Below are 115,343 nucleotides of genomic sequence, written 5' to 3'. Positions count from 1 at the left end.
CTTTATGCAGTTTTAAAAATTCGCCGCCCAGTTTCACTTTCGCTGCATGAAACTGTCCAAACAGCATGGCGATATCTTCACGAATACACTGACTCATCGCCATGCTGGCAGCCGTTAAACCGATCCCTATGTCCCGGGAAATACTTGCAGCAATTTCTGGGTCCTGGAACCGGGCACCTGCTGGAATGTCCTCAATATTAGCCTTTGGACGTTCAGGTGGTGCGGGCGGCAGTCCTACACCGTTTTCTTTCAGCACTTGATCAAGAGCGGATGCTTCCGCCTGCCCAATTGTGATCGCTTCTTCAATCAGCTTCTTTAAATCTTCATCACCTGCATGATTTAGCAGTGTGCTGTAGCCAGCTGCCAAGCTTTTTGCCGAAAGGGATGCTACCCATACAGCTGACACCTCTCCATAATGCAAAGGTTCATCTTTTGGATTTCCACTTAATATGCCCACTTGAATCCCTCCATCAGAAATAGTATTTGTGCTTCTGCACGCGAATAGTATCTCCTCCATGGACAAAATTATCTGATTTCCATACATTACATGTTAGTAAATAGATGTGACTAGTTTTCCGTCCGTCACACCCGCTACTACATTCTCTGCCCCAAGCTGTGCCATTCTCATTCTCGTCTCTGCTGTTGCTGATCCAATGTGTGGCAGTGTGACAACGTTTGGCATTTGCAGCAATGGATTGCCCGGGTCTGTAGGCTCATTTTCAAATACATCGAGACCTGCGGCTAAAATTTCATTTGATTGGAGCGCTTCAATTAAGGCTGCTTCATCAACCACTTTTCCACGAGCTGCGTTTATGAAAACAGCCGTTTTTTTCATTTTTTCAAATTCCCGTTTCCCAATCATTTTCTCGGTTTGCTGCGTAAGCGGTGTCATAATACAAACAAAATCGGACTGTTCAAGCAGTTCGTCCATTGTACAATATGTAGCATTATATGTAGTTTCCGCCTCTTCATTGCGTGAGCGGTTATAGTATAAAATAGTCATGTCAAAACCGAAATAGGCTCGTTTTGCAAGTGTTGAACCGATACCACCCATACCGATAATGCCAAGCGTTTTATGATGGACATCGACGCCAAATTGCTGCTGTGATAAGCCATATTCAGACCATCCGCCTGTTTTTACAAATTGATCGAGTTCTGTAATACGCCGCGCGGCTGACAACATAAGTGCCACAATCGTATCGGCCACTGTGTCATTTAACACGTCCGGTGTATTCGTCGCCATAATACCGCGTTCTTTCAATAAAGGAATGTCAAGATTGTCATACCCGACCGACGTATTACAAATAATTTTTAATTTTGGCGCCTGATCGAGCAAATCAGCATCAAATTTCAAACTAGATCCAAGAACGCCTTCCGCTTCTTTCAGCGCCTCAAGAAATGCGGGGAACTCCTTTTTATAATCCGGGAAATACTGTACATCACACGACTCACGGATAAAATCAAGCACCTGTTCACTCATTCGTTTGTAGACAACTACTTTCGGTTTCACGCTTTTCACCCTTTTTCTCATTTTCCTCATTGTATCACGTGTGTTCACTCTTAGTCCCTGTCCCATTTTCAGAATAGGGATGCTGATCTGTATTTAAAGCCGCTCTTTTCTGCTGCTTAGATCTATCCATGACCTGTATAGACGAAAAAATAGAAGTTTGCTACGCTTATGTATAGTTAGACCATCTAGAAAGTGGGGATTGGATGATTGTATATACGTATACAGCACTTATCATTTTATACATGTTGTCTGTTTTTATCGATGCAACTATTCTTGATTATGCAGTTGGTGTGAGCGCGGTCATTGCGGTTATACTCGCTTCCACACGTTCAAAAGGACTTTATTTTTATTCCGGATTACTATTTTTATTAATCGGTACTGGATTATTTCTGTTTCAAGATATACCGTGGCATTCCTTTTTCTTGTATTTTGATTCCATGCTGGGCGTTATGTCTCTGTTTCTCGTCCTACCTTTTTTAAATTCGATTATTCGTGTTGGACATTACGATACGAATTTAAATTTGCTGCTCCGCCGTAACACAAATCAGCTTGATCAGCTTTATAAACGCAGCTTTCTCGTCTCGCATGTACTCGGACTTTTTCTAAATATCGCCATGATACCACTATTAAAGAACTCGCTTCATCATACGTTAAAGCAGCTGCCTAAAGAGAAAGCACATGCCTTTTTATCCCAAAGTTTATTGCGCAGCTATGCACTATGCCTATCCTGGAGTCCGATGGAAGTTTTAGTCAGCGCATCACTTGATATGACTGACAAAGCGTACTACGAAATTCTTTTGCCTTTAGTTATGATCGTATTCCTTTTTGCGATGATTGATTATACTCTTTCTTTTTATAAATACCGACCATTCGGATTACATATTATGGATTCACTTCAGCCATCATCCTCCAAAGTGCGCAGAAAAATAATCGAAATGGCTTTTATGCTTGTTATTTTTATTTTATTAACGTCATTGTTTCAATATTTTTCTCAAAAAGGATACTTACTGTCTGTCGTTGTTGTCGTCATTCCTGTTTCGATTATGTGGGCACTCTTAATTAAAAAGCAAAAGCGCTATTTCAGCGTGACGATTCCGCACTGGAAAGAGCGGACGAATGGATTGTCAAATTATTTCTTCATGTTTATAAGCGCTGGGTTGTTCGTAAATATGCTGTCTTCTTCTGGAGCATTGTCGTTTTTACAGACCGCTTTCAGCAACGCATCAGACCATATATTGATTTTTTATTTTATGATTGGATTATATTTTTTCGCCGCCTCATTAATCGGTTTCCATCCACTCGTATCGATTACTTTACTAGGAGAATTACTGCAGCCTATTTTGCCTGCTGTCTCATCGATTCCATTAACAATTGTATTAATCACATGCAGTTTAGCTACCGTTATGTATAGTCCATTTAACTTATCGGTCTCGATTTTGTCAGACTTACTGCGCATCAATCCAATTAAAATTATGCGATGGAATTTGCCTTTTGCGCTTATGTACATCATCAGCAGCATTTTGATCGCATACGGCATTGGATTATTTTTATGAAAATCGAAATAATATTTACGGAGTGTGCTTGCTGTACTATACTTAAATGTAATTCATTTAGAGGAAAGAGTGTTTACCTTGAACAATGTACGCATGTCTGTCAGACAAAAAAGCATCGTGCTGATCGGCTTTATGGGGGTTGGAAAAACGACGATCGGTGAGCTGATTGCGAAAAAGTTATATCGGAGCTTTATCGATGTCGATCAAGAAATTGAAAAAGACCTCAACATGACGATTCCAGAAATTTTTGAGCAGCATGGTGAAGCGTTCTTTCGTGATTACGAAAAGAAAAAAACATGTGCTCTCGCTGAACAAAAATTAAAAGTCATTTCGATCGGCGGCGGTGCCTTCCTGCAGCCTGAAATTCGCGAAACCTGCTTAACAAACTGCATCGTGTTTTATTTGGACGTAACATGGGACGAATGGAAAGAACGTCTTGACCTTTTAATCGATAGCCGTCCTATTTTACAAAGCCGGAACATCGAGGAAATTGAAGAATTATTTTATAAACGGCAGGATGCCTATTCTATCAACCATTCAAAGTTGACGGTTAATCAGCGTTCTGCAGAAGAAGTAGCTGACTTCATCGTCGATTCATTGAAGCACGTGTGGGATATGTATGAGCCTAGGATTGATTAAAATTGATTTCTTCATGCGGAAGGGTGAGATACCTCCCTATGTGTTTCTAAATATGTCTGTTAAAAGAAGAAAATCCCGCTCTGCAATTGGCGGGATTTTCTTCTTTCAGTTATACAGCCTTCTCTGTTACATATTCTTCTTTTGCTGCCCCCATACCTACCATAAATAAACAGATAGATGCTCCGATGAGCAGTAAAATTGGCACCGTCCAACTATTCATGAAATCGTGCATGGCGCCGAATAATGCAGGCCCCATAGCCGCGAGTAAATAGCCGGCAGACTGCGCCATTCCTGACAGATCTGCTGCTTCAAATGAATTCCTCGTACGCAGACTAAAAAACATCATCGCCAAGCTAAAAGCAAACCCGCCTCCAGTGCCAATCATAATGACCCATAAAAGAACGAACTCTGTCAAGCCCAGTAAAATCCCGCTTAAGCCGACAATCATTAACAAAGCCGTTATCACGACAAGCGGTCGCTGATTGCTCATCTTGGCCGCAATAATGGGCACGATAAATGTGACGGGCAGCTGTGCAAATTGAATCATTGACAGCATCCACCCTGAAGCACTAGCGCTCATCCCCTGTTCTTGCAAAATTTCCGGAAGCCAGGCCACGAGCGAATAAAATAAAAGCGACTGAATGCCCATGAACGCAGTCACTTTCCATGCAAGTGATGAAGTTAAAAGCGATGTTTTTTCATATGTACTTCTTTCTGTTTTAATCGGGTGACGAATGTATGTTATTTGCGATAGCCAGATGATAATCGCAATGCCCGCTGGAATAAGCCAGAATCCGACCGCTGCCCGCCAGCCAAAATCACTCGATGTGGCAATCGGAATGCTAAAGCCAGAAGCGAGCGCGCCTGTCAAGTTCATCGACATCGCATAAAACCCTGTCACTAAACCAATTCGATGTGCAAAGTTCCTTTTTACGAATGCCGGCATCAGCACATTGCAAAGTGCAATCGCAATGCCAATAAGCAAAGTGCCGGTAAATAGTGTTGTCACACCGCCAATCGGTCGAAGTGCCAGTCCTGCCGTTAAAATAAGCAGTGCGCCAAATAACACAACTTCCATGCCGAATTTGCGGGCCATTTTTGATGCGAACGGTGATAAGACCGCAAATGCAAGCAATGGGACTGTTGTTAATGCGCCTGCTGTTGTGCTCGAAATACCAAGATTGTCGCGGATCATCGCTGTAAGCGGTCCGACCGACGTAATAGGCGAACGCATATTCAATGCGAGTAAAATAATGCTGAATAGTAAGAACAGATTCCCCGCTTTTGTCCGTTCTCTTTCCTCTTTTATCAATGCCTGCATACTCATCTATTTTCCTCCGAATTGGCCATTCTCTTCAAGCAATCAATATCCTCGCTAACAATGGATGCCGCTTTTTCTGGATGCCGCTCCATAATTGCCTGGACAAGCGCTTCATGGGCGCCCGGATCGGCTTCCGTATGTAAATTCATACCGGTTAAATCGTATACAGATGCATGAAGAGAATCTGCCAGACTCGCATATAAATCGATTAAAATGCGGTTATGTGATGCCGCAATGATCGCATGATGAAGCGCAATATCTGCTTCCGCAAACGAGTGTAAATTTGCTGCTTCTTTGCACGCCATAAGACATGCTTGAATATGCACTGCTTCTTCTTCTGTATGCCGTTCCGCCGCAAGCCATGCTGCTTCACGCTCAATTGCATGACGGACTTCCAGCGTTTCAAGAAGCGTTGACGTTTCCAGACGTTTCTGAAAGGAGACGCCGAGGCCTATCTTTGCTCTCACATATGTCCCGCTGCCTTGCTTTGTCTGCAAAAGCCCCGTGTGAACGTGCGCCCGTATCGCCTCGCGAAGCGTGTTACGGCTTACACCGAACTGCTCCATTAACTCCATTTCTGGCGGGATTCGCGTACCGACAGGCCACGTTTTTGATTCGATCAATGCCTCAATTTGAAGCGCTACCTGTTCAACAAGCGATGACCGTTTTGCTTTTATTACGTCCATTGTGGATTCCCCTTTTGAAATTGTAGGATGATTGGTTAATCCAACTTTATCATGTATCGTTGAAAAGATAAATATCTCTTTAGTTATCAATATTCCCGCCGAACCACTAAGAAGTCCCGCTATTAAATAGCAGGACTTCTTTAACAAATGCTTATTCTTTTTTTAGCAACATGAACAATAAACGTGCTGATGAATGCGATTGTTAAAATGGAAAAAAATAGTTTATGACTCATTTCAATATGGAACACACCGAGCATCATTTTCACTGCGATAATACCGATCAATACGTACGCTGTCGTTTCAAGCTCGGGTATTTTATCGATTAATCTAATAAATACACCAGCCACTGTCCGCATCATGAGAACACCGATCATTCCGCCGAGCAGCAAAACCCAAATTTCCTGGCTGACACCGAATGCAGCAAGCACACTGTCCACGGAAAAAGCGATATCCACCAATTCAACTGCTACAACTGTCCCCCAGAACGGACCGAAAAACCGAATTAAAAACCCTGCTTTATTCATTTCTTTCGGTGCATTGTCCGCCTCTGATGATCCAAAGTGATTGAACGATAGCCACGCTAAATAAAACGCACCAAATATTTTCACCCACCAGAGCTGAATGAGAAATACGCCGAGTCCAATGGCAATAAACCGGAACACGTAAGCACCAAGCAACCCATAAAACAACGCTTTTTTCCGCTTGTCTTCCGGCAGATGCCGCACCATTACCGCCAGCACAAGCGCATTGTCCGCCGAAAGCAACCCTTCAAGAACAATCAGCGTCCCGATCAATCCCCAGCTCATCGGATCTGTCAACACCTGTATCCACATATTCCAGTCAAAAAACGAAGCATACGTATTAATGATGCTATTGATTATATCCATCATTAAAGCCTACTTTCATTTATTTTCCACTTAAAAATGTCACACAAACTCCTTCAGGAACGTTTACTTCTGAATTTGCAGGGGTTAATCGGCCTGTTTCTGCATTTCGTTTAAACAATACAACATTATGCGTTTTTTCATGTGCCACCGCGAGGAACTGTTCCGTTGGATCAAGGTCAAAGTCACGCGGCCAGTCACCTTTCGTCGAAACAATTTCTACCAATGTCACATCACGGCCGTCATTGATGACTTCAAATACCGCAATGCTGTTATGACCTCGGTTGCCCGCATAAAGGAATCTCCCATCTTTTGACATGCGTATCGCACTGCCTTGACTGTTTTCAGTGAAACTGGCCGGAATCGTTTTGTGAGAAGCAAGGCATTCAAACATGCCATCATTTCTATTAAACGCCAAAACAAGTACTTCATTGCTAAGTTCCGTCATCACATAGGCCACTTTTCCTGATGGATGAAAAACAAGATGACGTGGACCCGCTCCCGGTTCTGTATTGAACACTGCTTTTTTCAGCAAATCTTCACCAGCAATTTCATACGTAATCACTTCATCTGTCCCAAGGTCGATCGCCACCACAAATCGCTCATCTAGTGTCGATCCGAAAAAATGCGTGTGCGCTTTTTCTTGACGATCTACGTTCGGGCCTGTCCCAATATGCGTTGCCACATCAAGTAAATCAATCAGTTTTCCTGATTCCGCATCAATGCTGTACATTTCCGCAGTTCCTGTATGGTATTGTGCTGTAAATGCACGTGTACCGCTTTTGTTGACGGTTACATGGCAAGGTACTCCTTCGCTTTCAAGCACATCATTCAACTTTTCAAGCTGTCCATCTGTAATTTTAAATGAGGCAAGGCCACCGCCTTTTCCACCTTTTTCGACTGCATATAAAAACTGTTCATTATCGCTAATCGTCACGTACGTGGAGTTATTTACTTCTGCTGCAACGTCCGCAGAAAGCAGCTCGCCTTTATCTGTATCAAGTTGAATAGAGTAAACGCCTTTGCCATCTTGTTTCGTATATGTGCCTACAAACCCGTTATATATCGTCATCCTAGTGCCTCCCATATTATCTATATTCATCTTTATTATTATATACGACAATAGGTAAGAGATATAGCAAAAAAGAAAAAGCATGCCTTTCTATTTATCTGAATATTTCCCATTTTCAATAAGACACGTACAGAGAAAAAGCCGCCACATAGTCGTGACGGCTTTTTCATGTTAAACTCCAGCTGTTTGGTTTTCCAATGCTTCATTATATCTCTTTTGATCAAGTTCACCTGTCACACGTGCTGTTGTGACACCTGCCGTAATGGCTCCATTGACGTTTAGCGCAGTGCGGCCCATGTCGATGAGCGGTTCAACTGAAATCAACAATCCGGCAAGCGCAACCGGCAAATTGAGTGCAGACAAGACTAAAATTGCTGCGAATGTTGCACCGCCGCCCACTCCGGCTACGCCGAATGAGCTGATTACAACAACAACGATCAATGTGGCAATAAAACCGGGGTCGAGCGGGTTAATACCGGCAGACGGTGCAATCATAACGGCAAGCATCGCTGGATAAATACCGGCACAACCGTTTTGTCCGATCGTTAAACCAAACGAACCGGCAAAATTCGCAATCCCTTCAGGTACACCGAGACGCGTCGTCTGTGCATTAAGCGTCAACGGCAAAGTGCCGGCGCTTGAACGTGATGTAAACGCAAACGTTAATGCCTCACCCACTTTTTTCACGTACATGACCGGACTTAAACCGGAAAGTAACAAAATGAGTAAATGAATGATAAACATAACGACAATCGCGACATAAGACGCAATGACGAATTTCCCCAAGCTGTAAATCGCACCGAAGTCAGAAAGCGCAACGGTTTTCGCCATAATCGCCAAAATCCCGTATGGCGTTAAACGAAGCACAATTTTCACAACAGACATAATGAGTGAATACACGGCATCAATGCCTTTTTTCAAAATGGCCGCATGTTCCCGCTCTCTCCGCGCAACCGTTAAATAACCGAAGCCAAGGAATGCGGCAAAAATGACGACCGCAATTGTTGACGATGGACGTGCCCCTGTGAAATCAAGAAACGGATTTTGCGGCAGCAAATCCACGATCTGTGACGGGAGCGGTTTATCTACCACTTCTGTCGACTTCTCGGTAATTGAAATACCGCGTTCCGTTTCAGCTGTGCCTTGTACAATTTGTGATGCATCGAGCCCGAACCCAATCGCTACGGCAATGCCCACTGATGCGGCAATCGCTGTTGTTCCAAGCAAAATGCCAAGAATAAGTGTCGCCATCTTCGCGAAATTTTTTCCAATCGTTATTTTCGTAAACGCTCCTAAAATCGAAATAAACACGAGCGGCATAACGATCATTTGCAAAAGACGAACGTAACCAGTTCCGATTAAATCAAACCATGCAGTTGACTCAGCCAGTGTTTCCGACCCTGTTCCGTACGCAAAATGCATAATCAATCCATATACAATCCCGAATCCAAGACCGGTAAACACCCGCTTCGAAAACGAAACGTGACGACGCTGCATATAAAGTAAAAGCGAAACAAGAATCAGAAGGCCGATCACATTTAAAATGACAAACCATGTATTCATAAAAAAATAGCCTCCTCTTAAATCTTTAGCTTAAAACTACTCTATCCCTTTAATTCATATCAGTCAAGTCGGGATTTTATTTTGAATCTTCCGAATAAATGTATAACTCTGTATGCTACAATTAATGATACCAATTAACTTTGCTTATTGCTGTTATAGTCGTTCAAGTCGTCTTCCCGATTTTAAAATAAAAAGAGGCTCTCTACACAAAGAGAATTACAGTTTGTGTGGAGAGCCTCTAGTTATCCAACCGGCTTTTGTATTGGTAAACTCATCATTAACCAATTATTCTAATTAGTAAAGTTTATCTTAAACATTATCCATTTCATTTATTCCAGTAAATAAAGTATATTTTTAAAAAATAAAAAAGCTGCTCTCAATTCGAGACAGTTTCAAGAATAAAAGGCCATACCAACCAGCCCAGCCATGACTATAACATACGCTGGATGCGCGTTTCTTTTAATCAATGAAAACAATGAGAAGGCAAAAATAGCGAGCAAGCTAAATGTGTGCAGCGAAATGGTATTCATTAATCCGGTGGGAAGAGCGAATTTAATGGCCGCAAACACAATTAATCCGAGCACGACCGAACGCAATCCATAAAACGCAGATTGAACAATGCGGTTATGATTTAATTTATAAAAAAAGAGAGCGACGAGTAAGACGAGCAGAAGCGATGGCATCACCATCGCAAGTGCTGAAACAGCCGCACCGGCAATGCCCGCCATTTGGTAGCCGACAAAAATCGCTGTGTTTGTCGCAATAGGACCGGGTGACATACCGGCAATCGCAATAATATCGGTAAACTTTTGTGTGCTCATCCATCCATATTTCACGACTTCTGCTTCGATAACGGGAATAATGGCATAACCACCGCCAAATGAGACGAGTCCGGTGATAAAAAAAGTCTTAAATAGTAGCCATAACATTAAATATCCGCTCCCATAAAATAGTCTACGTTTTGTTCCTGGTCGTCGATTTTCGTTTCAACACCAAATTTATCTTTTAAACCGATTAATAAAATACCTGTGGCTGCGCCTAGAGCGATCATTATAGCCGGATGAACGTGTAAAAATAAAAGCAATAAAACAGATGATGCAGCTACAACAAATGTCGTTTTATCGACAACAGCACCCTTTCTCATTTTATAGGCAGCAAAAACGATCAACGCAACAACAGCTGGGCGAATGCCTTCAAACGCCGCTTCAACTTTCGGATGATCTTGAAAATATAGATAAAAAATACTTAAACAAACAACGATCACAAATGTTGGAATCATAACGCCGATCGTTGCCGCAAGGGCACCTGCGACACCGGCAATCCGGTAACCGATAAACGTGGCCGAATTGATCGCAATGGCACCGGGGATGGAGCCAGCAAGTGCAAATAAATCTGTCACTTCTTCCTGCTTAAGCCACTCTTTTTTCTCGACTGCTTCCCGCTCAATAACCGGAATCATTGCATATCCACCGCCAAATGTGATCGGTGCAATTTTAAAAAAAGTCAGAAAAATTTCAAAAAGAAGCACCCATCTTTTTGTCATAAACCCACCTCATTTTTATCAATCTTCTTAATTATTTTAGCACCTCTGTCTTTTAAATTCCTGATTTTCTTCCGCTGATAAAAAGGAAAAGGAAAAAAGTATGAGTATACAATGCAAATATAAAGGGGAACTTTCATCTATGAAGGTTTTCCTATGACGTTAATTCGCCATGGAAATCAACTACCTTTTACCCTTTTATGGATAAAAATCCTAATTAAATATCCATTTATTGTACATAAATTATATATATTTATTATTTTTAAAATTTAAATTGACTTTTTATAAAAAAAAAATTACGATTTGAATAGTCAATCAGAATGATTACTTACTTCTCTAATTTGGAAAGGAATGCTACTAATGTCAAATAACATCTATGGTAATACACCTTGTTTTCTTGGTGCAAAAAATATATCTAAAGATAAAAATACGGACGGTGTGGATGCAGTCATTTACGGTGTGCCGTGGGAAGGTGCTGTTACGTGGGGCGATTATACTGGCTGCGAGTTAGGACCTAAAGTAATGCGTCTCTGTTCTGCCCGTTACAGCGGTTATTTACCTGAACTTGATCATATCGATGTACTTGAACATATGAAGCTTGGTGACGCTGGTGATGTTGACGTTGTACCGGCAGATGTGGATGAAACGATGCGCCGCATTGAAGAATTCGCTGGTAAATTGTTTGAAAGCGGTAAATTTATCATCGGTCTAGGCGGAGATCACGGTGTCACATTCCCAATTGCAAAAGCATTGACGAACCAAGGGAAAAAAGTCGGCATCATTCATTTGGATGCACATTATGATAACCTTCCTTCTCATAAAGGCGATCAATATGCTCGTTGCAGCCCATTTGCAAGACTTTATGAATTGGATGCGGTACCAAATAGCAACATCATTCACACTGGTATTCACGGTCCAAGAAACATTCCTGAAAGCGGACGCAATGCGAAAGAAGCTGGTGCCGTGACGATTACGATCAATGATATCCGTGCTCAAAAAGACTTGAAAGCTTACGCAAAAGAAATTCACCAAATGGCGAGCAAAGAAGTAGATTGCGTGTACTTAAGTATTTGTAGTGACGTGCTTGATTTCGCTTTTAATCCAGGCGGACCAGTTGATGGAAACGGCCTCACATCGTATGAGCTATTAACGCTCGTTCATGAAATTTGCAAACTTGGTGTTACGGGCATGGACTTTGTGGAAATTTATCCACAGCAAGATCCAACTCAATTATCCGCTCACTTCGCTTCGATGATTGTTTTATATGCCCTAGCTGGTGAAATTTTGAATAAAAATCAAAAAAATAATTAATTATAGAAAAGCATAGGTGCATGGCGATGGAAATTCACCATTTAGACGTCGAAAATGAATTAACTCTTTTTTTGGACCAACAGATTGCTTATTACAAAGAAAAGTTATCTGGTGAATGTGCAAATTATATACCTGAATTGAAGGTAGTAAATCCAGATTATTTAGCTTTTTCGCTTATGCTTCCCAATGGAAAAGTTCATTTACAAGGGGACTATCACGTCCCCTTTACATTGCAGAGCATCTCCAAAGTCATTACATTTATGGCAGCCTGTTTATATAATGGAACATCAAATGTTCTCGAATGGGTAGATGTAGAACCAACCGGTGATCCCTTTAATTCTCTACTGCGCTTTGAGCTAAATGAGAATAAGAAACCATTCAATCCAATGATTAATGCTGGCGCAATCACAGTAGCCTCTTTGCTGTCCGGGCTTACTCCTATGGACAAAATTCAAAGTGTTACACGCCTTCTTTCATCTTTATTAGATAAAGATGTCACAATTAATCAAAAAGTCTTTGAATCGGAGTGGGAAACAGCATACCGAAATCGGGCGCTAGCTAATTTTCTTATGGAAAACAATCTGCTTGCTTCTAGTGTAGACGACACACTGTTCACATATATCAATCTTTGTTCCATTGAAATAACGGTAGAGGATTTGGCTAAAATTGGTCTCATCTTGTCTTTGGATGGATTCGATCCTATCCGTAGAATTCAATTAATTCCTCCTCCTATTGCCAGATTAACGAAAGTATTAATGTTTACGTGTGGAATGTATAACTCTTCCGGTAAATTTGCCGCCTTTGTCGGCATTCCTGCCAAAAGCGGGGTTTCCGGTGGTATACTTGGAGTAGTGCCACCATCATTGCGTAGTCATCCACTTCTTTCAGATGGCTGTGGCATTGGCATCTATGGCCCTGCTATCGACACACACGGAAATAGTGTAAAGGGAGTACGGTTGCTTGAAGATTTTCTCCAACTGTACGACGTAAAAATATTTTAAATTAATTTGGTGATATTATGAGCTTATTAAACGAAGAAAACACAAAGATATTGCATAGTTACATTCCTATTGCTGATATGATTGTGGCAACATTTGGCAGCAATTGTGAAGTCGTCATCCATGATGTAAGAAACGTCCAATCCTCACTCATCTACATTAAGGGAACTGTTACAGGTAGAGAAATTGGTGCACCAACAACTGAAGTCATCCTAAAAGAACTTCGGCGTTACGGTGACGATGTTAAAGACATGCTTGGATTTACAGCACGGACACGCGATGGGAAGTTTTTGAAAACATCCACTTCCTTTATTCGCAGTCATGAAGGGAAAGTAATTGGCTTTTTAGGAATTAACTTTGATGTGACCGCTTTCGCTATGGTCAATCAAATTATCGGTGAATTTTCTGTTACACATGATCTTGATCAGATTGATCGAACCATGAATGAATCATATGCGAAGAACATCGAAGAAGTATTTGAAAATTTAATTGAAAATACTCTTATCGATATTCATGTGCCTATCAATAAGATGTCCAGAGAAGATAAAATCTACTTTGTCAATCAACTTGATGAAAAAGGAGCATTTCTTATTCAAGGATCGGTTGATCGAATTACAGAAGTACTCGGAGTTTCCAAACAAACGATATACAACTATTTAGAGGAATCTAGAACAGAGACGTGACCATTACGCCTCTGTTCTTCATAGCTCATTCAATTGTCAAAATTTTTCCCATACTAGATAAAAGGGGTTAGAAAACATGGATAATCAATCTAATTCAAAAATAGAAAACGCTTCCAACACAAAGTCGTTGAAAGACAGGATGAAAGTTATTGGTCCTGGCGCCATTATTACCGCTTCATTTATTGGTCCCGGAACCGTTACTACCGCGACAAGAGCAGGGGCATCATTTGGCTATGCTGTTTTGTGGGCTGTCGTCTTTTCAATTATCGCCACAATCATTCTACAGGAAATGTCGGCACGTCTTGGAATTATTACACAATCGAGTCTCGGGGATGCCATTCGTGAGCAGTTTGCTAATCCACTCTTAAAATACGGCTCAATGTGGCTTGTTATCATTGCTATCACAGTTGGCTGTTCCGCTTATATTGCTGGTGACTTACTCGGCACATCACTCGGTATTTACACACTTACTGGAATATCTCAAAATGTTCTTGGTCCAATAATTGGTATTGTTATTTTAATTCTTGGTTTAAGCGGCAGCTATAAACTAATCGAGAGAGTAATGATTGTACTCATTGCTATTATGAGTCTTACATTCATTACAACAATGATTGTGGCACAGCCTGATCTTGGAGAAGTATTTAAGGGAGCCTTCGTTCCAAGCATTCCAGCTGATTCCATCATTATGATCATCGCACTCATTGGAACAACAGTCGTACCCTATAATTTATTTATCCATTCAGCTACTGTTCAAGATAGATGGAAGAAGCCTGCTGATTTAAAAGAGTCACGTTTAGACATTATCGTTTCCATTGGAGTAGGTGGTTTCATAACAGCGGCTATATTAATTACAGCTGGTACAATGCTTAAAGGCGTAGATGTAAAAAGCGTTGCAGAAATGTCCATACAATTGGAGCCTCTTTTAGGAAGTTGGGCAAAAGTCTTTATGAGCGTCGGGCTGTTTGCGGCCGGTTTGTCTTCCGCAATCGCATCGCCACTTGGTGCAGCAGTTACAATCAGCGGTGTGTTGAAATGGCCTAATGGTATGAAAGATAAACGATTTAAAGCAGTGTTTGTTGGCGTTATGATCATCGGGATTATTTCATCCGCTATTGGATTTGAGCCACTTGATGTTCTTCTTTTTGCACAAGCATTGAACGGTATTTTACTACCCTTTATCTCTATTATGCTCTTAATCATTATGAACAACAAAAGACGTCTTGGGGATTTCACAAACTCATTAAAAGCAAATATTATCGGCGGCATTGTTGCTTTAATTTGTACTTTCCTTGGTATTTACAGCCTTGTTGATGCGATTAAAGCATTTATGGGTGCATAATAAAAATAAAGCGTGCGGGAATTGACCCGCACGCTTTTTCTATGTGGCCAGATGCAAAACGGTTTCATACAAAATAGCAGCGCCCGTACCGCAGTCTTCCTCTGAACTCCATTCATCGGGATTATGACTAATCCCATCTTTAGAACGTACAAACACCATCCCAATCGGACAAAAATCGTTAAACTGCATCCCGTCATGACCGGCCCCGCTCGGTAAAGACATTGGCTCAATTTCTAGTTCACGGCACGCTTCTTCCATGACAGCACGAATCTCATTTGAACATGGAGCTGGTGCTACTCGTTGGAGCTCTTCTATTGTTATGCTCATTTCTCTGTCTGCACAAAGCGAGTATGCATAAGATGTGATCGCTTCTTCTATGTGATCGCGGTCCCGTTCTTCAATGTCTCGCAAATCGAGTGTAAACGTGGTCTCTCCCGGAATAACATTAACACCTCCCGGTTTGACAGAAATTTGACCGACTGTCGCCACAGCATTCGTATACTTTTTCGTTTCTTCTTCAATATATTGAATGATTTGGAGGGACGTCATAAGAGAATCTTTCCTCTGATTCATCGGTGTTGCACCAGCATGGCCTGCCTCACCTTCAATCGTCCATCTCGTCCACAGAGGGCCGGCAATCCCTGTTACGATCCCAGCTGGCTGACCTGCTCGTTCAAGCACTTTCCCTTGCTCAATATGCAGCTCTACGTAAGCTTTAACCGTTTCTGGCTGTCGGGCAGCCTTGTTGATCTCATTCGGATGTAAACCTGCTTCTTGCATGGCTACTGCAATTGTGATACCATTCTGATCGATTTGTTGCAGCTGTTCGGGAAGAAGCGTTCCGGCGAGTGCTCTGCTTCCGATCATGCCTAAACCGAAACGGCTTCCTTCTTCATCCGTAAATGCGATCACTTCAACTGGATGAACGGTTTCAACATTCGCTTCACTCATCGCTTGTACAACTTCAATCCCAGCCAGCACACCGAGAGGGCCATCAAATACCCCTCCTTCTGGAACAGAATCAATATGTGAACCAATCAATACAGCCGGTACAACTTCTTTTGTTCCTTCTTTTCGGCCAATAACATTTCCAGCCGCATCTTCACGAACCGTCATTCCCGCTTCTTTCATGTACGTCATCACAAGGTCTTTCGCCTGACGCTCTTCTTTCGTAAAAGAAAAGCGGGTAACACCACCGCTTGTCTGTTTGCCAAACTGGCTTAGCTCATGCAGACGTCTCCATAAACGTGCTTGATTAATCGCCATGTCACACTTCTTCTTTCATTTGAAAACGGAAGTGGCATGTTCCTTCTTTCAGCACGTATTGATCATGAACAACTTCAAAATTAGGGTTATATCCTTTTGCAATGGACGGGTCAATCATATGGCAGTATAGGATTCCGTAGTCTTCCATTCCATCTTTTTTCCACTGCTCCGCAAATGCACATTTCGTAAATGATTGTTCAATCTCGGTCGGATGAAAAAGTGTTTCGTATTCAAACAGCTCACTGCGTCCCATGTCGTAGTTAGATAAATAATTTTCCATTGTATTTGGCTTGCCTACAGCTGCTGCACGCCGGGCAATGTCGCGTCCGCGCTCTTCACCAAACGTACCGACACCGTTCATCATCACTTCCTGTCCAGCTTCACCAAACTGATCTACAACACACTTGGCCACATTCGCAAACACTTTCGCCATCATTGCGTACATCGTATGTGCTTTCTGTCCCACTTCGTTTTGTGCTTTCTCGTACGCACGGAATGTTTCTTCTACTTTTTCGTCATCCAGCAATCGATCAAAATGAAAAAGCACGCCTTCATTGATTTCTTCTTCCGGGTTACTCATCTGTTTCTTTAAAGTAAGAATTTGCTCATCCGTTACGCGCTTTACGCCCGCTTCCATCGCACTCTTTCCTTCGTCACCGAAACGCTCTGTCACTGACGCCAAAACGTGTGTAAATAATTTTGCGGTAATCGTGTACATTGAAACTGGATCGAGATTGTCGATTCCTTTTTTTATACTGTTTTCCATAGTAATCCCTCTTTCTCTTTTTGATTGATTGTTTGTAGCGCTTCCTCTAAATCATAAATAATATCACTCGCACTCTCGAGGCCGGCGGACAGACGTATGAGTCCATCTGTAATGCCAGCAGCGGTCCGATCCTTATCTGACATCGAAAAGTGAGTCATCGTTGCTGGATGCTGCACGAGTGTTTCCGGATCACCGAGACTAAATGAAATCATTGCCAGCTTCAACGCATCCATAAATTCCTTTGCTGCTTCCAGTCCATCCTTTAATTCAAATGAAACAATGCCGCCCATTCCTTGCATTTGCTTCCGCGCAATTTCATGCTGTGGATGGCACTCAAGACCAGGGTAATGTACGGTCTCTACAAGAGGATGCGCCGACAAAAAGGCAGCGATTTGATGCGCGTTGCTACAGTGACGTTCAACGCGAAGACCTAACGTTTTCAAACCACGCAAAATTAAAAAGGCATCCCACGCGCTTAACACTTGGCCAAGATCGCCCATAATATTTTGCCGCATAAACTGGATATGTTCAGTTCGACCGACAATAAAGCCAGCTAGCACATCGCCGTGACCGTTTAAATATTTCGTTGCGCTGTGAACAACAACATCTGCACCCATATTGAGCGGTTTTTGCAGATATGGAGACATAAATGTATTATCAACGATCAACGGCAGCCCGTACCGCTTTGTTATTTTCGCAATCGCTTCAATATCCAGCACCGTTAATAATGGATTAGATGGTGTTTCGATATACACCGCTTTCGTATTATCTCTCATCGCACGTATAATATTAGCCGGATTGGTGCAATCTACATAATTAAACGTAATCCCAAAACGCGGCGCCAAACTTGTTAAAAATTTATGTGTGCCGCCATACACATCTTTCGTCACAATCACATGATCACCGTATTTTAAAAAAGCAAGCAATGCAATTGAAATGGCCGCCATACCTGAACTGACACCGAGTGCCGCTTCTCCATTCTCTAAAACAGCCATTTTTTCTTCAAGGGCATATAACGTTTCGTTTCCGTATCTTCCATAATAAGTACCTTCCTGTTTACCCGAAACAACTTCCATCGCGGTCTGACAGTCTGCAAACGAATAGGCGACTGCAGGAACGATTGCCTGTGCAACAGCACCCGTTTGTTTTTGTTCGCTATGCCGGTGAATCAGCTCTGTATCCATTTCCCAATGCTTATCCACTATGAACCATCCTCCCATTTCCTTATTAGCTTCATTATAAAATTTATTCTTTATATAAATCAAATGAATGTTTATAATATGATAGTTGAATAAAATTAATACGTGGAGTGAAACTTTATGACAATTACAAAGTTTGAAGTATTTCGAGCTGTCGTCGATCTCGGAAGTCTTTCAAAAGCAGCAGAATCGCTTGGTTTAACTCAATCCGCTGTCAGTCATGCCATTGCCGGATTAGAGTCTGAATTTGGCTTTACGTTGCTGACTAGAAGCCGGACAGGTGTAGCCTTGACTGAAAATGGCGGGCGAATGCTCCTTTATGTTCGGGAAATATTGAAATGGAATGAACAAATGGTTCAGGAGGCGGCCACCATTCATGGCATTGAAAAAGGGGTTGTCCGCATTGGAACGTTTCCGAGCGTTTCGATTCAATGGATTCCTCAAGTGATTAAGCGCTTTAGTGAACAATTTCCGCTCATCAAGATTAAACTATTTGAAGGAGACTACGATGAAATCAATAAATGGATGACGGATGGAACGATTGATTTTGGCTTTTTGTCGCTGCCCGCCGCCAAATCATTAGACGTGATACCGCTCAAAAAAGACAAGCTGCTCTGTATTATGCCGGATAATCATCCTCTGTACAATTCAACATCGCTTTCACTCCACCAACTGAAAAACGAACCATTTATCATGCCAAAATCAAGTATTGATAATGATGTGAGGAGGATTCTTACCGCCCATAAAGTAAAACCTAATGTTCTTTATGAAACGTCTGAAGATCAGGCGATTATCTCAATGGTTCAAAATCAAATTGGAATCAGCATTCTTCCAGAAATGATTTTATATCGGCTGCCTCAAAATGTGAAAGCAATCAAATTAGAAGGAGATTTTTATCGCACAATCGGCATTGCTGCCCCTTCTTTTAAAAACATGTCTCCTGCATCAAAAAAGTGGATAAATGTACTCAAAGAATGGCTTTCAATATAAACACGAAAAAGACGATTTCAAAAGAGATTCTTTTGAAATCGTCTTTTTCGTGTTTATCACAGATTAAAAAATGGTAAACTCTACCTGATGGACGTTTTACTTTATTTCCAGCATCATTACTTCTCATACAATAGCCTTTACACTTCCATCCTTATTAAGCCGGTTTTTCATTATGAAGTGCTTTCATTTTCTGTAAATAGAAATTTTCTTGTTCTAGTCGCTTGCCCGCAGTAAATTCATTACGTGTTATTTCTTTTATAGATGTCACTCCATTATGTTTCACACCTGGCATATTCGCTGCTTGGTCCATAACGAGAACCGGTGTATAAAATGATTGTGTGACAAGGTAGCGAGCCACGCTAATTTCATTTCTCTTCCCTACATGACCGTACCGTAAGACTACCTTCCAATATTTCCATCCCATATCCATCCCTCCGCTTTTTTCATACTTATGTTACCTATACCCTCTTTAACACAAAAAAACTAAATTCAACGACATGAATTTAGCTTTTTTAAAACATAATTTGAATATGATCGTACGTAAGAAAAATGACAGACCGATTATACCGGTCTGTCATTTTTCATTTAGTGCCGTCTTATCAATCGTATTATTGACTGTGTACCATTTATCATCTGCACTATAGCCGTTCGTCTGTCCAGCCATTTGATCACGTGAAAAATAATAAAGCGGGTAGCCTTTATAAGTCGTTTGTTTTTTGCCTGTGTCAGAACGGGTAATCACACCGAAATCCGATTCACTAAAACCTTCCGGGACTTTACTTGATCCTATATAAAACGGTGGCCATTCGTCCAGACAATGATTTGTGCACGCTGACGCACCTTTCTTATCGTTCATATAATAATACAATGTCATCCCTGCTGAATCGGCCAAATACTGACCAGTCTCTTCTTTTTTCATGACCTTCAATGGAGTAGCCGGATTTTGAGCCGCTTCCCCCGGTTCATTCATCGGCGCTGACATATTTTTAGGTGTTTCAGCCGGCTGACACCCTCCAAGCAATATAAATAAAAAGACATATACCCATTTTTTTCGCATAAAAATCATCCCCCCTTTTTTAAATTATGATATCCAAAATGAAGGGGGGTTATGCACTGTTTCAGATGATTCATTTTTTCATGATTTCATTTGTTTCTTTCATATCTAAAATAGAGAGAAATGTGTTACATTTTTAATGAACAAAATACATTAGCTTGGGGGATTACAGGACAAATACGACACCAGTAAGTAAATTGAATTGAATTTTTGAGAGCAACGAACTTTTTAAACATGAAACATAAAAAAATAGACAATCTGGAGGACTAATATTATGAATAAACATGTTATTTTATCATGCGCAGTAACTGGAGCTGGCGACACAGCTTCGAAAAGTTCTCATGTGCCGATCACACCAAAAGAAATTGCGGAGTCTTCCATCAAAGCGGCAAAAGCAGGCGCGACTATCGTTCATCTTCACGTTCGGGATCCGCATACCGGCCAACTGAGTCATGATGTGAGTCTGTTTAAAGAAACAGTGGAAAGAATTCGTGAATCGGACACTGATGTAATTATTAATATTACGGCTGGCGGTGGAGGCGATTGGATTCCTAGTGAAGAAAATCCATCTCATGGCGGCGAAGGAACTGATATGCAAACGCCGGAAGAACGTCATGAACCTGTCGGCGAGCTTTTGCCAGAAATCTGCACGCTCGATTGTGGCAGCATGAACTTTGGAGAACAAATTTACATAAGTCCGACCGATTGGTTAAGAAGACAAGCCCGTTTAATTCAGCAAAGCGGAGTAAAAGCCGAATTAGAATGCTTTGATACTGGACATTTACGCTTTGCTAATCAGTTAATTAAAGAAGGCCTGATCACAGGCGACCCCCTCTTTCAATTTTGTCTCGGTATCCCGTGGGGCGCCGCAGCTGACGCAGAAACAATCGCTTATATGAAAAGCCGCATTCCAGAAAATGCACAGTGGGCAGCTTTTGGCATCGGACAAATGCAAATGCCCATTGTTGCACAGTCTGTGTTACAAGGCGGAAACGTCCGCGTAGGTTTGGAAGATAATCTTTATTTGAAAAAAGGCACTCTTGCCACGAATGAGCAGCTTGTCGACAAGGCCGTAAACATTATTCAAAGCTTAGGCAGTGAAATCATGACTCCACAAGAAGCCCGGATAAAATTAAATCTTCGAAATCCACACGGAGAGTCGCTATAAACCATACATCGGTCTAGCAGATTTTAAAAGAGAGAGTGAGACATATGCCAAAACCATTAACTGTATTAAACGACCAAGTCCGTGAAGACTGGATTGACTATAACGGTCATATGAATGATGCTGATTATGTCCGCGCATTTAGTTGGGCAGTCGATCGTTTTATGATTGAAATTGGCATCACAGAACTATTCCGAAACGAAACACTTTATACGATCTTCACATTAGAAAATCATGTCTGTTATCTAGCCGAAATGACGCTAAACGAACCTTTGCATGTCACCGCGCAAATACTTGATTGCGATGAAAAACGGATTCATTTGTTTCTCGAGCTCTATGGCAAAAACGAAAAGCGGGCCGCTGTAAGTGAACAAATGCTTATGGGCATTGATCAGCAGTCAGGCCGGCCATCCCCTTTTCCAGACGACATTTTCAAAAAATTGGCGGCTTTAGCGGCAAAACATAAAACCCTTCCAAAGCCTAAAGAAATGGGAAGAACCATTCAAATTAAAAGAAAAAACATATAAAGTGAAACTTCATTCAGTGGGGGTTAGGTTCACAAGATGTGAATCACGCAGACGTTGTCACAGGACGTGACGTTCTTAGTCTGCCTTCCGCTATCCCCCACTGAATAAAAAAAGAACTCAGGTAAAGAGCACCGCATCCTGCGGCAATACCTGAGTGACCGGCTTCAGCCGGCCCGAACCAATCAGGCTTTTACGGACAGTTGATCCCCCGCTTCTCCTTCTTTTCTTTTTAACGTCTTGAAGCGGGGGTCTTACCGCCCGTTAATGCGGGATAAATAGCAAATTAAAAAGAGCGATCCGAATGTCTATGCTTCTGTCTCTCAGATCGCCCTTATTTGAAGGAATTGTAAAAAAATGCATGCAAATTGAACAATCAAAACGGCTGTGTCACTCTTTTTAACGTTGACCATATAAATATGCCTTTAAATAATCTAGGTAATCTGTTTCTTCAATAATATGAAAAATTGGATAAGTACGGGCGGGCCATTTTTCTATATTTATCCAGCTGATCACACATTGAATATTTTCGAGCTCAAGAAGTGATAGATCGTCTTCATTCCTGATTAAGACGACTTTAGGATACTCTTCCAACTTATACCCTTCTATTAGAATAAGATCCACCGAAAATAATTGATATAATTGCAGAATGTCATCAAGCTTCCACTTCTCACGCTGTATGTGAAGATGAAGCGCTCCCCCTCCTTCTACACCGGAGATAATGGCGCCTGCTTGCTGATGGCGGGTACTGTCTTTCGTATCAGGCATGCCTCCGTGACCATGATGTTTAATGGATGCGATGCGCAGACCTTCTGCAGCCGCACAGGCAATAAGTTTTTCTAACAATGTTGTTTTACCGCTGTTTTGATAGCCGACAACTTGAAAGATATGTTTCACAGATCATCTTCCCTCCTGCACACTAATGAGAATATTGGAGCGTGAGCTAATTGAATATAGCAGGCGTGGTACTCGCCGGCGGACGATCTTCCCGCTATGGCAAGCCAAAAATGTTTGAACTATATAATGGAAAATCATTTTACCAATACAGCATAGATGCGTTAAAAGAAAACAATTTAGCACCCATTATTATTTCCACGAATGACATGCTAGCCCGGCATTTTGATGCTGTCAGTGTCACATTGTCGATAGAAAAAGAGCACCACCAAGGCCCTCTTTTTGCGCTTCATCATGTGATGAAAAGTGTTCCTGAGCCGGATTGGTTTTTTGTTTTGTCGTCAGATGTACCATTTGTGACAAGTAATTTTGTAAAGCAAATGATTACTTTTACAAAAAACGGTGATTATAAAGCAATTGTACCTGTTCAAAATGAAAAATCCCATCCGCTTCTAGCCCTGTATCATCGTGACTGCCTAGAACCCGCTGATCATCTTCTCAAGCAAAATAAGCGAAGTATGGCAGCGCTGTTGAATAGTGTACTATATAAAAAAATCGCTTTTAATAAAGAAGAACCTTCTTTTCTTAACATTAATAGCCCATCTGATTTTGAGGAACTCAGAAAAGGATGATCCTGTTATTTTTTAAATCTACTATATGTAGCGGCGGGTCGTTATGACTCGCTTTCCATCATCATTCTTTCAGCACCTGTGTACACATTGAACGATTGATTCCGAATAAAGCCAACAGTCGTAATGCCAAGTTCTTCCGCCAATGTAAGCGCAAGTTCAGTCGGAGCTGATTTTGATAAGACTATTTCACAGCCAATCTTCGCCACTTTCAACAAAATCTCTGAAGAAATTCTGCCGCTGAACACAAGAATTTTATCCGTAATGGAGATGTCATTTTTTAAACAGTATCCGTAAATTTTATCGAGAGCGTTATGCCGTCCAATATCCATTCTAGATAAAAGCAATTCATTCCTATCGCATAATGCTGCATTATGAACGCCTCCTGTCTGCTGAAACGTAACTGCTGATTCCTGCATATTCTTCATAAGGCGAAAGCAATCTTCAGGTGAAACTTTTACATGAATATCGTTCACTTTTTTCGCTGTCAACGCGTCATTAACAAACACAAATCCTTGACGGCTTCCCCCGCAGCATGACGTAATATACCGTTTATTTTGAAATTGTTCATAGTATGGATTCGGCTTATCTGTTTTCACATGAACAAACCCTTTGTCCTCCTGTATCCATATCTCTTTAATATCTTCATATTTTCGGATAATCCCTTCAGACGCCAAATATCCAATTACCATGTCTTCAACGTATTCCGGTGTACAAACCATCGTCACGAATTCTTGTCCGTTTATTTTAATCGTGACTGGAAATTCAGTTACAATTGTATCTTCTCTTATGATCATTTTTCCATTTGAGAAATGCAGTACGTCCCGTTTTATATCTGCACGGTTCAACATTACTCCTCCTCCATACTGATCTCTTTATCGAAAACAAAAACAGACACAGCAATATCCTCCTCTACTTTTATATCTGAAAATAAATAGACTAATTTAGCACCTACAAGTTCTTCAAGTCCTTCAGGAGGATCGGTGGAGTACACATCTTGAATCAGTTTCGTTCTGGCAGAGTGAATCATTTCTTTTCCTTCCGGCGTTTTTGCAATAAACTTTTCAGTCGGTGTTAAGTTTCCATATAACGTGGAAATAGCCATATTATCCACAAACACACTATGAATTCTTTCTGGTCCTTTGCCGAGCAAATCTTTTCTTAATTTCCGTATAATATCATTGAAGGCATGAATTTTTTTCGACATGTTGTTTCATTCCTTTCTGAAATAACACCACCTGTTTCAGTGATATTATTGTGTATTCTTCTCATAAACATTATAATAGCAGAGATGAGTGCGCAATATTGCATTGTTGCCGCTTCTCACTATCTTATAAAAAATGAATTGGATTGGCGATTTAGTATGATCTGCTAAACAACTATTCCACCATAAAACCACAATGCCTTTATAGGGCGGTGTGTCTTTATGGTGGTTTTTTTATTATACGCAAAAAAGGGGGACTGGTTATGTACATTACAATAAATAAGCAGCAGTATCCAGCATCTGAAAGCGCTACAATTCTAGAAGTGATTAATCAACATGACATCACCCATCCGCAAATTTGTTACGTCCCGGAAGTCGATCCCATCCAAACGTGCGACACGTGCATTGTTGAAGTGAATGGAGAACTTGTCCGGGCCTGTTCGACAATGGTGACAAATGGAATGAACGTCGAACTCACGTCACCCCGCGCTAAAGAAGCACAGACGGAAGCGATGGATCGCATTCTTGAAAACCACTTGCTGTATTGTACAGTTTGCGACAACAATAACGGCAATTGCAAATTGCATAACACGGTGGAAATGATGGAAGTCGAACATCAAAAATACCCGTATGAACCAAAATGTGATGTGAGTGCCGTGGACATGTCCCATCCTTTTTACAGGTATGATCCGAACCAGTGTATCGCATGCGGCCAATGTGTGGAAGTTTGTCAAAACCTCCAGGTAAATGAAACTATTTCCATCGATTGGGAAGCACAAAAACCTCGCGTCATTTGGGATAACAATACGGCCATCAATGATTCATCTTGCGTTGGCTGCGGTCAATGTGTCACAGTGTGCCCATGTAATGCGCTGATGGAAAAGTCAATGCTCGGTGAAGCTGGATTTATGACCGGAATGAAGAAAGAGATGCTTGACCCAATGATCAGCCTGATTAAAGATGTGGAACCGGGCTACAGCAGCATTTTTGCAATTTCCGAAATGGAAGCAGCGATGCGGGATACGAGAACAAAAAAAACAAAAACGGTGTGTACGTTTTGTGGGGTTGGCTGTTCATTTGAAGTATGGACGAAGGACCGTAAAATTTTAAAAATACAGCCTGTTTCCGACGCGCCAGTCAATGCTATTTCCACTTGTATAAAAGGAAAATTCGGCTGGGATTTCGTCAATAGCGAAGAACGGATCACGAAACCATTAATACGCAAAAATGATACATTTGTTGAATCCTCATGGGAAGAAGCGCTTGATTTAGTCGCAAGTAAATTAGGTGCTATTAAACAAGAGTACGGCAAAGGATCTGTTGGCTTTATTTCTTCTTCTAAAATTACGAATGAAGAAAACTATGTCATCCAAAAATTAGCGCGGCAAGTCTTTGAAACAAACGATGTTGACAACTGTTCCCGTTACTGCCAGTCTCCAGCAACGGATGGCTTGTTCCGCACAGTCGGGATGGGTGGAGATGCCGGCACGATCAAAGATATTGCTGCAGCAGGTCTCGTCATCATCGTCGGCGCAAATCCGGCAGAAGGTCACCCGGTGTTAGCGACTCGCGTAAAGCGGGCTCATAAGCTTCATGGCCAAAAGTTAATTGTAGCGGACCTTCGTAAAAACGAGATGGCCGAACGATCTGACATTTTTATCAGCCCTACACAAGGAACCGATCAAGTCTGGCTGATGGCTGTGACGAAATACATCATCGACCAAGGCTGGCAAGATCAAACATTCATCGATGAAAACGTAAACTTCTTTGATGATTTCAAACAAGTTCTGGAGAAGTATACACTTGAATATGCAGAAAAAGTGACAGGTATTTCAAAAGAAACACTGATTCAAGTAGCTGAAATGGTTCGAGACGCAGATGGCACATGTATTCTCTGGGGAATGGGTGTCACGCAAAACACTGGTGGTTCAGATACATCTGCCGCGATTTCAAACTTGCTTCTTGCAACTGGGAACTACCGTCGTCCTGGTGCCGGCGCATATCCGCTTCGTGGTCATAACAATGTGCAAGGTGCCTGTGATATGGGAACACTGCCTGGCTGGCTGCCTGGCTATCAGCACATCACAGATGACATGGCTCGCGCAAAATTTGAAAAGGCTTACGGTGTGGAAATTGATGCAACACCAGGTCTAGATAACATCCAGATGCTTCATTCGATTGAAGAAGGCAAGATGAAAGCCATGTACCTTGTCGGTGAAGATATGGCACTCGTAGACTCAAACGCAAACCATGTTCATGATATTTTATCGAAACTGGACTTCTTTGTTGTTCAGGATATTTTCCTATCGAAAACCGCTCAATATGCGGACGTCGTCTTACCCGCTGTTCCATCACTTGAAAAAGATGGAACATTTACAAATACAGAAAGACGCGTTCAACGATTGTATCAAGCTCTTCCTGAACTTGGTGATTCAAGACCAGACTGGTGGATCATCCAAGAGGTCGCAAACCGTCTCGGTCAAAACTGGAATTACAGCCATCCAAGTGAAATTTTTGCTGAAATGGCCAGCTTGTCCCCTCTTTTCGGAGGTGCCAATTATGAGGTTCTTGAAGGATGGAACAGCTTCTTATGGGGCAGCTTTGAAGGAGAAAGCACACCGCTTCTATATATGGATGGCTTTAACTTCCCGGATAAAAAAGCCCGCTTTGCTCTGTCAGACTGGATAATTCCTGCTAAATTTCCGAAAGAATACGACCTTCATATTAATAACGGCCGGATGCTCGAACATTTTCACGAAGGCAATATGACAAACAAATCAAAAGGAATTCAATCGAAAGTGCCTGAAGTGTTTGTTGAAGTATCACCAGAACTCGCAAAAGAACGAGGTGTGCAGGATGGATCGCTCGTGCGTCTCGTCTCTCCATTCGGCGCTTTAAAATTGCCGGTTCTTGTAACAGATCGTGTAAAGAAAAATGAACTGTTTTTGCCAATGAATTCCGTTAAGAAAGATGAAGCAATCAACTTTTTAACGGGCCCTGCCGTTGATCAGCGTACAAATACACCTGCTTACAAACAAACAAAAGTACGCATGGAAGTACTGCGGACAGACGGAGATAACCCGCTTCCGAAAACAAATCCACGCAATAAAAAGCGTTATCCTCAAAATGGGGTTGACGTACAGCGGAAATGGGATCGTCCCGGTTACGTTCACTTAACGACAAAGTAAAAGAAAGGTGTGAGATTGATGGCAAAACCGATTACGTCGATTGTGAAAACGGAAGTAACACCGGAACAAAAGAGGCAGAATTCACTAGAAGAACTTCAAACATTGCTGACTGAACACGATGATGCGCTTAACAAAATCATTACCATCATTGGAGATCTTCATGCGATCGGTGTGCTTGATGCCGCCAGCTCGATGCTTCAAGCAAAAGAAGATATCACCAAAATAGCTCTCGATCAAGTAGCACGTGAACCGGTTACCAATTTGATTAATCATGCAATGAACGCTTCTGGTGCACTGGCAAGTATAGATCCAGACGTCACAGCAAAGCTTGCTGGAAGTGTGCAAAGCGGGTTGAAAGCAGCAGAGCAGCAAATGGAAAAAGATGAAAAAATAAACATACTGAGCCTTCTTAAATTGATCAATGACCCTGATATTAACCGCGCAGTCCGATTCGGCATCCATTTCTTAAAAGGGATGGGCAAAGAGTTGGAAAAATAAGAAACGCACAAACCACCTGTTCATTGAGCGGGTGGTTTATACGTGAAATTTAAAGAAAAAATAATTTTCATAGATGATACCATTCCCTACTATGCACTCATTCTATTGCCATTGCACCAATTTCATAGCCCAGATCATGGGCACTAAAAGAAAGTTCGACTTAATACAAGATTTAAAATAGCTGACTTACCTGAAAAATTTAGGTTTTGAGTCAGCTATTTTTTAAGTATTTTTTAACGACCATGATATTTGTCCGTTGCAGGAACGACGCGGCATGCATCTAATGCAAGTATATAAACTTGGAGGTGAATGTAGAATGAATCGTCATGTTCGACCTGTTATTTGTCCGCCACAATGTGTGGTACGTGATTATTATACAACTCGTGAGGTCCCTGTTATTCATCCGATCATAAATGTCAACCGCCAACATATCGTTAACGTTCCCCGTCACATTTATCAACCTGTAACAAGAAACGTCGTTATGGACAACGGCTATACTAGTCCGGGTTATACAAATCCGATGCGTGGTATGGACAATAGCCATCCAAATCAGAGTTATACAAACCCAATGCATGGTATGGACAATAGCTCCCCAAATCAGAGTTATACAAACCCAATGCGCGGTGGTAACTGCTGCAATCGTTGCCGTTGAACGCAAGAGATCAATGACAGATTACCTAAGTATTTTTTAACTAAAGCTTATATTTCAATTTGAAATATAAGCTTTAGTTAATCATCTTCCTCTCCGCTTTTTCCATCACTTGCTGAATGATATACGAACTGTTCAGATGAACACCTTTCTCTAAAGAGCATGGAAACAATGATGCAACGCATAAATTATCACATTTAAATAGTTTATCTAGGTACTTTTTTCATTAATGACTATTTGAATCTACAATAAGTCTTCTTCAAAAATATCTCAATTATAGTTTCTCCATATAACTTATAAGTGTTGCTTCATCTAGTTTTAAAGCCGTAGGGTAGGAATTTAGGGGAAATCCGTGCCGTCACAGGACAGCGGAGGAAAAAATCTTCTTATTATCAGGACGATTCATAAACAGCATTTACCAATTTAACACAAAGGCATTCGGTCATTTAAACAGGAAAATGCCTCGTTGCAAAAAAAGATCGAACCAATGGAAAAAATATGGGCTAGGAATAATTCACATCCGCCCAAAAGAGTAAATAGTAGCTTCAGCTCGAACAATTAGAACACAAGGCAATTTAAGAAATGCCACTCGTTTTTTGATGGGAAATAATAAATAAAATCAAACTAGACGTATTCATTTATAAATACTTCTTATGTCAGATCTTTTTTATTTCACCAAAGAACCGGTTTTGCAACCATGAACCATAACATGATCATGAGTAAGCCAATATAAATCCAGACAGAACGATGCAGCTTGCTTATTAACTGATCTTGACTTATTTTCTGCGCGTGAAACTTACAAATAACCGGTGAAAACGCACGTGCCAGGAAAAACACAGAGCTGATCATAACTGCAATCGTCATAACAACCCACGATGTCGACCAAGACCACGCACTTTTCCAGATAAGCAAAACACCCGTCGTCACGAGTACATGACCGGCATGTTTCACGAGACGGACGGTTAATTTGAACAATGACAAATACGCAAGCAGCCCTCTATGATCCGCTGCCCGCATTGTTGGAATCATCGGCACAAGTACAAAGAACGGGCCGATGGACAAGATTGCACTAAAAATGTGCAAAAACAATATGACTTGATAAATCGTATTCACCCTTTACTTAAATCAATTCTGAACAGCCCGGAATTCATGTACCCATACACGCATTTGCGGAAGCCAAGGCATATTTGGATGATACGATAAAATTGAATTTTTATATTCTTCAACCGTCGCATACCCTTCTTGCTTAGCATGCTCATCTGTTAATTCACCGAGCGATTGCGAATACACGCGTTCCACTACAAAGTCTCGACCATCAAGCGTCATCACTTCGCCAATATCCGCATAGCGACCATTGCGGCGCGTAGCTGTTTTTTCGCCATTCAATACTTTCTTAACGTCCTCTTTCACCGTTACTAAACGCTCTATCGTACACGTCTTAGGAGGTAAAGCTGTGTTTTCATTTTGAATCGTCATGTTAAAACCACCTTTTTAATATTTTTATCTTTTTTAGGCGAGAAGACTCCCTCTTCCATTTTGTTCAGGGCGTAGCCCAAAAACAAGTGGGAGATGAATCGCCTTTTCGCATAGCGAAACATGTGTTTGTATGGTATAATCCTCCTGTACAAGTTGTTCTTTGAAAACTGAAGATATGAGGTTCTAGCAGGAAAAAACGTCTGCTAGGTAAAATCTTCAACGTTCTAATCCCCCACACATACCGAAGTGGCGAAAACCAAGCTAAGGTAGGGCCTGTGGCGAGTCCAACGTACAAGATATTTTGTGCTTTCACCGCAGGGACTGCGGGTAGAGCCTGCTCAATAACTAGTGGATACACTAGTGTTCGCAGGAATCCCCCACTTCAAGCGTTAGCTCTAAGTGGTGGGTAGTTCAAAGGCTTCCACTTTACCATATTTTATTTTATCATAGTATATCTTATTAAATATAACCGAAAAACTGCTTCAAAAGCAAAGCAGTTTTCAATATTAATAAGGCTTCATAGCAGTCGCGCCATTCTTTTTTTCATGTAGTAAGCTCGAACAAAAAGTACCAATGGCAAAATGACAGACACCTTAAGCCATCCTTCTGTACCTCCAATGTATATAGATAGTATTGACGGTAAGAGAGCTATCCCACTCCAGACTAACGCTCTCCACGATTTTTTCCATAGCCCCCATATAAATAAAAGAAAGGCAGATCCAATCAATATCCATAAACCAAGACCACCTAAGAAGAAATCCATTTTTCTCCTCCTTTGTCTATTCATCTACATGCCTTTTCATTTACTTTTATTCAATGGAATGGGCTATTATTCTTTTGCTCACTTGTTACTGTTTATCAAGTACACTAATTTTTGATTTCGCTCTTCCTGCTCCTCTTTAGAAGCTAAGTCATATTTTTTTAATATATGAAATAATTCATTTAATGCTTCCTGTACATGCTCATTCTTTAAATATAACTGCACCTCTTCGTACAAAGCTGCTGATAAAAAGTCCCGCTGGCTTTCAAGTTTTTGTATAACATCCTCTTGTGAGTGATCGATACTGCATTGTCCCATTTATCTATTGCTCCTTATCAACATTAATTTTTAGAAATATTTTTCATTCTCTATTAAAGACCTATCTACAATCATTAGTCTTTCTTTTCGATGACCATGTAAGCTTGCTTCGGATGATTTAATTGATCCGGATATTTTAGCCTTACCTTCCCTTTACTTAGTAGCTTAGCTAAATAATTATTTCTTAATCCATCAGGTGTTCGCTCTAATAAGTACGCCAAATCTTTTAACATTAGTGGCTTTTGGGTGCATAGTTTAACGATCATCTCTTCCATCGTACTTGGCTGCAAGCGTCTTTTTCTTCTGGCAAGTTCTGAAATCTTCCATAGTTCTTCCTCTACTCCCTTTGAAGAAGAAGGGTCTGCTGCTTTTTCTTTTTGTTCATATGCCGAATCACTTGCCGTTATATGTGTGTTTTCATGGCCCGTTACACGCAATTCACTATTGTCGGAGTTGAAGGCGCGAACAAATGGATACTCCTCTTTATTATAGGAGTCATCCTCGCTATTAACGGAGATATCATTGTTAATATAGGAGTCCTTTTCGCTATTAACGGAGTTATCATCACTACTAATAGAGCTATCAGTAATAATAATGGAGTTCTTTCCACTAATACAGGAGTCCTTTTCGCTATTAACGGAGATTTCATTCTTATTTATGGAGTCTATACTATCATCAACGTTCTTCGTTAAAGGTTCTTCGTCTTCATGGAATATAAAAAGAGCATTTTCGTCTAATTGTTCTTCTTCCTCTAACAAATTTAATTTTAGATGTAACGTGAGGATAGTTCGCTTTGAATCTGGTGCCTGGACTATATCCAAAGCTCCCTCCCTATTCTTTTCCCATGTTGTTTCGATACTTTTCAATCCCGAACCGGTCCTTTTACAAAGTCCAATTAAAATAAATATTTTAAAGAGGTTAGGGTTGCGAAGATTGCTAATATGACCTTCTAACGCTTGTTCTACTGATATACGAAAAAGACCAGGGTTTGAAAATCGAAATAAATCTTTTTCTTTTTCAATGACAATGCCGCCGCTTCCATCATAATCAGAGTGAACTAATGCATTAATCAGTGCTTCATGTAAACAAAACCGATCAGACTGATCAAAACGATTATTTTCATCTAAAATAGTATACTCAGCAGCTAATTCAGCACTGGCCTTAAAGTAAAAATCAAATACATTCCCTGACCAAGTCCCATCTTGTGAAGTAAAGCGTTTAGACCAATTCCCTTTATCCGTGCCCTCTAGGCTTTCTCTATATTCAAGAAAATACTGCGGCAAAACCTCTGTAATGATCCTTTCCTCACTGAACATCAATAATCCAGCGAGAGTTAAGCCTTCCTTACTCGTATTTCTTACCTTTCCCCATGCACCGATTTTATATAAAAACTCTTTTGTTTCAAGTCCATTCCATGGATGATTTGGTTTAATGGCGGAAAATTTATATCGGTAATTTTTAATAGATTCGAAATTAAGTTCATTTATTCCGTAATGTTCTAAGATTAAGTTATCCTGCGGAGCGGATGAATAATCAGGTGGATGATTTATATTTTTATTCAAGTTCAATCTCCCTCTTATCCTCTATTTGTTTCTTCGTTGTTTTATTTTATCATCTTTTGCTTAGACCTTCTCTCCTCTCTATAGCTTATAGATTTTTTCTTTGTCAAAACATCTAAATTGGATAAATTACACTAGGGGAAAGATACTATTTTAATATATAAATCTGAACGTGAGTGTTCTACAAATATGACTTTATTTATTTTTTACATCCCTACCAAAAAAACTATTTTAACATAGTCATTAAAATAGTTTTAGTGTATAACCAATTGAATAACGCATATGGGAAATGGATACCTTTCCCCATATGCGTTTATGATCTGACAGATTTAATTCACTGATATACTTATATTCACAAAATCGGAAAATACCACAACAAACTTGTAGCTATAGAAAAAGAAGCTAAAGGATACCCCTTAGCTTCTTTTTCTATAGTCGTTTTCATCCTAATACAAGACAGTTATTGAGCTTGGGCTTTTTTAATTTGTTTACTTCTTAATTGTCCACAAGCAGCGTCAATATCAGTCCCATGTTCTTGACGAACAACACAGTTAATCCCTTTCTTTTTCAGCGTATCATAAAAGGCCATCACCGATTCCGGATCGCTTCTTTGGTACTGACTATGTTCATCAACCGGATTATATGGAATTAAGTTAACGTATTGTCGCTTTTCTCCAATCAATTCAGCAAGTTGAAGCGCGTCTTCCTTACGATCATTCACATCTTTCAGCAAGATATATTCAAATGTAATTCTCCGGTTCGTTTTTTCCAAATAGTAGTCAACAGCCTTCATTAATTCTTCTATCGGAATCGCACGGTTTATTTTCATAATCCGCGTTCGAAGTTCATCATTTGGTGCATGCAATGATATGGCTAAATTCACCGGTAATTTCGTATCGGTAAATTTATAAATTTTATCTGCAAGACCGCTCGTAGACACGGTAATATGTCTCGCTGCAATTTCAAGTCCTTTTTGATCAATAACAACTCTTATGAAGTTAATAAGATTATCAAAATTATCAAATGGCTCGCCAATTCCCATAACCACAACATGACTTACTTTTTCACCTTGATCCGCTTTATCCAAATGATGCTGCACATTCATAATTTGTTCTACGATTTCCCCGCTGGATAAATCACGTGTTTTTGCTAATAATCCACTCGCACAAAAACTACAGCCGATGTTACAGCCGACTTGCGTTGTGACACAAACGGATAAACCGAATTTATGTCTCATCAATACCGTTTCGATCAAATTGCCATCATGTAACTTGAACAAAAACTTAACCGTCCCATCCGCAGATTCCTGCTTAATATGCTTAGTTAATGTTTGTATGACAAAGTGATCAGCCAATAATTGAACACACTCTTGATTGACATCGATCATGTCAGTGAAGCTTGTTATCCGCTTCCTATATAGCCAATCCCAAACTTGAGATGCACGAAACTTTTTATGCCCATATCCCATAAGCCATTCTTCCAGTTGATCAAAAGTCAACCCGTAAATGGATTCTTTCTTCATTTGTAACCCTCTCTTCAAAGCTCTAAAATTTACCCCTATTCTACGCTAATGCTGGCTAAACAAGCAACCCGTTTATTATCGTTCCAATTTCTCAAAAAAGCAAGGATAGACAGACTGACGCTGTCTACAAAAAGCGCTCCTGAAATCCAAAAAGAGATCAATGATCTGCAAAATGCTCTTCAAATTAGCGAAAAAGCACCCGTCTCCAAAAAGGTTGAGTCTACATATGTAATGAATGGACGCATAATACGAAAAAAATCGCACCTTCATCGGTACGATTTTTTTCTTTGATATTAAATTATGCTCGTTATATTTTTCGTTTTTCAACTAAATCAGCAGCTAGTTGGTTTGTCCGTTTCTTACTCAACGGGTATAATAATACCAAGATAAGGAAAACCACTATATAGATGACGGCAGGCACTAAAGTAGCGAGTGCATGAATCCCATCAAGCGTGCTTTGCGTTTGCGCCTCACGAGTGGCATCATAGCCAACCGCTGCAATGGCAATACCACCGAGACCGCCCGCAATCGCTTGGCCTATTTTTCGAGCCATTGAATAGATCGAATAGACCGTGGCATCTTCCCGCAAACCAGTTAAATATTCATGGTAATCGATCACATCTGTTACGAATGCCCAAACGACTAAATTGAAGAAGGCAAATCCAAACATCCCTACAGCTGAAAGAGTGATAAATGGCGTTAATGTCAAGTTTGGCATGAAGTATAAAAGAGTATAGACAGCGCCTGCAAGGAACATACCTGCGGCCGCTGTTTCTTTTTTGCCAAATCTAGCTACAAGTGGTGACACTAACGGAATGGCCAAAAAGACAGATGCCGCTTGGATAAAGCCTACGATACTTAAAGCGGCTGCGTTACTGAAATAATCCTTAAATAAATATACATTAACCGTACCAATCAGCATCGTATTCACCATAAAAAGTAAAGATGCAATCAAAATAAAAATTAATGGCTTATTTTTCAAAAGACCTTTCATTGTTTTACCCATATTCACTTTTTCTTTTTCAGGTGCAACAATACGTTCCGTTGATAATTTATAGCATGCCATGTAACAAACAATCGCCAGAACACCAAAAATAGCGGCTGCCATCAGCATACGGTTCGCATCTATCTTATTGTCTACAAACACAATAAGCGGGCCAAGTACATTAATGATTAAACTTGCCAGCATTGCCCCCATCGTTCTCCAAGTGGATAATGCTGTACGTTCAAGAGGATCGCTCGTAATGACAGACGCCATGGAGCCGTATGGAATGTTCACCGTGCTGTATAAAGTTCCCCAGACAATATAGGTAACGAAAGCCCATGCCATATAAAATCCATCCGACATCCCTGGAATTGTCACGAACATTAATACACCTGAAATCACGAGCGGAAAGGACATTCTGAAAATCCATGGTTTAAATTTACCGTTCTTTCCAGGCTTTCTCGTATCAATAAACCGGCCCCATGCAACATCCGCAAAAGCATCCCACAGTCGAGCAACTAAAAAGAGGACCCCTACCGTAGCTGCATTAATATGAAAAACATCTGTGTAAAAAACCATTAAGAATGTCATGACTAGCATAAAGAAAAAATCATTACCGAAATCACCAAACAAATAACCAAATTTATCTCTCATGCCAAATTTTCTGATTTCTGTATTTGTAGATCCTGCTTCTATTGTTTTTTGACTCATCGTTTATCCCTCCATTACTTTAATTTGAACTTTTAAATCCTTTATGATGTAACCGTTAACATTTTCCTGATAATTAATAGAAATAGGTCCTAAGCAGATTTGCCTTTTCCTTTAAAAATTATTCTTTTTTAAAAACCCTTTCAAAAATACTATCGGATCTTGATATAGATAATTAATTAGTTTATTGAACTAACAAAATTGCGTATAAATAGAATACCATCCTCTTTTTGTTGCGTCAATATTAATTTGTAAGCGCTTCAAAAAACATTTTCCCATATTATGAATAATTCAACAGAAGGGAGTCACTGCGTACACTTGACCTAAAATAGAAGAGTATGTACTGATCCCATCCTCCCTTATTAATTAAATATAAAATGTAAAGCTGTTCCTTCGTTAGTATAAACACGATTGAAGAAACAGCTTTTTTATATAGAATTTTGCCTGTATGTTTAGATTATTTCATTATTTTTTGAATCAATTCCCGATTGCGCTTTTTAAAAACCTCATTATGAGAAGAGACCATTCCGGTTTTATTAGCATCAGGCTGAATAAATTGCTTTGCTTTATTTATAGCGTTTGCAGCATCTTGGAAAGCACCCGCTATTAAATGTAATTTCCCTTCGTGCTTTAAAATGTCTCCAGCTGCGTATAGTCCATCTACTGAAGATTCGCTCGCCGCATTACCTGCGATATAGTAATGATCTGCTATTGCTATATTCACTTCGCTGTTTTCAAGTAATGTCTTATCACGTTCATAACCATGATTAATAATCACTTCATCAATGGACAAATACGACATCTCTCCTGTTTCATGATTTGTTAGTTCAACACGTTCAATGACTTCATGATCAGTGCTTGCTACTAGTTTTGTAATCGACGTATTGAAGAAACAAACAGCGGAACTGTGCATCAGCTCTGTTACTTGTGCTTCATGACCTGCTAAAGCATCTTTTCTATATGTTACATAAACATTTTTTGCGATAGGCTCTAATTCATTTGCCCAATCGATTGCGGAATTCCCGCCACCTGAAATAATTACCGTTTTATCTTTAAAATGTTTTAAAGACTTTACTGTGTAATTTAAATTAGACACTTCGAACCTCTCTGCACCTTCTATTTCTAACTTTTGCGGGTTCAATATTCCACCACCAACAGCCACAATGACTGTTTTCGAAAAATGCTTTTGGCCTGAGGCAGATTGTAATATAAAAATGCCTTTATCATCACGTGTGATCGACTCTACTTTTTCATTCAGCACTACTTCTGGATTAAACGTTAATCCTTGCTCTACAAGTTGTTCAATTAATTTTGCTCCTGTTATTGGCATCAGTCCTCCAACGTCCCAAATCATTTTCTCTGGATACACATGAATTTTCCCGCCTAATTGTGGCTGATATTCAATAAGCTTTGTTTTCATTTCTCTAAGTCCACTATAAAAAGCGGAATAAAGCCCTGCTGGACCTCCTCCAATGACCGTTACATCAAATAACTCTTGCTGTTTCATATGTGTTCACTCCTGTGAATTAATTGTAATTGATTATCATTATCAATTATATAATCTTAATGAATTTGGAGGTTACGTAATGGTTCGCCTATACACAGATGATTTAAAGATTGGCTACAGTGAACGATTAATTGTAAAAGATCTCAGTATACAAATTCCAGATAAAAAAATCACAACCATTATCGGTTCAAATGGCTGTGGAAAATCTACGTTATTAAAAGCACTGACCCGTATTATTCCATATCAATCTGGAACAGTTGTTTTAGATGGAGAACACATCTCTAAAGAAAGCACAAAGCGACTCGCAAAAAAATGGCGATTCTTCCACAAACACCGGAAAGTGCTAGTGGATTGACGGTCGGTGAGCTAGTGTCTTATGGACGTTTTCCCTATCAAAAAGGCTTCGGACGCTTAACAAAAAAAGATTATGAAATCATTGATTGGGCACTTGAAGTCACAGGAACACACGATTTTAAGTTCCGACCTGTCGATGCCCTGTCAGGAGGTCAACGCCAACGTGTCTGGATCGCCATGGCTCTTGCACAAGAAACGGAAATGATTTTCCTTGATGAACCTACGACTTATTTAGATATGGCACATCAACTAGAGGTTTTAGAACTGTTGCAAAAATTAAATGCAGAACAAGAACGTACAATTGTCATGGTCCTTCATGATTTAAACCAAGCTGCTCGTTTCGCTGACTTTATCATTGCTTTAAAAGACGGAGAAATTGTGAAAGCGGGAAATTGTGAGGAAGTGATGAATCATGACGTGCTAAAAAAAGTATTTCATATTGACGCTGAAATTGGACGGGACCCCCGGACAAATAAACCAATTTGTGTTGCATACGATCTATTAAAAGGAGACGATAAAAATGAAAAAACGATTCCTCCCATTCATGCTATTGCTCGTGCTCATTATTAGTGCTTGCAGTAATGAATCTGACAATAACGAGAAAAAAGCTTCTACGGACAAAGAAAAAGCAGGCACCATCACCTATCAATCCGAAAATGGACCTATCGAAGTTCCTGCTGACCCACAACGGGTTTTGGTCCTTTCTTCTTTTGCCGGTAACATCATGGCTTTAGATGTTAACCTTGTCGGTGTGGATTCATGGTCCAAGATGAACCCGCGCTTTGACGAAAAATTAAAGAATGTTGAAGAAGTATCCGATGAAAGTTTAGAAAAAATTATTGAACTAGAACCTGATTTAATCATTGGTTTATCAACAATTAACAACGTCGATAAATTGAGTGAAATTGCTCCTACTGTCACGTATACATACGGAAAAGTAGATTATTTAACCCAACACTTAGAAATAGGCAAATTATTAAATAAAGAAAAAGAAGAAAAAGCATGGGTTGATGACTTCAAAAAACGTGCACAAACAGCTGGTGAAGACATTAAAGACAAAATCGGCGAAGAGACAACTGTTTCTGTCATTGAAAACTTTGACAAACAACTTTATGTATACGGTGATAACTGGGGCCGCGGTACAGAAATTCTTTATCAAGAAATGAAATTAAAGATGCCTGAAAAAGTAAGAGAAACGGCTTTAAAAGATGGATACTACGCATTATCTTTAGAAGTTTTACCTGAATTTTCAGGAGACTATGTCATTCTTAGTAAAGACTCGGAGCAGGATAATTCATTCCAAGAAACCGATACGTATAAAAACATCCCTGCTGTTAAAAATAACCGAGTTTTTGAAGTGAACATGAAAGAATTTTACTTCAATGATCCATTAACGTTAGATTTTCAGCTGGACTACTTTATTAAAAACTTTCTCGGTCACTAATTCAAATAAGGAGGAATTCTTAAGTTAAGAATTCCTCCTTTATTCTATAAAAGAAAAGATGATTATTTAATGATGAAAGAAAACGGTTATACGATCCCATTTATTTTTAAACTGATTGCCGGAATCCTTGTATTTATTGGGATGTTTTTGACAGCAATGGTATTCGGAGCAGCGGACATCGCCCTTAAAGATGTTTGGCTGGCACTTTCTTCGGGAGCGAAGGGAGATGCTATTTCCATTATCCGTGAAATTCGCCTGCCGCGTGAAATTGCTGCTATTTTTGTTGGAGCGGCATTAGCCGTTTCGGGTGCCATGATGCATTTACTTGGACTAACAGCTGGGGCAAATGCTGCACTGGCCATAACCGTAGTCTTTATCCCTGCAGCCAATTATTTCGGAATTATGATTGCTTGTTTTGTGGGAGCAGCTATCGGAGCCTTGATGGTTTTCGGTCTTGGTGCTATGAAGAAGGGCGGCTTTTCCCCTCTGCGTATTGTACTCGCTGGGGCGGCTGTTTCCGCCTTCCTATCTGCTATCGCAGAAGGAATTGGTATTTATTTTAAAGTTTCAAAAGATGTATCCATGTGGACAGCCGGAGGATTAATCGGTACTTCTTGGGGACAGCTTCAAGTGATCGTGCCCTTTATTTCGATCAGTATACTTATTTCTCTTATCCTCTCAAGACAACTGACCATTCTTAGTTTAAACGAAGAAACAGCCGTTGGACTAGGTCAAAAAACAACACAAATAAAAACGATCCTATTTATTGTCATTACATTACTCGCGGGTGCTTCTGTAGCACTTGCTGGGAATATGGCATTTATCGGGTTAATGGTTCCTCATATCGTTCGAGCAATTGTTGGAACAGATTACCGTTATATTATACCGATGGCGGCTGTTTCAGGAGCCATTTTTATGCTGTTTGCCGATACGCTTGGCCGTACAATCAATTCTCCTTATGAAACACCTGTGGCGGCTATTGTTGCCATGCTAGGCTTGCCCTTCTTTCTTTTCATCGTTCATAAAGGAGGTAAAACGTTCTCATGATTCAGCCAGCGTTACTCAAAAAACAGCGAATCGTCTTTTGTCTGTTAACAACACTTATTATATTGACAGCCGTTATTGGAATGGGGATCGGTTATTCCCCATTAACGTATGACAGACTAATCCCAACTTTTCTCGGTCAAGGTACATTTAAAGAAGATTTTATTTTATTTTCTGTCCGGTTACCACGGATCATCATTACGTTATTAGCAGGCATGGCACTTGCCCTATCTGGTGCTATTTTACAAGGAATTACACGCAATGATTTAGCGGATCCCGGCATTATTGGTATAAATTCTGGAGCCGGTGTGGCTATTGCTGTTTTCTTTTTGTTTGTCCCTGTCCAAGCGGGCGCATTCGTTTACTTGCTTCCGATTGTTGCTTTTGCAGGTGCTTTAATGACCGCATGCTTGATCTATGCATTTTCGTATAACCGAAATGGAGGTCTTAAGCCCGTTCGATTAGTGCTCGTTGGGATCGGATTTTCAATGGCCCTTTCCGGCATCATGATTGTACTCATTTCATCAGCTGAACGTTCAAAAGTGGACTTTATCGCAAAATGGTTAGCCGGGAACATTTGGGGTGCGGATTGGCCTTTTATATGGGCCATCCTTCCTTGGCTGTTAGTCCTTATTCCCTTTACGCTATACAAAGCCAATCGTTTAAATCTTCTTGGACTTAGTGAACCTGTGGCGATAGGCGTCGGGGTTTCGATTGAAAAGGAGCGGATTGCCTTGCTCTTAACTGCAGTTGCACTAGCCGCTTCTGCTGTTTCCGTTACAGGTGGAATTGCCTTTATTGGGCTCATGGCTCCCCATATCGCAAAAGCGTTAGTAGGTCCGCGAAATCAATTGTTTCTTCCCCTCGCCATTCTAATTGGCGGATGGCTTTTATTATTTGCAGACACAATTGGACGTAATGTAGTGGACCCGGATGGTGTTCCAGCAGGTATTATGGCCGCATTAATCGGTGCACCTTATTTCATGTACTTATTATTGAAAAAATAAAGATCGTTTAGTATGTAGATAAAATCCCTTGCCTTGATCAGCGCTACTTGCTTTAAAAGCACACATTATCGACCTAATAATCGTGATCACACTAAGCGGTAATTAGACAAAATGCTGCAATGAGTAATAGCGTGTGTAATTGTCATATGATTGCTGTTTCACTGGCCTCCTCCTTAATGATCATTAAGGGTTTTATGAGAGAGCGAAAAAAACCTATATTCTTATTCCTATTTTACAGCAAATCCTCTCCAGTTAACTCCCGTTTAAATAATTGAATGACTTGCTTAGATATAATTGAAAGTGGCTCGTCTCTTTTTTTCAACCATCCGAAATAGATCGTCTGCTGTAAATATGGCGTCACCTCTAACGTAACTAATTCACCACTGATCACAAGTGGATGATTAGCAAATGAATAATCATGTCCAATAGTCATGGCCACTCCTTCTATCAAAGCTTTCTCAATCGCATAGCTATTATTCGTTGTAAATAATATATGAACCTGACCGAAGCTTTCGGTAAAATCTCGTATAAACCAATTGACATAATCATCTTTATATAAAATAAAAGTTTCCTTTTTTAGCTCTTGAGGATGGATCGTTTTCCTCCCAGATAAAGGAGAATTTTTCCCGACACAAACAACCATCTTTCCTTTGACTAAAGGTTCAAAATCTAACCCTATTTTTTCTTGCAACATCTCTTGACTCATAGCAACAAACCCCGCATCAATCTTGTTTTGGCGAAAATTTTCCATGATCTCAAACGATCCTTTTTCAGATATTTCTATACTAAGATTTGGGTACTTTCTTTTCAAAAAAGCAACTGTTTTAATTAAGGATGGCATGACGCCAGGAATTCCTTCAAACCGTAATTCTCCAGCTATTGAATGTGTTTGAAAATAGGCTTCTTCCTTGATTTCTTGAATCTTATTTAAAGCCTCTAACGATTTTTTTATTATCTCTTTTCCTTCCTTCGTTGGAATAGCTCCTAGCCGGGAACGTTTGAATATTTTTAATCCTAATTCCTTTTCCAGTGCTGTAATAGACAAACTAATGCCTGATTGCGTGATATGAAGTGATTCAGAAGCTTTCGATATGGACTGACATTTCGCCACCTCAACAATGTGCTTTAGCTGTTCAAGATTCATAGACGTCACCCTTCCTTAAGTAAAACTTAAGTATCCATTAATAATATTAATTTTATTAAAACATAATACAACATTATAATGTAGATATTAGAGTATATATTAACTGTTTAAGGGGATGAAAAACATGAAAGCAGCTGTATGGTATGGAAAACATGATGTCCGTGTGGAGAATAAAGAAGAACCTATCATCCAACCAGGAAAAGTAAAAGTAAAGGTTGGCTTCGCAGGTATTTGTGGAAGCGACTTGCATGCTTATCACGGTGTTGGCGTTCAAGAAAACGTTCCACATCCCGTTTCTGGAGAAATGGCGCCACTTACATTGGGCCATGAATTTGCTGGAACAGTTGCTGAGGTAGGAGAAGGTGTGAGTGGTATCTCCATCGGCGATCGAGTAACGATTGAACCTCTTATTTATTGTGGTAAATGTGAATATTGCAAGCAAAATCATTATAATCAGTGTGTAAATTTTGGCTTTATCGGATTAAACGCCAATGGCGGATTTGCAGAATATGTTATTGTTGAACCTTCTATGGTACACAAACTTCATGATTCTGTTTCACTTGAAGAAGGTGCCCTTGTTGAACCAACGGCTGTTGCAATGCACTCCGTACGACAAAGCAAACTAAAACTAGGCGATAAAGTCGCTGTTTTTGGCGTTGGACCAATCGGTTTATTAACGATTATGGCCGCACAAGTAGCTGGTGCATCTGAAATTTATGCAGTCGATGTTTCTCCAGAACGTCTTTTAAAAGCAAAAGAAGTGGGCGCTACACACACAATTAATGCAATAGAGGAAGACTCCTCAGAAGCGATTCTTTCCCTATCTGGAGGCGGTGTTAACGTTGCCTATGAAGTCGCTGGTGCTGAAGTGACATTAGCTAATGCCATTTCTTCCATTAAGAAAAATGGAGAAATTATGGTGATCTCTATCATCCCTGCACCTGTGAAAGTAGATATTCTTCAACTTACTATTAAAGAAGCTAACCTTACATCTGTATTAGCTTACCGCAACATCTTCCCTGAAGTCATCAGCTTAATCGCTTCAGGTAAACTTGATGTGAAAAAGATTGTTACAAAGAAAATCACTTTAGACAACATCGTTGAAGATGGACTAGAACTTCTTGGTAAAGATAAGAGCCAAGCTAAAATTTTGATCGATGTTCAACAATAATTAAAGACGATATCAAATTAGAAAAACCTATGGAGCCATCCTGTGACTCCATAGGTTTTTTAATGAAAATGGATGGCTCGCGTTATGCTCCTCAATATGATCTTGTAACTTATTTTGTTTGCTCTGCAATATGATAGACACCTTCACGAGCACCGTAATATTTTACACTTTCTGAAGCTACTATTGTCGCTTTTTCGAGTGCACATACAAACGATAATCCCTCATGATAACGATAGTAGCAATAGGCACCGTGTAGTACATCTCCAGCCGCTAATGAATCCACCGCTTGAATTTTCGGTACTTTAATTACTCCGCTATTTGATTTTTCAAACCATAAAGTATCCTTTTCACCGTCTGTAATCGCTTTATGATGGACAGATGTATTTTCCAAATATGTGAGTAAGTCACTTTCCGGCGGATGACAATTTACCGATGCAATCACTTCATCTGCCAGCCCTAGACATTCTGGGAAATGCGGTTTCCATGAACCAGGATCTAAAACAATTTTTTTGTTTAACGCTCTAGATTTTTTCAAAAAATCAATAGATACTTCAGGAAGATTACAGTCTGAAAAACAGAAGCTTGCTTCATTAATTAACTTTTCATAGCTAGTTGCTTTATGAATAGAAAACTGTTGTTGCCCGCTCCAAATTGTACGAGTCGCCTTTTCTTTATTGACTAACACACTAGATAAACTAGGTAAAAGTTCAGAACCGATTGCCATATCAATTACAGTGATATTATAAATATCTAATAATTCAGACTTAATTGCTTGAGCAATTGTTGTGTCACCAAGACAAGTGATGAGCGTAGCATTACCACCTAAAATGGCGTATGTAATCGCTGCGTTCGCAGCAGGTCCGCCAACAAATGTTTGATAATCGTTCGTTTTACTTTTAAAGTTTTCTTGCGGGAATTCATTTTGATAGTATGTAATATCTAAGCCCGTTAATCCCGTAAATACCCCTTGAACCATATCCATTTTCCCCCTTATAATATCTACTTGTTGCTTAGAAAAATATTCTTTAATCCCCTTTGCCATCATTTCTGAAAATGAACTTTATCGGTATACATAACAAATCTTGTATGTTTTCTCTAATAGTATTCTTGCGAGATCGTTAAAATCATTTGCCCCTCTTAATCTGATGAAATCTGCAATTGAAGTAGCTGATAAACTTATTTTTAATGGGGCTGTCCGATTTTAACCAGGTAAGCTAAGCAGTCTCCCACTTCAAACGTTAAGCCATGAATAGTTCACTTGATGTAATAAAATGAAACTTCTTTCAGTGGGGGTTAGGTTCACAGGATGTGAATTATGCAGACGTTGTCACAGGGCGTGACGATCTTAGTCTACATTCCGCTCATCCCCGACTGAATAAACAGGAACTCAGGTAAAGAGCACCGCGTCCTGCGGCAATACGTGAGTGACCGGCTTCAGCCGGCCCGAACCGATCGGGCTTTTACGGGCAGTTGAACCCCCGCTTATCCTTCTTTTCTTTTCGACGTCTTCAAGCGGGGGTCTTACTGCCCGTTAATGCGGGATAAAACTAGTGTAATGGAAAAGTCACTTTCCTTCAATAATATGATAATTGAACCGGCTACACTAAGTTAGACAGGTTATATAAATCTAAATGAGTTTTTTATTTTGTAGGTCTTAAAAGCAAACAGCACAGTATAAACAGATATTTTTGTTTATTGGAAAAAATCTAAAAAATAAATAAAATGTGGTAAAATTAATTTAACAGAAGGATAAAGTGAAACTTCTTTCAGTGGGGGTTAGGTTCACAGGATGTGAATCATGCACACGTTGTCACAGGACGTGACGATCTTAGTCTACGTTCCCATCCCCCACTGAATAAAAAAGAACTCAGGTAAAGAGCGCCGCTTCCTGCGGCAATACTTGAGTGACCGCTTCAGCCGGCCCGAACCAATCGGGCTTTTACGGGCGGTTGCTCCCCGCTTATCCTTCTTTTCTTTTCGACGTCTTGAAGCGGGGTCTTACTTCTTACTGCCCGTTAATGCGGGATAAAACACTGCCCTGCTAGAGACCAATTGTAACGTTTACTTTGTTAAGTTCATATAAAAATGGTGTGTTCAAAAAGTAACTAACCGACTTTTCATAATTGTTTTTTAGCACTCTGTCAATTTTATATTACTTTTCTTTATATTGAGTTTAAAATATTGGACTAAAAACATGGAGGGTGGACGAAAACAATTAAGATGAAAAATAGAATAGTAAAAAACGTGACGTTATTTTATTTTTTTATTGCAATCGTTTTTACATTAGTGATACATCTACTTGTACCTTTAGTAAGTCATGCAGCCGAGCTTTCAAAACCTATTATATTAGGACCACATTATGATGTTTTTCGTGATCCTTCCAATGATATCAAAATTGATGATATCTTATCCGGTAAATATGACAAGTCCTTTGTTGCAAGTACTCAAGAATATTTGAACTTTTGGCATACGGATGATACGGTTTGGCTTCGGTTAGATGCTGATGAAATAATAAAGAATAAGGAAGAATCCTACTGGCTAGAACTAATAGATAAACTAGAAAGTATTGAGGTATTTTTGCTGAAAGAGGACGGTACATATGATATACAAAAAGGTGGATTCTCAAATTTGGATAGTCGGGAAATTAAATTTCGCTCTATTCTATTTACAATAAATGATCCATCTATACAAGAAATTTATATTAAATTAGAGGGATCACTTCCACTAACAGTGATTTCTTCTCTCTATACAACAAATGGATTTATAGAAAAAATTATCTCGTATAAATTTTTCACAGGTGCTTTTTACGGATTTTTGACTGCATTATCCATTTATAATCTATTTTTGTTTTTTTCATTAAAAGAAAGATCTTATTTATACTATGTTTTTTATATGTGGAGCTTTATGGTCTTTCAAGCAACGATGAATACCTTTGATATTGAACTAACGGGTCACTTATTACCTGAATGGTTTTTCACAAGGTCTTTAGTGTTAAGCTGCAATTTGTTACTTTTATGTATGATTTTATTTGGAAGAGAATTTCTTGAGCTAAAAAAATATTTACCCATACATAATCAAGTGTTAACGGTATCATTATGGATAACCATCTTGTCCTTTATAGCGGTGTTTATCATTCCTGACGTATCCATTGTCAATGATTTCACAACGGTATTTACGATGCTTGTCCTTTTGTTTCTTTGGATTTCAGGATTACGCTTATTGCTAAGAGGGCATAAAATCGCTCGGTTTTATATGGTCGGATGGACAGTTTTACTTGGCTCTATAATTATTCAAGGGTTAGGATTTATAAGTATTATTCCACTTCATCCACGAATATATGAAGATGTTCCTGCAATCGCCGCCATTTTTGAAGCCGTATTCTTGTCATTAGCGTTAGGGGATAAAATCAATATTATTAAAAAAGAGCATCAAGATATGCAACAAAAATTAAACGAAATCCTTGAGCACAAAGTAAAAGAACGAACGCAGCAATTAGAAAAAGCAACAAGGGAGCTTGAACATTTAGCAAATACGGATAGACTAACTCAAATACCTAATCGTGTCCGATTAGATTATGTATTGGAAAATGAATTGAAACGTGCTCAAAATGAGTTTATACCATTTTCCGTCATATTGTTGGATGTCGATCATTTTAAGGAAGTAAACGATCAATTTGGCCATCAAGTAGGAGATATTGTGTTAATAGAAGCAGCGAAACTATTAAAAGATAATATGAAGGATATGGATACGGTTGGAAGGTGGGGAGGCGAGGAATTTTTAGTTATTTGTCCACAAACCACACTAGAAGATGCTTTACAGCTTTCAAAGAAACTTCGTAAACAATTAGAAAATCATCGTTTCCCAATAGTAGAACGAAAAACGTGTAGCTTTGGAGTCACTTGTTATGTTCAAGGTGACACATTAAATACTTTGATATCAAGATGTGATAAAGCTTTATACCACGCTAAAGATAGAGGAAGAAACTGTGTTGAATATTTGATAAAATAACACCGTGCCTGTCACTCCCCGAAAAATTTTGTTTCACATCCATGTTTCACGATCTTTGGATATTATTACTTGCTTTAAAGATGATGTAAAAGATCATCCTATAAAATCACTATATTAGGATACTCTTTTATTGGAAAATGATCTTATTTAGATATATTACCGTTCACCGCCTTTATTAAACAGGTGGTTTTTTTGATGAAGTAAAATTGACACCTAAAAACGATATGACGACGAAATTGTTCAGTCCTTTCGAATCGTTCTAGACCGATTCGTACAATAGCCCCTACTGACTTCTGATAGTTCAGCTACTTAGTGAGGTTATAAAGTGAAACTTCATTCAGTGGGGGTTAGGTTCACAGGATGTGAATCATGCAGACGTTGTCACAGGACGTGACGATCTTAGTCTGCGTTCTGCTCATACCCCACTGAATAAACAGGAACTCAAGTAAAGAGCGCCGCGTCCTGCGGCAATACCTGAGTGACCGGCTTCAGCCGGCCCGAACCAATCGGGCTTTTACGGGCAGTTGATCCCCCGCTTATCCTTCTCTTCTTTTCGATGTCTTGAAGCGAGGGTCTTACTGCCCGTTAATGCGGGATAAAGGATACTTCCTTCTAATTAAGTTTCATTTCACGCCTTTTTTCCAAATAAATATATAATAACTTTGCATAAATATACATCTTCTACTTGTTGTGAAGGATTTAATGCTTTATAATTTAATATCGAAGGATGAACTTCATCTAAAAGGAGACTATATGGAAAAAATAGACTTTTACCAATTGATTAAAAATAAATTTTCGACACTTTCTCCCGGTCAAAAAAAGATAGCTGAGTTCCTAGTAGACCATCGGGATGAGGCTGTTTTAAAGACAGCTTTTCAACTAGGAAAGAAAGTCGGAGTCAGTGAAACTACTGTGATTCGTTTTTCTTATGCTTTAGGGTTTAGCGGTTTTTCTGATATGCAAGACATGATTCAACAAGAATGGATAACAACAAAGCAGCATTCTACTCAGCATTTTCAAATTCAAAATGAACATACAGTAGGAGATATGTATGCCAAAGTTATTGAAAAGGAAAGTCAGATATTACAGCAACTGTTGAATCAATTAAACAGAAAAAACATTGATCAAGCAATTGAAGAATTAATCCAAGCGGATCGGGTTTATATCGGGGGATTCGGAGCTTCCTTTGCTGCAGCACACTGGCTCTACTATTCACTTAGTCAGCTTAGAGAAAACGTTTTTTTATCTCAACACGTTCTACCAGAACAACTTTGTGAATTAAAAGAAGGTTCTGTAGTCATCGTCTTTTCTTTCCCACGTTATACAAAAGACTCTCTTAAACTAGCGGAATGGGTAAAGAAGCAGCATGCAAAGCTCATTTCGATTACAGACCGGCAACTCTCACCAATTGGACAGATTTCTGATATTACGATCACAACGGAGGAACAGATGGAATCTGGTTATTTCTCTTTCGTATCTGTCATTTGCATACTAGAAATGATCATTGCTGGAATGCATAGTCGTGATCATGTAAGAATAAGCAAACGTCAGGAAATGATTGAAATGCTTTATTCCAATCAAGAAATGTATCTAGAGTAAATTACTTCAAAGTAATTACTAATTAAGAAGGAGATTCACATGAATAAAATAGCCAAAGAAATGCCTAATGATAAGAACATATCATTAAAATCGTTCTCTATTTTACATTATTTAAAATTTATCATCCCCTCCCTATTCGGAGTTTTACTCTTTATGATTCCTTTGAATACAGCGGATGGTATTACAATTCCAATTGCTTTTTTTGCAAATCAAATAAACGGACAAATTGGAGATTATATACCATATATCGCATCGTATTTAATGGTTATTTCCATCATTGGTTCAATCATAACTGTTAGCATGAAACCTAAAGTTATTCTGAAGAATCCATTTCTTAATACCCTTTTTAATGTTTCAAAACCGTGGCTAATTATCCGTTTATTAGGAACTATATTTGCCATCATGACTGTTCACAAAATAGGACCTGAATGGATTACCTCAGAAAACACAGGTGGCTTACTTTCATATAGTTTAGTCCCTATTTTATTTACAACATTTTTACTCGCGGGTTTCTTCTTACCACTGCTTTTAAACTTTGGTTTACTTGAATTTTTTGGTGCAATATTAATAAAAGTAATGAAACCTGTTTTTACGATCCCTGGGCGCTCTTCTATAGACTGCTTGGCTTCTTGGGTTGGAGATGGAACAATTGGCGTTTTGTTAACAGCAAAGCAATATGAGGATGGATATTATACAAAGCGTGAAGCCGCAATCGTTGCAACAACGTTCTCTGTTGTATCCATTACCTTTTCAATTGTGGTCCTTTCCTATTTAAAGCTTGAGCATTACTTTATTCCTTATTATTTTACAATTGTCTTAGCAGGACTTGTTGCAGCAATCATTATGCCACGTATTCCACCTTTGTCTAAAAAAGCGAATACTGGCTATGAACATACGGAATTTAAAGCAGAAAATGATATTCCAGCAAACATCTCTCCAGTTAAATGGGGAATCCATCAAGCATTGCTACAAGCTAATAAAACTAAAAATATTTCGTCTATTATAAAAGATGGCTGTAAAAACGTGATTGATATGTGGCTTGGGGTTATTCCTGTTGTCATGGCGATTGGAACAGCTGCCGTAATCATTGCAGAATATACCCCTATATTCAAATACTTAGGTATGCCATTTGTTCCAATTCTAACTTTACTGCAAATCCCTGAAGCAGGTGAGGCTGCCCAAACGATGATTATAGGCTTTGCTGATATGTTTCTTCCTGCAATCATTGGAAGTGGAATTGAAAGTGAATTAACACGTTTTGTCATCGCCTGTGTATCAGTAACTCAACTTGTTTATCTATCTGAAATGGGGGGTCTCCTATTAGGAACAAAAATCCCCGTAACGCTCAAGGATTTATTCTTAATCTTTTTACTTAGAACATTCATTACACTGCCAATTGTTGTCCTTATTGCACATATTCTCTTTTAAGTAGGAGGTTAGAGGTGGAACTAGATGCAGTTGCTGGAGGGAAAGTTATTTATGAATCATCCAATCGACTTTATCACATCACATCGAGATAATATTTTGCAAACATATAAAGATCTTCATGCTTTAGCCGAGCCTAGCTGGGAAGAGAAAGACACATCTGCCTATCTTAAAGAAAAACTAAAAGAATCAGTTTTAGAGATCACTTCATTTGATTCCCATTATGGATTTATTGCTGAACTGAAAGGACAATCGAAAGATGTGATTGCGATACGTGCTGATATGGATGCACTAATGCAGGAAGTAGACGGTCAAATCCAGCCTAATCACTCCTGCGGTCACGATGCCCATTCGACAATGGTGTTATACAGTGCATTAGCTTTAGCGGAAAGCAAACACTCATTTCACCATACGATCCGCTTTATTTTTCAACCAGCCGAAGAAAAAGCTAGTGGAGCTTTGCAAATGATAAAAGATGGAGCATTAGATCACGTTAAATTCCTAGGTGGAATCCACGTTCGTCCTGCGATAGAAGTAGAAATGGGAATGGCTGCACCTGTTATTCAGCACAGCTCTAATGCCACAATTACAGGTTGTATCAAAGGTGTTCAAGCCCATGCTGCAAGACCAGAAGATGGCAACAATCCAATTGAGGCTGCCGCCATTCTTATTCAAAAAATGAAAGAACTGCGTTTAAAAGGAAACAGCTCGTATTCCATTAAAATGACTGAGTTACACGCTGGTATTTCGACAAATGCCATTCCTGAAACAGCTCATTTTACATTTGATCTTAGAGCTAAAACAAACGAGGTAATGGAGGATTTAATTGAAAAAGCGCAGACAACGATTGAAGATGTAGCTAAGCTCACCTCGACAACGATAGAACGTAGGGTCGAGGATCTTCTTCCCGCAGCTGTTAAACATCCAGCTGCAATCGACTTAGCAAAAGAGGCAATCGCTTCGGTTCTAGGAGAAGAACATGTAGAGCCTATATGTATCTCACCAGGAGGAGAGGATTTCCACTTTTACTCTTACCATTCCCCCGGTCTCGCCGCCACGATGATTGGCTTAGGCTGCGACTTAAAACCGGGGTTACACCACCCGAAGATGAATTTTAATACGGAATCTGTAATTGATGGGACAAAAATCTTAACGGAAATGCTAATCAAAGCAGATACGAAAGTATGGTAAGGACGAAAAGACTTATCAAGCGGGATTTGCCTGCCCGACAATCTGCCACAAAGGAGATTTAAGTTTTGAACATAGTAATTCGTAATATAGAACATGTTAGAGAATTAATTGAAGTGAAAGCTTTAGAATCCATCATTTGGAGCATGGACGATCCTGTTCCAGTTCACCATATGGCAGCGGTCATAAAAAGTGGTGGTTTAGTCTTAGGCGCCTTTTTAAACGAAAGACTAATCGGCTTTCAATATAGCTTCGCTGGATTCGACGGAAAGGTGGCATACCTTCATTCTCATAACTTAGGTATCCATCCTGACTTTCGGAAATTAGGGATCGGCATGCAGTTGAAGCTCGCTCAAAAAGAAAGCGCAATTCAAAAAGGTTATGACTTAATCAAATGGACGTACGACCCACTTGAAACTGTAAACGGCACGCTCAACCTACACAAACTAGGCGCAACATGCTCGACCTACATAGAGAATGCCTACGGAGACTTGCCAGATCAGTTAAATGTCGGACTTCCTTCTGACCGATTTTTAGTAGAATGGAACCTAACAAAAGAACAACTAGAAGCTAACAGTGCTTCCTACACATCTGTGATTACGACAAACACCATGAATGGTTATTTAACTCCCGGGGAAGTTACTTTGGACCAAACAGATGAATGGATATCCGTACCTGTCCCTCTCAATTTCCAAGAGTTAAAAAAGCATGACTTAACATTAGCACTTAACTGGCGTGAGGCTACTCGTGTTGCATTCCAACATTATTTTTCGAACGGTTATCACGCTTTTGATTTAATACGGGATCCATCAGACGGCAACGCTTGCCACTATCTATTTAAAAAAAGTAAGGAGATGTGACAACTATGGAAATAAAACGTGTTGTGTTACGGCATTTGAAAATGGATTTATTAAACCCATTCACAACAAGTGTCGGTACCGAAGTAGATAAAGACTTTATTTTAGTTGAAATTGAATCAAAAAGTGGGGTATCAGGATGGGCTGAATCTGTTGCCTCCCTTACTCCGCTTTATCATGATGAAACGGTTCAAACAAACTGGCATATGATGACTGATTTCTTAATTCCATTGTTGCTTCGTGAACCGATTCATCACCCAGATGATCTTGCCGAGCGCTTTAGAAGCGTACGCGGCAATGTTATGGCAAAGGCCGCTTTAGAAGGTGCGATCTGGGATCTTTATGCGAGAGAAAATGGGATGTCTTTATCAAAAGCACTTGGCGGAACGAAAGAGAAAATTGAAGTCGGTATCAGTATAGGAATCCAAGAATCAGAAAAGGCTTTATTGCAAAAAGTAGAAGAGTCTGTGGAAAAAGGTTTCAAACGAATAAAAATAAAGATTAAGCCGGGTTGGGATTACAATATTTTACGTGCCATCCGCAAAGAATTCCCTGATGTTCCCATGATGGCTGATGCAAATAGTGCTTATACCCTTCAAGACATAGACCAATTAAAAGCACTTGACGAATTTAACTTAACAATGATTGAGCAGCCATTAGGAAACGATGACATCATCGACCACTCTTTACTGCAAGCGAAATTAAATACACCCATTTGCTTAGATGAAAGCATCCATTCTGCTGAAGACGCTAGAAAGGCCATTCACTTAGGAAGCTGCAAGATTATCAATATTAAAATTGGCCGTGTCGGCGGGTTATCGGAAGCAAAAAAAATCCACGATCTCTGCCAGCAACATGATGTTCCAGTCTGGTGTGGAGGCATGCTCGAAGCCGGTATTGGCCGCGCACATAATGTGGCTATTACCACTTTGCCGAATTTCACATTACCTGGCGACACAGCTGGTTCGTCGCATTATTGGTCACAGGATATTATCTCCCCTGAGGTAGAAGTCCAAGACGGTTATATTTATGTCCCCAAAGGACTTGGTATTGGCTATGAACCTAATCTGGCACTGATAAATAGATTTACTTTGAATAGAAGCACATTAGAATAGATGAAACTGCGGAAAAACAAACCATTCTAACCCACAAGCCACACTGACCGTTTCCAGTTACGCTGGCATAATAGTTATTGGCAATGGGGCGCCTCGAAAAATCACGTTTCACAAGACGTTCTATGGAAGGTATTAATATGAATAATAGGAGAGCTTACAGTGATCAGCTCTCCTATTATATTTAAAAAGCTATCAATAAAAACCTCATTTACTTATGGATTATGGGACAGTAACAAGGATTAAGCATAAACTATGTATTTAATACTTCAAGTGTCATTATGGATGTAGCACACATTCGAGACATGTGGAGTGCTGTGTGTCGCCCGTAAGGAAGTAGTAGTTATGAGCCGCATTTACCTGTATATAGAAGACCGAATATTTTTAGTATTCGGGCTTGGGCTTCTGTGTTTGTGGTGGACAAACGGGTCGAACGAAAGAAGTGGAGGCTATGGGCCCCCCGCAAAATCATGGGAAATATCTTCGAAGCAAGAGGACACATTGCGGGGTAAGAAAACGGCGTCTGAATCTACCTCTGTGATCTGCATCAGTGAGTCTGCTTCGTTACCCGTTCCCTTCTTCTTGCTTAAAACTTGGGTTTGTACGTTAATGAACCGTCCGGGGGTGGACGGTTTTCTTACGTTCAAAAAAGGACCTCATCGTGATGTTTGTGTTCAACGCCTAGTAAATATTTGATAGGTACATTTTCCTTTAATAATGATATTATTTAGATAATCAACTTACTTTACTTATTGCGCTCTTGTAGATTGGGGTTGGGTTCATAATGAGGGGTATTCTCCGATTCGGTTCTCGTGCTATCTTGCTTCATATAGTTACTGCCGTTGTTGTTGGTTTAGTTGCAAGCTATGCCATCATTTCTGCACCGGACTCCCCTAAGATCCAAAGTGAAGAAGGCATTCTGGATTTAACGCAGGTTCATGTCAGTGAGAATCCGCTAAAGTTAAAAGGGGAGTGGGCGTTCTACTGGCAAGAGCTGTTGTCGCCTGAGGACATACAGATTCGTTCTACAAGGGACGGAAATAATGACCACTGGATCAGCATCCCGGGCTCCTGGCTAGGCTATCGGTTAGATGGTCAGCAGCTGAACGGTACAGGCTTTGCAACCTTTCGGGTGGTCATAGAGCTTAGCGAGCAGGATAGGAATGAGCGGCTTGCTCTGCGGCTGCCTTCCATCTTTCATGCGTATAAATTATGGGTTAATGGTGATATGCTAGCGGAAGTTGGTGCAGTTGGTCAGGACAAGAGCAGCGTGACACCGCATCTGGCAACGAAGCTGGTGTTCTTCCAGCCCGAGAATGACAGGGTAGAGCTTGTTATGCAAGTCGCCAACTTCCATCATAAGCGAGGCGGCATCACTCAGTATATAGAACTGGGCGGCAGTGATGTGTTAACGGTCAGGACCAATCTGGGAATCGCTGCCGAGATGTTCGTAACTGCAAGCCTGCTGGTGATTGGTGTGTATCACCTGCTGTTGTTCGTCCTGCGACGCAAAGATAGGGCTACATTGTATTTTGGTCTGTTCACCATGTTGTTAGGTATCCGATCATTGCTGGTCGGCGAGCTCTTGATCACACAATTTTGGCCAGCTATTCCGTGGGAATTGCAGTTCAAGATCGAGTACCTGATTCTTTGCAGCAGTGGTTATATCATCACGATGTACTCTGAGTGCATTTTTCCGAATTATGTGTCGCGTCGGATTCTTCGTGGCACGCGGAACATAACTGCCGTATTCTGTATCATTATTGTGGTGGCCCCTGCACTTGTATATACAAAATTATTACTGTTGATCGGTGTGTTGACTGTTCTCAATATGATTTATCTGATGGTTGGGTTGGTCATAGCGGCTGTGCGGCGTATGGAGGGAGCACTGATCTTCCTATTGGTGTCGGTGGTTGCTTTAGTTACTGTCATCAACGATTTTTTATATTACAACGAATGGTCACTAATCGGAAATACATCTCCGCTTGGTCTGTTGGTGTTTACGATTGCACAGATGATTCTGCTTTCTTCGAGATTTACGAGGGCGGCATCGAACGAGGAGAGGATTGCACGTGAGCTGCAGGACGCTAACAACAAGCTGACCGAAATGAATATGAATTTGGAACGGACCGTGCAGGAACGCACACAGGCCTTATCCGCAGCTCATGATGATCTCCGCACCTCGTATGACCGGTTGCTTCACTCCGAGCAAGGGCGAAAGAAGCTCCTTGCCTATATTACGCATGATCTGCGTATGCCGCTGTCCAGCATGCTTGGTTATGTAGAAGCTGTACAAGACATGGTCAAGCCGGAACGTAATGAACAGTACCTGAAGTATATCCGGGATAACACGATAAGGATTAACCGCATGATCGAGGAGTTGTCCTTCTTGTCGCATTTGGAGACGGGACAAGTCTCGTTCCAAATGGAGCCGGTTCATGTGACTCACTTCTTGCGTGATTTTTTTGAACAATATGAGCTGGTTGTGTCTGACGCAGGTTTGGATTTCATGCTGGATATCGGGGATGCGGAAGATCAACGACCTAACTTGCCTGTTGTCGAGATGGATGCGCAAAGATTAGACCAGGCGTTGTTTAATCTAGTGTCGAACGCGATGAAGTTCACCTCTAGTGGTGGGCTGGTGCGTATTGCGCTAGCTGTGGAGGAGATGAATCATACCCGCTATGCGATTATTAGCGTACAAGACTCTGGCATAGGCGTTCCTCCAGATCAGCTTGAGAAAATTTTCGATCGCAATTATAGATATGATGGACCGGGTGTAGGGAATGGTGTAGAGGGCAGCGGGCTCGGGCTGGCGATTTGCAGAGAAATCGTACAAGCGCATGGAGGGACGGTTCGAGCGGAGAGCGACGGCAAGACAGGGTTAATAATTTACATATCACTTCCATGCATTCATGGAGAAGGTAGGTGAGGGCTAGATGAACAAATATAAAATTATGATCGTCGATGATGACCCCAACATATGCGAGATTGTTCAGGCGTATTGCGAGAAGGAGGGCTTCATATCCTCCTACAGTTATAATGGGACAGAGGCCTTGAAACTGCTTGCCTCGTTCAAGCCGGATTTGATTGTACTGGATGTACTGCTGGCTAATGAGAGCGGCATTGATTGGTGCAGGAACGCACGGGCCTACACGAATGCAACGATTGTGTTTCTGAGTAGCCGTGAGGAAGACGAGGTGAAAATTAGCGCGTTATCCTATGGTGGCGACGATTATGTGACCAAGCCGTTCAGTCCGGGAGTACTCATGGCCAAGATCAAGGCACATCTTCGCAGAGTGTCAACGGGCAGAGGGGAACAACTGCTGGAGTTACCGGGTTTAACGCTGGATTTCTACGCACAGTCCGTCAACATGGGTAGTGAACCCATCTTTTTATCTAAAAAAGAGTTCGGTCTACTGTCCTATATGGCACAAAATGTTAATCGTGCCATCAGTGTCGATGCGTTGTTTCAGCTCATCTGGGGAACGGAGAGTCTGGAGGATACGAGAACGGTCGCTGTACACATCAGTAATTTACGCAAAAAAATCGAGGCTGACCCTGCCAATCCTGAGAGAATCATTACGATTCGGGGGGCCGGATATATGCTGGTTGCCAGAAGTTCGTTGCGAGCCCGAACATAGCGTTAAGGTGGATAGGCTACACTAAGTTGGGCAGATAAAATAAGGGGATGTAAACTTAGACTATTAACTTAAGGAGCGTGCTACTATGACACGTCAACGTCGAACTTTTACACCCGAATTGAAACTGCAATTAGTGAAGCTTTTTGAAAATGGCAAACCTCGCGCAGATATTGCCAGAGAATATGATATTACACCACCTGCTTTAGATCGTTGGATTAAAAACTATCGTGAATCTGGTTCATTCGCCGCGAAAGACAATCGAACAGAAGAAGAAAACGAACTTGCTCGATTACGTAAGGAAAACCAGCGTTTACTGATGGAGAACGATATTTTAAAACAAGCAGCGCTGATCATGGGACGAAAATAAATGTGATTCGTAACAATGTTCACAAATATTCAGTATCAGCCATGTGTGACGTCCTCAATCTTCCGAAAAGTACCTATTATTATCATGCCATTGAAAGTAACACATGCGCGAAGAAAGCTGAAGATCAAGAGCTTTCTAAAGAAATCATGCGTATTTCCAAAGAAAGCCATAATAATTATGGCACACGAAAAATCAAGAAAGAATTAACAAAAATATCTGAACCCAAGCAAGTTTCACGTCGCCGAATTGGTCGATTAATGAACGAAATGGGACTTGTTTCAAACTACACCGTGGCGCAATTTAAACCACGTCAATCAACCTGTAATGAAGCGCCTGTTAAGAACGAATTACAACGTCAATTTACACAAGAAGCACCGTTAGTTGTCATAGTCAGCGATTTAACATACGTCCGTGTCGGAAAAAAGTGGCATTATGTATGCCTATTTGTCGACCTCTTTATTCGCGAAATCATTGGTCATAGTGTTGGTGCAAATAAGATGGCAGAGCTTGTGTATCAAGCCATTTCAAGCATCCAAGCGAATTTGAATGATGTCAAAATGTTTCATACAGACCGCGGGAAAGAGTTTGATAACAAGCTCATTTCAGAGGCTCTTGAAACGTTTGGTATCAAACGATCTTTAAGTATGAAAGGATGCCCTTATGACAACGCTATAGCTGAAGCGACATTTAAGGTATTTAAGACAGAGTTCGCTAATGGGGCACATTTCTCTTCCCTGGAACAACTAGCTCTTGAACTGCATGACTATGTGCATTGGTTCAATAACATTCGAATTCACGGAACATTGGACTATTTAACGCCTGCTGAATTTAAACAACAGCCCTTATAATTTTTGTCCAGTTTAATGTTAACATTCCAATCTCTATATTTTTTCATGCTAAATCATCCTCTCTTTCATATGATAACTAGAAAAAAAGAGACTCTAGCAGAGTCAGAGTCTCTCTTATCCTTACTACTAAAATTAACGTAGTAATTGAAGTACTTGTTGTGGTGCTTGGTTTGCTTGAGCAAGCATCGCTTGAGCAGCTTGGGCCAAAATACCATTCTTCGTATTGTCCATAACAGTTTTCGCCATATCTGTATCACGAACACGAGATTCAGCAGCTGTTAAGTTTTCAGAAGATGTACTTAAGTTGTTAATTGTGTGTTCTAAACGGTTTTGATATGCACCAAGTTTTGATCTTTCAGCAGAAACTGATTCAATTGCATCATTGATAACACTGATTGCAGCTGTTGCTTTTTCATTAGATGATACATCTAGAGCGAATTCTGTTTCATTATCATTGCTACCGTTTGTTACATTTGCAGTGCTTACATAAGTGGCTTTTGCTCCATCTTTTGCAGTCACTTCTGTTCCACCTTCAACGACATCTCCTGATACCTTTAATGCTGTTGCACGCATATCGTTTACACTCAATGCCATAGTTTGTCCTGTATTAGCTCCAATTTGCAAACTAGCAGTAAAGCCTTTGTATTCAGTAGTTTCAAAATTTGCACCGATAGCAGTCTCAGCTCCAGCTGTTTTTTTAGTCAATGTTAGCTTATCACCAGCAACCGTCACATCGTAGTTTGCTTTTAAATCTTGTAATTCTTGTGTACTAGAAGCATCAGCATTCGTGATTTGATCTTTTAATTCTTGGGCAACCATGGCTGCTGTACCCTTATTAGCAAGAGTAATTTCTGCTGCACCAATTTTCACCTTTGAACCAGCGTCTAGTGCTTGTGTTGTAATATCATAAGATTGTTTTATTGGAGCACCATCAGCTCTGCCATCCGCATTTTTAGCGATTGAAAGATTAGTAGCATTATTTGCAAGGTCTGTTCCACTTGCTGTTTTTTCTGTAAATGTTAACTTATCACCAGTTGTTGTAACATCATATTTTGCTTTTAAATCCTGTAATGCTTGTGAACTAGTAGCAGTAGCATTGTTGATAGCATTTTTGATATTAGTTGCCGTCTCAGTTGTATTTGCTCCAGCTCCAAAATCACCAGTTAGTCCAGCTGATGCATTTGCACCACCTGCCAACAGCATTTTTCCTGCAAATTGAAGTACGTCGCCTGTAGCAAGGTTATCTGTAATTCTGAACTCGGAAACTCCTTTCACATCAGCAACACTACCTCCAGTAACTGATGCAAGATCTGTTCCACTAGCTACTTTTTCTGTAAGAACTACTCTATTACCAGTAAAGAAAGTTGAATCTCCTTGAGCTGCATTAAACTTACTAGTAGGATCAGCAGTAATTTTAGCAGCTAAGTTAACGACTGAAGCTGCTGTATCAGCTCCAACTTGGAATTCATTAGCACCTGAACCTGCTGCAGTTGCTGTATATTTTTTACCACCAATATCGACACTGTCGCCTACAGAGAAGTTTTTCGTTACATCAAAGTTATATACTCCTTGAACTGCAGCTTGATTTGTTACAGTGATATTAGCACCTACGACATTTGCCATAGTATCTCCACTAGCTACTTTTTCTTGAAGTACAATAGTATCCTTATCTGTATCTAAACCAGTAGAAGCCTGTAAATTTGTTGCAGTAAATTTACCAGTTAAAGTACCATTTGCATTGATAGCAGCCAATAGATTAGTAGCTGTTGCATTGATATCTGCTCCAAGTTTAAATCCAGTAGCATCGTTAGCACCTGAAGAATCTCTCACTTCAAACTCTTGTCCAGCCACAGTTACTTTTTGTCCAACTTCAAAGTTTGATGCAATTTCAAATTTATATTCACCTTTTACAGCTGCAGTTTGATTTGCAACAACATTACCATCATAATCTGCTGAATTCGCATCTAATCCTGCAGACTTGGCAGTAATTGTTATACTATTATCATCCCCTGCACCCCAATCAGGACTTCCTGCTGTTACTGTATAACTACCAGCTCCTGTATTACCAATGCTAGCATGAGCTTGAAGCGCAGCTACTAAATTATCTCTAGTTGTTTTAGTATCAGCCCCAACTTGGAATTCATTAGCACCACCAGGAGCTCCTGTTGTTGCAGTAAAGGTTTGCCCACCAATATCTATTGTATCTCCAGCTGTGAAGTTTGTTTTTAACTCGTACGTATAAACTGCTGCTTCCCCACCAGTTAATATAGCACCTTGAACAGCTGTTGCATCTGTTGCAACTGTAGTAGTAAAAGCACCTATATCAATTTGAGTATTTGCTGCATTAGCAGTAAAGACAATTGATGCACCCGCACCTGCTGTAATACCAGCTATATCGATACCTGTCATAGTACCGCCAGCTGCATCTGCAGCATCTGCTTTAAGAGCTGTCATCAAATTATTTCTTGAATCAGCATCAGTGGCTCCAATCGCAAAACTATATTCGTTACCACCAATAGACACAGATGTTGTGTCTCCAGATGTTTTACCTGCAAAAGCTGAAGTAAAGTCTACAGTAAAAGCTACTGTATTTCCATCAGCACCAGATGTAGTTTGAGCAACTGTAACAGCTCCTGTGAAAGGAGTAGCTGCGTTTGTTCCTGCTTGGGATACAGCTTTATTGATATCTGCTGTTCCTGCTTTAGTACTCGCTGTTACTTCTGTTAAAGGTGATCCAATGGTTCCGGCAGTAGCCGCTAATTTACTTGCTGTTTGTGTCTGTACAGCTCCTAGTTCTACTGTACCAGCTTTTACACTTTGCGTAGTAGTCGCTAAATTACTCACTTTACCTGTTGCTGCTCCACCAGTCATATCTAAAGTGTCAGTTCCCACTTTACCTGTTGCTGCATATGCAGTTGTGTTAACAGTTAAGTCTCCAGTTTTGGCTGTTCCTTTTCCACCATTTAGAAGTTTTTGCGTATTGAACTCTGTTGTATTTCCAATACGGTTGATTTCAGATGTTAACTGATTCATTTCTTTTTGGATTTCTTCACGGTCAACACCCACGTTTGTATCATTGGCTGACTGAGTCGCTAATTCTCTCATTCTTTGTAGAATGCTGTGTGTTTCTGCTAATGCACCTTCAGCCGTTTGAATCATGGAAATACCATCTTGTGAGTTACGAGATGCTTGGTCTAAGCCTCGAACTTGTGCACGCATTTTTTCAGAGATAGCAAGACCTGCTGCATCGTCTCCTGCTCTGTTAATGCGAAGACCTGACGCTAATTTTTCCGTTGATTTTGCTTGGTTAGCATTGTTGATACCTAATTGACGGTATGAGTTGGATGCCAACATATTGTGATTGATAATCATAATAAATCCTTACCTCCATGTGGTGTATTTTAGGATGCCTATCCGTTTGCATCCTTTGAAGCGCATACCCTGTACTCACAAGTCATTGATGGATTGCATGCTAATCCAAAACAAGGATTTGTAAGCCAAACTGTTATCTTCCTTGACTTCACCACTCGTCCTTAAGTGGTAGAGGCTTCGACCTTTTTTGCCATTTCTAAAGCTATATTGTTTTCTTCCCATAACTCTCCACTTATCCCGCTTATTAAATTGACATAAAAAAAATGAGCAAACAGGCCGCTGCCCTTCTTCCTCCTGAAGAATGACGGCGACTTATTTGCTCATCCTAAGTCTCGTAATTATTTTATAAATTATATTTAATTGATGGATTACACGCTAATCCAAAACAAGGATTTGTAAGCCAAACTGTTATCTTCCTTGACTTCACCACTCGTCCTTAAGTGGCAGAGGCTTCGACCTTTTTTGCCATTTCTAAAGCTATATTGTTTTCTTCCCATAACTCTCCGCGAACAATAGAAATATGCTTCGGTGCTTCAATCGCCAAGCGTAAATGGCCTTCATCGCTCTTAATGACCTTTACCTTAATGTTGTTGTCGATCAGCACATATTCTCCTGGTTTTCTCCCTAACACTAGCATTGGCTCATCCCCTTATCCCGCTTATTAAATTGATATAAAAAAAATGAGCAAACAGGCCGCTGCCCTTCTTCCTCCTGAAGAATGACGGCGACTTATTTGCTCATCCTAAGTCTCGTAATTATTTTATAAATTATATTAAATTGTCAAAAAATGATATTAAAACGACAAAAAAACGAATAAATAGGCATCTGTTTCAAATGTTCCTCCTTGAAACTATATGCGTATTTACTCGTCCATGAGTAATCGAATATGAGATTACTTTACATATCGGCAATTTATTTGAAACGTTTAGTCTTTTTGCGAAAATTTTTTTTGAAAGTTATTAATAATTTTTTATGGAATGCTGAAAGTAAATAGAAGGGTACAAGCAATTTCCAAAGCAAGGGAAATGCAGCTATTGGGCTAGTTCAAAGCTGCCGAAACGAAAGCTTGCATTAAAAACCGAGATACTTGTGCTTATTCTTGATTAAGCAATTCTCCGCGAACGATAGAGATATCTTTTGGCGCTTCAATAGCCAAGCGTAAGTGCCCCTCTTCACTTTTAATTACCTTTATGATAATTTTTTCGTTGATCACTACGTATTGTCCGGGTTTTCTTCCAAGGACCAGCATCAGACTCACTCCTTTACCGTGAAGGATCTTTATATGATTTGAACATCTTTTACAAGAATTATCATAATTCGTTCAATAGAGTTTTTCCTCCTAAATTATGAATAATTATAGCGATTTGCCTCCTTGTATTTTATCATGGTAGATTTGCCCATTAATGAAACTTAAAGAAAACTTTAAGTTCGCGCTCGAGATAAAGCATGAGCTCGGCGGATTCAGTCGGTTCTTCTCTGCAGTACACAATACAATGTGTCGGAAGTTGATATAGTGAACAAAATCATGATGCTAGATTCGTTGAGTGGCAAGACTATCTCGTTGGTCGTCAGCGCAGTAATAATCGGATCTAGGCTAGCTACTCGCCGCGAAGGGTAACAGCTCGGTGGTCAGCGTCCTAGTTGTCAACGGCAGCAAGGTACAGTACGGCAAGCATACTTACGGTGTCAATAACTAGAAAGAGTATGACAAGGTCATGGAAATCGTCAACGATGCCATGAAGGGGTATAAAGAAAAGACTATGACGGAGTATGCGGGTATGTTTGGACCTTTTCTTGATGCATATTTGAAAGGAGGAACTCTAACCGTAGACAGAGGATGAACAGCAGCAACTCGAACCTTTGGAGAATTGAAAGCTAAAGGAGTATCCTCAGAGGTTATGGGGGATGTCTATAAGTTGACGCAAGTAGTATTCACACTATCTAGTGGAAGCGCCGCAAGATCAAATACACCTCTTTCTGCGTATGATGTATTAATCCATATGTAGCTGGTAGTCGAAGATCTAGTATGCTGTCACTCCCTGTAAATTGCCGAATGATCAAAAGTTCCTTAGGAAAAGCCAATATTATTTGATAAATTGTTGCATTTTATATGCGTTATATAGATTGTCCTGGGGAATATAAATTATTTTGTAGACAAGAAAGGATAGCTTTTAAACGTGTCGGAAAATTAAGCATCATTTATATATTTAATAACACTTTGCTGTTTAGAAACATTAATTCGTGTGTGTTTACATAAAATAATTGGTAGGATTCATTACCTATTTTGTCCTTTTCGACAACCCTTAATAATAGTTAAAGGTGTTAAATAACTACCGTAACAATCTTTTCTTTTATTAAGTTCATTGTAATAATAATCCACCTTTTAAAAAAGGATTCAGAGCTTTTGAACACTCTGAATCCTTAGTCGTATTGAATTTAACTTAAATCGAAACAAAGGAATAATCCTTAATCCATCATTTCAACAAACTCCATAAATTTGACAATGATTTTGGCCATTTCTGCTCTTGTTGTAGGATCGTATGGATTGAACTTTCCATTTGCGTCCCCGATCATGATGTCGGCTTGCAGCATTTTTTCAATGTCTTTTGAAGCCCATGCTGGAATGCTTGCCTTATCTTGATAGGTTGTGATTTTTTTCGATGTTTTTAATTTACCAGCATCAAATGTAACATAGTTCATAGCTCTGCCGACCATAGCCGCTGCTTCAGCACGAGTGATCTCGGCATTTGGAGCAAACGTATCTTTCGTTTTTCCTTGAATGATACCCGCTTCCCAAGCTGCACCGATTTCACCATTTTTATTGACGGCCATCTGACTCGGAACATCTTTAAATGGTCCTGTCCATTCTCCTTTTGGTGTAAGTGCTAAACTTCTTGAAATCAGTGCGGCAAATTCGCCTCTCGTCATGGACGTATTTGGCTCATACTTCGTTTCTGACTTTCCATAAATGATTCCTTTGGATGCCAATTTCTCAATAAATTCTTCTGCCCAGCTTGCCCCGTTGTTCACATCACCGAAGGTTTTAGAACTATCTGGAATTTTTGTTAAAGAAGGTAAACCAGAGATATAACCAATACCGCCTGTTTTATTAATACCTATCTCTTTGTCAATAGCTTTAAGTAAATCTTCTTTATTAACAGCTGTAATGGACTTACCATCTAATTCATCTCCAGGATGTTGGAAATTACTGAAAATGTATGAGAATCCATTGCGGTCATCAGCTGCAAATAATCCCGTTGCTTCCGCTCCTGCAGGAGTAGATAGGATACGATCTAATTTCTTAGTATCAACATTATATGCCCATACATAGTTATTCGTATGCATGCCGCTATCTTCACCAATAAATAATGTTCTCATTGCTTCAGAATAGCTTAAATTATCAGGGTTAGCTACTTTGTCTGGATTTGCTGTATTTCCAAATGAATCGGTCTCTTTTAAGTCTTCACCAACAACCAATCCAGACATTGATGAAGCAACATATGAACTGTTAATAGCTACTCCAGTGTTATCTTTTTGTCCATTTTTTAAATCTAATTCGAAAGTTACCCCAGCTTTAATTTTTGGCAATTGAATATGGTCTGCAGGTTCTTTTCCTGTTGTATCTTTTTCCATACTTTTTTCTTGATATGACATAGCGATGTATGCTTTGCTATCTTTAGCGTTTAGCGTTACACCTTCCATCTTATTAAACTCAGTCGTTGCACCAAGCATTGCTGCATAGCGGCGTGTTTCAAGGAAGGCTGCTGCTTTTTCTTTTCCAGGTTTAAGTTTTAAATACTCAACTTTACCACCATATGAGTATTGTTTAATAGCTGTAAAACCTTCTTTAGGAGCATCAGAAGTTTCAAAAATATCATTGAATGTAATATCACTATCAATAATATCTTTCACTTCTGCATCTGTTGTATGTCCTAAGTTAATCCATTGTAAATCTCCTGAACCACCGTTTTCAGTACCTGTTTGGTTAAATTTAGCTGCATATAATATACCAGATGATAAATCTCTTTCCTTGTCAGCTACATACATAAATAATCCAGTATTTCCACCATCGTCACCGAAGAATACCGTTTTGTTATCAGGCATTACTTTAGCTAACTCATGAGAGATACGACCTGTGCTGTAATGTTTTACAACTGATGTTTTACCATTCTTATCTACTGTAATTTCAGGAGTGAAACCATAGAAATAAGGATTAGCCTTTGCTTTATCTCCAAAATAGTATTGAGCGAATGTTTCCACTTGATTTCTTGTTTTTGAAGTAACATCTAAAAATTGACGAGCATCTGGTTCGTACTCTTCAGAACCTAAATGTGTATTCCATGGAGATAAAGATCCGTTACACGGAATCCAAAGTCCATCTACTGCTGAAAAATCAATCTTTTCTACTTTTACTGGTTTAAGTTCACCTGTTTTTTTGTCCTGTTCCATCTCAGTTAAAGACATAGATGCTGGAACTAACCCGTATGCTGATTGACCATCAGCATCAATTGTTTGATATTCATAATGTGTAACCATATAAAGTTTACCGTCAATAGGCATCAATAAGCTGTTTGAATCCGGAGAATCGGAGACAAAGTATTTTCCGTCTGTACTGCTAGGATCCTTAATTGGATTTCCGTTCACATCAATCGGTGTACCTGCAGGGACTTTTTCCCCTTTAACTATTGCTACCTTATCTTCTGATTTAAATAAGTAATTGTAAGATAGTGGGAATGTTTTTACTTCTCCATTGCTATATTTAACATCAACCGTTGCCTTTGTATATGTTTTAACCATTTCATCAATCGTTTTTGGAGCTTCCATCTCATTGAACTTCACAGCTTCAATTGTAATGTCTGCCTTAGCAGCCGCTGCTGCAGGTGTTAAAGCTGGAACTGCAATAGCTAGAGCAAGCGCTAAAGTAGCTCCTTTTTTCACGAGTTTCTTATTAATCATTTAAAAACTCCCCCTATTATATTTACTATATGCTTATTCTATTAAACTACATATATATTAATTTAATGTTGATTTATTGTAATTTTTTGTAACTAGATGTCAACAGTTTCTTTTTTAACTTTCCATACTTAATTAATCCCATAAGTACTCAAGTATGCACTTGTCCGATCATTGGAAAATAAGTTAGCCATTTTGTTTCATTTCTTCCACGTTATCAATGATAAATTCACCCGATATTCAATAACCAGTAGAAGATAGGTCTGTTTAGGTTTAAATTCATTTGACAAAAGCAATTGGATAAACTGTTCCTATAGATAAAAAGCAATTAAATAAAAATTCAATTAAAGGCTGAACCATATACATAAATTGTATATGATTCAGCCTTTTCTAATTTACTTAGATAGTTATTATTAATAAAATGATAGAATTCTCACGTTTCTAAAACCTCATTTACTTATGATACGGTTCACCGTACCAATTATACCTGCGGTTAATTTTGAAACTACATTTTGTGACGCCCAATGACAGTAGCAACATCCTTGACCTTGAATAGGGTAAATAACTTTATTTCATAAATAAACAGACGGGTAAAACCACTACATATGAATATGGTCTACCTCGTCTTATTATTGTTTTCATAATGTCCCTATTTTTGCCCCCATTTTTACCATTAGTATTTAAATACTAATGTTTCAAGCTCCAATGGTGTCCCCCTTTTAAAAAATACTTAAATCATAAGCCTGCGAAAGTTTTTCAATAAATTTCATGCCAGCAACGCTATTACCTATATCATCGATTCCCGGACTATAAACACCAATACCTAATTTTCCTTTAAGGTGCTCTACTTTACCGTTCGATACAGTACATAAAACACTGCCTGATACACCACTTTTCATTGGAATACCAATGGAAGCAGCATACTTTCCTGAAGCATTATACAGTCCACAAGTCGTCATTAAAGCTTTAGTTATTTTTGCTGTTTTAGGTGTTATTAACTTTTCGTTTGTTAATGGATGCACGCCATTCCCTGCAAGCATAAGCCCTATTTTTGCAAAATCCTTTGTCGAAACCTCGAGTGAGCATAAACGGATATAAGTCTCTACCGCTTCCTCTACATCACAAAGCAAATAATCATTTGCCTTTAAATAATAAGCGATTGCCCGGTTCCGATGGGTTGTTTCAATTTCGAAACGATAAACGGCCTCATTTATTTGATGAGGACTATCTGTAATACGATTTAAAAAATCCACAACATAATCTACCCGATCCTTCACTGATTCCCCAGGTAACATTAAAGCAATAGTAATAGCGCCTGCATTAATCATCGGATTAAATGGTTTTCCCGGCGCAGTGGGTTCTACATCTACTTTATCCAGTACAAATTGTAATCCATGGTATTCGCAGGCAACTATAAAATTAATGACCTTTGAAATACTTTGTAGAGTAAATTGTGCCTCTATATTCCCAACCTCAAAGTAATTTCCATTTTGATCAACTATACATGCAGCAAATTGCTCTACAGATTGAAGGGCTAATTCCGGAATGTAAGATGCAGGCTTTCCTCCCTTCGTATATGTTTTCGCTTCATTTGTAATTTCCAATTAACATCATGCATACCTCTCTTTACGGCACGAAAGAGATGAACCAATAAAGGTAACATCCCTTTCAAATTTCTTTATTCTTCTGGAATTAGAGAAACGTACTTTTCATCTTTTAAACGAGTCTTTAACTCCTGTTTTGCTTCTTCAATAATGGTTGGGTTTTCCATACAAGTAATTGCAGTACGAGCCATAATATCCGCCGCATAAAGCATTCCCTTATGTGCAATCGGCGTATTACCTACAGCTACTACTTGCCAAGTATGGAGTGGTGTACCAAGTACCAAACAAGCTGTTGTACATTGTACTGTTGGTGTTTTCCAGCTTACATCTGCAACGTCTGTTGAACCATACAAAGCCATCTCTGGCGATAATGGTAATACAAGCTCGCATAGGCGCTTGTTGCCTATTAATTCCTTTTGCTCAGGAGACATATTCAAATAAGCTGTAGTCTTACTTTCATCATCCAATGCCTGATAAATTTCCTCAGCAAAAGCAAAGTCCTCTTCACTAAATTGAAGAGCTGGAGCTGCATCAAACTGCTGCTGCATCACTTTGGCAAGCGTTGTATTTGGAATTAAATCCGATGCTGCCCCCTCAAAATGTTCCACAAATGTTGTTTCTGTCATTAAGGCCGCACCTTGAGCAATTTTTTGAACACGCTTATGGATATCTACTACTTGCTGTTTCTTTGGCGCCCGAATTAAATAAGAAACCTCTGCATACGGCTGAACTACATTAGGGGATGTACCACCACTATTAACTACAGCATAATGGATGCGCGCCTCTTGGATAACATGTTCACGCAGGTAATTTACACCAACATTCATTAACTCCACTGCATCTAAAGCACTGCGCCCTAAATGAGGGGTAGCAGCTGCATGAGCACTCTTTCCTGTAAATTTAAAAGTCGCTGCATAGTTCGCTAGTGACGTAATATTCCAAGCTGTATTGTTTGTCATTGGATGCCAAGTAATAGCCATATCCACATCATCAAACACACCATACTTTGCCATGTAGGCTTTACCAGATCCGTTTTCTTCGGCTGGACAACCATAAAATCGAATGGTGAACGGTGCATTTGTTTTTTCAACATATTCTTTCGCTGCTACTGCTGCTGCAAATGCACCTGTGCCTAGTAAATTGTGTCCACAGCCATGCCCATTCCCATTCTCTTCAATTGGCGAATATTCCGCCTTCCCGCCTTCTTGACTTAAAAATGGCAAGGCATCATATTCACCTAAAAATGCAATAACAGTTGAACCACTGCCAAAGCTGCCCATAATCGCCGTTTCAAGATTTGCTACATTTTTTTCAACTGCAAATCCTTCAACTTTTAATGCTTCCTCCATTACTGAAGCCGCATATTTTTCTTTAAAATGCAATTCCGGCTTTGCCCAGATTTTATCACTGATTGTTGTAAACGTTTTCCTTTTCTCTTGAAGAAAATCAGTTACATTAAAAAATAAATTATGCAATTTACTCATGCTCAGCCTCCTTATTACCTTGACCTTTTGGAGAGATTGTTAAAATCGCACCTACACAAATAACCGAAAACACCACTAACAGCCACATTGCAGCATTATATGAACCATTAAATGAATCAACCATGAACCCTATTAAGGTAGGTGTAACAAATCCTGCCAACTGTCCCCCAGTGTTTGCCATACCCATAGCTGTTCCTGCATAATCTGAAGGAATTCTCTTTAACACAAATGATGGTAGCAATAACATAACAAAAGTCAATAACAATGTTACGATACTTTGGTATGTGATAAATAATGCAATCGATTCTGCATTAAACATTAAAAATAGGAATCCAGCTAAAACCAGTGCACATATAGCACCAATAAACTTATTTACTTTCAAATCTAATTTGTCGATTAGATAACCGAATACCAACATGGCAATAATCTGAATGGCACCGGGAATCATTTGTAGCCATCCAATGGAGACTAAATCAAGCCCACGTACATCTGACAAATATTTGGGCATCCAAGAATTTAAACCCCAGTTCACCGCATAAATGGTAAAGTAAGAAACTACTAAACTCCACATTAATGGCTTCTTAAATAAAATGCCTAAAATCGCTTTTACCTGAGGCCCTTTAACAGACTCTTTTGCTATTTCATCCTTCGGTACATACTTCCAATATAGGAATGCAATCATTACCCCCAAGGAACCAGCAATAACAAAGAATGCGCGCCAACCAATCGTTACCAATAACACAGCTGAAATAATGGGTACTAGCATCGCCATAATTCCACTAGATGTAAGCATGATAGACATTGCTTTACTTCGCTCATTCACAGGGAAAGACGTTGAAATAATCTTTGAAGCTGAAGGTTGGAAACCGCCCTCACCAATTCCGAATAAGAAACGAATGACCACCATCACACTTAATGTCCATGCAACTGCTGTTAAGCCTGTAAAAATGGACCATAAAATCACCGCTATTAATAAAATCCGTTTTGCCCCGAATTTATCAGCCAATAAACCCCCAGGCAATTGCATTAAGGCATATCCTAAGAAAAATGAACTTAAAATTAAACCTGTTTCCGTAGCTGACAAGGAAAGATCCTTACCAATATACACAACCGCATAATTCATTAAATAACGGTCTAGGTTCCCTAATGCCCAACCAAAGAAAAGTAATACTATTAGCGTTTTGCGAACCTTTTTCTCAAGAATTTTTTCTGACATAAATGCCCTCCTTATCGTTATTTAGCGAAATTTTCGTTTAATATACGTAAATTATATATTAAATTGTAAATGCTTTCAATGAATTTTTTTTTGGGGGGCAGAAAAGTTGAAAAGAGTTTTGGAATATGGTCTTGGATTAAAAGAAAAAAAACACTTTCTATCTTAAAATAGAAAATGCTTTTTCCCATTAGAATATTTCAATTAGTATTATTCACGTAATTTATACAACTTAGCAGGGCGCCCCCTTGAATTACGACTTTCCTCCCCACAATATTCAATCAGTTCAACCTTCGCTAATTCTGAAATAATTCGCTGCGCATTCCGTTCAGTCATGTTCAACTCTTTTGCCAACATTTTTGCACTAAATGCCTCAACTTTTAACTCGTTCATAATGGCCTCGATTTTTCCAAACATTTTCCCACTGATGGACGTCTCATTCAGTCGTTCAATTAACGCCTTATCTTGAACACGACTTGTATACGAAATTTGCGATGACCCTTGGGCAATTTCTGTTATTACCCCATCTTCCCGCATTACAACCATACCTTGCGTCCCCTTCTCCATTAAATGTTGTATGGCATGATGCGCATAATTTTCCGCATAGTAAACCGTAGAGGCATGTCCAATACCAACAACAACCGGCTGTTCTGTTTCAACAGACAAACGATCAATCATTTCAAATATTGCATTAATATTTCGTTCAACAATACCCCGCGAACTAAAAATGACAAAGCGGCCATTACTTTCCTCAATTAGGTATCCATCTATTTTTTCACAAATTTGCAGAATAATCTTTTTCATATTCAGCTGTAAAAAATGGATTCCATAGCCATTTTGATTCGCCATTTTTATAAAATCAAAATTTTTAATTTGTACAACTAAAGCAGTGGTTTGGGTTTCCTTATAATAAAATGTTTGGATTTTTTCGCTAAATAGTTGAAGCGTGTGATAAATAGCCTGAGTATGTGGGCTAACCAAACAAACAGGAATTCCCATCTCCTTTAATTTTTCTTCGACTGTCGGATAAACCGTAATGACACTATCTATTTTTTGTTCATTCCAGTATACTACATGATGTTCAATAATTTCAGCGATGGATGTGTTAGCCGTAAATCGTTTAATATATACATGATTTAATATTTTATCTAAATCTACTATTTCATCAAAAAAACTTTCCTCAGGAACATCTAGTACGTCGATACTAACATTTTTCACTAATTTTCCAATTTCATGGCTTATTTCTAGCGCGCCACGATAAAACATATCCCCTGTAATAAAAATATACTCCATTCTATCCTTTGAAAAATGCTTTGATTTTTGTGCGATCTTATAAGGAATATAGCCTGAAAATAGCCAAAAATCGACATTACTATGATGTTTTTCTAGTATATCCGTTGTTTCACTTACAGTGTTATAGGAATATCCGACAAATGATAGGTTTGATTCAAATTCCTTTGCGTAATGTGAAATTATCCCAACTGAACGAGCCGGTCCTACAATACCAACCTTATACATAGGTGATTCTCACTTTCCATTTATTTTGATGAGGTACTCATAATATTAATAATAAAGCATTTCCGCTCTAAACCATAGTATTCGCAAACTTCATAGCCTACTGATTTATCAGCTATGATCGGTGCATCCTCATCAATATCAACTTTTTCCTTATCGGGAGGGGGGCCGTGTCCGCAAACCCCTTAATAAAAGAAGGAACCATCTATTCGAGAAAGATGGTTCTTTCTTTTTGTCGTTTTTATTTACTGGCAGCAATGTCTCCATACGATAAATTATCCGGTTTTTGCTTCAGGAATAATAAAATTTAAAGAGGAATACGAAGAGTCCATACGTGAAACAGATTTACCGAAGACAAGGGAAGAATTTGAAATCAGAGCTAATCTATTTTATTTAAATTTCGAGATTAAGAACTACTTAATTATTAAGAGAAATATTTTTAAAAGAAGTAAACTTTAGCTCCAGAGGCTAGCCATCACTCTGGCAATGACCACGGGGGCGGGTTTCTCGGCTTAATAAGCCAAAGAACTCGTCCCCGTGGCTTTTCACTGAAATAACCGATTTTGAGACATGGCATTGATGATATGTTATCAAAGTAAGGGATTCTTTATGAATTGTCTCCAACACTATTTGCTCATACAAAAGGTGACTTTTAAAAATCTCATTTACTTATGATACGGTTCAACTTATCGTTACTGGCAAACATTGAATTGACGTTTATTAAGAATTTTTCTTAATCATATCTTCTACATAAGCTAGAAAATTAGGATACGTAGAAGCCCCTTCCAAGAAGTGTGTTGTTTCTAACAAAGGCAATATAACAATATCCCTCTTTTTAGAATATAGGAGACTATAGGTTTTTTCACTTCTATGGAATTCGTCAAGTGCAGAAGAGTAAGCGTAAACAGAATCAAACTCATACCAGATAAAATCCTGGTTAATATTCTTTTTAATCACCTCTCCTATATATGCGCCTATTCGAACCACAAAATTGTCAAAGTGTTTATTTAACAGTTCAATGCCTTTTTCGGTATTCATTAATCTTTTTACATACATATCAATGAATCGAGTACTTTCAATAGTGAAATCTAAATTTCTTTTAGTTAGATTCTCCTTATCCCATGCATCTTCTGAAACATCTCGATACATTAAGGTTGCCATGCCTTTTAAGTCATCTTTTATTAATTTTGTTCTTTTTAAGAAGTCGAACATACGTGAATGTCTCCTTTTATCAATTACCTTTGCTAATATACTTCATACAAGCTGATACTTATTGAGAAAAATATTATCTAATAATAAAACAATACTCTGTTTGCCATTCACTTGTGGTACGGTTCCCCCCGAATAATCCGAAAACTTCGATACACTTGCTCCACTAATATCAACCGCATTAACTGGTGTGGGAATGTCATATTCGAAAATGACAACTTTTCATCTGCACGATTTAGCACAGTATCACTAAGGCCAAGTGATCCCCCTATAATGAAGGCAATTTTGCTTTTGCCGTATGTGGCAAGTTTATCGAGATCAGCTGCCATTTGCTCAGATGTTTTCATTTTTCCGTTAATAGCGAGAGCGATGACGTACGTATCCTGTCCAATTTTTGAAAGGATTCTTTCTCCTTCTTTTTCTTTTACCTGAATCATTTCGGCATCGCTCAGGACTTCTGGCGCTTTTTCATCCGCTACTTCAATGACGTCCATTTTCGCATAAGCCGAAAGTCGTTTGACATACTCCTCAATTCCTTGTTTTAAGTACTTTTCCTTTAATTTACCGACTGTTATAATAGAGATATTCACAATACAATCCCACCTTACAAACAATTTACAAACATGTTATCCACAAAAGTTATCCACATATCAACACTGAATCTGTTTATATTTTACCATATCTTACACATGTGAATATCATACTTTCACTCTCTTCTTTTTCTGATAAAGAGTAAAAAGAATGAATTTTCAAATTTTTTAGATAATTTTATGTTTATTTAAGGCTTTTCTTTTGTTTCAATACTATTAAAAGTCATTGTCGCATAATAAAAAATTCCCGTTATCAACATGTTGATAACGGGAATTTTCTGACTTTATCCACATACCCACAGAATCCATCCACATTTTGTACCCGTATATTAGTTTCCTACCACATATACGGCTTGATTTTCGCAAAACTCACATGAAAGCACTTCTTCTACTTTTTCTATTTTAGGCGCTGTTTCATACTCATCAACAGCAATATCCAAGGCTAGCTCGGCATGTTCTAAACAGCAATACATCTTTTTTCCCCCATTAAAAATCACTTTCTGCTACTAATTTTAACTCAGTCTGCTGTTGTTTTCCATCACGATAGTATGTGATCATGATACTGTCGCCTGCTTTTTTATGGTTATACATATATTTACGCAAGGCAATAACATCTTGAATTGGTTTACCGTCTAATTTGGTAATCACATCGTATTCACGCAGTCCTGCTTCTGCTGCAGGGGATTTAGTGAGCACTTGCTCAATGATGACACCTTCTGTTACCATTTCAGGAAGTTTAAGTGTTTGCCGCTGATGATATGCTGGCAATTCACTAACGTTTTGAAGCGTGATCCCCATAGCAGGGCGCTTCACTTCTCCAAATGATTCAAGGTCTTCAATGATTGGAAGTACTGCATCAATTGGGATGGATAGTCCAATCCCTTCAACGGCATTTTCAGCAATTTTCATTGAGTTGATACCGATCACCTGCCCAGCAATGTTCACAAGAGCACCACCGCTGTTACCCGGGTTGATTGCCGCATCTGTTTGCAATACTTCTGCCTGCCAGTCGCTCACCATGTCACCGTTTAAATCAACAGGTACAGCACGTTCAAGTCCCGAAACGACACCTTGCGTAACAGAACCGGAAAATTCAAGACCAAGTGGATTACCGATTGCGATAACCGGTTCACCAATTTTCAATGCTTCCGAGTTGCCAAATTCAGCTACCTTATCAACATTTTTATCACTGATTGATAGGACAGCAAGATCTGTCCATACATCGCTACCAATAAGTTTTGCTGGTTCTTTCGTACCATCTGCAAGTGTTACTTCCAGCTGCTGCGAGCCTTCAACAACATGGTAGTTCGTAACTATAAATGCTTTATTTCCATCTTTTTTATAAATAACACCGCTTCCTGTACCTGCTTCCTGTGTCGTCGCTGCTGCTCCGAAAAAGTTCATCGTTTCTTGAATATTCGTAATGCCGACGACCGTATCTTTCGCTTTATCGACTGCTTTTGTCACATCTGTTGTCACATCAACTGAAACTTGCTCTGTGTGGCCAGAAGATTGATTTTCAACGACAGTTCGTTCATCGTTCTGGTAATCCGTTATGGATGGAAGGATTGCAATGACAAGTCCCACACCTACAACAACACCTGCCAATCCGGATAAAAAATAGCCACCTTTGCCACCACGCTTATTACGCCCCATGCGTCCTTCATCATAATAACCCATGTATTCCTCATCCTTTCCACCCTCTTATTGTCTCACCATTCACTTTATCTATTCTGAAAAAATTATACGCTTTTGACTAAAATAAGAGCAACTGATAAGGCGAAAAATCAGGTTCAATCCTATTTTGACCACTTACACGAGTTGTTGATCGTTTAGCCATATTTCTGACCGTTCAATCAAAAAATATCCCCAGCATACAAGCTAGGGATGTTTCGTTTAAATCGTAGCTAGCGGCGTTGACGTTTTGGGATCGGTATCAAATAAATGAAATTGCTCTCCAACACCGGCGTCTTTCATTTGCAACGTTTGCGTGACACTCATTTTTGCTAGTTCTTTCATATTATTATCTGTGCTCAAATGCGCCAAATAAATTCGTTTCGTATTCGGTCCAATAACCTCATTCATCGCGAGTGCAGCATCTTCATTTGATACGTGGCCGACATCACTTAAAATACGCTGTTTAATATTCCATGGATAGCGGCCCATACGCAGCATTCCGACATCGTGATTACTTTCGAACACATAGGCATCCGCATTTTCGATTAAACCTTTCATTCGGTCACTGACATAGCCTGTATCCGTAATCAACACAAGTTTTTTGCCACTGTGATGAAAAATATAAAACATTGGCTCAGCTGCATCATGTGATACACCAAACGACTGAATGTCGAGTGAGCCAAATGTTTTTACTGTTTCCATTTCGAATATAAACTTTTGACTGTCATCAATGGTACCCGTTAATCGGTCCATTGCTCTCCACGTCTTTTCATTGGCGTATACCGGCAATTTATATTTTCTAGCCAGCACACCAAGTCCTTTAATATGGTCACTATGTTCATGTGTAACAAGAATACCGGAAAGTTCCTCAATCTTCTTGCCAATCGATGAAAATAGTTCATCCATCTTCTTACCGCTCAGTCCTGCGTCCACAAGGAACGATTGACCGTCTGATTCCACAAAAATTGCGTTGCCAGTGCTTCCACTTGCAAGCACACTAAATTGCATCGTCATGTATGACCACTCCAGTTAAATTACGACTCTTTTTCCGTTTGATAAATAGACCCGTCAAACGCATTCACATAAATTTCTTCCGTTTTTTCATCTTTTTTCAGCTGAAAGTACCATGTCGGTGACAGCACCTGTGCTTCTGTTAGCCGTACGAAGGTATAGTAGCCCAGTTCTGCATTGGCAATTTCACTATCCGGCTGAATACGACCATTTTTATACAAGGCATCAATCGCTTGGAAGGCTGTTAAAACGGCTTCCTCTTCACGATTTTCATCAATGTCTGACAGCATTGTCTGTGTATAGCTAATAATGTTGTCAGCATCATCCAACTGCACCTTTAAATAACCACTTATATTTTTAAACAGTTTTTTATCACCAAACTGCTGATAGAAAATCACTGTTTTTTCATCACGATTCCGCTTCCAATAGGAATAGCGGTCGCCTTGCAATACGTTGTTTTTTACGAAAGAGATAATTTTTTCGCGTGTTGCCCCATCCGTGTCATATGGCTTGTCCAGCTCACTTATAACTTCTGTTCCATTGTTAATTGTCATTTTCTGCTTCGTTAAAAAGAAAAACTCTTTTTCAGAAAATATTTTCGGTTTGGCCGTAATAATGGATAGCTCTTCAGCATCAACGGGCATTCTTTCGTATTCAATTCGATCGGACTGAAGCTTTTCTTCAATGGAAGTTTCCTTAATGACTTCAAAACGGCTCGCATCATATTTGTTAAAAAACATGACTGCTAAAAACAGATCGAGTACAAGGAACACAGCGATAAAAATTGTTTTTGTTTTATTCCAATCCATCGGCTGTCCCCCCTCCACCAGTCACAAGACGCCGCCACTTTCCATTATATTTATAGTACCAGGAAGGCTCAAACGCTAAAATTTTCGGTAATTCACGCTCAATGGTCATTTCATAACCAATTCGCATATCTGTCAAAAGAGACACATCAATTTCTTGGCTGAGCACTTTGCTAATGGCTTCTTCTCCACCTTCAAGCTCAATCGGCGGCTCTGTTTCCAGAAGCGGACTATCAAGCTGAATAATAAAAGAAGGACGGCTATATTGATAAATGCGTTCACGCCCCCATGTTTGAGATAATTCAGCCATCCCCTGCTCGTTAAATACTGGGTAATCATTTAAGAACAACCGGTAACTAATAGACGAGGAACCTGGGGTTGTGTTAAACAGCCGGTACTCATCCACCCAGCCATTATGGTCATTGACAAAGCTGATACTTTTATCAATAAGCTTATAAAGCGCTATTTTCTGACCGATTTCATTTTCCACTGCCAAATTCAAATACGTAATGACACCAGTACTGTGATTGACACTCATTAAACTGGAACCATCTGTGTACTCATCACTTCTCGAGCTTGATCCGCGTCTTACGTAACTTGGATCATTAAACAGGGCCTTTTTAAAGGTTTCACCCTCTATTTGTTCGGGCAAATATTGTTTCGTATACAATACCGGTGCTTCTTTTCTTACATATAAAAGTGACCCATTTCGAATTTGATGCGCGATGTATGGTTCAAGATGATTTGATGGTGCCAAATAGCGCCTTTTAAATTCTGCAAGTGATGTGGATTCAATTCGGCTTTTAAATACTAGCCGTTCCTGTACGGAAACGAAGTAAACAGACATACTGTTACTTTTCTCTTCCAATTGAACCACCATTCGGTCAAATACAGCACTCGGGACATCTGAATGATTAAAAGCTAATATATTTTTCATTGTATTAAACGGAATGGGCCCAGCAAAAAATAATTCAACATGAGAATCACCAGTCAACAGTTCATTAAATTCTTGCTCATTTAACAAATTAGAAATATTTTCTGGTTCATAAAACATCCATGAAGCCATTTCCTCCATGAACCATGTTAACTCTTCTTTTGCCTCCGTTCCATAATATTGACCCTGTAAATGGGTGACAATTTTAGTTGGCTTCAGCAGCGATGAAATTTTGCGCTGCTGGCCAATTTCCACTTCTGTTACAATTGTATCTGAGCTTTCCGTAATCGTTTCATAAGAAGGCTTGTAGTTCCAGATGCCCCATGTAAATGCCAGGCTTATGAGCACAAGCAGCGCGAGGGCAGCGGATTTGATTTTTTCATAATTCATACCCAATCATCCTCTTCGGAAAGATCTGCCGGCAATGTGAAGAATATCGTTGTTCCTGTTCCTTCCACGCTCTTTGCCCAAATATGACCGTCATGTGCACCAATCAGTTCTTTTGCAATCGCAAGACCAAGACCAGTTCCGCCCATTTTCCGCGAACGAGCCCGATCTACACGGTAAAAACGTTCAAAAATGCGCTCAAGGCTCTTTTTTGGAATACCCATCCCTTGATCACTGACGCTTATTTGAATCGTGTCACCATGCTCTTCCACTTTAAATGAAACAAGTCCGCCTTCTGGTGAATATTTCAGTGCATTCGAAATAATATTATCAATAACCTGTGTCAGCTTATCTTGGTCGATTGTGACATAAATCGGATAGCGCGGCAGTTTACGCCGGAATGTAACTTCCTGCGATTTCGTCATTTCAAAACGATCAATAATTTTATTGAAAAATTCGATAAAATCGGTATCTTTCTTCGTTAAATTGTATTCATGACTGTCGTACTTTGATAATTGCAACAAATCATTCACAAGCCGAATCATCCGCTCCGTCTCTGTCTGTGTCACATCAAGAAAATTCGGTGCAATGTCCGGATCTTGCCATGCCCCATCAGCAAGCGCTTCTAAGTAGCTGCGCATCGTCGTAAGCGGCGTCCGCAGTTCATGTGATACATTCGTCACGAATTCACGACGTTCTATTTCAATCTTTTCCTGTTCAGTAATGTCATGTAAAACGGTAATCAACCCATTAACGAAGCCCGTTTCTTTTTGAATAACCGAGAAATTTGCTCGTAAGATGTACGGGCGTTCATGCGTACTATAGTCAAGATTAACCGAATCCTGCTCATTTAATAAATCATCAAACGAATAGTCTTCCTCTAAATTTAGCAGAGACACTATTGGTTGTGAAATAATTGTTTCACGTGAAACATTCAGCATTTTCGATGCTGGTTCATTAATTAAAATAACACGGCCACGGCGGTCTGTCGCAATTACACCATCCGTCATATGTGATAAAACGGATGACAGCTTACGACGCTCACCTTCTGTTGTCGCTTGCGATTCCTGAAGCCGCTTCGTTAAATTATTAAATGTTACTGCAAGTTCACCAATTTCATCTTGACCATACACTTTTACTTTTCTTGAGAAGTTCCCCTTCCCCAGCGCAACCGCCTGACGCCTCATATCTGTAATTGGCCTTGTAATCGTTCTCGCCAGCGTAATGCCTAGTATCGCGGTAATAGCTAACGCCAAAATCGCCGCAGAAAACAAGATTTCATTAATATCATCTAGCTGGCTAAATACAGTTTCGATATCTCCAATTAAGTAAATGGCACCGATCACTTCACTATTTAATAAAATAGGAGACGTTAATACCCAAACACGGCGACCAGTCCGGTCGTCAATCAACATGCTATCTTCTGTCGTACTAGCAGACAGCGCCCGTTTTATGGATATTTCTGTCATACGCTGGCCGACCACACCTTGATTATTGGCATCAGATGTACCGATAATCCGGCTCCGTTCATCAACGATACGCACTTCCGTAATATCTGGAGCAGAAAAATCTTTTAAAATACGCCGAATATCCTGCTCAAGCGTATTCGATTCATCATTGCGCTCTTTCAACATTTCTTCACCCAAATTGTACTCCAATAGATCAATACGTTGTTGCAAAGAGGTTTTAAAATTTGTTACAAATTTTTCCTCGAGAGAGTTTACAAAATACACGCTAATCACTTGCATCGCAAATAAAATAAGCAGTACATATGTGAGCAAAAATTTCATTTGAATCGAACGAAAAAAACCTACTCGTTTCATCAACACTACTCCTGCTCAGGGTTGCGTAAGTAGTAGCCTACTCCTCTTCGCGTCACGATCCATGAAGGGTGGCTCGGGTTATCTTCAATCTTTTCTCGTAACCTGCGCACAGTAACATCCACTGTCCGAACATCCCCGTAGTAGTCATATCCCCAAACGGTTTGAAGCAAATGTTCACGCGTCATGACTTGTCCAATATGTTTAGCTAAATAATGGAGTAGTTCAAATTCACGATGCGTTAATTCAATCGTTTCGTCTCGTTTAGAAACAATGTATGCATCCGGATGAATGGTTAGCGCCCCGACCACAATTTCATTCGTTTCTGTCTGTTCTTCTTCTTGTACAGGCACCGCTTGATGTCGGCGCAAATTTGCTTTCACACGAGCAATGAGTTCACGCGTGGAAAACGGTTTTGTGACGTAATCATCCGCACCAAGTTCAAGACCGAGCACTTTATCAATCTCAGAATCTTTTGCTGTCAGCATAATAATTGGCATTTCATATTTTTTGCGTACTTCACGGCAAACTTCCATCCCGTCACGGCCCGGAAGCATAATATCTAGCAAAATGATATCCGGCTGCATTTCTTCTACCATCTCAACAGCCTGGTCTCCATCATATGCACACTGAACGTCGTATCCTTCTTTTTTTAAATTAAACTGCAAAATGTCTGCGATTGGTCTTTCATCATCTACAACCAATATTTTCTTTTGCATGATCTATGTCCCTCGCTTCTTTTTCGATACATTAAAGATGGCTTTAAATAATTCATTCTACCATATTTTCGCCTCTTTTACCTTTTTAACTTTACCATGAATAGTGTGATTGCGGCATCCCGTTTCTGTTCGGTAAACATTTCATAAAGTGGTACTTCACTTCACCTCTAGATCAATCACACTTTTACGGGTAGTTGTTCCTTATTTTTTCGAAGTCTTACAATACATTCTCACTTACTGCCCTTTAATATAAAAAAATAAAAAGCACCACGGGAGCGAAATCACCGCGATGCTTTTTTTGATGGCTCAGGACGGAATCGAACCGCCGACACAAGGATTTTCAGTCCTTTGCTCTACCAACTGAGCTACTGAGCCTATATAAAATACTTTCATAAACTAAAATTCATTTGTCCTTCGTCCCGTTCGCGCTGCGCCCGAAGCGGTACGCTGATGCAAGTTCAGGGAAGATTACTCTCCTTGCTCTACCGACTGAGCTACTGAGCCTAAATAATTAACGTTCTTTACGTTATCTGTTAAAAACATAGCGACCGTTAATCATGAAGGACAATTCACAGATATGGACGGCCGCTATTAAGACATAACATTAGGTTAAAGTAAAAATGGCGGTCCGGACGGGACTCGAACCCGCGACCTCCTGCGTGACAGGCAGGCATTCTAACCAACTGAACTACCGGACCAACAATATGTTTACTAGCAACTTTGCTAATATTACCACATGCCTAAAAGGCTGACAATACATTTCGAAAAAAATTGTCGAAAAATGCGAACAATCCGAAGATATATTGACAATTTTGCGACTATTTCCAAACATTACAATACAAATTTCGTCATGTCATACCCACACCCATGAACATTCGCATTTAAATACGACTAAATCTACTTAGATCATAAACAACAGGCACTAAATACAGCACATTTTAAAAAACCGCTTCCACAAAGGAAACGGTTTTCATCATGATTAGCCCCAGACACTTCTTACAACGTTCGTTTGATTACGGTCCGGTCCAACAGAGAATACAGAAAGCGGAATACCTGTCAGCTGTGAAACGCGCTCAATATAATGACGTGCGTTTTCAGGAAGCTCATTCAAGTTTTTCACCCCTGTAATGTCTTCTGTCCAGCCCGGGAGTTCTTCATATACGGGCTCACACTCTGCAAGTGTACGCAGATTCGCCGGATATTCGGTAATCAATTCGCCTTTGTAGCGGTAAGCTGTACAAATTTTCAATTTTTCGATGCCTGTCAATACGTCGATGGAATTAAGAGACAAATCTGTTAAACCACTGACGCGGCGTGCATGACGGACAACAACGCTGTCGAACCAGCCAACACGGCGCGGACGGCCTGTTGTCGTCCCATACTCACGGCCAACTTCACGGATACGATCACCGATTTCATTGTTCAATTCAGTTGGGAATGGTCCGTCGCCAACACGTGTTGTGTACGCTTTTGATACACCGACCACATGTGTGATTTTACTAGGTCCAACACCAGAACCGATTGTTACACCCCCAGCAACTGGGTTTGATGACGTAACAAATGGATATGTTCCTTGATCAATATCAAGCATGACCCCTTGTGCACCTTCAAATAATACACGTCGGCCTTCATCAAGCGCATCGTTCAACACAACAGATGTGTCACAGACAAGATCTTTAATTTGCTGACCATACTCGTAATATTCATCAAGAATATCTTCTACTTTAAATCCTTCTGTTTCATAAAAACGTTCTAGAAGACGATTTTTTTCTGCAACGTTATGTGCTAATTTTTCTTCAAATGTTTCCCGGTCTAAAAGATCAGCCATACGGATACCCATGCGTGCTGCTTTATCCATATAAGCAGGGCCGATTCCTTTTTTCGTCGTACCAATTTTATTGTCGCCTTTGCGTTCTTCTTCTACTTCATCGATTTTCAAATGATAAGGCAAAATCACATGTGCACGGTTTGAAATGCGAAGATTATCCGTTGATACACCGTGCCCATGCAAATAGGCAAGCTCTTTTACAAGCGCTTTTGGATCAACTACCATACCGTTTCCGATTACACAAATTTTATCCGAATAAAAAATGCCGGACGGGATTAAATGAAGCTTGTATGTAACACCGTTGAATTTAATTGTATGGCCTGCATTGTTTCCCCCTTGATAACGGGCAACCACTTCTGCATTTTCAGAAAGAAAATCTGTAACTTTCCCTTTTCCTTCATCGCCCCACTGTGTTCCTACTACTACTACTGATGACATTTTTTGCACCTCCAAAGGTTCATGAAAAACGTTTTCTCAAACACAGTTATTTTACCAGTAAAATACACTATCCGTCAAACAGAAAATACGAACAATTTAATGATTTATTGATTATTCATTCGCCTTTATGCCCCTGGAGGTGTGGACATATCATCAAAACGCCGCTCAATATTCACGAATTTATTGTATTCTTTCACAAATGCAAGCTCGACTGTACCAGTCGGGCCATTCCGCTGTTTCGCAATAATAATCTCAATCATATTTTTATTTTCTGATTCTTTGTCATAATAATCATCACGGTACAAGAAGGCAACAATATCCGCATCCTGTTCAATAGAACCAGACTCTCTTATATCAGACATCATTGGACGCTTATCTTGCCGCTGCTCTACACCACGCGATAATTGAGAGAGCGCAATAACGGGCACTTCAAGTTCACGGGCAAGCCCTTTTAATGACCGAGAAATTTCCGACACTTCCTGCTGACGATTATCGCCCGAGCGGCCATTCCCTTGAATGAGCTGCAAATAATCAATTAAAATCATACCTAAACCCTGTTCCTGTTTCAAACGACGGCATTTTGACCGAATCTCACCGATGCGTATCCCTGGCGTATCATCAATATAAATACCTGAATTAGACAAGCTGCCCATTGCCATCGTTAATTTTCGCCAGTCTTCATCTGTTAAAGCACCGGTCCTTAAGTTTTGAGCATTAATATTGCCCTCCGCACATAGCATCCGCATCACCAGCTGTTCTGCACCCATTTCCAGACTAAAAATCGCGACTTTTTCATCTGTATTCGTTGCAACATTTTGGGCAATATTCAGTGCAAAAGCCGTTTTACCTACTGATGGACGGGCAGCAACGATAATTAAATCATTGCGCTGAAAGCCGGCTGTCATGCGATCAAGTTCGGCAAACCCAGTTGGTATACCCGTCACATCGCCTTTTCGGTTATGAAGAAGCTCAATATTATCGTACGTACGGACGAGTACATCTTTAATATTATGGAATGCACCGGCGTTTTTTCGCTGTGCTACTTCCATAATGCTTTTTTCCGCTTCGCTGAGCAAATCTTCTACTTCGTCTTCCCTGTTGTATCCGTCCTGTGCAATCGTTGTTGCTGTGCGAATTAAGCGGCGCAAGAGAGACTTTTCTTCGACAATGCGGGCATAGTATTCAATGTTAGTTGCTGTCGGTACAGAAGCTGCCAGTTCACTTAGATAGGCAATGCCTCCGACATCCTCTATCTGCTTTGCGGCTGCCAAATCTTCCGTCACCGTCACAACATCTACTGCTTTTCCGTGATCACCCAGTTTTAACATCGTTAAATAAATTTGCTGATGGGCATTCCGGTAAAAATCTTCCGGAATTAAAATTTCAGATGCGACTGTTAACGTAGATGGCTCAAGAAAGATCGCGCCTAGTACTGCCTGTTCTGCTTCAATGTTTTGCGGCGGAATGCGGTCCGTCAATAAATCGCTCATTTTCAATCTCCTTACACAAAAAATGTGACCAGATAAATCCGATCACATTTTTTATTTGTTTACTTGTCCTCTGATACATGAACTTTCAAGACAGCTGTTACTTCATTATGTAATTTAACGGAAACATTCGTATAACCAAGACTGCGAATGCCATCTGGTAAATCCATTTTACGCTTATCTACTTTAATATTATGCGTCTTATTCAACTCATCTGCTACCTGCTTCGCTGTAACAGAACCAAAAATACGGCCTCCTTCGCCTATTTTTGCATGTAATTCAATCGTTAATTTTTCAACCGTTTCTTTTAGCTTTTTCGCTGCTTCCAATTCTGCTGCTGCAATTGCCTGTTCTTTTTTCTTTTGTGCATCAAGTGTATTCTGATTACCGGATGTTGCTTCTACGGCAAATCCATTTTTAATTAAAAAGTTATGTGCATAGCCGTCCGCTACGTTTCTCACTTCACCTTTTTTCCCTTTACCTTTTACATCTTTTAAAAAAATAACTTTCATTCTTCATTTCCCCCTTCTGTCAATTCATCAATAACTCGCCATAATTTCATTTCAACCTCTTCAATAGATGCATCTTTCACCTGTGTTGCCGCATTCGTCAAATGGCCCCCGCCATTCATTTGTTCCATAACAACCTGTACATTTACATCACCAAGCGAACGGGCACTTATCCCGATCATCTCTTCTCCCCTTCTCGCAATGACGAACGACGCCTGCACACCGTTCATTGTAAGGAGCGTATCGGCTGCTTGAGCAATCAATACTGAATCATATATATAACCGTCTTCTCCTTTTGCAATAGCTAGACCATCTTTGTAAAAATAAACGGTTTCGATAAGCTGGCCGCGCTGAATATACGTATCAATATCTTCTTTCAAAAACTTCTGAACGAGTATCGTATCCGCTCCATGTGTACGCAAATACGCAGCTGCATCGAACGTCCGGGCACCTGTCCGTAGTGAAAAGCTTTTCGTATCGACAATAATCCCTGCCAGAAGCGCTGTCGCTTCAAGCGATATTATTTTTTTCGCTTTCGGTTGGTATTCAAGTAATTCCGTTACAAGTTCTGCCGTCGAAGATGCATAAGGCTCCATGTAAACGAGAATTGGATTTTTAATAAATTCTTCTCCGCGCCGATGATGATCGATCACGATCACCCGCTCAGCTTTTGTCAATAGTCTGTCTTCAATGACTAAAGACGGCTTATGCGTATCAACGACAACGAGCAGTGTTTTATTCGTTGCAATTTCGAGCGCTTCTTCTGGTGTAATGAAGCGTGAATAAAGCTCGGGATTTTGTTCTTTTAATTCTTGCATTAGTCTCTTCACTGCTGTATCAATTTGCGAAAAATCAATGACAATATATCCTTCACGATCATTTAGTTCAGCTACATGACGAATGCCCATTGATGCCCCGATCGCATCCATATCGGGATACTTGTGCCCCATCACAATAACTTTATCGCTATCTACAACAATATCACGAAGCGCGTGGGAAATAACTCGTGCTCTGACACGTGTCCGCTTTTCTGTCGGATTTGTTTTCCCACCATAAAACTTGACTTTCCCGTCGTCTTGCTTAATCGCAGCCTGATCACCACCGCGACCAAGTGCCAAATCCAGACTGGACTGAGCGATGTCACCAAGTTCGGGTAATGGAACAAATCCTTGCCCTACTCCAATGCTTAGAGTAAGCGGTGCATGGTACTTCGCTGTTTCTTCCCGAATTTCATCTAATATCGAAAACTTTGTTTCCTCAAGCGTTTTTAAAATACGCTCATTCAATACAGCAAAAAAACGATCGGATGAAATACGCTTTAAATACATTCCATGATCTTTTGCCCAATTATTTAGCATAGATGTCACTACACTGTTTAATCTGCTTCGTGTCTGATCGTCCATTCCTTGCGTTAAATCATCATAGTTATCAAGAAAAATGATGCTAAGCACTGTTTTTTCTTCTTCAAATCGCTGTGCTGTTTTTTCCTGTTTCGTTACATCAAAAAAGTAAAGAAGACGCTCTTCTGGTTTAATGATGACCCGAAATAATTTATCATGGAGCGATATAACAGTTTCCTTTTCTCCTTTAATAACCGCAGGCATGGGCTCGGCTACTTCATAGAGTGATTCACCAACAAGTGTTTCTTCTTTAAAGTACGAAGTCAAAAAAGGATTTGCCCACTCGACTTTATATTCTCTATTGTACAAAAGAATCCCGATTGGCAGCTTCTGAAGCGTTTCGTCACCCACCTTTTGCAGTCGGTACGTAAGCGTCGTCACATATTGCTCCACTTCCGCATGCAATCTTTTTTCCGCTAGATACAAAAACAGGAGAAGCGTAATCGTCACCGTGATCATCACAATGCCCACAACGTGATGATAGGTTAGCAGCCATATAGAAGCCGTGGTTAAGACCAGCGCGATAACGATCAACAGCCATTGAACAATTCGTCTGTTATAATACGAAAGCATAGCTTCAGCTCCTAATTGTAGAACTCCATTATATGTAACATAATGGAGTCGATTTTAAAAAGCATGTTACAGCTTTTTCTGCATTCGCTGTCTCAAATCAAACCCTAAGTCAATTATACCTAATAATCGGATAAGATAAAGGACCGGAATGACAGGAATTGATAAAATTGCAATAATAATTGGAATTGCTTTCGACCATTTTTTACTGTGCGCAAAAAAGAACACGAATGATAAACCTTGTATGTATAGACAACCTTGTAAAATAAACATGATGTTTACGTATACGGCATACCACATTGTTCCTTCTTCTGGATTGGCGATTAGTGCGCTAATCATGAATAACAGGTAATACCATAAAATCGAGTTTGGCAAGCGCACTGTGTGAAATGAATGGACTGGCTTTGTTTGAATGCCAAGTCTTTTCGCAATTGGATAGTTGATCATCATTAATATAAATACCATGCCAAATGATGTCGCGATCAACAAGGCAGGTAAGATCGCATCAATATAACTCATTGCTATATCCACTTGCTCTCTCATCTGATCCATGTCTCCTGAACCAAGTAATGGGCCAGCTTCATTGATCGTCGTCTCAAAAATAGCACGAAATTCATCCAAAAATGTAAAGTCAAACAACCAGACCGTGATGACATATTGAGCGATAACATTCAATAGAAATGTTAGGCTCCCTGCCATATAGATGATCCAGTTATCCGTTTTTCTCCGCACCATCGTTCCCATTACAATACCGGTTGTTCCATACAACAACGCTGCTGGCATCATAAATGGACCGCCTATTAAAAATGTAATGGCTACTGCTCCAACAAGCAGCATAAAAGCCGGTGCGATCTTGTATTTTGCACTGTAAATAAAAAAAGGCAGCATCAAAAACAAGACACCGATTATTGACAAAATTGGCACGTACACCGAAACAAGGAGCAGCACTGTAAAAAGTGCCAACATAAGCGCTCCTTCTGTTATCATTTTCGTTCTTTCCACTTTAACACTCCGTTCATACACCGTTAAATCCAACAATCTCCTTCTTCATTCTACATGCCTTTCTCCACCCATTCAACTTTAAATACAAAACAGTCCAAACAAATGATCGGACTGTTTCCATAAACACCTATATGCGGAATTGACGAATTGCCTTAATCAATTCTTCATTTAATGAAGCAAGCTGTTCAGATGCCAACGCAACACTTTCTATAACTGAAAGCTGGTTTTTCGTCTGATCCTGTACTTCTTCGCATGAAGCAGCGGAAGAGTGCGCTTCCTCCGCCAAATGACCAACCGTTTGCACAACAACATCTTTTTCATTATTAGCTGTATGAATGTGACTCGCAATTTCGACAATTGCAGCATCCATTTTATTCATCAAATCTCCTTGATCTGTAAATACAATTTCTGTTTCGCGTACAGCTTCTGTTTGTATCATAATATGATCGCCAGCCTGGCTCATCGTATCAATCACATGTTCAGATCCAGTTTGAACAGCCGCAATTTTTTGATGAATTTCGCCGGCTGCTTTATTTGACTGTTCTGCCAGCTTTCTCACTTCCTGCGCCACCACTGCAAATCCTCTGCCATGGTTACCTGCATGAGCCGCTTCAATCGATGCATTTAACGCAAGCAAATTCGTTTGTGCTGAAATATCTTCAATCACATGAACGATGCTTTCAATGCGGATAATGTCTTCTGCCAGCGTTCGAATAGCAGTCATCGCTGCCTCCATCCATCCCGTTGATGTATCCATTGCTGATGCAACTGCCGCCATATGAGCCGATCCTTTTTCCGTTGCTCCAGCAGCCTGCTCAGCAAGCTTCGACATTGCTGACGCCTCTTCTGAAATAGAACTGATTAAGTGGCCCAGTTCCATTGAACGATCCGCTGCTTTCTTAGATCCGCTTGCTGACCGTTCTGTACCGTCCGTTAATTCTTCAAGCGTGGAGAAAACCATCGTACCTGATTGATTAATTTCCTGCACCGCTATATTCAATTGATGAATAGATTCACGTACATTCGCGGCAGCATCATCTGTTATGCCGACAATGCCACGCATTTTTTGCACCATATTATTAAAATTCCTTCCAAGTGCTGCCACTTCATCTTTTCCTGACATATGAACGTGCGTCTGTAAGTCTCCATCCGCTACTTGCTGAACAGATTCGTTAAGCTTTTGAATCGGCTTTGTCACTTTGGAAGACAAAATCGATACGACAATAATAACTAAAAAAAGAATAGAAAACGCTGTAATAGCGAGAATTTTTTTCATTTCATTTGAGACACCAAATAAGTTCTCTTTTTCATATACAGCACCGATTTTCCATCCTGTTTTGCCAACTGTATCATATACGATAAGCCCTTTTTCTGTATCAATGACACCCCTTGCGTCTCCGTTGATCACAGAAGCCATTATGGGATCTTTCGTAACGTCCTGTCCTTTTTCCGTCGGATGAATAATCGCTTTTCCTTCATTTGATAAAATAATAGGATAACCATCATAGCCGATATTCAACTCATTCAACCGATTCGTCATGCTCGTTAAATTAATATCTGATCCAATAACACCAAGAACATCCTCACCACTCATGATTGCTTTTGATACAGTGATCACATAGTCTCCTGTTTTGCTTTCATATGGCTCGCTCCATACTGGGTGTTTTGATGTTATGGCTTGTGTGTACCATGCTTCTTTCACTGGGTTATATTCAGCTGACAAAGCTGTTGCCGGCGTCATTTTAAATACGCCATTCTCAGAAGCATAATAAACACTCAACACATCTTTATATATTTCTGTGTATCGGTTGAAAACCGTTTGAATTTGTCTTTCAGCATTATTGTTCAGCTCGTTGGAAGAACGATATGTATAAGCATATTGGACAACTTGATCTGATTCTGATAATAATTGAATACTTTCGTCATATTTCCCCAAAAAAACGGCTGCTGAATTGTTCAGTTCCTTCACAAAACCTTGTGTCTGACCTATCGTATCTTCAAATATTTTTTTCTCTACTTGCCAGCTTGTAAAAAGAATAATAAAGGCAAACGCACACATTAATAAAATGGCAATCGGCACTATAAATTTCATTCGAATTGATTTCATTTATTGATCTACACCCTTCTTCCTAACCCCGCCTTTCATTATAGTGTTATATACCTATTATATTGTTAAGCCTTTGTAAATTTTATATTAAAAAAATATATATTAAAAGTTGTTATCTACTTTTTTATATACGTTATAACTTAGATTATTCTACAATTCCAGCCTGCCAAACCTACTTAAAGAGATGCATCGTAGTCTGCATTCTCCACTGACTACGATGCATCTCTTTAATATGTTTTTGATTTCCGTTCTGGAATCACTCAATAAAAAAAGCACAATGCTGAAAATTCAACATTGTGCCTGTTTCAATTCTTATCTTTCTTCTCCAACGAATGGAAGAAGTGCTACTTGCCGCGAGCGTTTAATTGCAATTGTTAAACGGCGTTGGTATTTAGCACTTGTTCCTGTAACGCGACGTGGAAGAATCTTTCCACGTTCAGATACGAACTTTTTAAGCAAATCAACATCTTTATAGTCGATATGTGTAATACCGTTAGATGTGAAATAACAAACCTTTTTACGCTTACGTCCACCTCTGCGTCCTCCTGCCATGTGTTTCCCCTCCTCTTTTATTAATTAGAATGGAAGATCATCATCTGAAATGTCGATTGGCTGACCATCATTCGCAAACGGATCTTCATTCATTTTGGAATAACCGGAATTGTTATTGCTGCGTTGTTGATTCTGCTGTTGCTGGCCAAACGGGAAATCCTGATTGTTATTCCGCTGTTCGCCACCGTAAGAGCCACTACCCTGCTGCTGTTGAGGAGCATCTGAATAGCTTCCTCCTCCACCGCCGCCTGATGAACGTGGTTCAAGAAATTGGACACTATCAGCCTGAACTTCTGTCACGTAAACGCGCTTTCCATCCTGACCCTCATAATTGCGCGTCTGGATACGTCCTTCCACACCGGCAAGGCTTCCTTTTTTCAAGAAGTTTGCCACGTTTTCAGCTGGACGGCGCCAGATAACACAGTTAATGAAATCCGCTTCTCTGTCCCCCTGTTGATTCGTATACGTACGGTTAACCGCAAGCGTAAACGTCGCAACTGCTGCTCCTGCTGGTGTGTAGCGAAGTTCTGGATCTTTCGTTAAACGACCGACTAAAACCACCCGGTTTATCATCAGAATCAACTCCTTTTCTTTTGAAATGTTTCACGTGAAACATGTTGAAAAAGATGTGTATTTATTACGTTATGATTATTTTTCTTCTTCTTTAACAACGATATGACGGATAATGTCATCACTGATTTTCGCAAGACGGTCAAACTCTTCAACTGCTGCTGCATTTTCAGCTTTAGCATGAATAAGTTGGTAGAAGCCTTCACGGAAATCATTGATTTCGTATGCTAAACGGCGTTTACCCCAATCTTTTGAATCGATGATCTCCGCACCATTAGAAGTAAGGATACCATCAAAACGCTCAACTAGCGCTTTTTTCGCTTCATCTTCAATGTTTGGGCGGATAATGTACATGAATTCGTACTTTCTCATCTTCGTTCACCTCCTCGTGGACTATGCGGCCCTTTGATTCCCAAAGAGCAAGGAGTAAGTTTTCATTACTCACAAGTTGAAATTATAACACAAAATTCTCAACAACGCAATATTATCTAACAATTGATTTTATGAGAAGTTATTCATGGCATCAGTTTATACGGGGCACCATCATAAATAGAAAAGCAACAAGCAAGACCATATAACTTATACCTTTCACACCTCATACCTTCCTTACAAAAAAAGTCTGCCTCAAAATTAAATTTCGAGACAGACACCTTCTTTTATACATTAAAGCGGAAATGAACAACGTCTCCGTCTTTCATCACATACTCTTTTCCTTCAAGACGCACTTTTCCCGCTTCCTTAGCTGCTGTCATTGAACCATTTGACACAAGATCTTCATAAGAAACGGTTTCAGCACGAATGAATCCACGTTCGAAGTCGGTATGGATAATACCTGCACATTGGGGCGCTTTCATACCGTGGCGAAACGTCCATGCTCTTACTTCCTGCACACCTGCTGTAAAATATGTAGCAAGACCTAGCAAGGAATACGCCGCTTTAATTAATTGATCAAGACCTGATTGCTCAATGCCAAGTTCCTCTAAAAACATTGCTTTTTCATCTTCATCTAGCTCTGCAATTTCTTCTTCCACTTTTGCACAGATAACGATGAGTTCAGATCCTTCATTTTCTGCATAGTTCCGTACCCTTTGTACATACTCGTTGCCAGATGGGTCTGCAATTTCTTCTTCACTTACATTTGCTACATACAGCATTGGCTTCGACGTAAGTAAATGTAGTTGTTTTACAATTTTTTGCTGATCGTCTGTGAATTCAATAGAGCGGGCAGGCTTGTCCGCTTCAAGTGCCTCTTTTATGATCACGAGCACGTCATGTTCTGCTACTGCATCTTTGTCTTTTTGCTTTGCCAGTTTTACTACACGCGCTAGACGTTTGTCCACAGATTCAAGGTCAGCAAGAATTAATTCAAGGTTAATGACTTCGATGTCGTCAATTGGATCAACCTTTCCAGATACGTGTGTAATATTTTCATCATCAAAACAACGGACAACCTGACAGATTGCATCGACTTCCCGAATGTGAGACAAAAATTTATTGCCAAGGCCTTCTCCTTTACTGGCTCCTTTTACGATGCCCGCAATATCAGTAAATTCAAAGGCAGTCGGGACCGTCTTTTTCGGCGTTACCATTTCTGTCAATTTCGCGAGGCGCTCATCCGGTACTTCTACAATGCCGACGTTCGGGTCAATTGTACAGAACGGATAGTTCGCCGATTCTGCTCCTGCTTTTGTAATCGCGTTAAATAAAGTTGATTTACCAACATTTGGAAGACCAACAATTCCTGCTGTTAATGCCATATTATTCACTCCTTATTTTCTTAAATGGATTAAATACCCATATTCACAACAACTTGCTAAACGCCTTCGTAACCCGCTTCCTACGGGCCTACGAACGAAATTATATTTTCAACCTTTCCCTATTATATGGACTGAGGGGGAAAAAGGCAATTTCACAAAAAAAGAGCGGCTCATTCGCCGCTGCTCTGTTCGAGTACTTTTTTCATTTTTTTTGCAAATTCACGACGCGGTAGCATGACACTATGGCCGCAGCCTTCACATTTAATGCGGATATCCATGCCGAGACGGATAATTTTCCACCGGTTCGTACCGCACGGATGGGGTTTTTTCATTTCAACAACATTGTTTAATTCAAATTGCTTCTCTTCCATCAAGCTGTCCCCCCGCTTTTCGACTTCTTCTGATCCATTTCCGGTTCGTCTGTTTTTGAATACATGACCATACGCGGATACGGAATTTCAATACCGTGATCATCTAAGCATAATTTTATATCTTTCCGAATCATACGGGCAACATAATAATGATTCATCGGCGTTGTTTCCGCTGTAATCCGGAGTGTTACGTCTGATGCAGCAAGCATTTGAATGCCTAACAGTTTCGGTGTTGAAACGATCTCTGTATATTTCGCTTGAAGCGTTTCAAGAAGTTCACCAATAACCTGTTCAGCTTCCGCGATGTTTTCTTCATAAGCAATGCTCACATCAACAACGGCTACACTGTTGTGAAGCGAAAAATTCGTCACTTCAACGATACTTCCATTCGGTAAAATATGTAATTCACCCGTCCAGTTTTTAATTTTCGTTGTGCGGAGTCCGATTTCTTCAACCGTTCCTTCAAACTGGCCAATGCGAACAAAATCACCGACGGAAAACTGATCTTCAAAAATAATAAAAAATCCGGTGATGATGTCACGGACCAAGTTCTGTGCACCAAAACCAATCGCTAAACCAAGCACACCAGCACCAGCAATTAATCCTTTCACATCAAACGATAAAATAGCCAGTACATTAACAAGCGCAATAAAATAGACTACGTATGCTAATACATTTTCAGTCAATTTCAAAAGTGTATTTTCGCGTCGTTCTGAGAAGGTAAGCGGCGCTTTCGAACGTATCACGAAAAAGTTACGGACCGCAAGTTTGCCAACTTTCACAATAACCATGGCAGCGAGAATCGTTAACGCAATTTTAATCGTTCCTTCACCAAACGCAAGCCATGTCTCTTCATTCGTAAATTTAGCCCATAATTTTTCGAGGGCACGCTGGTATGTCGATAATGATGATTCTTCCAAAACAAGCCCTCCTGTTCTGCTTCTTAATTTGTCACTATTTTAACAGGATCAGGCGCTTATTTACAGCTATGCGCCTGATCTTAAATGTGTCTGTTTTTCGTACATGAGGGCAAAGACAAGACACTCTATTCCTCTTGGTTCAATATTTCTAATATACGGTTTAAATCATCGATAGACATATATTCAATTTCAATTTTTCCCTTTTCACCACTTTTTGACTGATGGATTTGCACCCGTGTACCAAAACGTGCGCGCAGGGCTTCTTCCCGGTCAATGATAAATAGATCTTTCTTCACCGTTTTTGTTTCACGTGAAACATTTTCGTTTAGTTGGCGAATCCAGTTCTCCATTTGGCGCACCGTCCAGCCTTCATATAGCGCTTTTTGTGCTATTTCATTTTGCTGATCCTTTTGTTTCACACCTAGAAGTGCGCGGGCATGTCCCATCGAAAGCTTTCCTTCAGCAATATAAACTTGAATTTCAGCTGGCAATCCAAGCAAACGGACATAGTTCGCAATGTGAGGACGGCTTTTCCCGATCCTTGCAGCAAGCTCCGCCTGTGTAAAATTTAATTTATCGATAAGCATTTGATAAGCCACTGCTTCTTCCATGACCGTTAAATCTTCACGTTGCAAGTTTTCAATAAGTGCGAGTTCCATCATTTGCTCTTCCGTCAATTCCTTCACAATAGCCGGTACTTCTGCTAAGCCAGCAGCTTTTGCAGCACGGTACCGACGCTCACCGGCGACAATTTCATAGCCTTTAATACTTTTTCGAAGTATGATCGGTTGCATGATACCATGTGATTGAATGGACTGCTTTAGTTCTTCAATTGCTTCTTCATTGAAAAACTTCCTTGGCTGATGCGGATTCGGGCGGATGTCTTTAACAGAAATATCTTGAACGTTATTATCATTGTCCGTTCCTAAATCTTTAAAAAGCGCATCCAAACCTTTTCCAAGTCCTTTAGCCATGTACTGCCACCTCTTTCGCGAAATCAAGATACACTTCTGCACCGCGTGAACGGACATCGTAAAGCATAACTGGCTTTCCATGACTTGGGGCTTCACTTAAGCGCACATTGCGTGGAATGACAGTTTGATATACTTTATCCTGAAAATACTTTTTCACTTCTTCGACAACTTGAATGCTCAAATTTGTCCGTGCATCAAACATCGTGAGCAGTACACCTTCAATATATAAATCCTTGTTTAAATGCTTTTGAACAAGACTCACAGTGTTTAACAACTGGTTTAATCCTTCAAGTGCGTAATATTCACATTGAACAGGTATTAAGACCGAATCGGCTGCCGTTAATGCGTTTATAGTTAATAATCCTAGCGATGGGGGGCAGTCGATTAATATGTAATCAAAGCTGTCGCGAAGGGGTTCAATCGCTTTTTTAAGTCGCTTTTCACGTGTACGGGCAGAAACGAGTTCAATTTCTGCCCCGGCTAACGAAATCGTGGCAGGAACGGAGTACATCCCTTCTGCTGTTGTCGGCTTTATGACATCTACCAGTTCTACATCGTCGATAAGTACATCATAAATACACTGTTCAACAAGGGTTTTTTCAATACCAACACCACTCGTCGCATTGCCTTGGGGATCGATATCAAGAAGCAATACTTTCTTGTTCAATGAGGCGAGAGAAGCCCCTAGATTAACGGATGTTGTTGTTTTACCTACACCGCCTTTTTGATTAGCGATTGCAATTACTTTTCCCAATGGAATTCACCTTCTTTCATCTGTCGGTGTTATCTATTTCTTATTCTAACAAAACGACTACCATTTTGCCTTTTTTCCATAAGAAAAAAGCCGTTTTTTGACTAGATGATTAGCAAAAAAAGGCTTTTTATTCGCCATTATCTCGGTTTTTTCGGTATTTGAATCGTAATCCGATAAAATTCATCGCTTTCCTCTTCCGACTGCTCTACATTAATACCGCTCTGCTGGACGAGCGAGAGCGACTGCCGGATCGTATTGACCGCAATACGAATATCACGGCTGACCGATTTTTTACGCGGCTTCGGCTGTTCTTTTTCGATTATTTTCAAAACACGGTCTTCTGTTTGCTTCACATTCAACTGTTTTGCTTGTATGATTTGCAGCAAATCACTTTGTATCTGTGGTTGTTTGAGTGGTAGTAAAGCGCGTGCATGCCGTTCTGTAATCTGTCTCTCAGCAACTGCCTGCTGTACATCTTCCGGCAGCTTTAACAGACGAAGCTTATTCGCAATAAACGACTGACTTTTTCCGACCACAGCTGCAAGTGATTGCTGCGTCATCTCGCTTAAATCGAGCAGTTTTTTATAAGCAATTGCTTCTTCAATTGGCGATAAATCTTCACGTTGCACATTTTCAATTAAAGCTGCAGACGCTGTTTGTTCATCTGTAAACGAACGTATGATGACTGGAACAGCAGAATGTCCGAGACTCATTGCCGCTCTATATCTTCTTTCACCTGCAATAATTTCATAGCGGTCTTCTTCTAGCTGACGAACGACAATCGGCTGAATAATACCATGTACGGCAATCGTTGACGCAAGCTCATGAATTTTCTCTTCTTGAAAGACAACACGCGGCTGAAACCGATTTGGTTCGATCGACTCCACAGCAAGTTCCCTCACCTCATCTGCTGGCACTATTTCTACAGCAGACAACGACTCACTTTTCTCTCCGAATATACGGGAAAAAGAACGCTTCATGACTACACCACCTTCTCCATCTCAAAATAGTATTCGCCATGCCGCGTTCTGTTCCTGCTAGCATTATTCAATTGGTGCTTTATTTGGTGTACCCGGTTTGCGCGGATACTTTTTCGGTGTTTCTTTTTCTTTACGGATCACAATAATGGTTCGCTCGCTGTCTTCTATAGGAAGACGAAATGAAAAAATGTCTTCTGTTTTCCCGCCAAGAACGGTAATCGCCTTTGAAGCATTCTCCATTTCATCAGCAGCGCTTGCGGCTTTCATCGCAACAAAGGCACCACCCTTTTTCACAAATGGAAGACATAGCTCCGCTAAAACGGACATACGAGCGACCGCGCGTGCTGTAACGATGTCATACTGTGCGCGATGTGCCGGATTTTGTCCCATTTCTTCTGCTCGGCCATGTACAAAATGAACATTTTCTAGCTTCAATTCCGAAGCAAGTTTGTTTAAAAAGGTAATTCGTTTATTAAGCGAATCAATAATCGTCACGTTGAGCTGAGGAAATGCGATTTTTAACGGAATGCTCGGAAAACCAGCTCCTGCACCGACATCACAGATGCGGAGCGGTTTCGTTAAATCGATATACATCGCAGCAGTCAATGAGTCATAAAAATGCTTCACATATACATCTTCCCGCTCTGTAATGGCTGTTAAATTCATTTTTTCATTCCACTCGATGAGCAGTTCATAATAATGATGAAATTGATTCATCTGCTCGTTTGATAGAGAAATCCCTTTTTCTGCGAGCTTTAATTGAAATTGATCGATTTTCATATAATACCTTCCTTATTCGCTTCCCGTCCGTGCAACACGGCCTTGTTCAAGATAGACGAGCAAAATGGAAATGTCAGCTGGATTGACGCCTGAAATACGTGAAGCCTGTGCAATAGACAACGGGCGCACTAATTTTAAATTCGTCCGTGCTTCGTTGGCGATATTTGTAATTTCATCATAATCAATATCAGCTGGAATCTTTTTATTCTCCATTTTTTTCATACGCTCTACTTGCTGGAGCGATTTTTCAATATAGCCTTCATATTTTACTTGGATTTCAATCTGCTCTTCTTCATCCGCACTAAGTGGAACTTCCGGTGGTGTGAGCAGCTTAATATGTTCATACGTCATTTCAGTGCGGCGAAGCAGGTCTGCGGCGCGAATACCGTCTTTCAACTCACTTCCACCCGCTTCACGAATGATAGTCTGTGTATATTCATTCGGTTTAATCATTGTCACTTTTAACCGTTCAAGTTCCGCTATAATCGCTTCTTTTTTCCCTATAAAACGACGATACCGTTCTTCTGAAATAAGGCCAGTGTTATATCCAATTTCCGTCAAACGCAAATCCGCATTGTCGTGACGAAGTAAGAGCCGGTGTTCCGCGCGTGATGTGAGCAAACGGTACGGTTCTGTCGTTCCTTTCGTCACAAGGTCATCGATTAGTACACCGATGTATGCATCAGAACGGTTCAAAATAACTTCCTCCTTACCAAGTACGCTGCATCCTGCATTAATGCCCGCCATTAAACCTTGCGCAGCTGCTTCTTCGTACCCAGACGTTCCATTAATTTGACCAGCTGTATAAAGCTGTTTCACACGCTTCGTTTCAAGCGTTGGCCAGAGCTGATTCGGAACGATCGCATCATATTCAATGGCATAGCCCGCACGCATCATCTCTGCTTTTTCCAAACCTGGAACACTTCGGACCATTTCCATTTGCACTTCTTCCGGAAGACTTGATGACATCCCCTGTACATACACTTCTTCCGTATTTCTTCCTTCTGGTTCAAGGAAAATTTGATGACGTGGCTTATCATTAAAACGAACAATTTTATCTTCAATCGATGGGCAGTATTTCGTGCCTGTTCCGTCAATCATTCCTGAGTGCATCGGCGAACGGTGCAAATTTGCATTAATTATACGATGCGTTTCAGGGCTTGTATACGTGAGCCAGCATGGCATTTGATCGGTAATAAATTTAGTTGTTTCGTAACTGAATGCACGTGGCACATCGTCACCTGGCTGGATTTCTGTTTTTGAATAGTCAATGGTTAAGCTATTTATACGCGGAGGTGTCCCTGTTTTAAATCGCTTCATTTCAAATCCAAGTTCCTGCAAATGTTCAGACAAGCGAATGGAAGGCTGTTGATTGTTCGGACCACTGGAATATTTCAACTCACCAATGATAATTTCACCACGCAAAAACGTACCGGTCGTCACGATAACTGCTTTTGCTTCATAACGGGCGCCCGTTTGTGTGATGACACCGCGGCACACACCATCTTCTACGATCAACGTCTCTACTTTCCCTTGAATGATCTTTACATTTGGTTCGGTCTCAATTGTTTTTTTCATTTCTTGCTGATACAGCACTTTATCTGCCTGCGCACGCAGCGCACGCACAGCAGGTCCTTTGCCCGTATTCAAAAGACGCATTTGAATATGCGTTTTATCAATATTTTTGCCCATTTCGCCGCCGAGTGCGTCAATTTCCCGCACGACGACGCCTTTGGCTGGTCCGCCAATAGACGGGTTACATGGCATGTACGCAATCATATCAAGATTGAGCGTGATCATGAGCGTTTTTGCGCCAAGACGAGCTGAAGCTAGCCCCGCTTCTACACCCGCATGGCCAGCCCCAATGACAATAACATCATACTCTCCCGCTGCATATTGTTTCATAACTATTTCTTCCTTCCTGTTTCTCGTTTATTTCCCAAGACAAAATTGCGAAAACAGTTGATTGATTAACCCGTCCTGCACACTTTCACCGATAATTTCACCAAGCAATTCCCACGTTCTCGTCAAATCAATTTGAATAATATCAATTGGCACATCTGATTCTGCCCCATTAATGGCATCTGTAATCGATGAATGGGCCTGTTTCAACAAAGCGATATGACGCGAATTTGACACGTACGTCATATCCTGCGCACCGACAGTACCCGAGAAAAATAATGCAGCAATCGCTTCTTCAAGCGCATCAATTCCTTGCTCTGCAAGCAGTGATGTTGTCAGTATCTTCTTATGCTCTGCTAATTCCTTCACACGGTTCATATTAAGTTTCGGCGGCAAATCTGTTTTATTGACAATGACAATTGCATTCATCGTGTTGATCACTTCAAATAACGCTTCATCTTCAGCCGTTAATTCATCTGAATAATTAAGCATGAATAAAATTAAATCTGCTTTTGCCAGCACCTGACGCGAGCGTTCGACACCAATTTGTTCAACAATGTCTTCCGTTTCCCGAATACCGGCTGTATCAACAAGTTTAAGCGGTACACCGCGTACGTTTACGTATTCTTCAATGATATCACGTGTCGTACCCGGTATATCAGTTACAATCGCTTTATTTTCCTGAACGAGGGCATTTAATAAAGAAGATTTCCCTACATTTGGCCGTCCTATAATAACAGTAGACAATCCTTCACGTAAAACTTTTCCCTGTTCCGCTGTCTTCAAAAGTTTTTCAATTTCAATTTGAACAAACCGCGATTTCTCAAGAAGTACATCATGGGCCATTTCTTCCACATCATCATATTCTGGGTAATCAATGTTCACTTCTACATGCGCAAGTGTTTCTAAAATTTCCTGTCGCAATGTTTGAATAAGCTTAGATAAGCGCCCTTCTACTTGATTAAGTGCAACATTCATCGCTTTATCCGTTTTCGCACGAATCAGGTCCATAACCGCTTCAGCTTGTGATAAATCAATCCGCCCGTTTAAAAAAGCACGTTTTGTAAATTCTCCCGGTTCAGCTAGACGTGCTCCTTCATTCAACACAATTTGTAGCACACGGTTGACTGCCGTCATTCCTCCATGACAATTGATTTCGACGACATCTTCACGTGTAAAAGTTTTCGGTCCTTTCATTATAGAAACCATCACTTCTTCCGCATTATGCCCTGTGGATGGATCAATTAAATGGCCATAATGAATTGTATGAGTCGGCACTGTGGACAATATTTTATTTCCAGGTGCACGAAATACCTTATCGGCAATTTCAATGGCCGCATCGCCACTTAAACGGACGATTGCAATCGCTCCCTCACCAGACGGCGTCGAAATCGCTGCAATTGTATCAAAATCCATTCAATCCATCCCTCTCCGCTTACTTTTTATCTATAATAGCCCATTGGCTTCAATTTCATTTCCTAAATAAATAGAATACCACAGCCAGACGATGAAAAAAAGATGGAATTCATCCACATGTTGATAACTCCAAAAAGAACCAATAAAAAAAAGGAATAATACCCCTTTTCCTACATAACAAAAAGACATTGCCTCTAAAGAGACAATGTCTTTTTGTTATGTAATGGATGGGTCTTTTGGTTTGTTCGGTCCATTAATAATGAACGTTTGAATAATCATAAAAATACTACCGACAACCCAATACAATGAAAGCGCGGCTGGGAGTGTAATTCCGAAAACGATAATCATAACCGGCATAAGCCAGAGCATCATTGCCATCTGCGGGTTTTGATTCGCTGTTCCAGCCATCATCATTTTTTGCTGGAAGAATGTAAAGACACCTGCAAGAATTGATAAGATAATGTCGGGTGAACCAAGATCGAACCAGAGAAATGTATGATTTTTAATTTCTCCTGTTCTCATAATAGCCTGATAAAGACCGATAATAATCGGCATCTGAACGATGAGCGGTAAACAGCCCGCAACTGGATTGACACCGTGTGTTTGAAACAATGCCATCGTTTCCTGCTGCAGTTTTTGCTGAGTTTGTGCATCTTTTGACTTATATTTTTCTTTAAGCTTTGCCATTTCAGGCTGAAGCAGCTGCATCGCTTTAGCACTTTTTGTCTGTTTGATCATGAGCGGCAAAATAATGATCCGGATGATGATCGTTACAAAGACGATGGCTAACCCATATCCCCCGACTACTTCTGCCGTTTTTGTAATAAATAGTGAAAGCGGGTAAATAATATACTCATTCCAAAATCCTTCACTATCCGCTGTAATTTCCTGATTGACTTCTGTACAGCCAGCAAGCAATACAGAAAAAAGAGCTAGAATCAGGATTGAAAGCGTTCTTTTATTCAAACTGTTACGCCCCCTGTCATTAGCTTACTCTTTATTTTGCTTGTTCAATTGTTTTCCTTACAGCGCTTTCGCTAGTTTCAGCACATGCATAAGACTGCTTTTCACTTCGTTGCACGTCATATCCGCGGCCGGTTTTCTCGCTATGATAATGAACTCATAGCCTGGCAAAACATCTGTCTTTAGATCGGTGAAACTTTGTCTTATGTATCGCTTAATTCGATTGCGCACAACGGCGTTACCGACTTTTTTACTGACTGACAGGCCGATCCGGAATGGTACGTTTTGTTTTTTCTTATACATATACACAATAAACTGGCGATTCGCAAACGATTTCCCTTTACCGAAGACCATTTGAAAATCGTCATTTTTTTTTATTCGAAATGATTTTTTCATCTATATCACCTGCTGCTTCTTTCATTCGCACAATGACTTTAGAAAAAAAGACCACTGAAATGGTCAGTGGTCTTATGCAGATAGTACTTTTCTGCCTTTTGCACGGCGGCTCGCGATAATGCGGCGGCCATTTTTAGAACTCATACGTGTGCGGAAACCATGTACTTTGCTTCTTTTACGTCTGTTAGGCTGGAACGTTCTTTTCATATTAAAACACCTCCCTGAGGTTTTCAAATTCATATTTTCAAAACAGTCTTTTTCAATTATAAGTACGCAGGTCCATCCTGTCAACTGAATTTTAAAAACAGGTTTGATCTACTTTATCCCGCATTAACGGGCAGTAAGACCCCGGCTTCAAGACTTTGAAAAGAAAAGAAGGATAAGTGGGGGATCAACTGCCCGTAAAAGCCCGATTGGTTCGGGCCGGCTGAAGCCGGTCACTCAGGTATTGCCGCAGGACGCGGTGCTCTTTACCTGAGTTCCTGTTTATTCAGGGGGGATAGGCAGAACGCAGACTAAGATCGTCACGTCCTGTGACAACGTCTGCATGATTCACATCATGTGAACCTAAACCCCCACTGAATGAAGTTTCACTTTATTTTACTGTCCGTTCTCTGTGGAATGCAATTATGCAGTATGTATACTTTGTTGAATCGTCTTGCATTGTGGACAGTATTCGACAGTACTTTTGATTATCCACAGCTTCTCCCTTCCATTCTTCACAAGTCCTCACCCTGTGGACAATGTTTTAAACATCACTTCCCTACCTGTGGATAATCCATTCCAATCATTGCAAGTACTCATTATTTCTGCTATCATTATTTTGTTTTCACTCTGGATAACATATTTACAGCCACAAATTATCCACATTTGTGGATAATTTGTGGAAAAACTATATACAAGCTGTTTTTAACTTTATCTACAGATTGTGGATTTTGTCGAAAAACTACTTTCATCCTATTATATATTTACCCACAATCATTGTCATGTATAATTATAAATCCACTCCTATTTTAGTTGTACAATCATTAAACAAGATATACTAGAAACGAGAAAGAAGGTGCCAAATGGAAAACATTGATGATCTCTGGAACAAAGTACTTGAGAGCATTCAAACAAGAATAAGCAAACCAAGCTACGATACATGGGTAAAATCAACAACAGCTCATTCTCTTCACGGGGATGCTATCGTTGTTGCTGCCCCCAACTTTTTTAATAGGGACTGGCTTGAAGGGCATTACACACATCTTATGTCCGATATCATCGGCGATTTAACCGGGGAAAAGCTAGATGTTTACTTTATTTCTCCGGATGTCCATGATTTCGACGCATACGTACCTCCAAAACATAGAACAGAACCTAAAAATCAAAAAATCAATGGACAGGATACCATTCAAAGCATGCTGAATCCCAAATATACATTTGAAACGTTCGTTATCGGATCAGGTAACCGTTTTGCCCATGCCGCTTCTCTAGCCGTTGCAGAAGCACCTGCAAAAGCTTATAATCCACTCTTTATTTATGGTGGTGTTGGACTTGGAAAAACACACTTAATGCATGCAATCGGCCATTATGTGATTGAACATAATCCTGGTGCCAAAGTCGTTTATTTGTCATCTGAAAAGTTCACAAACGAATTTATTAACTCAATCCGCGACAATAAAGCAGTAGAATTTCGAAATAAGTATCGGGGTGTAGACGTGCTGCTTATTGATGATATTCAATTTTTAGCTGGGAAAGAACAAACACAAGAGGAATTTTTCCATACATTCAATACGCTGCATGAAGAAAGCAAGCAAATCATCATTTCAAGCGACCGGCCTCCAAAGGAAATTCCAACGCTTGAAGACCGGCTTCGCTCACGTTTTGAGTGGGGACTCATCACAGATATTACACCGCCAGATTTAGAAACAAGAATTGCCATTTTACGCAAAAAGGCGCGCGCTGAAAACTTGGATGTGCCCAACGAAGTAATGCTTTATATCGCCAATCAAATTGATACAAACATTCGTGAACTCGAAGGAGCACTTATCCGCGTTGTCGCCTATTCTTCAATGATCAGCAAAGAAGTAAATGCAAGTGTAGCGGCAGAAGCATTGAAAAGTATTATTCCAGGAGCAAGACCAAAATTAGTAACAATTCCGGATATTCAAAGAGTGGTTGGCGAACAATACGAGATCCGTCTAGAAGATTTCAAAGCAAAAAAACGAACAAAAATGGTGGCCTTTCCACGACAAATCGCGATGTATTTATCACGTGAACTGACAGATTTTTCACTGCCTAAAATTGGTGAAGAATTTGGTGGACGAGATCATACAACAGTCATTCATGCACACGAGAAAATATCAAAATTGCTCGATACAGACCCTATGCTTCAAGATAAAGTGAAAGAAATTATTTCCATTTTAAAAGCTTAATAACTTGTGAATAAGAAGGGGCGATTATCAACAGTCTGTCCACATGTGGATAGACTGTATTTATTTCATTTTTATGCAGTTATCCACAAATCAACAAGGCCTACTACTACGACTATTATTTTATTAATATATAAATAAAGAATTAGCTTCATACTGAACAATTATTCAAATATAACTGTGGAGGGATACACATGAAATTTTCCATTCAAAAAGACCGCCTTGCTCAAGGTGTACAAGATGTATTAAAAGCTGTCAGTTCTAGGACGACAATTCCCATTTTGACAGGTATTAAGATTCATGCTTCCGATGACGGTATTACATTAACAGGAAGTGATTCTGATATTTCGATTGAATCGTTCATCCCAAAAGATGAAGGAGATACATCGATTGCTATCGTTGAAGAAACAGGTAGCATTGTATTAAATGCGCGATTTTTTAGTGAGATTGTCCGTAAACTGCCTGCATCGACAATCGAATTTGAAACAACTGTATCATTCCAAACTATCATTCGTTCAGGGCATGCGGAATTCAGTTTGAATGGACAGGATGCAGATGAATATCCTCATTTGCCACAAATCGATGATGAAAATGTATTTAAATTGCCAGCCGATCTTGTCAAAACATTAATTCGTCAAACCGTTTTTGCGGTATCAACATCTGAAACACGCCCAATTTTGACAGGTGTCAACTGGAAGATTGAAAATGGAACACTTATTTGTACAGCAACAGACAGTCATCGTCTTGCTTTGCGCAAAACGTCGGCAGGAGGGCTGCCAGAGGGCGAGTATAATGTTGTCATTCCTGGAAAAAGTTTAACGGAACTAAGCAAAATTTTAGATGATACGAATGAGCCTGTTGAAATTGTTATGACAGATAATCAAGTGCTTTTCCGTTCAAAACATGTACTATTTTTCTCGCGTTTGCTTGAGGGTAATTACCCGGATACGAGCCGCCTTATTCCAGATGAGTACAAAACGAAAATAGAACTGAATACGAAAGAATATTTACAAGCTATAGATCGTGCCTCACTATTAGCGCGTGAAGGGCGGAATAACGTTGTGAAAATGAGCAGCAGTGGAGAGGGAGCAATTGAAATTTCGTCTAATTCTCCTGAAATTGGAAAGGTAACTGAACAAGTGAACAGTATTTCAATAGAGGGCGAAGAATTGAAAATTTCATTCAGTGCGAAATATATGATGGATGCACTGAAAGCTCTTGAAGGAACCGAAATTGATGTTCAGTTTACAGGTGCAATGCGTCCATTCATCATTCGGCCACTTCATGATGACTCTACATTACAATTAATTTTGCCTGTTCGTACGTATTGATAAATCCAATTGAAAAGCGGAGCATGAAGGCTCTGCTTTTTTTTGTATTTGCGGCGATTATTTAGTAAAATTAAAGTATTGGCTTTTTGAACGGAGGAATAGAAAAGATGACAATAAAAAGAGTAGGGATTGATACGGAGTTTATTACGCTCGGTCAATTTTTGAAGCTCGCCGGCGTGATTCAAACGGGCGGCATGGCAAAATGGTTTTTAAGTGAACATGATGTGTATATAAATGGCGAAGAAGATAACCGTAGAGGACGGAAACTGCGGGAGGGAGACCGGGTGGAAATTCCAGGGGACGGCGTGTATGAAGTGGTATTTGGATCAGAGGAAGAGATCGATTAACTGTTAGCGAAGGGTGTTATGCACAGATGCACATTGAACAACTGGCTCTGGAACAATATCGTAATTACGAATCGATGCTCATTGAATTTGATGATACTGTTAATGTCATCATCGGTGAAAATGCACAAGGGAAAACAAATGTGATCGAATCTATTTACGTGCTAGCGATGGCTAAGTCGCATCGGACGTCGAATGATAAAGATTTAATTCGCTGGGAAGCGGAGTATGCTAAAATAAAAGGGCGAGTGAAAAAAAAACACCAGTCGCTCCCGCTTGAGCTAATCATTTCAAAAAAAGGAAAGAAAGCAAAAGTGAATCATCTTGAACAGACGCGCTTGAGCCAGTATATCGGTAATATGAACGTCGTTATGTTTGCGCCAGAAGACTTGACGCTTGTGAAAGGCAGTCCACAGGTAAGAAGACGTTTTATTGATATGGAAATCGGACAGGTATCGCCTGTTTATTTACATGATTTAAGCCTTTATCATAAAGTGCTACAGCAGCGGAATTATTATTTAAAGCAGCTCCAGACGAAACGAGCGTCTGATTATACAATGCTTGATGTACTTACAGAACAGCTGATTGAACTAGCTGTAAAAGTGATGAAGAAGCGATTTGAATTTATTTGCATGCTTCAAAAATGGGCGGGACCGCTTCACTCAGGCATTTCACGTGGTATTGAGTCACTTACTATTTTATATGAACCGGCTGCAGGGGTCTTACAGGAGCAAAGTGATGAACAGATGCAGTCCATTCTTGAAGATTTGTTTCAAAAAGGACGCATAAAAGAGGTGGATCGTGGGGTAACATTGACTGGACCGCATCGAGACGATCTTCTTTTTTATGTGAACGAGAAAAACATTCAAACATTCGGCTCACAAGGGCAGCAGCGTACGACAGCGCTTGCTATCAAGCTTGCTGAAATTGAATTAATACAATCGGAAATTGGTGAATATCCCATTTTATTGCTTGACGATGTGTTATCTGAACTCGATGATTACCGTCAGTCGCATTTGCTTAATACGATTCATGGAAAAGTACAGACATTTGTGACGACGACGAATACGGATGGCATTGAGCATGCTACATTAAACGCCGCTTCCGCTTACAATGTGACAGACGGAGCGATTACACAAATAAAGTAATTTTAATTTATTGAAGGAGAAGGTGACTGGATTTGACAATGGACCAACAAAATACGACACCTTCCTATGACGCTAATCAAATACAGGTGCTTGAAGGACTCGAAGCCGTTAGAAAACGTCCGGGTATGTATATCGGTTCGACGAGTGCAAGAGGTCTTCACCACCTCGTCTGGGAAATCGTTGATAATAGTATTGATGAAGCGCTTGCCGGCTTCTGTACAGAAATCAACGTCATCATTGAAAAAGATAACAGCATAACCGTAAAAGATAACGGACGAGGTATTCCAGTTGATAATCAAGAAAAAATGGGCCGTCCAGCTGTTGAAGTCATTTTAACTGTTCTGCACGCAGGCGGTAAATTCGGCGGCGGTGGCTATAAAGTATCAGGTGGACTTCACGGTGTTGGAGCATCTGTTGTAAACGCACTATCAATGATCCTTGAGGTATATGTACATCGCGATGAAAAAATTCATTACATGGCTTTTAAGAAAGGCGTTCCACAAGAAGACTTAAAAGTGGTTGGAGAGACGGACATTACTGGTACGCATATTCATTTTAGTCCAGATCCTGAAATTTTCACCGAAACACTCGAATATGACTACGATATACTTATACAACGTTTGCGTGAGCTAGCGTACTTAAATCGTGGACTTAAAATTACATTGGAAGATAAACGTGAAGAAGGAAGACAAAATGAGTTCCACTACGAAGGTGGAATTAAATCATATGTGGAGCATTTAAACCGTTCGAAAGAAGTGCTTCATGAAGAAGCAATCTTCATGGAAGGTGAGCGGGAAGGCATTCAAGTCGAAGTAGCTTTTCAGTACAATGACGGCTATGTCGGTAATATTTATTCATTTGCGAACAACATTAATACGCATGAAGGCGGAACACATGAAGTCGGCTTCAAAACGGCACTGACACGTGTTGTGAATGACTATGCCCGCAAAAATGGCTTAGTGAAAGATATTGATACAAACTTATCTGGTGAAGATGTCCGTGAAGGACTAATAGCCATTGTTTCGGTCAAACATCCAGATCCGCAATTTGAAGGGCAGACAAAAACGAAGCTAGGCAACTCGGAAGTACGTACGGTAACGGACTCTGTTTTTGCAGGTCGTTTTGAAACATTCATGCTTGAAAATCCGAATACTGCGCGTAAAATTGTTGAAAAAGGCACGATGGCGGCACGCGCTCGTTTAGCTGCGAAGAAAGCACGTGAATTAACGAGGCGTAAAAGCGCACTTGAAATATCTAGTCTTCCAGGGAAACTTGCAGACTGTTCATCGCGTGACCCGAAAATCAGTGAATTGTACATCGTAGAAGGTGACTCCGCTGGTGGATCCGCAAAACAAGGCCGTGATCGTCACTTTCAGGCGATATTACCGCTGCGTGGGAAGATCTTGAACGTTGAAAAAGCTCGTCTTGATAAAATACTGTCAAATAATGAAGTGCGCGCGATGATCACAGCGCTCGGTACAGGAATTAGCGAAGAATTTGATCTATCAAAAGCGAGATATCATAAATTGGTTATTATGACGGATGCCGATGTCGACGGTGCGCATATCCGAACACTGCTTTTAACTTTCTTTTTCCGTTACATGCGTCCATTAATTGAAGCAGGTTACGTATATATTGCACAACCGCCTTTATACAAAGTGCAGCAAGGAAAGCACATTCGTTATGCTTACAATGATCATGAGCTTAACGAAGTGATGGGGTCACTCCCTACTAATACCAAACCGATATTGCAGCGATATAAAGGTCTTGGTGAAATGAATCCGACCCAGTTATGGGAAACGACAATGGATCCTGAGTGGCGTACATTGCTTCAGGTAACATTAAAAGATGCAATGGAAGCGGATGAAACGTTTGAAATTTTAATGGGCGATAAAGTGGAACCGCGCCGTCAATTTATTGAAGATAATGCACGTTATGTTAAAAACCTCGATATATAAACAGAACAAAGGTTAAGAGCACGACATCCTGTCTTAATACCTTTGTGACCCAGGTCCGAAACGATAGGGCATTTACGGCCAGTTGAACCCCGCTTATCTTTCTTGTATGTGGGGCCTTACTGTCTGTTAATACGGGATAAATTAAAAATGGCGCCCGTTAATGCGGGCGCTCCCACTTTTTTAAAAGGGAGGATTTTTACATGGCTGATACGCCACGCTCGAATGTAAAAGAGATTAATATAAGTCAAGAAATGCGTTCTTCATTTTTAGATTATGCGATGAGCGTTATCGTTTCCAGAGCGCTTCCAGACGTGCGTGACGGCTTGAAACCTGTGCATCGCCGCATTTTATATGCAATGAATGACCTTGGTATGACCGCTGATAAAGCGTACAAAAAATCAGCACGGATCGTCGGAGATGTTATTGGTAAGTATCACCCACACGGTGATTCGGCTGTTTATGAAACGATGGTGCGCATGGCGCAAGACTTTAACTATCGCTATATGCTCGTGGACGGACACGGAAACTTCGGGTCTGTCGACGGGGATGCAGCGGCGGCTATGCGTTACACAGAAGCACGTATGTCAAAAATTGCGATGGAAATTACACGTGATTTGAATAAAGATACAATTGATTACAAAGATAACTATGACGGTTCTGAACGTGAACCGATCGTTTTGCCAGCGCGTTTTCCAAATCTGCTTGTGAACGGTGCATCTGGTATAGCCGTCGGGATGGCAACTAATATTCCGCCACACCAGCTTGGTGAAGTAATCGATGCGCTTCTTGCAATCAGTAAAAATCCGGAATTGACCGTACTTGAATTAATGGAATACATACCAGGTCCTGATTTCCCAACGGCTGGTATTTTAATGGGTAGGAGCGGTATTCGCCGCGCGTATGAAACAGGGCGTGGTTCTATTATTTTACGTGCGCGGACTGATATTGAAGAAAAGGCAAATGGAAAAGAAACAATCATTGTTCATGAAATTCCATATCAAGTGAACAAAGCGAAATTAATCGAGCGGATTGCAGAACTAGTCCGCGATAAAAAAATTGACGGCATTACGGATCTTCGTGATGAATCTGACCGTGAAGGCATGCGGATTGTGATGGAAATACGCCGAGATGCAAATGCAAGTGTCGTTTTAAATAATTTGTATAAATATACGGCGATGCAAACAAGTTTTGGTATTAACATGCTGGCACTCGTAGATGGTCATCCTAAAGTACTTAGCTTAAAAGAATGTTTGACGCATTATCTTGCCCACCAGCAAGAGATTATTCGCCGTCGTACACAGTTTGAATTAAATAAAGCAGAAGCGCGTGCTCACATTTTAGAGGGACTCCGCATTGCACTTGACCATATTGATCGCATTATTTCACTTATCCGCGGTTCGCAGACAGCTGATCTTGCACGAGCAGGATTAATCGAACAATTTGGTTTGTCAGAAAAGCAAGCACAGGCTATTCTCGATATGCGTCTTCAGCGCTTGACAGGGCTCGAACGCGAAAAAATTGAAGAAGAGTATCAAAGTTTAGTAGCTATTATTACCGAATTAAAAGCAATATTAGCAGATGAAGAAAAAATACTGGAAATTATCCGCGAAGAATTGACTGAAGTGAAAGAGCGATTTAATGATAAGCGCCGCACGGAAATTACCGATGGTGCACCAGGCGATATAATGGACGAAGATTTAATTCCAGTTGAAAAAATTATCATCACATTAACGCATAAAGGCTATATTAAACGCCTGCCTGTTTCAACGTACCGAAGTCAGCGCCGGGGAGGGCGTGGTATTCAAGGGATGGGTACAAATGAAAATGATTTTGTAGAGCAATTGTTAACAACGTCGACACACGATACGATTCTGTTTTTCACAAACAAAGGGAAAGTGTATCGTCTAAAAGGGTATCAAATTCCAGAGTATAGCCGAACGGCAAAAGGTATCCCACTTGTAAACTTACTCGGTGTCGAACAGGATGAATGGGTCAATTCGATGCTATTTGTTGAGAAGCTTACGGAAGATGCATTTTTGTTTTTTGCGACGAAGCAAGGAATTGTGAAACGTACGCCGCTTATGGATTACGCCAATATTCGTACAAACGGTTTAATTGCGCTTAATATTCGTGAAGATGATGAACTCATATCAGTTAGACTAACAGACGGCCAAAAACATATCGTTATAGGAACAAAGCAAGGAATGCTTATTCGCTTTCCAGAAGATAATGTCCGCTCAATGGGGAGAACGTCCACCGGTGTAAGGGGAATCAGACTGTCAGATGACGATCATGCGGTTGGTCTGGAGCTTGTTGAGGAAAATGAGTATATTTTAATCGTCACTGAAAATGGATACGGAAAACTAACACCTGAATCTGATTATCGTATTCAAACACGTGGTGGTAAAGGGTTAAAAACGTGCAATATTACAGAAAAGAACGGCTCGATGATTGCTGTGAAAACCGTGACAGGTGAAGAGGACCTCATGCTGATCACAATGGGCGGAGTCATGATCCGAATGGATATCGGCGGTATTTCAATTACTGGCCGTAGTACGCAAGGGGTCAAACTCATTCGTCTTGGAAATGATGAAACGGTTGCGACTGTAGCGAAAGTGGAAAAAGAAGACGAAGAAGTGATCGAAACAAAGATAGAAGAAATAGAAGAATAATGAATCAAGCACAGGGACTTCAACATACCTGTGCTTTTTATGTCTATCAATTAAGTACAATGTTTATTATAATTAGGTATAAAGACTTAATGGAGAAGGGTGAAGTATATGTTTGTGAAAGTAGAAGATCTGCAGCAGGGATGGCATGTTAATGAAGCGGTGCTCGCTAGCACTGCTCACCCGATCATTTTAAAAGGAACTATTTTGACTGAACAGCACATCCGATTTTTAAAAGTCTTCTCCATTGAATTTGTTGATGTTGTTCCTCCAGAAGAAAATCCTCTTTCGTCTATTAATTCTGCTGCGTCACTAAATGAATTCAGTTTAACCGTTGATATGTTGGAGCAACAGTACCATAAAACGGTTAAAGGAATAAAAGAAGAGTTTCACAAATGGCAATCAGGAATGAATGTGGAAATTGCAAGGATAAGAACGATCATTTTACCACTTCTAACATATGTACTTGAAAATCCAGAGCAGTTGTATAGAATTTCTTCTTTTTCAAAAAAGGAAGATTATTTGTTTCATCATACAGCAGCGCTTGGGATTTTATGCGGAATGATCGCTCAAAAAATGAATTATAAAAAAGGAATGATTGTACAGGCAGCTTTAACCGGTGTTCTCGCTGATTCCGGCATGTCTAAAATTAATTATTCTCTTTTAAATAAGAAAACTGCCCTGACAGAGCAAGAATATAAAAATATTCAAAACCACCCAATTTTCAGTTACAGTATGGTGAAAGAGTTAAGGCTGTTAAAGCCTGAAGTAAAACTTGCTATTTACCAACATCATGAACGCATAGACGGCTCGGGATATCCAATGGGAGTAAAGGGAAATGAAATACATCCAATTGCACAGATTGTAGGGCTTGCTGATACATATCATGCGTTAACAACAGACAGAGTGTTTCAAGACAGACAGTCTGCTTTTAAAGTGATTGAGTTTATACAAGAAGATTTATTCGGGAAATTCGATTTACCTATTATGAACGCGCTGTTTTCAATTGTAGCTAATTTAGTACCGGGGACAAGAGTTGAGTTATCGGATGGCAATAAAGGAAAAGTGTTGTTCGTTCATCAAATGCATCAAACGAGACCCCTCATTCAATTATCTACTGGAGAGCTCATTGACATGGTGAAAAGAAGAGATTTACATATTGAAAAAGTGATAGGAAAACAGCTGTGAAAATAAAAATGGCTGTTTTATTAATTTATTTTCAAAAAAGCTTGCTCTATATATCTAACCGTGTTATATTATTTAAGTCGCCTAATGGTGATGGAAAAACGAATGAATTGAACATTGAAAACTGAACAAAATCAATAAAAACGTCAACG

96 protein-coding genes, 2 tRNA genes and 3 pseudogenes (1 of these 101 running past the window's edge) are annotated in these 115,343 nt (G+C 40.0%); 34 read left to right on the top strand and 67 right to left on the bottom strand.

The features are described from left to right. Together BLL40_RS04065 and BLL40_RS04060 are read right to left on the bottom strand one after the other, a co-directional pair. Positions 1–457, bottom strand: the 5' portion of a protein-coding gene (locus BLL40_RS04065) for a DUF3231 family protein (protein WP_073710646.1). Its footprint begins 56 nt before the window's first position; 457 of the gene's 513 nt are visible here — the first part of the coding sequence; its start codon is at positions 455–457; its stop codon lies off the left edge, out of view. Between the two features lie 93 nt (positions 458–550). Then, a complete protein-coding gene (locus tag BLL40_RS04060; RefSeq protein ID WP_095532818.1) occupies positions 551–1,510 on the bottom strand; it encodes a 2-hydroxyacid dehydrogenase in 960 nt (319 codons plus the stop codon). Between the two features lie 203 nt (positions 1,511–1,713). On the opposite strand from BLL40_RS04060, the gene BLL40_RS04055 reads away from it, so the two are divergent. Both BLL40_RS04055 and BLL40_RS04050 read left to right on the top strand, forming a co-directional pair. Continuing rightward, complete coding sequence (locus BLL40_RS04055) at positions 1,714–3,063, top strand: hypothetical protein (protein ID WP_073710644.1); 1,350 nt, start codon at positions 1,714–1,716, stop codon at positions 3,061–3,063. A gap of 93 nt (positions 3,064–3,156) precedes the next feature. Then, positions 3,157–3,702: a shikimate kinase gene (locus tag BLL40_RS04050; RefSeq protein WP_073710827.1), complete on the top strand. Its 546-nt coding sequence runs from the start codon at positions 3,157–3,159 to the stop codon at positions 3,700–3,702. A gap of 109 nt (positions 3,703–3,811) precedes the next feature. Here BLL40_RS04050 and BLL40_RS04045 read toward each other — a convergent pair whose 3' ends face one another. From BLL40_RS04045 to BLL40_RS04015, 7 genes are all read right to left on the bottom strand, one after another. Then, positions 3,812–5,029 carry a CynX/NimT family MFS transporter gene (locus BLL40_RS04045; protein ID WP_073710643.1) on the bottom strand — a complete coding sequence of 406 codons (1,218 nt, stop codon included), beginning with the start codon at positions 5,027–5,029 and terminating at the stop codon, positions 3,812–3,814. After that, on the bottom strand, positions 5,026–5,709 hold the full coding sequence (locus BLL40_RS04040; RefSeq protein WP_073710642.1) for a FadR/GntR family transcriptional regulator: 684 nt from the start codon (positions 5,707–5,709) through the stop codon (positions 5,026–5,028). Before BLL40_RS04040 ends, BLL40_RS04045 begins: the two co-directional genes overlap by 4 nt. A 140-nt stretch (positions 5,710–5,849) precedes the next feature. Further along, the gene (locus BLL40_RS04035) at positions 5,850–6,596 is read right to left on the bottom strand and encodes a TerC family protein (protein ID WP_073710641.1); all 747 of its coding nucleotides are present in this window, start codon (positions 6,594–6,596) and stop codon (positions 5,850–5,852) included. A gap of 19 nt (positions 6,597–6,615) precedes the next feature. Next, positions 6,616–7,665 carry a lactonase family protein gene (locus BLL40_RS04030; RefSeq protein ID WP_073710640.1) on the bottom strand — a complete coding sequence of 350 codons (1,050 nt, stop codon included), beginning with the start codon at positions 7,663–7,665 and terminating at the stop codon, positions 6,616–6,618. A 171-nt stretch (positions 7,666–7,836) separates the two neighbouring features. Continuing rightward, complete coding sequence (locus BLL40_RS04025) at positions 7,837–9,228, bottom strand: L-cystine transporter (protein WP_073710639.1); 1,392 nt, start codon at positions 9,226–9,228, stop codon at positions 7,837–7,839. A 392-nt stretch (positions 9,229–9,620) separates the two neighbouring features. Beyond that, positions 9,621–10,157 carry a chromate transporter gene (locus BLL40_RS04020; protein ID WP_073710638.1) on the bottom strand — a complete coding sequence of 179 codons (537 nt, stop codon included), beginning with the start codon at positions 10,155–10,157 and terminating at the stop codon, positions 9,621–9,623. Beyond that, positions 10,157–10,771: a chromate transporter gene (locus BLL40_RS04015; protein ID WP_073710637.1), complete on the bottom strand. Its 615-nt coding sequence runs from the start codon at positions 10,769–10,771 to the stop codon at positions 10,157–10,159. Before BLL40_RS04015 ends, BLL40_RS04020 begins: the two co-directional genes overlap by 1 nt. Before the next feature lie 357 nt (positions 10,772–11,128). Between BLL40_RS04015 and BLL40_RS04010 the strand changes: the two genes are divergently transcribed. From BLL40_RS04010 to BLL40_RS03995, 4 genes are all read left to right on the top strand, one after another. Continuing rightward, positions 11,129–12,079: an agmatinase family protein gene (locus BLL40_RS04010; protein ID WP_073710636.1), complete on the top strand. Its 951-nt coding sequence runs from the start codon at positions 11,129–11,131 to the stop codon at positions 12,077–12,079. Between the two features lie 26 nt (positions 12,080–12,105). Next, positions 12,106–13,080 (top strand): glutaminase A, encoded by a 975-nt coding sequence (glsA, locus tag BLL40_RS04005; protein WP_073710635.1) that lies wholly within the window; start codon positions 12,106–12,108, stop codon positions 13,078–13,080. 17 nt (positions 13,081–13,097) lie between these two features. Beyond that, the gene (locus tag BLL40_RS04000; RefSeq protein WP_073710634.1) at positions 13,098–13,760 is read left to right on the top strand and encodes a helix-turn-helix transcriptional regulator; all 663 of its coding nucleotides are present in this window, start codon (positions 13,098–13,100) and stop codon (positions 13,758–13,760) included. Positions 13,761–13,836: 76 nt separating this feature from the next. Then, positions 13,837–15,099, top strand: coding sequence for an Nramp family divalent metal transporter (locus BLL40_RS03995; protein ID WP_073710633.1), 1,263 nt, complete (start codon positions 13,837–13,839; stop codon positions 15,097–15,099). Positions 15,100–15,138: 39 nt separating this feature from the next. On the opposite strand, the gene BLL40_RS03990 is transcribed toward BLL40_RS03995, so the two are convergent. The 3 genes from BLL40_RS03990 to BLL40_RS03980 are packed head-to-tail and all read right to left on the bottom strand — an operon-like array spanning position 15,139 to position 18,336. Continuing rightward, positions 15,139–16,365 carry a Zn-dependent hydrolase gene (locus tag BLL40_RS03990; RefSeq protein WP_073710632.1) on the bottom strand — a complete coding sequence of 409 codons (1,227 nt, stop codon included), beginning with the start codon at positions 16,363–16,365 and terminating at the stop codon, positions 15,139–15,141. 1 nt (position 16,366) lies between these two features. Further along, positions 16,367–17,131, bottom strand: a complete 765-nt coding sequence (locus BLL40_RS03985) for an L-2-amino-thiazoline-4-carboxylic acid hydrolase (RefSeq protein ID WP_073710631.1) — start codon at positions 17,129–17,131, stop codon at positions 16,367–16,369. Next, positions 17,116–18,336 carry a trans-sulfuration enzyme family protein gene (locus tag BLL40_RS03980; RefSeq protein WP_095532824.1) on the bottom strand — a complete coding sequence of 407 codons (1,221 nt, stop codon included), beginning with the start codon at positions 18,334–18,336 and terminating at the stop codon, positions 17,116–17,118. Before BLL40_RS03980 ends, BLL40_RS03985 begins: the two co-directional genes overlap by 16 nt. A gap of 114 nt (positions 18,337–18,450) precedes the next feature. Here BLL40_RS03980 and BLL40_RS03975 point away from each other — a divergent pair, with 114 nt between their 5' ends. Further along, positions 18,451–19,320: a LysR family transcriptional regulator gene (locus tag BLL40_RS03975; protein WP_073710629.1), complete on the top strand. Its 870-nt coding sequence runs from the start codon at positions 18,451–18,453 to the stop codon at positions 19,318–19,320. 154 nt (positions 19,321–19,474) lie between these two features. Here BLL40_RS03975 and BLL40_RS03970 read toward each other — a convergent pair whose 3' ends face one another. Both BLL40_RS03970 and BLL40_RS03965 read right to left on the bottom strand, forming a co-directional pair. After that, entirely contained in the window at positions 19,475–19,744 is a 270-nt protein-coding gene (locus BLL40_RS03970) for a hypothetical protein (RefSeq protein WP_073710628.1), read from the bottom strand. 150 nt (positions 19,745–19,894) lie between these two features. After that, complete coding sequence (locus BLL40_RS03965) at positions 19,895–20,377, bottom strand: COG4315 family predicted lipoprotein (protein WP_159434188.1); 483 nt, start codon at positions 20,375–20,377, stop codon at positions 19,895–19,897. A 271-nt stretch (positions 20,378–20,648) separates the two neighbouring features. Between BLL40_RS03965 and BLL40_RS03960 the strand changes: the two genes are divergently transcribed. Both BLL40_RS03960 and BLL40_RS03955 read left to right on the top strand, forming a co-directional pair. Continuing rightward, positions 20,649–21,542 (top strand): beta-keto acid cleavage family enzyme, encoded by an 894-nt coding sequence (locus BLL40_RS03960; protein ID WP_073710626.1) that lies wholly within the window; start codon positions 20,649–20,651, stop codon positions 21,540–21,542. Between the two features lie 44 nt (positions 21,543–21,586). Continuing rightward, complete coding sequence (locus BLL40_RS03955; protein WP_073710625.1) at positions 21,587–22,066, top strand: thioesterase family protein; 480 nt, start codon at positions 21,587–21,589, stop codon at positions 22,064–22,066. Between the two features lie 396 nt (positions 22,067–22,462). Here BLL40_RS03955 and mobB read toward each other — a convergent pair whose 3' ends face one another. Next, positions 22,463–22,960, bottom strand: coding sequence for a molybdopterin-guanine dinucleotide biosynthesis protein B (gene mobB, locus BLL40_RS03950; protein WP_073710624.1), 498 nt, complete (start codon positions 22,958–22,960; stop codon positions 22,463–22,465). Positions 22,961–23,010: 50 nt separating this feature from the next. On the opposite strand from mobB, the gene BLL40_RS03945 reads away from it, so the two are divergent. Continuing rightward, on the top strand, positions 23,011–23,589 hold the full coding sequence (locus BLL40_RS03945; RefSeq protein WP_073710623.1) for a molybdenum cofactor guanylyltransferase: 579 nt from the start codon (positions 23,011–23,013) through the stop codon (positions 23,587–23,589). Positions 23,590–23,630: 41 nt separating this feature from the next. Here BLL40_RS03945 and fdhD read toward each other — a convergent pair whose 3' ends face one another. Beyond that, complete coding sequence (gene fdhD, locus BLL40_RS03940; RefSeq protein ID WP_216820180.1) at positions 23,631–24,383, bottom strand: formate dehydrogenase accessory sulfurtransferase FdhD; 753 nt, start codon at positions 24,381–24,383, stop codon at positions 23,631–23,633. A 53-nt stretch (positions 24,384–24,436) separates the two neighbouring features. Beyond that, the gene (locus tag BLL40_RS03935; RefSeq protein WP_073710621.1) at positions 24,437–24,793 is read right to left on the bottom strand and encodes a Na-translocating system protein MpsC family protein; all 357 of its coding nucleotides are present in this window, start codon (positions 24,791–24,793) and stop codon (positions 24,437–24,439) included. 260 nt (positions 24,794–25,053) lie between these two features. Between BLL40_RS03935 and fdhF the strand changes: the two genes are divergently transcribed. Both fdhF and BLL40_RS03925 read left to right on the top strand, forming a co-directional pair. After that, positions 25,054–27,978 carry a formate dehydrogenase subunit alpha gene (fdhF, locus tag BLL40_RS03930; RefSeq protein ID WP_073710620.1) on the top strand — a complete coding sequence of 975 codons (2,925 nt, stop codon included), beginning with the start codon at positions 25,054–25,056 and terminating at the stop codon, positions 27,976–27,978. A gap of 18 nt (positions 27,979–27,996) precedes the next feature. Beyond that, positions 27,997–28,476, top strand: coding sequence for a helical membrane plugin domain-containing protein (locus BLL40_RS03925; RefSeq protein WP_073710619.1), 480 nt, complete (start codon positions 27,997–27,999; stop codon positions 28,474–28,476). Positions 28,477–29,797: 1,321 nt separating this feature from the next. Here BLL40_RS03925 and BLL40_RS03920 read toward each other — a convergent pair. From BLL40_RS03920 to BLL40_RS03885, 7 genes are all read right to left on the bottom strand, one after another. Then, positions 29,798–30,229, bottom strand: a complete 432-nt coding sequence (locus BLL40_RS03920) for a hypothetical protein (RefSeq protein ID WP_173799894.1) — start codon at positions 30,227–30,229, stop codon at positions 29,798–29,800. A gap of 21 nt (positions 30,230–30,250) precedes the next feature. Continuing rightward, the gene (locus BLL40_RS03915) at positions 30,251–30,601 is read right to left on the bottom strand and encodes an ASCH domain-containing protein (RefSeq protein ID WP_073710617.1); all 351 of its coding nucleotides are present in this window, start codon (positions 30,599–30,601) and stop codon (positions 30,251–30,253) included. 841 nt (positions 30,602–31,442) lie between these two features. Next, positions 31,443–31,679, bottom strand: a complete 237-nt coding sequence (locus tag BLL40_RS03905; RefSeq protein WP_073710615.1) for a group-specific protein — start codon at positions 31,677–31,679, stop codon at positions 31,443–31,445. 74 nt (positions 31,680–31,753) lie between these two features. Then, positions 31,754–33,241 (bottom strand): ATP-binding protein, encoded by a 1,488-nt coding sequence (locus BLL40_RS03900; RefSeq protein WP_073710614.1) that lies wholly within the window; start codon positions 33,239–33,241, stop codon positions 31,754–31,756. 457 nt (positions 33,242–33,698) lie between these two features. Continuing rightward, entirely contained in the window at positions 33,699–34,760 is a 1,062-nt protein-coding gene (gene rlmN, locus BLL40_RS03895) for a dual-specificity RNA methyltransferase RlmN (protein ID WP_073710613.1), read from the bottom strand. 307 nt (positions 34,761–35,067) lie between these two features. Continuing rightward, entirely contained in the window at positions 35,068–36,456 is a 1,389-nt protein-coding gene (locus tag BLL40_RS03890; RefSeq protein ID WP_073710612.1) for an MFS transporter, read from the bottom strand. Positions 36,457–36,910: 454 nt separating this feature from the next. Further along, positions 36,911–37,960 carry an NAD(P)/FAD-dependent oxidoreductase gene (locus tag BLL40_RS03885; protein WP_073710611.1) on the bottom strand — a complete coding sequence of 350 codons (1,050 nt, stop codon included), beginning with the start codon at positions 37,958–37,960 and terminating at the stop codon, positions 36,911–36,913. On the opposite strand from BLL40_RS03885, the pseudogene BLL40_RS03880 reads away from it, so the two are divergent. The 4 genes and pseudogenes from BLL40_RS03880 to BLL40_RS03865 all read left to right on the top strand — a co-directional run bounded on the left by BLL40_RS03880 (position 37,926) and on the right by BLL40_RS03865 (position 41,809). After that, a pseudogene (locus BLL40_RS03880) lies at positions 37,926–38,884 on the top strand (ABC transporter ATP-binding protein). The gene BLL40_RS03885 and the pseudogene BLL40_RS03880 sit on opposite strands and share 35 nt — an antisense overlap. After that, positions 38,835–39,758: an iron-hydroxamate ABC transporter substrate-binding protein gene (locus BLL40_RS03875; protein ID WP_073710610.1), complete on the top strand. Its 924-nt coding sequence runs from the start codon at positions 38,835–38,837 to the stop codon at positions 39,756–39,758. Before BLL40_RS03880 ends, BLL40_RS03875 begins: the two are co-directional and overlap by 50 nt. Positions 39,759–39,827: 69 nt before the next feature. Further along, positions 39,828–40,805 (top strand): FecCD family ABC transporter permease, encoded by a 978-nt coding sequence (locus BLL40_RS03870; RefSeq protein ID WP_073710609.1) that lies wholly within the window; start codon positions 39,828–39,830, stop codon positions 40,803–40,805. Continuing rightward, positions 40,802–41,809 (top strand): FecCD family ABC transporter permease, encoded by a 1,008-nt coding sequence (locus tag BLL40_RS03865; RefSeq protein ID WP_073710608.1) that lies wholly within the window; start codon positions 40,802–40,804, stop codon positions 41,807–41,809. The genes BLL40_RS03870 and BLL40_RS03865 overlap by 4 nt, the downstream gene beginning before the upstream one ends. Positions 41,810–42,041: 232 nt before the next feature. On the opposite strand, the gene BLL40_RS03860 is transcribed toward BLL40_RS03865, so the two are convergent. After that, entirely contained in the window at positions 42,042–42,953 is a 912-nt protein-coding gene (locus BLL40_RS03860; RefSeq protein ID WP_073710607.1) for a LysR family transcriptional regulator, read from the bottom strand. Positions 42,954–43,077: 124 nt separating this feature from the next. On the opposite strand from BLL40_RS03860, the gene BLL40_RS03855 reads away from it, so the two are divergent. After that, positions 43,078–44,124, top strand: coding sequence for a 2,3-butanediol dehydrogenase (locus BLL40_RS03855; RefSeq protein ID WP_073710606.1), 1,047 nt, complete (start codon positions 43,078–43,080; stop codon positions 44,122–44,124). Between the two features lie 109 nt (positions 44,125–44,233). Here BLL40_RS03855 and BLL40_RS03850 read toward each other — a convergent pair whose 3' ends face one another. Then, the gene (locus BLL40_RS03850; RefSeq protein ID WP_073710605.1) at positions 44,234–45,100 is read right to left on the bottom strand and encodes a PfkB family carbohydrate kinase; all 867 of its coding nucleotides are present in this window, start codon (positions 45,098–45,100) and stop codon (positions 44,234–44,236) included. A gap of 1,244 nt (positions 45,101–46,344) precedes the next feature. Between BLL40_RS03850 and BLL40_RS03845 the strand changes: the two genes are divergently transcribed. The 9 genes from BLL40_RS03845 (at position 46,345) to BLL40_RS03795 (ending at position 59,172) form a co-directional block, all read left to right on the top strand. Next, positions 46,345–48,132, top strand: a complete 1,788-nt coding sequence (locus tag BLL40_RS03845; protein ID WP_083566257.1) for a sensor domain-containing diguanylate cyclase — start codon at positions 46,345–46,347, stop codon at positions 48,130–48,132. Between the two features lie 753 nt (positions 48,133–48,885). After that, positions 48,886–49,731, top strand: a complete 846-nt coding sequence (locus BLL40_RS03840; RefSeq protein WP_073710604.1) for a MurR/RpiR family transcriptional regulator — start codon at positions 48,886–48,888, stop codon at positions 49,729–49,731. Positions 49,732–49,770: 39 nt separating this feature from the next. Then, entirely contained in the window at positions 49,771–51,159 is a 1,389-nt protein-coding gene (locus tag BLL40_RS03835; protein ID WP_073710603.1) for a YjiH family protein, read from the top strand. Positions 51,160–51,183: 24 nt separating this feature from the next. After that, a complete protein-coding gene (locus tag BLL40_RS03830) occupies positions 51,184–52,347 on the top strand; it encodes an amidohydrolase (RefSeq protein WP_245797883.1) in 1,164 nt (387 codons plus the stop codon). Positions 52,348–52,412: 65 nt separating this feature from the next. Next, on the top strand, positions 52,413–53,204 hold the full coding sequence (locus BLL40_RS03825) for a GNAT family N-acetyltransferase (protein WP_073710602.1): 792 nt from the start codon (positions 52,413–52,415) through the stop codon (positions 53,202–53,204). Positions 53,205–53,209: 5 nt separating this feature from the next. Continuing rightward, positions 53,210–54,316 carry an o-succinylbenzoate synthase gene (menC, locus tag BLL40_RS03820; RefSeq protein ID WP_073710601.1) on the top strand — a complete coding sequence of 369 codons (1,107 nt, stop codon included), beginning with the start codon at positions 53,210–53,212 and terminating at the stop codon, positions 54,314–54,316. Between the two features lie 781 nt (positions 54,317–55,097). After that, a complete protein-coding gene (locus BLL40_RS03810; protein ID WP_073710599.1) occupies positions 55,098–57,245 on the top strand; it encodes an ATP-binding protein in 2,148 nt (715 codons plus the stop codon). A 7-nt stretch (positions 57,246–57,252) separates the two neighbouring features. Further along, entirely contained in the window at positions 57,253–57,957 is a 705-nt protein-coding gene (locus tag BLL40_RS03805; RefSeq protein ID WP_073710598.1) for a response regulator transcription factor, read from the top strand. A gap of 85 nt (positions 57,958–58,042) precedes the next feature. Then, positions 58,043–59,172, top strand: a protein-coding gene (locus tag BLL40_RS03795) for an IS3 family transposase (protein WP_095532817.1) whose coding sequence is annotated in 2 segments (ribosomal slippage) — positions 58,043–58,322 and positions 58,322–59,172 — 1,131 coding nt in all. Because the reading frame shifts where the segments join, the coding sequence is not laid out codon by codon here. A 132-nt stretch (positions 59,173–59,304) separates the two neighbouring features. On the opposite strand, the pseudogene BLL40_RS18305 reads toward BLL40_RS03795, so the two are convergent. The 9 genes and pseudogenes from BLL40_RS18305 to BLL40_RS03750 all read right to left on the bottom strand — a co-directional run. Further along, positions 59,305–59,580 (bottom strand): annotated as a pseudogene (locus BLL40_RS18305) (flagellin); the annotation flags it as partial. Positions 59,581–62,190: 2,610 nt separating this feature from the next. Next, positions 62,191–62,526 (bottom strand): annotated as a pseudogene (locus BLL40_RS18300) (flagellin N-terminal helical domain-containing protein); the annotation flags it as partial. A gap of 454 nt (positions 62,527–62,980) precedes the next feature. Beyond that, entirely contained in the window at positions 62,981–63,181 is a 201-nt protein-coding gene (locus BLL40_RS03780) for a carbon storage regulator (protein ID WP_073710595.1), read from the bottom strand. Between the two features lie 456 nt (positions 63,182–63,637). Beyond that, positions 63,638–63,793, bottom strand: coding sequence for a carbon storage regulator (locus tag BLL40_RS03775; RefSeq protein ID WP_073710594.1), 156 nt, complete (start codon positions 63,791–63,793; stop codon positions 63,638–63,640). Positions 63,794–65,010: 1,217 nt separating this feature from the next. Beyond that, positions 65,011–67,500, bottom strand: coding sequence for an S-layer homology domain-containing protein (locus BLL40_RS03770; RefSeq protein ID WP_073710593.1), 2,490 nt, complete (start codon positions 67,498–67,500; stop codon positions 65,011–65,013). Positions 67,501–68,216: 716 nt separating this feature from the next. Continuing rightward, positions 68,217–69,101 (bottom strand): glutaminase A, encoded by an 885-nt coding sequence (gene glsA / locus BLL40_RS03765; RefSeq protein ID WP_083566254.1) that lies wholly within the window; start codon positions 69,099–69,101, stop codon positions 68,217–68,219. A 74-nt stretch (positions 69,102–69,175) separates the two neighbouring features. Then, positions 69,176–70,585: a M20 family metallopeptidase gene (locus tag BLL40_RS03760; RefSeq protein WP_073710592.1), complete on the bottom strand. Its 1,410-nt coding sequence runs from the start codon at positions 70,583–70,585 to the stop codon at positions 69,176–69,178. Beyond that, complete coding sequence (locus tag BLL40_RS03755) at positions 70,578–71,801, bottom strand: MFS transporter (RefSeq protein ID WP_073710591.1); 1,224 nt, start codon at positions 71,799–71,801, stop codon at positions 70,578–70,580. Before BLL40_RS03755 ends, BLL40_RS03760 begins: the two co-directional genes overlap by 8 nt. A gap of 207 nt (positions 71,802–72,008) precedes the next feature. Further along, positions 72,009–73,316 carry a helix-turn-helix domain-containing protein gene (locus BLL40_RS03750; RefSeq protein WP_073710590.1) on the bottom strand — a complete coding sequence of 436 codons (1,308 nt, stop codon included), beginning with the start codon at positions 73,314–73,316 and terminating at the stop codon, positions 72,009–72,011. A 204-nt stretch (positions 73,317–73,520) separates the two neighbouring features. Between BLL40_RS03750 and BLL40_RS18105 the strand changes: the two genes are divergently transcribed. Further along, positions 73,521–73,772: a hypothetical protein gene (locus tag BLL40_RS18105; protein ID WP_143180085.1), complete on the top strand. Its 252-nt coding sequence runs from the start codon at positions 73,521–73,523 to the stop codon at positions 73,770–73,772. A gap of 261 nt (positions 73,773–74,033) precedes the next feature. Here BLL40_RS18105 and BLL40_RS03745 read toward each other — a convergent pair whose 3' ends face one another. From BLL40_RS03745 to rpmH, 32 genes are all read right to left on the bottom strand, one after another. Then, positions 74,034–74,525: a hypothetical protein gene (locus BLL40_RS03745; RefSeq protein WP_073710589.1), complete on the bottom strand. Its 492-nt coding sequence runs from the start codon at positions 74,523–74,525 to the stop codon at positions 74,034–74,036. A gap of 107 nt (positions 74,526–74,632) precedes the next feature. Then, entirely contained in the window at positions 74,633–75,112 is a 480-nt protein-coding gene (gene rlmH, locus BLL40_RS03740) for a 23S rRNA (pseudouridine(1915)-N(3))-methyltransferase RlmH (RefSeq protein WP_073710588.1), read from the bottom strand. Positions 75,113–75,441: 329 nt separating this feature from the next. Beyond that, the gene (locus BLL40_RS03735) at positions 75,442–75,585 is read right to left on the bottom strand and encodes a CxxH/CxxC protein (RefSeq protein ID WP_073710587.1); all 144 of its coding nucleotides are present in this window, start codon (positions 75,583–75,585) and stop codon (positions 75,442–75,444) included. Between the two features lie 13 nt (positions 75,586–75,598). Continuing rightward, a complete protein-coding gene (locus BLL40_RS03730) occupies positions 75,599–76,792 on the bottom strand; it encodes a S1C family serine protease (RefSeq protein ID WP_073710586.1) in 1,194 nt (397 codons plus the stop codon). 216 nt (positions 76,793–77,008) lie between these two features. Further along, a complete protein-coding gene (locus BLL40_RS03725) occupies positions 77,009–77,803 on the bottom strand; it encodes an MBL fold metallo-hydrolase (protein WP_073710585.1) in 795 nt (264 codons plus the stop codon). 20 nt (positions 77,804–77,823) lie between these two features. Further along, positions 77,824–78,609 carry a two-component system regulatory protein YycI gene (locus tag BLL40_RS03720; RefSeq protein WP_073710584.1) on the bottom strand — a complete coding sequence of 262 codons (786 nt, stop codon included), beginning with the start codon at positions 78,607–78,609 and terminating at the stop codon, positions 77,824–77,826. Continuing rightward, positions 78,596–79,930: a YycH family regulatory protein gene (locus BLL40_RS03715; RefSeq protein WP_073710583.1), complete on the bottom strand. Its 1,335-nt coding sequence runs from the start codon at positions 79,928–79,930 to the stop codon at positions 78,596–78,598. The genes BLL40_RS03720 and BLL40_RS03715 overlap by 14 nt, the downstream gene beginning before the upstream one ends. Further along, the gene (gene walK / locus BLL40_RS03710) at positions 79,927–81,750 is read right to left on the bottom strand and encodes a cell wall metabolism sensor histidine kinase WalK (RefSeq protein ID WP_073710582.1); all 1,824 of its coding nucleotides are present in this window, start codon (positions 81,748–81,750) and stop codon (positions 79,927–79,929) included. Before walK ends, BLL40_RS03715 begins: the two co-directional genes overlap by 4 nt. 5 nt (positions 81,751–81,755) lie before the next feature. Continuing rightward, positions 81,756–82,466, bottom strand: coding sequence for a response regulator YycF (yycF, locus tag BLL40_RS03705; protein ID WP_073710581.1), 711 nt, complete (start codon positions 82,464–82,466; stop codon positions 81,756–81,758). A 302-nt stretch (positions 82,467–82,768) separates the two neighbouring features. After that, positions 82,769–82,841: transfer RNA gene (locus BLL40_RS03700), tRNA-Phe, on the bottom strand. Positions 82,842–83,087: 246 nt separating this feature from the next. After that, positions 83,088–83,164: transfer RNA gene (locus BLL40_RS03695), tRNA-Asp, on the bottom strand. A gap of 281 nt (positions 83,165–83,445) precedes the next feature. Next, on the bottom strand, positions 83,446–84,732 hold the full coding sequence (locus tag BLL40_RS03690; RefSeq protein WP_073710580.1) for an adenylosuccinate synthase: 1,287 nt from the start codon (positions 84,730–84,732) through the stop codon (positions 83,446–83,448). 125 nt (positions 84,733–84,857) lie between these two features. Then, positions 84,858–86,222, bottom strand: a complete 1,365-nt coding sequence (gene dnaB / locus BLL40_RS03685) for a replicative DNA helicase (RefSeq protein WP_073710579.1) — start codon at positions 86,220–86,222, stop codon at positions 84,858–84,860. 59 nt (positions 86,223–86,281) lie between these two features. Beyond that, positions 86,282–86,731 (bottom strand): 50S ribosomal protein L9, encoded by a 450-nt coding sequence (gene rplI / locus BLL40_RS03680; protein WP_073710578.1) that lies wholly within the window; start codon positions 86,729–86,731, stop codon positions 86,282–86,284. After that, entirely contained in the window at positions 86,728–88,701 is a 1,974-nt protein-coding gene (locus tag BLL40_RS03675) for a DHH family phosphoesterase (RefSeq protein WP_073710577.1), read from the bottom strand. The genes rplI and BLL40_RS03675 overlap by 4 nt, the downstream gene beginning before the upstream one ends. A 66-nt stretch (positions 88,702–88,767) precedes the next feature. After that, positions 88,768–89,700 (bottom strand): YybS family protein, encoded by a 933-nt coding sequence (locus BLL40_RS03670; protein WP_159434187.1) that lies wholly within the window; start codon positions 89,698–89,700, stop codon positions 88,768–88,770. Positions 89,701–89,827: 127 nt separating this feature from the next. Continuing rightward, a complete protein-coding gene (locus BLL40_RS03665) occupies positions 89,828–91,807 on the bottom strand; it encodes a methyl-accepting chemotaxis protein (RefSeq protein WP_073710576.1) in 1,980 nt (659 codons plus the stop codon). Between the two features lie 312 nt (positions 91,808–92,119). After that, entirely contained in the window at positions 92,120–92,359 is a 240-nt protein-coding gene (gene rpsR, locus BLL40_RS03660) for a 30S ribosomal protein S18 (protein ID WP_018395039.1), read from the bottom strand. A 24-nt stretch (positions 92,360–92,383) separates the two neighbouring features. Further along, positions 92,384–92,932, bottom strand: a complete 549-nt coding sequence (ssb, locus tag BLL40_RS03655; protein ID WP_073710575.1) for a single-stranded DNA-binding protein — start codon at positions 92,930–92,932, stop codon at positions 92,384–92,386. A 75-nt stretch (positions 92,933–93,007) separates the two neighbouring features. Further along, positions 93,008–93,301, bottom strand: a complete 294-nt coding sequence (rpsF, locus tag BLL40_RS03650; RefSeq protein WP_018395041.1) for a 30S ribosomal protein S6 — start codon at positions 93,299–93,301, stop codon at positions 93,008–93,010. 284 nt (positions 93,302–93,585) lie between these two features. Further along, positions 93,586–94,686, bottom strand: a complete 1,101-nt coding sequence (gene ychF, locus BLL40_RS03645; RefSeq protein ID WP_073710574.1) for a redox-regulated ATPase YchF — start codon at positions 94,684–94,686, stop codon at positions 93,586–93,588. 170 nt (positions 94,687–94,856) lie between these two features. Continuing rightward, positions 94,857–95,057, bottom strand: a complete 201-nt coding sequence (locus BLL40_RS03640; RefSeq protein ID WP_073710573.1) for a DUF951 domain-containing protein — start codon at positions 95,055–95,057, stop codon at positions 94,857–94,859. Then, positions 95,057–95,977, bottom strand: coding sequence for a mechanosensitive ion channel family protein (locus BLL40_RS03635; RefSeq protein WP_073710572.1), 921 nt, complete (start codon positions 95,975–95,977; stop codon positions 95,057–95,059). The genes BLL40_RS03640 and BLL40_RS03635 overlap by 1 nt, the downstream gene beginning before the upstream one ends. A gap of 125 nt (positions 95,978–96,102) precedes the next feature. Beyond that, a complete protein-coding gene (locus BLL40_RS03630; RefSeq protein WP_073710571.1) occupies positions 96,103–96,951 on the bottom strand; it encodes a ParB/RepB/Spo0J family partition protein in 849 nt (282 codons plus the stop codon). Continuing rightward, complete coding sequence (locus tag BLL40_RS03625; RefSeq protein ID WP_073710570.1) at positions 96,944–97,705, bottom strand: ParA family protein; 762 nt, start codon at positions 97,703–97,705, stop codon at positions 96,944–96,946. Before BLL40_RS03625 ends, BLL40_RS03630 begins: the two co-directional genes overlap by 8 nt. Positions 97,706–97,842: 137 nt before the next feature. Further along, entirely contained in the window at positions 97,843–98,685 is an 843-nt protein-coding gene (noc, locus tag BLL40_RS03620; RefSeq protein ID WP_073710569.1) for a nucleoid occlusion protein, read from the bottom strand. A gap of 63 nt (positions 98,686–98,748) precedes the next feature. Further along, positions 98,749–99,465: a 16S rRNA (guanine(527)-N(7))-methyltransferase RsmG gene (gene rsmG / locus BLL40_RS03615; protein WP_073710568.1), complete on the bottom strand. Its 717-nt coding sequence runs from the start codon at positions 99,463–99,465 to the stop codon at positions 98,749–98,751. A 12-nt stretch (positions 99,466–99,477) separates the two neighbouring features. After that, positions 99,478–101,370 (bottom strand): tRNA uridine-5-carboxymethylaminomethyl(34) synthesis enzyme MnmG, encoded by a 1,893-nt coding sequence (mnmG, locus tag BLL40_RS03610; protein ID WP_073710567.1) that lies wholly within the window; start codon positions 101,368–101,370, stop codon positions 99,478–99,480. A 27-nt stretch (positions 101,371–101,397) separates the two neighbouring features. Continuing rightward, positions 101,398–102,783, bottom strand: a complete 1,386-nt coding sequence (mnmE, locus tag BLL40_RS03605; protein ID WP_073710566.1) for a tRNA uridine-5-carboxymethylaminomethyl(34) synthesis GTPase MnmE — start codon at positions 102,781–102,783, stop codon at positions 101,398–101,400. 216 nt (positions 102,784–102,999) lie between these two features. Beyond that, positions 103,000–103,749 (bottom strand): YidC family membrane integrase SpoIIIJ, encoded by a 750-nt coding sequence (gene spoIIIJ, locus BLL40_RS03600; protein ID WP_073710565.1) that lies wholly within the window; start codon positions 103,747–103,749, stop codon positions 103,000–103,002. Between the two features lie 57 nt (positions 103,750–103,806). After that, entirely contained in the window at positions 103,807–104,142 is a 336-nt protein-coding gene (gene rnpA, locus BLL40_RS03595; RefSeq protein ID WP_073710564.1) for a ribonuclease P protein component, read from the bottom strand. Between the two features lie 72 nt (positions 104,143–104,214). After that, complete coding sequence (gene rpmH, locus BLL40_RS03590) at positions 104,215–104,349, bottom strand: 50S ribosomal protein L34 (RefSeq protein ID WP_073710563.1); 135 nt, start codon at positions 104,347–104,349, stop codon at positions 104,215–104,217. 860 nt (positions 104,350–105,209) lie between these two features. On the opposite strand from rpmH, the gene dnaA reads away from it, so the two are divergent. The 7 genes from dnaA to BLL40_RS03555 all read left to right on the top strand — a co-directional run bounded on the left by dnaA (position 105,210) and on the right by BLL40_RS03555 (position 115,194). Then, positions 105,210–106,559: a chromosomal replication initiator protein DnaA gene (gene dnaA, locus BLL40_RS03585; RefSeq protein WP_073710562.1), complete on the top strand. Its 1,350-nt coding sequence runs from the start codon at positions 105,210–105,212 to the stop codon at positions 106,557–106,559. Positions 106,560–106,750: 191 nt separating this feature from the next. After that, entirely contained in the window at positions 106,751–107,887 is a 1,137-nt protein-coding gene (dnaN, locus tag BLL40_RS03580; RefSeq protein WP_073710561.1) for a DNA polymerase III subunit beta, read from the top strand. Positions 107,888–107,994: 107 nt separating this feature from the next. Beyond that, complete coding sequence (yaaA, locus tag BLL40_RS03575) at positions 107,995–108,234, top strand: S4 domain-containing protein YaaA (RefSeq protein WP_073710560.1); 240 nt, start codon at positions 107,995–107,997, stop codon at positions 108,232–108,234. Positions 108,235–108,260: 26 nt separating this feature from the next. After that, entirely contained in the window at positions 108,261–109,379 is a 1,119-nt protein-coding gene (gene recF, locus BLL40_RS03570) for a DNA replication/repair protein RecF (protein WP_073710559.1), read from the top strand. 38 nt (positions 109,380–109,417) lie between these two features. Next, positions 109,418–111,337, top strand: a complete 1,920-nt coding sequence (gyrB, locus tag BLL40_RS03565) for a DNA topoisomerase (ATP-hydrolyzing) subunit B (RefSeq protein ID WP_073710823.1) — start codon at positions 109,418–109,420, stop codon at positions 111,335–111,337. Between the two features lie 200 nt (positions 111,338–111,537). Beyond that, entirely contained in the window at positions 111,538–114,009 is a 2,472-nt protein-coding gene (gyrA, locus tag BLL40_RS03560; RefSeq protein ID WP_073710558.1) for a DNA gyrase subunit A, read from the top strand. 108 nt (positions 114,010–114,117) lie between these two features. Further along, positions 114,118–115,194 (top strand): HD-GYP domain-containing protein, encoded by a 1,077-nt coding sequence (locus BLL40_RS03555; protein ID WP_083566249.1) that lies wholly within the window; start codon positions 114,118–114,120, stop codon positions 115,192–115,194. Positions 115,195–115,343 lie beyond the last annotated feature (149 nt).

The sequence above is a fragment of the Domibacillus mangrovi genome, from assembly GCF_001906925.1.
In the GTDB taxonomy this organism is placed as follows: Bacteria; Bacillota; Bacilli; order Bacillales; family Domibacillaceae; genus Domibacillus; species Domibacillus mangrovi.
Note: the sequence above shows the minus strand (reverse complement) of the source record. Positions and strands in the feature narration are given on the sequence as shown.

What these genes read in the sequence shown, in the direction of transcription:
- glsA (WP_073710635.1), top strand. Translation starts at nt 12,106, where the DNA reads ATGGAAATTCACCATTTAGACGTCGAAAATGAATTAACTCTTTTTTTG.
- BLL40_RS03970 (WP_073710628.1), bottom strand. Translation starts at nt 19,744, where the DNA reads ATGGGATGGAAATATTGGAAGGTAGTCTTACGGTACGGTCATGTAGGG.
- ssb (WP_073710575.1), bottom strand. Translation starts at nt 92,932, where the DNA reads ATGATAAACCGGGTGGTTTTAGTCGGTCGTTTAACGAAAGATCCAGAA.
- rsmG (WP_073710568.1), bottom strand. Translation starts at nt 99,465, where the DNA reads ATGAAAATCGATCAATTTCAATTAAAGCTCGCAGAAAAAGGGATTTCT.
- BLL40_RS03975 (WP_073710629.1), top strand. Translation starts at nt 18,451, where the DNA reads ATGACAATTACAAAGTTTGAAGTATTTCGAGCTGTCGTCGATCTCGGA.
- BLL40_RS03845 (WP_083566257.1), top strand. Translation starts at nt 46,345, where the DNA reads ATGAAAAATAGAATAGTAAAAAACGTGACGTTATTTTATTTTTTTATT.
- rlmN (WP_073710613.1), bottom strand. Translation starts at nt 34,760, where the DNA reads ATGAAGAAAGAATCCATTTACGGGTTGACTTTTGATCAACTGGAAGAA.
- BLL40_RS03555 (WP_083566249.1), top strand. Translation starts at nt 114,118, where the DNA reads ATGTTTGTGAAAGTAGAAGATCTGCAGCAGGGATGGCATGTTAATGAA.
- BLL40_RS03865 (WP_073710608.1), top strand. Translation starts at nt 40,802, where the DNA reads ATGATTCAGCCAGCGTTACTCAAAAAACAGCGAATCGTCTTTTGTCTG.
- BLL40_RS03690 (WP_073710580.1), bottom strand. Translation starts at nt 84,732, where the DNA reads ATGTCATCAGTAGTAGTAGTAGGAACACAGTGGGGCGATGAAGGAAAA.
- menC (WP_073710601.1), top strand. Translation starts at nt 53,210, where the DNA reads ATGGAAATAAAACGTGTTGTGTTACGGCATTTGAAAATGGATTTATTA.
- mnmG (WP_073710567.1), bottom strand. Translation starts at nt 101,370, where the DNA reads ATGAAACAATATGCAGCGGGAGAGTATGATGTTATTGTCATTGGGGCT.
- BLL40_RS03850 (WP_073710605.1), bottom strand. Translation starts at nt 45,100, where the DNA reads ATGGTTCAAGGGGTATTTACGGGATTAACGGGCTTAGATATTACATAC.
- BLL40_RS03770 (WP_073710593.1), bottom strand. Translation starts at nt 67,500, where the DNA reads ATGATTAATAAGAAACTCGTGAAAAAAGGAGCTACTTTAGCGCTTGCT.
- BLL40_RS04015 (WP_073710637.1), bottom strand. Translation starts at nt 10,771, where the DNA reads ATGACAAAAAGATGGGTGCTTCTTTTTGAAATTTTTCTGACTTTTTTT.
- BLL40_RS04020 (WP_073710638.1), bottom strand. Translation starts at nt 10,157, where the DNA reads ATGTTATGGCTACTATTTAAGACTTTTTTTATCACCGGACTCGTCTCA.
- rpsR (WP_018395039.1), bottom strand. Translation starts at nt 92,359, where the DNA reads ATGGCAGGAGGACGCAGAGGTGGACGTAAGCGTAAAAAGGTTTGTTAT.
- BLL40_RS03630 (WP_073710571.1), bottom strand. Translation starts at nt 96,951, where the DNA reads ATGGCTAAAGGACTTGGAAAAGGTTTGGATGCGCTTTTTAAAGATTTA.
- BLL40_RS03750 (WP_073710590.1), bottom strand. Translation starts at nt 73,316, where the DNA reads ATGTATAAGGTTGGTATTGTAGGACCGGCTCGTTCAGTTGGGATAATT.
- BLL40_RS03870 (WP_073710609.1), top strand. Translation starts at nt 39,828, where the DNA reads ATGATGAAAGAAAACGGTTATACGATCCCATTTATTTTTAAACTGATT.
- BLL40_RS03715 (WP_073710583.1), bottom strand. Translation starts at nt 79,930, where the DNA reads ATGAATTATGAAAAAATCAAATCCGCTGCCCTCGCGCTGCTTGTGCTC.
- BLL40_RS04045 (WP_073710643.1), bottom strand. Translation starts at nt 5,029, where the DNA reads ATGAGTATGCAGGCATTGATAAAAGAGGAAAGAGAACGGACAAAAGCG.
- BLL40_RS03745 (WP_073710589.1), bottom strand. Translation starts at nt 74,525, where the DNA reads ATGTTCGACTTCTTAAAAAGAACAAAATTAATAAAAGATGACTTAAAA.
- dnaN (WP_073710561.1), top strand. Translation starts at nt 106,751, where the DNA reads ATGAAATTTTCCATTCAAAAAGACCGCCTTGCTCAAGGTGTACAAGAT.
- BLL40_RS03885 (WP_073710611.1), bottom strand. Translation starts at nt 37,960, where the DNA reads ATGAAACAGCAAGAGTTATTTGATGTAACGGTCATTGGAGGAGGTCCA.
- rplI (WP_073710578.1), bottom strand. Translation starts at nt 86,731, where the DNA reads ATGAAAGTTATTTTTTTAAAAGATGTAAAAGGTAAAGGGAAAAAAGGT.
- gyrA (WP_073710558.1), top strand. Translation starts at nt 111,538, where the DNA reads ATGGCTGATACGCCACGCTCGAATGTAAAAGAGATTAATATAAGTCAA.
- walK (WP_073710582.1), bottom strand. Translation starts at nt 81,750, where the DNA reads ATGAAACGAGTAGGTTTTTTTCGTTCGATTCAAATGAAATTTTTGCTC.
- BLL40_RS03665 (WP_073710576.1), bottom strand. Translation starts at nt 91,807, where the DNA reads ATGAAATCAATTCGAATGAAATTTATAGTGCCGATTGCCATTTTATTA.
- BLL40_RS04030 (WP_073710640.1), bottom strand. Translation starts at nt 7,665, where the DNA reads ATGACGATATATAACGGGTTTGTAGGCACATATACGAAACAAGATGGC.
- BLL40_RS03905 (WP_073710615.1), bottom strand. Translation starts at nt 31,679, where the DNA reads ATGGGACAATGCAGTATCGATCACTCACAAGAGGATGTTATACAAAAA.
- BLL40_RS04000 (WP_073710634.1), top strand. Translation starts at nt 13,098, where the DNA reads ATGAGCTTATTAAACGAAGAAAACACAAAGATATTGCATAGTTACATT.
- recF (WP_073710559.1), top strand. Translation starts at nt 108,261, where the DNA reads ATGCACATTGAACAACTGGCTCTGGAACAATATCGTAATTACGAATCG.
- BLL40_RS03720 (WP_073710584.1), bottom strand. Translation starts at nt 78,609, where the DNA reads ATGGATTGGAATAAAACAAAAACAATTTTTATCGCTGTGTTCCTTGTA.
- rnpA (WP_073710564.1), bottom strand. Translation starts at nt 104,142, where the DNA reads ATGAAAAAATCATTTCGAATAAAAAAAAATGACGATTTTCAAATGGTC.
- BLL40_RS03775 (WP_073710594.1), bottom strand. Translation starts at nt 63,793, where the DNA reads ATGCTGGTCCTTGGAAGAAAACCCGGACAATACGTAGTGATCAACGAA.
- BLL40_RS03985 (WP_073710631.1), bottom strand. Translation starts at nt 17,131, where the DNA reads ATGGAAAACAGTATAAAAAAAGGAATCGACAATCTCGATCCAGTTTCA.
- BLL40_RS04055 (WP_073710644.1), top strand. Translation starts at nt 1,714, where the DNA reads ATGATTGTATATACGTATACAGCACTTATCATTTTATACATGTTGTCT.
- BLL40_RS03915 (WP_073710617.1), bottom strand. Translation starts at nt 30,601, where the DNA reads ATGACGATTCAAAATGAAAACACAGCTTTACCTCCTAAGACGTGTACG.
- BLL40_RS04040 (WP_073710642.1), bottom strand. Translation starts at nt 5,709, where the DNA reads ATGGACGTAATAAAAGCAAAACGGTCATCGCTTGTTGAACAGGTAGCG.
- yaaA (WP_073710560.1), top strand. Translation starts at nt 107,995, where the DNA reads ATGACAATAAAAAGAGTAGGGATTGATACGGAGTTTATTACGCTCGGT.
- BLL40_RS03760 (WP_073710592.1), bottom strand. Translation starts at nt 70,585, where the DNA reads ATGAGTAAATTGCATAATTTATTTTTTAATGTAACTGATTTTCTTCAA.
- BLL40_RS03965 (WP_159434188.1), bottom strand. Translation starts at nt 20,377, where the DNA reads ATGCGAAAAAAATGGGTATATGTCTTTTTATTTATATTGCTTGGAGGG.
- BLL40_RS03675 (WP_073710577.1), bottom strand. Translation starts at nt 88,701, where the DNA reads ATGCTTTCGTATTATAACAGACGAATTGTTCAATGGCTGTTGATCGTT.
- BLL40_RS03810 (WP_073710599.1), top strand. Translation starts at nt 55,098, where the DNA reads ATGAGGGGTATTCTCCGATTCGGTTCTCGTGCTATCTTGCTTCATATA.
- BLL40_RS03875 (WP_073710610.1), top strand. Translation starts at nt 38,835, where the DNA reads ATGAAAAAACGATTCCTCCCATTCATGCTATTGCTCGTGCTCATTATT.
- gyrB (WP_073710823.1), top strand. Translation starts at nt 109,418, where the DNA reads ATGGACCAACAAAATACGACACCTTCCTATGACGCTAATCAAATACAG.
- mnmE (WP_073710566.1), bottom strand. Translation starts at nt 102,783, where the DNA reads ATGGATTTTGATACAATTGCAGCGATTTCGACGCCGTCTGGTGAGGGA.
- dnaB (WP_073710579.1), bottom strand. Translation starts at nt 86,222, where the DNA reads ATGAGCGATTTATTGACGGACCGCATTCCGCCGCAAAACATTGAAGCA.
- BLL40_RS04050 (WP_073710827.1), top strand. Translation starts at nt 3,157, where the DNA reads ATGTCTGTCAGACAAAAAAGCATCGTGCTGATCGGCTTTATGGGGGTT.
- BLL40_RS03805 (WP_073710598.1), top strand. Translation starts at nt 57,253, where the DNA reads ATGAACAAATATAAAATTATGATCGTCGATGATGACCCCAACATATGC.
- fdhD (WP_216820180.1), bottom strand. Translation starts at nt 24,383, where the DNA reads ATGATCATAAGAGAAGATACAATTGTAACTGAATTTCCAGTCACGATT.
- BLL40_RS03640 (WP_073710573.1), bottom strand. Translation starts at nt 95,057, where the DNA reads ATGGAAGAGAAGCAATTTGAATTAAACAATGTTGTTGAAATGAAAAAA.
- BLL40_RS03725 (WP_073710585.1), bottom strand. Translation starts at nt 77,803, where the DNA reads ATGACGATGCAATTTAGTGTGCTTGCAAGTGGAAGCACTGGCAACGCA.
- ychF (WP_073710574.1), bottom strand. Translation starts at nt 94,686, where the DNA reads ATGGCATTAACAGCAGGAATTGTTGGTCTTCCAAATGTTGGTAAATCA.
- BLL40_RS04010 (WP_073710636.1), top strand. Translation starts at nt 11,129, where the DNA reads ATGTCAAATAACATCTATGGTAATACACCTTGTTTTCTTGGTGCAAAA.
- BLL40_RS03730 (WP_073710586.1), bottom strand. Translation starts at nt 76,792, where the DNA reads ATGGGTTATTATGATGAAGGACGCATGGGGCGTAATAAGCGTGGTGGC.
- yycF (WP_073710581.1), bottom strand. Translation starts at nt 82,466, where the DNA reads ATGCAAAAGAAAATATTGGTTGTAGATGATGAAAGACCAATCGCAGAC.
- BLL40_RS03935 (WP_073710621.1), bottom strand. Translation starts at nt 24,793, where the DNA reads ATGTCGAAAAAAATTCATGCCTTCAATGATATTATACGGAAATTAAGA.
- BLL40_RS03830 (WP_245797883.1), top strand. Translation starts at nt 51,184, where the DNA reads ATGCAGTTGCTGGAGGGAAAGTTATTTATGAATCATCCAATCGACTTT.
- BLL40_RS03835 (WP_073710603.1), top strand. Translation starts at nt 49,771, where the DNA reads ATGAATAAAATAGCCAAAGAAATGCCTAATGATAAGAACATATCATTA.
- BLL40_RS03840 (WP_073710604.1), top strand. Translation starts at nt 48,886, where the DNA reads ATGGAAAAAATAGACTTTTACCAATTGATTAAAAATAAATTTTCGACA.
- BLL40_RS03780 (WP_073710595.1), bottom strand. Translation starts at nt 63,181, where the DNA reads ATGCTAGTGTTAGGGAGAAAACCAGGAGAATATGTGCTGATCGACAAC.
- noc (WP_073710569.1), bottom strand. Translation starts at nt 98,685, where the DNA reads ATGAAGCGTTCTTTTTCCCGTATATTCGGAGAGAAAAGTGAGTCGTTG.
- fdhF (WP_073710620.1), top strand. Translation starts at nt 25,054, where the DNA reads ATGTACATTACAATAAATAAGCAGCAGTATCCAGCATCTGAAAGCGCT.
- BLL40_RS03955 (WP_073710625.1), top strand. Translation starts at nt 21,587, where the DNA reads ATGCCAAAACCATTAACTGTATTAAACGACCAAGTCCGTGAAGACTGG.
- BLL40_RS03995 (WP_073710633.1), top strand. Translation starts at nt 13,837, where the DNA reads ATGGATAATCAATCTAATTCAAAAATAGAAAACGCTTCCAACACAAAG.
- BLL40_RS03755 (WP_073710591.1), bottom strand. Translation starts at nt 71,801, where the DNA reads ATGTCAGAAAAAATTCTTGAGAAAAAGGTTCGCAAAACGCTAATAGTA.
- BLL40_RS03855 (WP_073710606.1), top strand. Translation starts at nt 43,078, where the DNA reads ATGAAAGCAGCTGTATGGTATGGAAAACATGATGTCCGTGTGGAGAAT.
- BLL40_RS03735 (WP_073710587.1), bottom strand. Translation starts at nt 75,585, where the DNA reads ATGTATTGCTGTTTAGAACATGCCGAGCTAGCCTTGGATATTGCTGTT.
- BLL40_RS03890 (WP_073710612.1), bottom strand. Translation starts at nt 36,456, where the DNA reads ATGAGTCAAAAAACAATAGAAGCAGGATCTACAAATACAGAAATCAGA.
- BLL40_RS03960 (WP_073710626.1), top strand. Translation starts at nt 20,649, where the DNA reads ATGAATAAACATGTTATTTTATCATGCGCAGTAACTGGAGCTGGCGAC.
- BLL40_RS03860 (WP_073710607.1), bottom strand. Translation starts at nt 42,953, where the DNA reads ATGAATCTTGAACAGCTAAAGCACATTGTTGAGGTGGCGAAATGTCAG.
- BLL40_RS03925 (WP_073710619.1), top strand. Translation starts at nt 27,997, where the DNA reads ATGGCAAAACCGATTACGTCGATTGTGAAAACGGAAGTAACACCGGAA.
- rpmH (WP_073710563.1), bottom strand. Translation starts at nt 104,349, where the DNA reads ATGAAAAGAACGTTCCAGCCTAACAGACGTAAAAGAAGCAAAGTACAT.
- dnaA (WP_073710562.1), top strand. Translation starts at nt 105,210, where the DNA reads ATGGAAAACATTGATGATCTCTGGAACAAAGTACTTGAGAGCATTCAA.
- BLL40_RS04025 (WP_073710639.1), bottom strand. Translation starts at nt 9,228, where the DNA reads ATGAATACATGGTTTGTCATTTTAAATGTGATCGGCCTTCTGATTCTT.
- BLL40_RS04035 (WP_073710641.1), bottom strand. Translation starts at nt 6,596, where the DNA reads ATGGATATAATCAATAGCATCATTAATACGTATGCTTCGTTTTTTGAC.
- BLL40_RS03990 (WP_073710632.1), bottom strand. Translation starts at nt 16,365, where the DNA reads ATGGCGATTAATCAAGCACGTTTATGGAGACGTCTGCATGAGCTAAGC.
- rpsF (WP_018395041.1), bottom strand. Translation starts at nt 93,301, where the DNA reads ATGAGAAAGTACGAATTCATGTACATTATCCGCCCAAACATTGAAGAT.